Source organism: Limosilactobacillus sp. WILCCON 0051 (genome assembly GCF_039955095.1).
Lineage (GTDB): Bacteria > Bacillota > Bacilli > Lactobacillales > Lactobacillaceae > Limosilactobacillus > Limosilactobacillus allomucosae.
Genome location: NZ_CP154878.1, coordinates 2,013,820 through 2,129,162, shown reverse-complemented (window position 1 = coordinate 2,129,162; position 115,343 = coordinate 2,013,820). Strand labels below are relative to the sequence as shown.

Genomic DNA, 115,343 nt, shown 5'->3' with positions numbered 1-115,343 from the left:
CGCGCTGTCAATGGCCAATGCCGGTCCTAATACCAACGGCAGTCAATTCTTTATTGTCAGTGCTACGCAGGTACCTGGCAATATGATTGGTCAAATGAAGCAGCTGGGCTGGCCAGCCGAAGTCATCGCCAATTACGAAAAGAATGGTGGCACGCCATGGCTTGATGGGCACCACACCGTCTTTGGCCAGGTCGTCAGCGGCATGGACGTGGTTGATGAGATCAGCCGGGTTGCTCGTGATGCTGCTGACAAGCCTAAAGAAGACGTTGTAATGACGACGGTTGAAATCACAGAAGAATAATATGAGTACGATACTGCTGATGGCTTGCTTGAGCTGATCAGCAGTATTTTTTATTGCTGCTGATTGACTTTTAAATGTAAATGTCTAATTAATCAATTAAACGAAAAATTTTTAGTTTTTTTTGAAATTAATTAAAGATTGTGCAAAAGTTTCAAAAAGATTAAAACAGCTTAGGAAAGGCATTTTAATGGGGGATTATAAGGAATTCTTATCAGCTCTATTTGTTTTGACTATATCTAATTATGCAGAGTAAAGTTGGAATCGTAAAAAAGCAACAACGCTTACATCACTTTGTTTATATCGCATGTTGAATTCAATTGGAGGTTTTAATATGCCAGAATTTCGTACTGAAGAAGATACTCTAGGTCCAGTTCAGATCCCTGCTGATGCTTTGTGGGGCCCTCAAACTGAACGGAGCCGTCACAACTTCCCAACTGGCCAATACATGCCAATCGCCATCATTCGTGCACTGCTGAACATTAAAAAGGCAGCTGCCCAAGCTAACATGGAAACCAACGCTATTTCAGAAGAAAAGGGCAGCCTGATCGTTAAAGCCGTTGACGAACTGCTGGCCTTAAGCGATGAGGATCTGCGCAAGGACTTCCCATTGAAGGTCTACCAAACCGGTTCTGGTACGCAGACCAACATGAACACTAATGAAGTCGTTGCTCACAAGGCCATGCAGATCAACCCTGACGTAGAGATTTTGCCTAACGATGACGTCAACAAGGGTCAAAGCTCAAACGACACGTTCCCAACGGCAATGAACGTCGTAGCCTTGGAAGCCTTGGATAAGCTGAAGCCAGCCGTACAGCACCTGATTGACGAACTGAAGATCAAGCAGGACAAGTACTGGGAAACGGTTAAGGTTGGCCGGACCCACCTGCAGGATGCCGTTCCATTGACTTTTGGCCAAGAAGTCTCTGGCTATGTGGCTGCGCTTGAACATGACTTGAAGTACATTGAACAGCTCGAACCAACGCTGGAAGAACTGGCAATTGGTGGTACGGCTGTTGGTACTGGTCTGAACGCCGCTGAAGGCATGCCTGAAAAGATCGCTGAAAAGCTCAGCCAGGCATATGGTCTGAAGCTGACTGCCAAGAGCAACAAGTTCTACGGCCTGTCGCACCATTCTGGTCTTAACGTGGTTCACGGTGCCTTGAAGACGCTGGCAGCTGACATGTTCAAGATTGCCCAAGACATCCGGTTCCTGGCTTCTGGTCCACGGGCTGGCTATGGCGAGCTGCACATTCCTGCCAACGAACCAGGATCTTCAATCATGCCCGGCAAGGTTAACCCAACTCAAGCTGAAGCCGTTACGATGGCTGCTCTGCGGGTCTTTGGCAATGACGTGGTCGTTTCAACTGCCTCTTCACAAGGTAACTTTGAAATGAACGTCTTCAAGCCGGTTATGATCGATGCTTTCTTGGAATCTGCCGACCTGCTGACGGGTACGACGATGGGCTTTGCCGACAAGATGATTCATGGCTTGACGGTTAACGAAAAGCGGATGAAGGAACTGCTGGACAACTCGCTGATGACCGTGACGGCACTTTCTCCACACATCGGCTACCATGACAGTGCCAAGATTGCTCAAGCCGCTGACAAGGCCGGCAGCACGCTGAAGGAAGCCGCTTTGAAGTCTGGCAAGGTTACTGAAGAACAATATGACGAATGGATGGATCCGCTGAAGATGACCAACGCTGATCGTCATGACTACGAAGACTAAATCAAAGGAGCTGCAAAATGGCACAATTTCAAACCACGCCAGTCAGTCAACTGGCAGACAGCTATGATGCGGTAATCGTTGGTTCTGGCGGTACCGGTCTGGCAGCCGCAATTCAAGCTCATGAACTGGGAATGAACGTAGCGGTACTGGAAAAAGAAGAGCAGCTTGGCGGCAATACCAACCGAGCATCTTCCGGGATGAACGCCGCCGAGACCAACGTTCAGCTCAAGCATGGCATTATTGACAACATCAATGACTTCTACCGTGAAACCTACAAAGACGGTGGCAAGCTCAATGATAAGGATATGCTGGGATTCTTCGTCGTTCACTCGCCACTGGCAATCGACTGGCTGGCTGATCATGGCATCAAGCTGGAAGACGTTACGATTACTGGCGGGATGTCTAAAAAGCGGACGCACCGCCCAGCCTCTATGGCGCCAATTGGTGGATTCCTGGTTAAGAGCCTGCTGGATGTGGCGGCTCAAGAAAAGATTCCGGTCTTCAACAAGGTCAAGGTCGAAAAACTGGTCAAAAACGATCAAGGCGCAGTTGCCGGCGTAGTTGCCAATGTTGATGGTCAAACCAAGCAGATCAATGCCAAGGCCGTCTTACTGGCAACTGGTGGCTTTGGTGCCTCCAAGGAATACATCAAGCGCTACCGTCCAGATCTGGCCGACTACAAGACGACCAATCAGCCAGGTGCAACCGGTGATGGCTTGAAGCTGGCTGAAGAGGTTGGCGCCCAACTGACGCAGATGAATTTCGTTCAGGTTCACCCAACCGTTCAACAAGACAATCCACATGTCTACCTGATTGGTGAAGCCGTTCGTGGTGAAGGCGCAATTCTGGTTAACTTCCAAGGCAAGCGTTTCGTCAACGAGCTGAACACGCGCAAGATCGTCTCAGAAACGATTACCGCCTTGCCAGAACACAGTGCCTACCTGATTTTTGACCAAGGCGTGCGTGATCATGCCAAGGCTATCGAGTTCTACGACAAGGTTGGGCTGGTCGTTCATGGCAACACGATTGAGGATCTGGCTAAGAACCTGAAGATGGATCCAGCTGTCTTGAAGAACACGGTTGAAACTTGGAACCAGGCTGTCAAAGCTGGCGACGATAAGGAATTTGGCCGGACGACAGGGATGGATCGCGATCTGTCCAAGCCAGGCTACTTTGCCATTCATATCGCACCTGCCATCCACTACACGATGGGTGGAATTCACATCAATACCAAGACACAGGTACTTGATGGCAATGGCGACGTTATTCCTGGCCTGTATGCAGCAGGTGAGGTTTCTGGCGGCCTGCACGGCAACAACCGGGTCGGTGGCAACTCAATCGCTGAAACGATCATCTTTGGTCGTCAAGCTGGTCAACAAGTAACGGTTTATGCTCGCGAACATTAATTTTCTGCTTTGAGTAGGGTACGCGGGTCTGAATAGATTAATATACGACAGGGTTGGTGGGACGTTACCCTGTCGTATTCTTAGCCATTATTTTGTTGAAATTATCACAAGAAGCGTGTACAATACTAAACTTTGTTGGAAAATTTTGAAAATAGTGCTGCAAGTGCTGTTTCAGTCGAGTAGAGAGGAAAATCAGATATGTCAAAAGTTATGCTGGTTGGCGATGGTGCAGTTGGTTCTGCTTTTGCCAACGATTTACTGCAACACGTTAGTTTAGATGAATTGATCATTGTTGATCGTAAGACGCAAAAAGCGGCTGGCGATGCAATGGATCTGGAAGACCTGGCCATGTTTGATGGGACGACGGTGGTTCGCGCTGGTAAGTATGAAGACGCAGCCGATACCGACGTTGTAGTCATCACAGCGGGGATTCCGCGCAAGCCTGGCGAGAGTCGTTTAGATCTGGTCAACAAAAACGTTGGCATTTTAAAGACGATCATCGATCCAATCGTTAACAGCGGCTTTAAGGGAATCTTTGTCGTTGCTTCCAACCCAGTTGATATTTTGACGACGCTGACGCAGCGGATTTCTGGTTTTCCAAAGAACCGGGTCATTGGTACGGGAACCTCGCTTGATACGGCCAGACTGCGAGTTGCGCTTGCCAAACGCTGTCATGTGCCGGTACGCGAAATCAGCGTTGACGTTTTAGGCGAGCATGGTGATACGTCATTTGCCAACTTTGATGAAGCAACGATTGCCGGCAAGCCCTTAAAAGAGTTTGCGGATGTCAGCGATGAAGAGCTTGAAGAGATGCAGTCTGGGGTCAAGAAAAAAGGTGGCGCGATTATTCGTTCCAAAGGCGCTACCTACTATGGCGTTGCCCGCTGTCTGTCTTTGATCTGTGAGGCCATCATCTTCAATCGTTCAATCGTTTTGCCATTGTCGGCACCTTTGAATGGTCAGTATGGCATCAATGATCTGTACTTAGGGACGCCGGCCTCCGTTAATCGGACTGGAATTCGTTATGTTATTGAAACGCCGCTTTCTGAACGCGAGATAGCGGCAATGCAGCACTCCGCCGCCAAGATGAAAGAAGTTTTGGATGGCGTTGAGCTTTAGATTAGGATTTTGAGACAACCTTTTTTGGAGGAAATATCACAATGGGTTTAGCAAAAGTTAAGTATAAGGGCTTTATTGCCCCATTAATTATCGGGCTGCTGATCTGGTTTACGGCTCCGGTTCGGCCAGCTGGCGTTTCAGTTGCTGCCTGGCATATGATGGCGATCTTTATTGCAACGATTGCTGCCTGCATTACGCAGCCGCTGCCAATTGCTGCAGTAACGCTGATCGGCTTTACTGTCATGGTACTGACCAAGCTGGTACCAATGGACGATGCATTGACGGCCTTCAGCAATTCTTCTTCTTGGCTGATTGCCATGGCCTTTATGTTGGCACGGGGGATCATCAAGACTGGTCTGGGTCACCGGATTGCCCTGTATCTGATCAAGGCCTTTGGTAAAAAGACGCTTGGTCTGGCCTATGCCGTTGGGGGAATCGATCTGATCACGGCGCCAGCTACGCCTTCCAACACGGCCCGTGCCGGGGGGATCGTTTACCCACTGGTTGAATCCCTGGCCAAGACGTTTGGTTCCGAACCAAATGACGATTCACGCAAAAAAATCGGGGCGTTTCTGACGTTCTCTGAATTTAACAGCAACATCATCACCTCGGCTATGTTTATGACGGCCCTGGCACCTAACCTGGTTATCGTTGCCCTGGCTAAGACGATGAAGATTCACATTACCTGGCTGGGCTGGTTTACGGCCAGTGTCGTACCTTGTCTGCTGCTGTTTATCCTGGTGCCATTCGTTATCTACAAGATGTATCCGCCTGAGATCAAAGAAACGCCAAATGCTCGTGAATGGGCTGACAAGAGCCTGCGCGAAATGGGACCAATGAAGGTTTCTGAAAAGATCATGGCTGGCGTCTTCATCTTAACGATCGTTTTGTGGATGATGTCCAACACATTGGGCATTGAAGCTTCATTCGTTGCTTTCTTGGCAATCTCACTGCTGCTGATCTTTGGGGTTTTGACTACTAAGGATCTGCTGAGTGAAACAGGTGCCTGGAACGTTTTGATCTGGCTTTCGATTCTGGTCTTCATGGCAGGCGAGCTTTCTGAAATGGGTCTGATCAAGTGGCTGTCCAAGTCAATTGCCAGCGGTCTGCATGGTATGAACTGGGTTGCAGTTCTGGCAATTCTGATGATCATCTACTTCTACGCTCACTACCTGTTTGCCAGTGCCACGGCGCACGTTACGGCTTTGTACGCTCCGTTTGTCGGAGTTGCCGTTTCGGCGGGGGCACCAGTTATGCTGGCGGCAATGATGCTGGCATTCTGTTCTTCAATCATGGCTTCGACTACTCACTATGCCAACGGTCCCGCTTCCATTTTGGCAAGCTCCGGTTATGTTAAGCAGGGTGAATGGTGGCGCATGAGCTTTGTCTTGGGTCTGCTTTATCTGGTAGTCTTCTTGACGGTAGCACCTCTTTGGATGAAAGTTATCGGCATGTGGTAGACATGCAAAAAAGCGATCCAGTTTGGGTCGCTTTTTTTGCATCGAAAGGAAAGATTATGAAATTTATTACATCAGATCACATACGCCTGGATTATGATGATGAAGGAACTGGCTATCCGGTTATATTGGTCAGTGGATTAGGAATGTGCAAGGAAATCTGGCGGCCAACCAAGGAATTTCTGCTGCAAAGCGGCTATCGGGTAGTTACTTTTGATGCGCGCAATCAAGGAGCCTCTGAACATACCTTTAAGGGTGCGCGCATTTCACGGCATGCAATCGACGTTTATGAATTGCTGAAGAGTCTGTCGATTGAGCATTGTCTGGCAGTGGGACATTCAATGGGGGCTTCGACGATGTTTGGCTATGTTTCGTTATTTGGCCGTGGTCAGTTGGATGGCCTGATTGATATCGATCAAAGTCCTAAGATGATTAATGACGAGACGTGGCATTATGGCTTTAAGGATCTGACCTGGGATGAATTCCCGGCAGCGCTGAAAATGCCGCTTGGCCGCGCTACTGCCGTCAAGATTGACGAGGCTACGGTTGATGCCGTTCGTCAGGCCAATACCCTGCATCCGTATGACCAAAGCGCCAATTTTAATTTTGCGATTGACCATGCCTTCCAAGACTGGCGCGATATCATTGCGTTGATGCCGGTACCGTTTTTGGCGGTTGCTGGTGAAAAGTCGCCATACTTTAATCCCGATTTTCTGCAGGCAATTCAGATCCTAAATGAAAAAGCGCAGACACAGGTCGTTGCCAATGCCGGTCATGCCGTGATGGCAGAACAGCCAGCTGCCTTCAACCAGATTTTAGATCGTTTTGCGATGGGCGTGCAGTCATAAAAAAACGCCGCCTACAGCAGACGACGCATAAAAATCAGTTATTGTCCAATTCCAGCAGGACTCGGTTGGCTACGGCCTCATTGGTAATAATGTCGGTTAAGAGACTGCCGCGTAAGGCTCCCAGCATGGCGCGGGCCTTAAACTTGCTTTTAACGACGCCAATGCGGCAAGGTACCTCTAAAAGCGCGGCTACGGAGGCACCAAATAGTTTGTCGCTCTTTGGCGTCAGAATCTGACCATCAATGCTGTAGGGACGACCGTAAAGCATACCGACGATTTCTTGACGATCAACGTTTTCGAAAATTTCGTTAAGACTTTGATGCCAGACCCGAATGCTGTTGACTGAGTCAATCGTGCCAATACCGGTAAAAAGCATGTCCATCTTACCGCACTGTTCAAAGACGTTAGCCATGGCTGGTTCGTTTTTAAGCTGTTCTCTGACGGTGTCGTTGAGAACATAAAGCGGAGCCGGAATGGTCAGGTAACTGGATCCATACTTGGCGGCGGCGCGCTGAACCAATGGCGTTGCACCGATTGCCGAGCTGTATTTGAGATTGTCGCCCATAAACTGGGTAAAGACCAGGTCATCACGGACGTCGGTTTGGAAACGATTGATGATGTTCATCAGCGTTCCGCCCCAGCTGACGCCAACGATTTCGCTGCCTTTAATATGACGCTGAATCTCCGCCGCGGCAAAGTCGATGATGTTTTCGATATCAGCGTTGGTCGTAGCTGCGTCTTTGATGATCATCGTATTGGTATGCGGAAAGAGCTCCGCAAAACGAGTCTCTAATTCAGTGTTGCGATCGATTGGTGAATTGATGGTGATTCTAACGATGCCAGCCGCGCGTGCCTCATTTAAAGCCTTGGTAATCAGATAACGGCTTAATTGGTATTTTTCCGACAGCTGGGTGATGGTCAGCTGGCCAAGATAATAGTCGCGGGCAATATCGGCCAGCTGTCCTTGCTGTGTGATGTCGTTCATATTAATGTTCCTTCTTTCTAAAGACGATTCTGAATCTCTTTTTTAATAATATCAAACTTTTTTAATTTTGAAAAAATATTATAACTATTTGAAATATTTAAAAAGGGAGAGTAAAATTATTGATGAGAGATTTGAAATAAAATATAGATGAGTTTGAGAATTTGATAACTTGAAGGGATGATTAGATGACTTCAGAAGAAGATGCTATTCTTCGTCTGCATCAAGCCCATACTGGGATGTTGGACATTAAATCTGATTTTGACATTGAGGACCGAGCAGACCTGCAAAAGGCCTATACGCCAGGGGTAGCGGTCTTATCAAGAATGATTGCTAAAAAGCCGGAACTCAAGGACAAGTTTACGGTCAGCGGCAAACTGGTTGCCTTGATTACTGACGGGACTGCCGTACTGGGACTTGGCAACGTCGGCCCGGCTGCCGGCCTGCCGGTTATTGAAGGGAAAGCCTTGCTGTACAAGGATCTGGCCAATATCAACGCCATTCCGCTGGCAGTTGATCAGGTCAGCCCAAAAGAAATCATCAAGACGATCAAAAACATTTCATTATCATTTGCTGGTATTCATCTTGAAGACATTGCCGCGCCACGCTGCTTTGAAATCGAGAATGCCTTGAGCGAAGAACTGGACATTCCAGTCTATCATGACGATCAAGAAGGCAGTGCCATTGTGGTTTTAGCTGGTTTGATCAATGCTGCCAAGGTCGTTGGCAAAAAGCTGACGGATCTGCGCGTCGTAATCAATGGCGTTGGCGCTTCTGGACTGGCAACGGCGCGCCTGCTGTATGCGGCCGGCATCAAGCACTTAACGTTGGTTGACGTTCACGGCGTCATTACCAGTGAGGATTACCGCGCCAATGATTATCAGCGTGTGTTCGCCGCTAAGCTGGGAACGCCGCAAAGTATGGAAAATCAAAATATTCATGATGCCATCAAGGGACAGGATGTTTTTATCGGACTTTCAACCGGTAATGTCATCAATCGTCATGACGTCAAGCAGATGAATGAGCAGCCAATCATCTTTGCTCTGGCAAATCCGCATCAGGAAATCGCACCTGAAAAAGCTAAGGAAGCCGGGGCAGCCGTAATTGCTACTGGATCCAGCCAATACCCTAACCAGGTCAATAACATTCTGGCTTTTCCAGGACTGTTCAAAGGCTTATTGGCCAGCGGCTTGAAAAAAGTTGACATGGATCTGCAAAAAGCGGTTGCTCAAGCACTGGCCAGCGTGGTTACGGAACCGACTGCTGAAAATATCGTGCCCAGCGTCTTTGATGAGCGCGTCGTCCCAACCGTAGCAAAAGCGGTTGTTGATTATGCCAGTCAATCAAAATAAAAAGGAGTCGTCCTATGGAAAATCGCATCGTTGATCTGCATCTGAGTGATCGAGCTACTCGGCAGAAATGGCAGCAGTTTTTGGAATCGTTGGGGATTCACAACTTTTCGGATGCTGAGGTCGACAAGATCGATTTTACTCTGGGACTGCTTGATGAACAAGGCCAGCTGGTTGGTACGGGATCAGCTGCCGGCAATGTCTTGAAATACATTGGCGTCTGCAACAAAGAAGCCGTGCCGGGAGCCAGATTCAATGCTATTGTCAGTGCCTTGACGAATCGACTCTTTCAAGAACATCGCTTTCATTTATTTGTCTTTACCAAGGCCAGATATTCTGCAAGCTTTCAGCACCTCGGCTTTAAGGAACTGGCTCATTCGGATGTCGCCGCCTTTTTGGAAACCGGCGATCCAAACGTTGATGACTATTTAGCCGCTGTTCCGCGCGTAGACGGACAAGCGACTAAAAAAGTAGCTGGCATCGTTATGAATGCCAACCCCTTTACCAATGGTCATCGCTACTTGGTTGAGCAGGCAGCTGAAGAAAACGATCTGGTCTATGTCTTTGTAGTCAATACGGATCTGTCGCTGTTTAGAACCAGTGAACGATTCGAACTGGTAAAAACGGGGACGGCTGATCTAAAAAACGTCATTGTCGTTGATGGTGGCGATTATATGGTCAGTTATGCCACTTTCCCCGCCTACTTTTTGGAGTCAGCCGACCAGACGATTCGCTACCAGACAACCTTAGATGCCCGCGTCTTTCGCGATACGATCGCACCGGCACTCAATATAAAGACGCGTTATGTTGGCAGCGAGCCGTTATCACGGACGACTGGAATCTATAATCAGGTTTTGCAGCAGGAACTGCCGCCTAAAGTTGCGTTAAAGATTATTGATCGCAAGACGGCAACTAATGGAAATTATATTACCGCGACCGAGGTACGCAAATGCATCAAGGATGACAATCTCGATGCCATCGTGGGGCTCGTCCCAGCAACGACGCAGAAGTTCGTTGAAGACCATGTTGCGATACTTCAAGAGCGGATCAAGGAAGGAATGAACATCAATGGAAATTAAGGAAACCGCAGTAGCTGGTACCTTGGAATCATCTGATATTCAAATCATGCTGTCCAAGGGTACGGATGGCATTGCAATTGATTTGGAATCAGACGTTGCCAAGCAGTTTGGCACCCAGATCAAGAAGGTCATCACTGAAACGCTGACGGCAATGGGAATTCAAAACGCTAAGGTTAAGGCCGTTGACAAGGGCGCCTTGGATTGTGTAATCAAGGCCCGCACGATTGCCGCTGCGCAACGTGCTGCCAAGACGACTGATGAACCTGCATGGGAGGTATTGTAAGCATGGCTGAAATTAAAGAACGCTTGCGTCGGACGATGATGTTCGTACCCGGCAACAACCCAGCAATGGTTAAGGATGCTGGTATCTATGGTGCCGACTCCATCATGTTCGACTTGGAAGATGCCGTTTCAATGGCTGAAAAAGATGCTGCTCGTGACCTGGTTTACGAAGCTTTACAAACGCAGGACTATGGCGACGCGGAACTGGTTGTCCGGGTCAATGGTCAAGACACGCCATACTATGCTAATGACGTTCGGGCCATGGTTAAGGCTGGGATCGACGTTGTCCGGCTGCCAAAAGCTGAAGATGCCGAAATGGTCAAGAAGCTGGATGCCGACATCACGGCTGCCGAAAAAGAATTTGGCCGTGAAGAAGGCTCAACGATGCTGATGGCTGCCATTGAAAGCGCCAAGGGGGTTATCAATGCCTACCAAATCGCGTCTGCATCTGATCGGATGATGGGGATTGCGCTGTCTGCCGAAGACTACACGACTGACATGAAGACGCACCGCTACCCAGATGGTGCCGAACTTGAATTTGCCCGCAACATGGTTCTGCATGCTGCTCGTGCGGCTGGTGTAGCTGCCTTTGACACGGTCTTCACCAACATGAACGACACGGAAGGCTTCTACCGCGAAACTGAATACATTCACCAGCTTGGCTTTGACGGCAAGTCACTGGTCAACCCACGTCAAATTCCAATGGTTAACAAGGTTTACGAACCAACCAAGAAGGAAATCGAAAACGCCAAGAACGTTGAAAATGCCATCAAGGAAGCCAAGCTCAAGGGTTCTGGCGTTATTTCCATGAACGGTCAAATGGTCGACCGTCCAGTTGTGCTGCGTGCTGAACGGGTTATGCGCCTGGCAAAGGCATCCAACCTGATTGACGAGGAGGGAAACTACATTGAAAAATAATGTAAATCGCGAACTGCCAGAAGATCTGATGAAGCAGCTCGACTACAAGCCATTTGAAACTACCGAAATCGGCCATCCCGAGGTTCAACGGGTTGCGCCTAAGGTTACTGTAACGACTGGTGACGACAAGGTTGTTGAATCACTGGAAGATGTTGTTAAAAAGACCGTTAAAGACGGCATGACGATTTCTTTCCACCACCACTTCCGTAACGGTGACTTTGTCTTCAATCAAGTAATGGACATTATCTTGAAGCTGGGAATCAAGGACCTGACCCTGGCACCATCCTCGCTGACTGGTGTCATGAACGACAAGGTGATTGAAGCCATCAAGGCAGGTACGATTACCAACATTACCAGTTCAGGAATGCGTGGTTCTTTGGGCGACTTTGTATCTCATGGCGGCTTAAAGAACCCAGTTATCTTCCGTTCACACGGTAACCGGGCGCGTTCAATCGAAAACGGCAACATCAAGATCGACGTTGCTTTCCTGGGGGTACCAAACTCAGATGCGCTGGGTAACGCTAATGGTATGAATGGGGATGCCGTCTTCGGATCATTGGGCTATGCTCTGATGGATGCTCAATACGCTGACAAGGTCGTCTTGCTGACTGACAACATTGTCGACTACCCTAACACGCCAGCTTCAATCAAGCAGACACAGGTTGACTACGTTGTTAAGGTTGATAAGGTGGGTGACCCTGACAAGATCGGTTCTGGTGCTACTCGTTTCACTAAGGACCCTAAGGAATTGAAGATTGCCTCAATGGTAAACGACGTTATCGTCAACTCACCATACTTCAAGGATGGCTTCTCCTTCCAAACTGGTTCTGGTGGTGCAGCCCTGGCCGTTACGCGGTTCCTGCGTCAATCCATGATCGATGCCGGCATCACGGCTTCATTTGCTCTGGGTGGGATTACCTCGCCAACGGTTAAGCTGCTTGAAGAAGGCCTGGTCAAGAAGGTCATGGACGTTCAAGACTTTGACAAGGGCGCGGCTGCTTCCATGAAGAACAACCAAAACCAACAAGAAATCGATGCTTCTTGGTATGCTGATCCTGACAACAAGGGGGCCATGGTTGACCAGCTTGATGTTGCTATTTTATCGGCTCTGGAAATCGACACCAACTTCAACGTTAACGTTATGACGGGCTCTGATGGCGTGATTCGTGGGGCGATTGGTGGTCACCAAGATGCCGCTACCTCTAAGCTGACGATTATCTCGGCTCCATTGGTTCGTGGTCGGATTGCTACGGTTGTTCCAGATGTAACGACGGTAGTTACGCCAGGCGAATCCGTTGACGTACTGGTTACTGAATACGGGATTGCCATCAACCCTCGTCGCAAGGACCTGCAAGATGCCTTGAGCAATGTTCCTGGTCTGCCGGTCTACGATATTCATGATCTGCAAAAGCTGGCTGAATCCAAGGTTGGCAAGCCAGAACCACTGCAGTTTACTGATCGGACGGTGGCACTGGTTGAATACCGTGATGGAACGATTATTGACACGATCAAGCAGGTTAAGGACTAATTAGTCTAAACTGATTAAAATTTTAAAAACCGCGGCTGGCATTTAAAATCAGTCGCGGTTTTTTACCAAAATTGAGGATATGATTTATGGAACAGACAAGCGCTAAGCTGGTTAATGATGCGATTCGAGCAATGATTTATGAAGTCTCCGTCAACCCCAAGCCTGGATTGGTGGATCCGGTGTCTTCTGGACCGCACCCTGATATGGATGTATTCTTATTTATTGACAGCGCCCTTAGTTTGCATCATTATTTTGAACAAAGCGTTGATTTGGGAATGAATTTTACAGCAACCGATCTGACGCTTATGTTTAAAAAACTGCGAACTTTTGGGATTGAAGCCGAAAAGACGATGTTTAAGGCAACCAATGGCGTTAATACGCATAAAGGCGCGGTTTTTTCGCTCGGTGTCCTGACGTGTGCTGAAGCTTACCGCATCAAGCATCCCCAGTTGGATCTGACCACGATCGTTAAACGGATGCTCAAAGGATTGACAGCCAGTGATTACGATATTGAAAAGCTGCATGCCAAGCCCATTGAGCAGCTGACGGCCGGTGAAAAAGAATTTCTGCGCTATGGCATCAAAGGCATTCGTGGTGAGGCTGAGGCTGGCTATCCAACTGTTATGCAGATTGGCGTGCCAGCACTGAAAAAAAGCCGGGGAACGACGATGCAGCGCTTGTTGGATACGTTTATGCATATCGTCGCGCAGACTGAAGACACCAATCTGATCAAGCGGGCTGGCCGCCATGACGTTGTTAAAGAGGCTCATCAACAGGCAAAAAGATATTTAGAGCTGGGCGGCACGCAGACGCAGGCCGGCCGCGACTATCTGGCACGGCTCAATCAAGAATATCTGCTCAACAACTATAGTCTGGGCGGTTCGGCCGATCTGCTGATATTAACGATTTTTATTGGTCTGCGTCAAGGAATCTTACGGCCAGAAGCCATGCAATCTGAAGGGATGATTTGATGAATACGCGGGATCTGCAGTATTTTCAAGCATTGGTCAAGTATAAAAACTACACGCGCGTCGCCAAGGAATTCGGCGTCTCGCAGCCAACCGTTACTCAGGCGATCAAACGATTGGAAAAAGAATTTGATGCCCAATTAGTCTATACAGATCGTGCTCACCGACAAAACATGATCACGCGCAGCGGTCAGCTCTTGGCGGCCAGTGCCAAGACCATCAACGAACAGATTTCGCTGGCCCATCATTCGATTGATCTGGTTCAAGAACGGCAGATTCGCTTTGGCCTGCCGCCGATTATCGGCAAGCTTTTGGTAGCCAAGATTGCCAAGAAAGTGCCAGGATCTATCATGCGGCGCGTTCGGATCTGTGAGGCCGGCTCCCAGGAACTGCTGTCCAAGCTGCTTAAAGGCGAAATTGACGTTGCCATGCTGGGATCAGTGGCACCGCTGGATGAAGAAAAGGTCTATGTACAGCTCCTAACCAAACGTCCATACAGCATTATGGTCAGTGCCAAGAGTCCCCTGGCGCAGCGAAAAAAGATCAGTTTTAAGGAACTGGCCAATCAGCATTTCATTACTTATGACAAACAGTACGTTCATGTGGCCGCAATGCGTTCCTACTTTGCCTATGCGCATATCAAGCCAACCGTAGCCGTCTATAAGGTACCTGATATTTCATGGGTTAAGGAATTGGTCAGAGAAAACGTTGGGATTGCCTTAATGGTCCGGGATGCCGCTAAAAACGAGACAGGCATCGTACCATTGGAGATTGACGATCCACTGCCAGAATGGTTCTATATCTCACTGGCAATTCGCAATGGCTACGTCCTTAGTGATGAAGAGCAGCACTTCGTAAAACTGTTGGGCCAAGTAGCTAAAGAAGACGAATAGTAAAGCTGAATGAGGCTTGGTATCTGAAATCGGATACTGGGCCTTTTTGCATGACTTGTGATCATTAAAATAATTTTTTCGTCCAGGTAGCCTTGATCGTTTTATAATGATAAGAAGTTTGACAATTTTTGATATCCCGATTAAGGAGCGATTTAAACAATGAGAAAACTGCCGATCGAACAAGGTCAGCCCAAAAGCGATAATGAAGATCTCAGCAACTATCGTCATCATATGGCAATTCACTGGCATGACTTCTACAGCAGCGACAATGTAACCCCTGCAAAAAAAGCCAATCTGGTTGAGCGCTCGACGATTGTTGGGCGTATTGGCATAATGATGCTGGCTTGTGGAACGGGAGCCTGGCGAGTACGCGACTCGATGAACGTGGTCTCCCAAAAGCTCAATATGACCTGTTCGGCTGACATTGGTCTGGTTTCAATCGAATATACCTGTATGGACGCCAATAACAGCTATACCCAGGCGTTATCGCTGCCTAATACTGGAGTCAATACGACTAAGCTGAATGCGCTGGAAAGCTTTGTCAAGGAGTTTGACCAACGGGGCGATCACTGGACCGTTGGCGAGATTCACAAACGCTTGGACGTTATACACCGGATGAAAGGCAACTATTCGCCGCTGCAGGTTGGTCTGGCAGCGGCTTTAGCCTGCAGTGCCTTTGTATTTTTACTGGGCGGCGGACCAATTGAAATGATCTGTTCCTTTTTTGGGGCTGGCATTGGCAATTTCGTCCGGCGCAAGATGATTGACCGTAAGCTGACGCTGTTTGCCTGTCTTGCGACTTCGGTAGCCGTGGCCTGTGTTATCTATGTGATGGCCCTAAAGCTTTTAAACATGGGAATTTCGCTTAATCCGCGCCATGAAGCCGGCTATATTGGGGCTATGCTGTTTGTGATTCCTGGTTTTCCATTCATTACCAGCGGCCTGGATCTTTCTAAGCTTGACATGCGTTCTGGTTTGGAAAGACTAGCCTATGCCGTGATGATCATTATCGTAGCTACCTTAGTTGGTTGGCTGGTTGCCATGCTGGTTCATCTCAAGCCGGAAAACTTTGAACCCTTGGCACTTTCGCCACTGATGCTCTTTTTACTGCGGCTGCCAGCCAGTTTTTGCGGGGTCTTCGGCTTTTCGATCATGTTCAATTCCACGCCTAAAATGGCGGCCACAGCAGGTGCAATCGGGGCAATTGCCAATACGCTGCGGCTTGAACTGGTTGACTATAACGTAATGCCAGCAGGGGCGGCCGCGTTCTTAGGAGCGTTGACGGCGGGAATCCTGGCCTCGTTCGTTCGTGATCGGCTTGGCTATCCGCGAATCTCTTTAACGGTACCGGCAATCGTGATCATGGTGCCTGGACTTTACCTTTATCGGGCTATGTATAATATGGGGCTCACGTCGATCAGCGTTGGTGCCTTATGGATTACCAAAGCGCTTTTGATCATCGTTTTCTTGCCGCTGGGGCTGATTGCGGCACGGATTTTGGGTGATCCTAAGTGGCGTCATACTAGTTAGTAATACCAAAGATTTCTGTTATTATAATTGATAACCGAAATCTTTTTATTTATGAAGGTGAAAGCATGATTATTGAGTATCCGCCATCGCTGCTGCAGCAGGCTGAGGATTCATTAAAAGGTCATCATTTAACCGGTTTTGTAGCTGGGCAGGGTCCTAAACATCCTAAGATTATGCTGATTGGCGAAGCGCCGGGGAGAGAGGAAGCCAAAACCGGTATACCGTTCGTTGGTGCCTCTGGTAAAGAGCTGATGAAGCTGATCGAAGAATATCTTCACATGACCAGAGAAGACGTTTATATTACCAGCGTAGTCAGAAGACGGCCTTATTCAATCAAAAAAGTTAAGGATAAGAAAACCGGTGCAATCATTGAAAAAACGCCCAATCGAACCCCGACCAAGGCTGAAGTCTATGCCTATGCGCGTCTGTTTGACTGGGAGCTGGACCAGGTGAGACCAAAGATTTTAATGCCGCTGGGAAATACCAGCCTGCAGCGCTTATTAGGACCAAATGCGAAAATTGGCAGTCTGCATGGTCAGATCCTGCATTGCCTGATTCAAAGAGCGGCCAGTGATCATCAAGGCTATGTCATGAGCAGCCGGAGCTATACGGTGATTCCAATGTATCATCCAGCAGCTTTTTTGTACGCACGCAAGCTGGAGCCGATCGTTCGTCATGATTGGGAAACGGTTGCCCAAAAGCTAAATCAATTGGAAAACGACAAAATTTAAAGAAATCAAATAAAAGTTAGCGGCTGATTCGTGATAGGATTAAAGGCAAAGACAATAAGAAAGTGAATTTCAGTCTATGGATAGAAAAAATTTTGATCATCATATTTTAGCCGCGATGGCCGATAATCTGGGCAACAGTCTGCGCGAAATGGCACGTTGCGGACATTCGCGATCTAAAAGGGCTACCTTAACCGAGATGAGTATTCAGCTGTCGGGATTCAAGCAGACTTTAGCTGATCCTCAAAAACGGCAGGAGTTGGTTGAAAGCTGCCGGCAAGCCAATCGAGAGCCTTTAAAGATGCCAGCCAACGTTCAGTTCAGCGTACCCGTGAAACTGGTGACAACGCCTTATCCATTGATTTGGCTCAATCAGAATGCTCAAGCACGCAATCTGATCGTTTATCTTGCTGGGGGCGCGTTTATTCAGCGGCCGTTAAAGGGACACTGGCAGTTTTTGAACCGATTGGCAAAAGCAGCTGATGCCGAAATCGTGGTCCCGGATTATCCTTTGGCACCCGATCATGACTTTAAGGATGCCTATCAAGAGCTGCTTGATCTTTATAAATGGCTGTATGATCAGCGACCAGTCAGCAGCATTATCTTAATGAGCGACTCATCAGGAGCAGGGCTGGCGACTGGTTTTTGTGAAAATCTGGCACAGCAGGGATTGCCGCAACCGGGTCGTCTGGTGCTGATTTCACCATGGCTGGATCTGCAGCTGGGAAACCCATTGATCAAAAAATACGCAGCCAAGGATCGCCTGCTTGATCAAGAAGGATTGCGGGCGTTAGGAAAGCTGTGGGCTGGGCAGACCGATCCCCGCGATGCTCGTCTCAGCCCTCTGAATGGCCCTGTGGATCAGCTGCGCAACGTTACGATCTATATCGGCACGCATGAGATCATGTATCCCGACGCCATTCACTTTACACGGCGGTTAAAGGCAGCTGGCGTCAACACCAATACCGTGATTGGGCGTGGGATGTTTCATTCCTATCCATTGTATCCAATTCCAGAATCAGAGCACGTGATTATGGAATTGGCTCGTGTTTTTGATCAACAATAGAATTATTTGGACTATCATAACTATGAGGTGATAAAAATGACAAAGACGGCAGCAGTAGTTTTTGCAGATGGCTGTGAAGAAATTGAAGGCTTAACGGTAGTCGACGTTTTGCGCCGCATGGGGGTAAAATGCGATATCGTAGGCGTCTTAGGATCGGAAATTCATGGAGCTCATCAGATCGATTTTAAGGCTGACAAGCTAATCAGTGATCAGCTGCTGGATTATGATATTGTGGTCTTTCCTGGCGGGTATGGCAATGCGCAGACCTTACGCGATAATGACCAGTTGATGGCAATCATGCAGAAGCGTCAGTCGCTTGGTAAATGGTGTGCGGCAATGTGTGCAGCGCCGATTGCACTGGCACGCTATGGATTGCTGGATGGTCATGACTATACCTGCTATCCAGGAATTGAAAAAGAAACGCGGCAGCTGGCGCCAAACGGTCATTTTAAAGAAGATGTTACGGTTACCGATCAAGCAGGGCACCTGGTTACCAGTCGTGGTCCGGCAACGGCATGGGCCTATGCATTTGCAATTGCTGAGGCACTGGGACTTGATACCAAGACAATTAAGCAGGATACGCTGTACGACTATCTTAAAGAAAACATCTAAAAAAAGATCCGGAGATTGATTCTCCGGATCTTTTTTGCTTGCTTACCAGCCCATTTCAGCAGCCTTTGCCGGCAGAGTAAGCTTACCAGCTGCCAGCTCGCTAAAGGCTTGATCAATCATGGCAAAGGCCTGATCAAGCTGGGCCTCGGTAATTACCAAAGGCGGCTGGAAACGTAGAATATTGCCGCGCAGACTGATGATGATCGCACCCAGTTCAAAGATTCGATACATCAATTTAACCGTGGCATTGGTGTCGCCTTGACCAGTTGCCGGATCAATGATATCGATCCCGCCGTCAAGACCATACATCCGTACATCGCCAATGAAGTCGAACTTTTCTTTTTCGGCCTCAAAGAATGCCTTGGCTTTTTGCCCCAGCTTGGCTGAGCGTTCCAACAAATGCTCTTCTTCAAAAACATCCAGCGTTGCGTTGGCAGCCGCCGTCGTAACCGGGTTGCCGGCTGTCGTAAACAGATGCGCTGGCGCACCCAGCGATTCCATGATTTCTTTGCGCCCAACCACGGCACTTAAAGGCAGGCCGGATGCCAGCGACTTGCCGACTGACATCAGATCAGGCTCAATCCCGTCAAAGTTTTGAATCGACCACCATTTGCCGGTGCGGCCCATGCCTTGGTTGATTTCATCAACTGCGAACAAGATGCCATGAGCCTTGGCAAAGTCATAGACCTTCTTCATAAAGGCAGGCGGTGTCTTGCAGATCCCACCGTCGCCTTGAATGGCTTCCATCAAGATAACCGCGGTTTCTTCAGCCGGCAGGTAGGTTTCAAATGGCCGCATGAACTCACGGAAGAAACGGTCAACGAAGTGTTCTTCGCTTTCGTCGGGTTCGCGTTCCCAAGGAGAAGGGAAGGGAACCTTGACAACGCCTGGCAGCAGCGGCGCCATCTTGCGGCTCATGTTCATGCTGATGCTGGAAAGCGACATTGAGCCATAGGTAGATCCATGATAGGCACCGGTAAAGGCCACCAGATACTGACGGCCAGTATAGGCACGCGCAAACTTGATGATGGCATCGTTGGCATCGGAGCCGGACAGTCCCCATGAAACCTCAACCGGACCGCTCATCGGTGCCAGTTTGGCCAGACGCGGCGCCAGGCGGGCTTCTTGAGTATTAGCGAAGTAGGCTGGCGTATACTGGATCAGCTTGGCCGCTTGATCCTGAATGGCCTTGACGACTTTAGGGTGGGCATGACCGGTATTGGTTGAACTGGCACTGGCTAAAAGATCAATATAGTCATTGCCGTCAGCATCGGTGATCACCGCGCCCTTGCCATGATCGATAACGATATCGTAATAGTTGATCCGGCCAGAAGAAGCAAACGCTTTGGCTTCTTCTTCCAGCAGATGCTTGTTGTTACTGTCCGTCATTTGACAGCCGCCCCCTTTTAAAGCTTACAACTAGTCCTTTTTCGTCTTGTTCAAGTAAGAGTGACGCATTCCATAAGTGAAGTAGATTACCAGACCAAGCAGGAACCATACGCCGGCATAGATCTTGGCATCGATGTCAAGTCCCCAGAACACGAACAGAGAAGCCAAGAAGGCCAAGAATGGCATTACAGGGTAGAATGGCATCTTAAAGGCTGGCGTTGGAATGTCCTTGCCTTCACGAGGGCGCAGTGCATAGATCCCTAATGAAACAAACATAAAGGCGATCAGCGTCCCCGCAGAGATCAACTGTGATAAGAATGCAAATGGGAACATGGCACCAATCAGGATGGCAATGATTGCCAAGGTCCAAAGAGCATGGTTGGGACGGTTCTTTTCGTCCAGCGTCCCTAAGAACTTAGGCAGCATGCCATCACGGCCGAATGAGTAGATCAAACGAGAACCAGCCATGGTCATCCCAATCAAAGCAGTGAACATCCCGACAACGGCAACAATCTGAACAACAGATGCAACGACTGGGTGACCAATCGAACGCAGGGCCAGCCCAACTGGTTCAGCTGAGTTAGCGTACTTTTGGTAAGGCAGAACCCCAACCAGAACCAAAGCTACGGCAACGAACAAAACCACGGCAATTGCCAGTGAGCCCAAGATCCCGCGTGGCATCGTCTTGCCTGGGTTGATGGCTTCGGCAGAGTTGGCAGCAATGGAGTCAAATCCGATGTAAGAAAGGAAGATCATCGAAACCCCAGCGTAGATACCTTGCCAGCCACCAAAAGCACCATTGGCAGTCATTCGGTACTTAGGAATAAACGGAACGAAATTACTGTGCTTGACTGCAGTTGCACCAACGACGATGAACAGCAGAATTGCCAGCACTTTCAGCGTAACCAGTACGTTTTCAACACGGGCGGCATCCTTAACCCCTTGAGAAACCAAGATGGCAACCAATGCAATTACGATCAAAGAGATCAGGTCAACGACCCCGCCGCTGGTACCAAAAGCATTGGAAAGAGAAGCTGGCAGCTTGATACCAATGTTGGCAAGCAGTGGCCGCAGGTTGGCAGAAAGACCAGAGCCGACAAAGGCCAAGGCAATAAAGTATTCAGCCAGCAGTGCCCAACCGGCAATCCAGCCGAAGAATTCGCCAAATACAACGGTGATCCATGAATAGGCCGAACCAGCAAATGGCATGGCAGCCGACATTTCAGCATAGGCAAAGGCAACCAGACCAGCAACGACGGCTGCAATCACAAACGAGATGGCAACGGCTGGACCGGTATGCATGGCAGCAACCTCACCAGGTAAAGTAAAGATCGAAGTGGACACAATCGTCCCAACCCCTAAGGCCAAAAAGTCCCGTACGCGTAGTGAGCGAATAAGGTGACTGTCCTTATCTTGGTAGACACTGGGGTCTTCTTTTCGAGTCATAGTTTTCCAAAATCCCATAAATTTTCCTCCTGAACTAAGTGAGACAATCCTAATTCTGCAAAAAGTTCCAATATGATTGCAACGCATCCAGACTTGGCGGGAAAAACCAAGTGATAAATAATTATATTTAAATTAGAATTCTCTAATGTTTTAAATTATAACTATAATTTAAACAGCTTGCAAGAACTTTTTGTGCATTCTAACAATCTGCCCAAAACGTGTAAGCGTAAACTTATCAGGTGTGACGCGCTAAATTAAGTTTAGCAATGTTTGGTTAAAAATTAATTTTTTTAATTCTTATCAAAGAACTGCCGCCAATTACTGATTAAAGATTGGTCAACCAACAAAAAAAGCCGCCTCATCTTAAGAGACGACTCGCTAATTAATGTTTGAGAATATCTTCAATTAATTGCGGTTTCAGCCGCCGACTGTGATCAGGGTTTGAACGCTGATTGACGACACTGACCAGGGCCAGCATCGAACCGACCAGCGAGCTCTTTTTACGGTAGACGGTGTAGCGTGACAGCCAGATATCGGCATATTTTTCCTTATAGTTGCGCAGTCCTTGGAAGCCATAGAGCCGATAGCCATACTCGTAAATAAAGTGCGCGGCCTTTTCTTCGATGAAACTAAACTGTGATTCGCCCACGTTGCTCAATGGGGCCATTCCCAGATCAAAATATTCATAGCCGGCTTTTTGGCCATACAGGAATAGATTGACAAAAATCATATCCATAATGCCTGATGGCGCCAGATCGCGATCGTGACGCATCAAATCGATCGTCAGAATCTGTTTGCCCCCAGTAGGCATCAGCGTTGCAAAGGCCACGATCTGCCGGTCTTGATTTTTAACGATGGCAATTGGGGCCTGCTGCAGGTAATATTCATCAAAAAAACCCAATGAAAAGCCCTTTTCAACCTGCTTACCCAGCCAGCTGTCGGAAACGTGCTTCAGTTCTTTTAACAGATCTTGGTTAAATGGCGGTTCTGCCACATCGAACGTATAGCCTTCACGCTCAAACTTGTGCATCAAGGCGCGCTGTGAACGCTGACGCTTACCGGCAAGCGTGAAGTCAGCCAGTTTAACCAGACCGTCCTCACCGGTTTTAAGAAAGTCAAAGCCAAATTCGTGCAGCAGCATGGTTGTCGACTGTCCCACCTCATAAAATACCAGCTGATAGCCGTAGCGGTCGGCTTCAACGATGAACTGTCTCAGAGCATCGTGCAGCACGCTTTGGTCGCCGACTGGTTCGCCCATAATGATCAGCTTGTCATATTTGCGCCGGTACATGAAGAAGAGCCGGTCTTCTTTTTCGACTTGATAATAGTAGAGATTCTTATCGCGCAAAAAAGCCAGGTGACTGGTCTCGTTGCCGCCAAAGCGCTCAATCAGCTGGCGGCAGCGTTGGGCATCGAATGAATGATAGCCGTTAAATGGATCGTAGCCGCTGGTGAAGTAGCGCAGAATGGCCAGCATGACTAAAATTCCTAAGATCAAGCCAATAAAGCCGGAGAACCAGAGACTTTCACCAGGGAAGAACATGAACTGAGGAATCTTATGATGGTGATAGTAGTTTGGTTCATTTACAATCCCAATAATAATGTAAAGAATAAAAATACCGACAAAGACGATCCCATCGCTAAATGCCTTCCCCAGCGAATAAGCCATTTTTTCTCGATACAGGGCATGCCGCATGGTCAAAACGAGCAGCAGTAGGATCAGCAGATAGATGGTCAGTCCCCAGGTTCCTAGATTCCATAATGTGTTGACCATGCCGATCAGCAGCAGAAGCAAAGACGGCCAGTATGCCTTTTTGAGCTTGGCCTGCACGCCGCGCGCACATGCCAGCATCGCAATGGCAAATAAAACGGTGCTTAATTGATGCAAAAAGAAGAAAGTGAAAGGATAGAAACGCTGCAGAAAGCGGCTGTTTTCAGTCAGATCGGGCAAGGAGGCATCGATCAGCATGAGGATACCGGAAAAGTACATAAAGACCGTAATCAAGACATGCGCGCTTTGATGCCAGATTAAGTTGGGCAGGCCCTTGAAAAAGCGATTGATCTTCTGGCAGAAATGGTATACAAACAATAACGCCCCAAAAGCCAATGGGACCAAATAGTAAAAGACGCGGAAGAAAACCAGCCAGACCAGAGCCGTTGAACGGTCAACTCCGATCATACTTAATTCCATCAGCATGATGATATCGAAAGAGCCAATTGCTCCAGGCAGCATGGAAATAACGCCTAGGAGCTGGGCGACGACATACATCGGCAGGACCAACAGCAGATTGATCTTAACGCCCAACAGCCAACCGATCATCAAGAAAAAGAGTGCCACCAGCAGCCACTCGCCAGTTGAGCTGGCCACGATGAACAACTCAAGCTTGGGTGTTAGATCCTTAAAAAAGCTGGAATTTTTTAGACGCGTGAAAATGAAGACGATGGGGAAATAAAGGCCACCGCCGACCAGCCAGACGATGTAGCGATCGAAATGATGACCGTTTGGCACTAAAAGCAGTACTGCCAGCGCCAGCCAGCAAAGAATCGAAAGCCCGGACAGCAAAAAGATGGCAATTTTTGAGATGGCAAACAGGACCTGTTTTTTACTGGAATGCTTACCATAAAAATAAGCTCTTAAGGTTGCGCCCAATAGTCCGCCAAAACCGGCAACGTTAGTCAGGGTATTGGTGATCCAGCCGCTTCTGATAATATAGTGCTTTGAAAAACGGCCAGACAAAAAATGAGTAATGGCAAAGTCATATCCGAGCATAGGCACGATTGAGATGCAGCCGCCGATCAGCATCATTAAAACGTGAATGGGTGACTGACTGGCAAGGCCAATACCGACACGGTGCCAGTCAACGTCTTTTAAAAAGCTGCCCAGCGCTGTGATTACGAAAATAATCACTGAAGCAATGAACAGCAGCTTCAGCAGTTTGGCATAATGCTGCCACCAATTTTTAATGCGTGTAGCTAGGGATGAGTTCATGTTTCAGAATCCTCACTTTTTATTATGTCAGTCTGACAAACAAAAATGGTCTGCCAGTTTGCAATTCAATATCAATAATAGTAGATTGCATCTGACGTGGCAAAAAATTTTTCAATTTAAAACGGCTTAATTTTGGTCGCTGCTATTGACGCTGAGCAAATCTTTTCGTATACTATCAATTGTTGTGAAATTGGTCCGTTGGTCTAGTTTTGGTTAGGACGCATCCCTGTCACGGATGAGATCACGAGTTCGAGCCTCGTACGGACCGCTATAGTTTTTGAAAGTTGGGATTTCGGTCTCAACTTTTTTTGTATGCTCGTTTGGAGGGAAAAATGGAAAATACTTGGATCTATCGTGGTCAAGAACCGATCAAGATTAAAAAATATCTACAGACTTTAGGCATGGGACATCGGATGTTTAACGATATCAAAAACGGTGCCGGTGAATTTCAGGTTGATCATCGAACGGTGCGACCAACGACTAAGATTTTGCCCAATCAGCCGCTGACGATCAAAGTCGTGCCAGAGTTTCCCAATCCAGACGTTCAGCCAAGTCACGGTGCCCTGGAGATAGTGTTTGAAGATGCCAATTGGCTGGTTGTCAATAAGCCGGCTGGCCTGGCTTCGATTCCAGGACCGACGACTGGTGACGACACGCTGCTTAACCGCGTGACCGGATACTTGATGGATCAGGATTCGCCGGATCAGCGGCCGCATCTGATTACGCGTCTGGATCGCTTTACCAGTGGCCTGCTGCTGGCAGCCAAGCATCAGGTAGCCGTCAGCATGATCAGTCAACAGGTTCAGCAGCATCGAATGGTTAAGGAATACCAAGCGATTGTTGAAGGCGTCTTGAAAAATGGCCATGGCTTGATTGAAGAACCAATCGCGCGCGTAGCAGGACAGGCGCGACGTGAGGTCAGTGCTGATGGTCAGCCTGCCAGAACCGAATACTGGGTTGAAGAGCGCGGTGATGACTGGACATTGGTCAGAGTACGACTGCATACGGGACGGACGCATCAGATTCGGGTACATTTCAGCTACCTTGGTCATCCGCTGCTGGGCGATCATCTGTATGGTGGTCAGACCGCACAGTTTGATCATCAGCTGCTCTGCGCCTCGCATATTGCGTTTGACGATCCATTTACGCTGCAGCACCGTGACTTTACGATTGAATTGCCCGCGACGTTTGCTCAGGCCATGGCTCGATAATTTTATTCATACAGAGCTGGTTAAAAGTTCTATAATAAGGCTAATTAAGTTTTAGGAGGAATTTTTCATGGCTAAAGTTGAAAGTTTCACACTGGATCATACAAAGGTGAAGGCACCATACGTTCGCTTGATTACGGTTGAAGAAGGACCTAAAGGCGACAAGATCAGCAATTACGATCTGCGCTTGGTTCAGCCAAACGAAAATGCCATTCCAACGGCTGGCCTGCACACGATTGAACACCTGCTGGCCGGCTTGCTGCGGGACCGCTTGACGGGCGTGATCGACTGTTCGCCATTTGGTTGCCGGACTGGCTTTCATTTGATTACCTGGGGCGAGCACAGCACGACTGAAGTTGCCAAAGCCTTGAAGTCCTCACTAGAAGAAATTGCCTACCAGACCAAGTGGGAAGACGTCCAGGGAACTACGGAAAAAAGCTGTGGGAACTATCGCGATCACTCACTGTTTTCAGCCAAGGAATGGTGCAAGAAGATTTTGGCACAAGGTATCAGTGACCAGCCGTTTGAGCGCCACATCGTTGATTAGTCGGCAGTTTTGAATACAGAAAAAAACGACACCATTACATCGAATATGATGTGACGCTGTCGTTTTTTTATTGATTAGGCGATGACTTTATTTGGCAGCCATCATTTTTTTGATCATCTGTGCTTGATATTCCTGTTGTGCCTGTTGGGTGAGCTTTTGCAGCTGAGCTTCCGTCAGATCGGGATTTTGCTGCTTGGCTGCCTGAACTTTAGCCGTAACGTAGGCGGCCGCTTGTGTTTTTAACTGAGCCTGAGCTGCGGGGGATTTCAGTGCCTGCGCCTGCTTTTTTAGCGCCTGGGCCTGTTTGACTGAAATCTTAACAAACGTTTTTGGATATCTAAACGTATTGGTCCGCGAAACCAGATTCCCATCCATTTTGGAACCGGCAAACAGTACTTTATAAAAGTCGTTTTTAAAGCGCCAACGAGTCTCTTTGACGGTTAAGGTTGCCTGATCTGAATCAGTCCAAACTAGGCGATTGGTCGTAAATTCATTGGCCTGCGTATGCTGCGGCTTTTTTTGCCGTGGCTTGGTCTGGTAGATGTATACGTTGTCTTTGCCGGAAGTGCCAACTGGCTGGTAGAGCGCCAACTGCATCTGTGAGCTGGTTGAATAGATCTTTTGCGTCTTGGTCGTCGTGACCTGTTTCATTCCCCAATGCTCATGGAAGTTGGCCGTAATCATTAAAGTCGATCCCACAAAGATCAAGCCGAAGATCACTCCCAAAAGCCAACGGGTACGATTATTGGGTGAGAACATAATGGCAGCAAAGAAGGCAATGGCGCCAAGAAACATGATAATGGTAATCATTATGCATTGCCCCCTTTCTTAGCATTGGAGTCGTACTTGGCGTGAATCTTGTTGCCATTTCCCAGTCGTGAAGTTGCCAAAAGACCGATTACGGCAAAAGCAATCGCAATCCAAAAGGCGGCATGATAGCCGTTGAGCGTAGCATCGATCATCTGCGACTTGTACTGCAATGGCGAGGCTTTAAGCAGTGAATGCGCCGGTTTCTGCGAATTCGTCACGTTGGTCAAGACTGAGATCAGGATTGCTGAACCCATTGAAGAGGCTACTTGACGAATCGTGTTGTTAACGGCAGTCCCATGTGAGATCATGCTGAATGGCAAAGCGTTCATACCGGAAGTAGTGACTGGCATCATGACCATTGAGATCCCAAACATGCGTACGGCATAAAGGAAAACAACGTCGAGAATTGGCGTTTCGCGGGTCAAGAATGCGAAGGGCAGCGTGCCGATCGTCAAGATAAACATCCCCGTCATTGCCAAGCGACGGGCACCATAGCGGTCGAAAAGATTTCCCGTAACTGGACTCATTACCCCCATCATGATGGCCCCAAACAGCAGCGTTAACCCAGAATGGAAAGCCGACATGCCATGAACGATCTGCAGATAAAGCGGCAGAACCAATTCAACGCCGACCATGGCAATCATTACAACGGAGCTGAGCAGCGTGGCCAGGGCAAATTCCGGCGTTTTGAAGACCTTGAAGTTCAAGAATGGATGATCCAAACGATTCTGGCGCCATATCAAAATGGCAATCAGAATGACGCCGATCAAAATGGTGCCCCAGACGATGGCATCAGTCCAGCCTTTGTCGCCGACTGATGAGAAGCCATACAAGACACTGCCGAAACCAACCGTGGAGATAAGCAGCGAAAGCCAGTCCAAAGTAGGATCGGTAGTTTTGATAACGTTTTGCATCAAGAAAAAGCTGGCAAAAATCACGATAGCAACGATTGGAATGATCATGCCAAAGAGTACCCGCCATGAATAGTTGTCAACCACCCAGCCGGAAAGCGAAGGACCCAGAGCTGGCGCCAACGCGATTACCAGGCCGTTGATTCCCATGGCAGCGCCACGTTTTTCAGGCGGGAAGATCGTCAGCATGATGTTTTGCATCAGCGGCATCGTGATTCCGACCCCAGTTGCCTGAATCAGACGGCCGCATAGCAAAGTACCGAAATTAGGTGCTGCAAAAGCTGTAATGGTGCCCAGCTCAAAGATCGTCATTGCTGAGATATAGAGCCATTTTGAATTGAACTTATTGCTTAGATATGCCGAAACGGGAATCATGATCCCATTAACCATCATAAAACCGGTTGTCAGCCATTGAACGGTTGCGGTACTGATGTCAAAGGCCTTCATTAAGGTTGGAAAAGCCGTGGCCAGAATCGTCTGGTTTAAAACCGTACAAAAGCTCCCGATCAGCATTACCATTACCAACAGATTACGATGGTATGGCTTGCCGTTGATGTCGACTGCGGTATTTGCAGACACGTAAAGCCCTCCTTTGAAGTTACTGATTTTTTAAAAGCGATAATAAATATATGATAATTAAATATCTTTGTCAAATTTCTTGCTAAAGATATTCAGAAATATTATATTGATTAGTGTTTTTAGGTTACAATGTAAAATGGTTATAATTGATAAAAAATAGGAAAGGAATCAGAAAATGAGTCCCATTACGGAAGAGTTTCGCAAGATGTTCGTTCATGAAAAACTGCGCATCAGCATGAGCGAGCTTTCGCAAGCAGCCAACGTTTCGCCAAGTCAGATCAGATATTGGGAGCGCAAGGGATATATTACTTCAGAGCAGGATCAGCAAAACAAAAGTCATAAGTATACGTTGATGACGCTGGTGCAGGTGACCGGTATCAAGTATTTTTTAGATGAGGGCTTTACGCTGCCGGTTGCCGTCAAAAAACAAAAAGAGCATCAAGTAATGGCCAAGTCGTTCAAGCATTTTGTTGGCGATCGGCTGTTGGATTTTGAGAATGATGAAAAGACCGGCGCGACGCTGATCAATCTGGGAAAACTGGATGATGCGCCAGATAAGGAAGTCGTTGCAATCGTTCAAGGATCCGGACACGTTAAATTAACGCTGCGAAACCGTCAATAGGTTGGCAACTGCAGAAGTCGTAAAAAGTGTTAAGCTAGTAATGTACAAATTATTTTTAAAGGGGACGACTTCCATGAGCGAAGATACTTTTGGCTTTAATGAGCTGACCGATGCAGCACAGGACAATGCTTTAGCAACATTTGCCAAGTACTACGTCCGCCAGTACAAGCAGGACAATCTGGAAATTATTGACGCGCTGGCTGGTGACGATGAGGCGGTGGCAATGATCAATCAGATTCTGGAAGAAAACAACTATCTGACCGTTGCCAAACTGGCTGCAATGAGCATTTCGATGGTTAAGTCTTGCTACGTTAAGATCTTAAATGAGCTGTCGGCGCGCTTTGATGCCGATGGTGAACCAGTTAAGACCTGGGCAGAATGGATGCAGTCAGAGCATGCCAAGCTGCCCCAAGAAGATTAAATCAATCATGGCACGGTACTCAGACCGTGCTTTTTATTTTTCCAAAAACGACTTACTACTAATGCCTTCTAGGATGTGTTAGAATAAACTAAGTTTTATTTGAACGGATAAATAATACGAGTTGCTCATTTTCAAATTCAGACGTGACGTCAGCTGCATGACGGCGCTATTTTTACTTGCATTAATTTCTGAATTGCGAAAATTGACGAAATATTAATAACACAAAGGAAAGAAAGGTATTATGCGCAAATTAAAAATCAAAAATAATGAAGTCGCTTTTTATGCGATGGGTGGCTTAGGCGAGATCGGCAAGAACATGTATTGTGTTCAATTCCAAGATGAGATCATCATCATTGATTGTGGGGTCTTGTTCCCAGAAGACGAGCTGCTGGGGGTCGACTATGTTATTCAAAACTACGACTACCTGGTTGAAAACAAAGACAAGATTAAAGGGATCTTTATTACGCACGGTCACGAAGACCACATTGGCGGACTCCCGTTCTTCTTGCAAAAAGTCAATGCACCAATCTATGCCGGTCCGTTTGCCATGTCCTTGATTCGCGGCAAGCTGGAGGAAAAACATCTGTTAAAGAGTGCCGAGCTGCATGAAATCAATGAATTTGATACGGTGCACTTTAAAAAGCTGTGGGTCTCCTTCTTCCGGACAACGCACTCGATTCCGGATACCTTGGGAGTTGCCGTTCATACTCCACAAGGCACGATCGTTCAAACCGGTGACTTTAAGTTTGACTTAACACCGGTTGGTCATCTGCCGGGACCAAACTTCCAACAGATGGCCAAGCTTGGTGAAGAAGGCGTCCTGCTTTTAACCTCTGATTCAACCAATGCGGAACGACCAGAATTTACCAAATCTGAACGCTGGGTTGACATTCATATTCGCCGGATCTTTGAGCGAATTAAGGGGCGCATTATCTTTGCCTCATTTGCCTCCAACGTCTACCGGCTGCGCGAGGCCAGTGATGCTGCCTTGAAGCAGGGCCGCAAGATTGCCGTGTTTGGTCGTAGCATGGAGAATGCAATTACGGCCGGACAAGAGCTGGGCTATCTGCACATTCCAGAAGATGCCCTGATTGATCAAAATGACATCAACAGCTACCCGCCAGAAAAGGTCATGATTATGTGTACCGGTTCGCAGGGTGAGCCAATGGCCGCGCTGAGTCGCATTGCCAATGGTACGCACAGACAGATTGCCATTCAGCCTGGCGATACGGTCGTCTTCTCTTCCAATCCGATTCCAGGCAATACCACCAGCGTCAATGCTCTGATCAATAAGCTGGAAGAAGACGGTGCCGAGGTAATTCATGGCTATGTCAACAATATTCATACATCCGGTCATGGTGGTCAGGTTGATGAAGAACTGATGCTGCGCTTGATGAAGCCAAAGTTCTTTGCACCGGTTCATGGCGAATATCGGATGCAGAAGATTCATACCAAGCTGGCTGAGCTAACCGGCGTACCAATGGATCACAGCTTCGTTTTGGCTAATGGCGATGTTTTGGCCCTGACCAAGGATACCTGCCGCGTTGCCGACCATATCGAAACGGCCAGTGATGTCTATATTGATGGCCGCGATGCCGGTGACACGGTCGGCAACCCAGAGATCCGCGAACGACGGATGCTTTCTGAAGAAGGGGTAGTTACCGCGATTGCCGTCGTTGACTTAAAAGACTACCAGATCGTAGCTGGGCCCGATATCGTTTCGCGAGGATTCGTCTACATGCATGAATCCCAAGAGCTGATCAAGGCTGCTAACCATGAAGTCTTCTGGGCAATTCTGAATACGTTTAAGAACCATCAGCACGTTGATCGGCGGGCAATCAACCGCACCATCGTCAGCCGACTGCAAAAGCTTTTGTTTGAATGGACGGGGCGGCGGCCAGTTATTATTCCGATGGTTACCATTTTGAATGCCGATGAAGAAGGGCAGGGCAGCGATCTGCAGCGTGACGTTCGCCATAACGCACGACGGACCAATTCGCGTCCCAAGCACAAGGCCAAAAATGGATCTGCCAATAACGAAAGCGACAAATCACGGCCACGTCCGCGTCGGCGTAGTCGTCCGGCGGCCAAGAAAAACGCGCAGCCAGTCGCAACTGAAAAATAGCAATTAACCAAAGCTCGTCTAAATGGCGGGCTTTTTTGGTTGTAAATAAATTGACTTTTTTGATTCCAGACTTAATCAATTGTCTGCCCTCTGGTATTATGAAAACTGTAATTATTTTTGTTTTTCATTATTTAAGGAGGCTTTTTGATGTCAGGGAGAGACTATCTTCACATCTGGTATCAAGCCCAGCTGGTCGGCGCTTTGATTTTCCTGATTGCCGTTGCTTGGTGGAACGTCTTGATTATGGGACGCGGGATCCGGTTACTGGTATTCATTTTGGCGCTGGTTGCCTTAGAGGGGCTGATGATCACGATTGTCACGCATGTACCGCGCTGGCTGCAGGTTGTCGACGTGTTTTTACAGACCATGTTGCAGCCGATCATGCTGATCATGCTGTGGGGAACCGTCACCAGAGAGATCATCGTGCGGCTGCATCTGCCGGCACGAGGCGTAATTGCCGTAACGCTGTTATACTACTTAATCATGTTTGCGCCGTTTGCCAGTGAGATTGGCGGTCAATTGGAAAACGTGGTTGCCCGCATTGTCTTTTTGGTTTATCTGTTTATGACAACGGTAATGATGATGCAGTACTTTTTGCCTGATAAGTTTATTCAGCCACAGCTGTTTAAAGAGTTTATTGGGACCGGCTTTTGGGGTGCCCTGGCATTTTTTGTTTCGGTGACGGTTTTGATGCGAGCCTGGCATCTGTCATGGCCAGGGCTGGTACCAACGTTTGGCACTGGCTGGAGCTGGTGGGTAATGAGCGTTCTGCTGGCTGTTTATGTAATTTATGTGGCATTTGATATTTTTCAAACTGGCTGGCTGCAGTTTGATTTTCATGTTCAATGGAACCGACGCTTGGTCTTGACGGCTCTAGAAGCTGGAATTGCTGAAGAGACGCTTTGCCGCTTCGGGATTTTAGGCGCGCTGCTTTATGCCTGCCGTAATCTAACGCAGCGCGTACCAATTGCAGTAGGTCTGAGTGCGCTCTGTTTTGGTCTGCTGCACTTGCCAAATGCTGCCGTGCAGAAATGGGACGTCACGATTCTGCAGGCGATCTTTGCAGTTGGTCTAGGCCTATATCTGGCAGTCGTCTATCTATACACGGGGCAATTATGGCTGACGATGCTGATGCATTTCTTTATCGATGCGGCAATCTTTTGCCTGACGCATCATGAAACGATTGTCGGCAGCACCAGTCTGGCTGATTGGATTGCGCTGACGATTGAGTTTCTCTACTTTGCTGCGGTTACGCTTTGGATGATGTTTGGCAACCGCCGCTTGGTTATGGAACGACATGCCGATCGATTTACCGGCGATCACCAGCATTTCGACTTCTCATTTGACTTTAGAATGTGAAATTTTGGTAAAGGCCCTATATTATCTTGAAAAAAAAGCTTATCATTATAAACAGCGATTTTTGAAAGGATGTTTAACTTAATGATAATTGAATTAATCAAGTCCTTTATCTTTGGGCTTGTAGAAGGGATCACTGAATGGCTGCCAATCAGCAGTACCGGCCATATGATTCTGTTGGACCAGTTCGTTAAATTGGATGTGTCCAAATCGTTTTACAGCATGTTTGAAGTCGTCATCCAATTAGGGGCGATCATGGCCGTCGTTGTAATCTACTGGAAGCGCATCTGGCCGTTCCACCATAGTCAAGCCGTGGGAATCGACGCACCCAAAGGCATCTGGCGCTATGTTGATAAAGACATCATGATCATGTGGCTGAAGATCTTTATCTCGTGTCTGCCGGCTGGGATCATCGGGGTAGCATTCAACGATACTTTCGAACGGCTTTTCTACAATCCAGTCAGTGTCGCAATCGCCTTAATCGTTTTTGGGGTGGCCTTTATTTGGATTGAAACGGCGCACAAGGGTAAAAAAGCCAAGGTTAATTCAATTGCCGAAATTTCATATAACATGGCAGTTATGATCGGCTTCTTTCAGCTGATTGCCGCGGTCTTCCCTGGGACCAGCCGTTCAGGGGCAACGATTGTCGGTGCGCTGCTTTTGGGGGTATCACGAACGGTAGCGGCCGAATATACCTTCTTCTTAGCCATTCCGGTCATGTTTGGGGCAGCATTGTTTAAGCTGCTTAAATTCGGTCTGGCGTTTACCTCAATGGAATTTTGGATCATGATGGTCGGCTTGATTACGGCTTTTGTCTCATCGATTATCGTTATCAAATTCTTGATGCGCTACATCAAGAAGCACGACTTTAAGGTGTTCGGCTGGTACCGGATCGCCCTAGGTCTGCTCGTGCTGCTGTATTTTTTGGTCTTGAAGTAGTCAAAGCAGATGGGAAATCAGACAGTCGCGGATTGAACTTCTCTTTTTCCTAAAATAAAATGGTGCTTACTCAAGTTTTAGCGGCTTGAGCAAGCACCATTATTTGTTTTCGGCAATTTTATAGCTGGCTGATCATCAGGAAAAAACAAAATTTCCCGGGAAATATGCTACATTTCTTCACCCATTTTACGATAGGAATCCATGCCGCCCAGCCAGAGCTCATTTAATGGCACATGGCGTTCTTCGGCAAAGGCGCGCATTAGGGTCATGTGATCCATCAGCTGATATTGTTTGTTAGGATTTTTGGGATCAACGACTTTTAATTGTGCCATCATGCCGCCGTCCTCATGCTCAAGAATGTGGCAGTGATACATAAAGACGCCAGGCACGTCAAACCAGACTTTGAGCAGAACGTGTTCACCAGGATTGATGGCAATCGTATCTTTAAGCCCCAGCTCGTTTGGATTTGGCGCATGCCCATCCCGAGCCACCGTGACAAAGCCGGTTCCGTGCATGTGATATGGATGAATCATGCCAGGTGCGTGATTGGTGTTTTCAATATCCCAAAGCTGAACCTTATGCATTGGCATCTGATAGTCGATGCGATCCATCTTAAACTTCTTGCCGTTCATTGCAACTGCTTCGTCCATTCCATCCAAGGTTACGTAATGAATTGGCATTTCAGGCGAGACAGCCGGATTAGGCGTTTCAAACAAGACTTCGGGCAGCGTAGCGTGATCTGGCTTGAATTCGTGAATCTTAAAGCGCAGCAGCGGCGTATCGTCAGAATAGAGCACGACCTCATCACCAGGGCGATAGCTGCCAAAGTCGACGATGATTTCGGCTCGTTCGGCACATGTCAGCATCAGCTTGGTCATTTTTAACGGTTTAGGGAGCAGTGAAAGGTCGCCGGCAATCTGGGTAAATGACAGATCATCGCTAAAATGCAGCCGCCATTCACGTCGGTTGGCCCCGTTTAAGAAACGCAGCCTTACTTTTTGCGTTGTTACGTCAAAGTAGGGGTTGATCGTCCCGTTGATCATTGGCGTGGGACCTAAAATACCATCTGGATCGTAGTCTTGGCGATAGTCCCATTGGTTGTCCTCGTGAAAACGGCGATCCTGCAGAATAACTGGAATGTCATCGACGCCATAGTTACGCGGCAAGGGCAGCTGAGCTTCGTGCTGATCCTGAACGATGGCGCCACCAGCTAGTCCATGCCAGACTTGTTCGGCAGTAGCTGGACATGGATGAGCGTGCAGCCAGACAAAGGCAGCTGGTTGATGAATCGTAAATTCAACGTCGCGCGTCTGTCCAGGATAGACGGGAGCATGACAGCCGCCATCCTCGATCGGTCCCGGAATTGCCAGACCATGCCAGTGAAAAGTCGTTACTTCGGGCAGGTCATTGATATAGTGAATGTGCACGGTTTGTCCATCCTTAAAGATTACGGTTTTGCCAAGCAGCGGTCCGTTATAGCCCCAGGTTGCGGTCTTTTTACCTGGCAGGAGCTGAACGGCGCCGGTTTGTGCGGTGATCGTATAGTAAACGTCCGTAGCAGTTTCTTGATCGGGTTTTAGAATTTCTGGAATCCGCAGGGGCTGTTCTGGTGCATCTGCCACCTGCAGCGGAATGTATGCACGGTCATGGTAGTCAAAGGCGGCTTCATCATAATAATAGTGTTGAATCGTTTCTTGGTCATTCATGTCAATAACCTCCCTTAAATGAATACGTTTACAAAACTATTATAACGCTAATGATCATTAATTAAACTAAATAGCCGGCAAACATTTTATGATTCATTAAATAATATTTAGGCTTGTCTAAAAAATTGAGTTTACAAAGCCGGTAAATGTAGTAACATAGACATAGATGAGTTAAATGAACATTAGTCAGTACCGGCGAGTGGAGTCGGTTTGCTATCTAAGAGAGGAGTCGTTAGTTTGTTCGACATTAAGCCAAAGAAATTCAAAAAGATTCTCGTCGGCGTTGATGATGCGCCTGACGCTCGGGCTGCCTTTTCCTACGCCGTTGATAAGGCAAAGCGTGATGGGTCTGAGATTGGAATCGTTTCGATCTTGGAGACTAACCGGGTCAACATTTATCAGGCATTGGACAAAGACTACGTTCACAGTACGGAAGATGATTTACGCAAGCGCTTGAACGACTACGTGCAGGCTGCGATTGATTATGGCGTGGATCCTAAAAAAATCACGGCGATTGTTGACCAAGGCGATCGTCCCGCTGAACGAATCTGCAACCATGTAATCCCTGAATTTAAACCAGATCTGCTGATTATTGGCTCAATTGGTAAAAACGGCAATCGCAATACGGTTGGTTCACAGGCTTCATACATGGTTAAGCATTCGGGAACTTCGGTTTTCGTAATTCGTACGGATGAGGTTACTCACTACGAATAGTCAGCTGATCAAAAATATTTTGACAATCCTAAAAAAGGCAAGCCGAATGCTGTTGGCGGCATCGGACTTGCCTTTTAGTTTTAGCTGACAAAATAAAAAACTTGTCGGTTCTCAGTTCTATGTTATAATGATTCTAAACTAGGAGAAGAAAAGAGGACTGGCTTATGAAAAAGAAAATGTCGCTGGCACAAAAGATCAATGTGCTGCGAGCCAGTGTGATGGGGGCCAATGATGGCATCATCTCGGTTGCTGGGATCGTAATTGGGGTGGCGGCTGCGACTAGCAATCCACATGCAATTTTAATTTCAGGACTTTCCGGCAGTCTGGCGGGGACGATTTCAATGTGTATGGGCGAGTATGTTTCCGTCTCTACTGAAAAAGACTCGCAGAAGATGGCATTGATTGAAGAAAAGGAACGATTGTCAGAAGATTATGATCGTGAATTCAACTATGTCAAAAATAAGTTCTTGGCGCAAGATATTGATCCCAAATTAGCTCACCAAGCCACTAAAGAGCTGATGGATGAGGATCCACTGGTTACGACCGTTCAAGAGCGCTATGGCTTCAATCCCAAGGAATTTACCAGTCCTTATGCGGCAGCAGTTGCCTCATTGGTCGCGTTTCCTTTAGGCTCGATTTTACCAATGGTTGCCGTGATGAGCTTTCCGCATGAGATCGCGATTGCCGCTACGATCATTGCCGTTTTGATTGCGTTGATCATTACTGGCTATCTGGCAGCCGTTTTGGGCAAGTCGAACCGGTTGAAGTCAGTGATTCGCAACGTAGCATCCGGTTTTTTGACGATGCTGGTAACGTATTTGATTGGTCAGCTTTTTGCACGTTGAAAGGGGTAAGCGAAAATGGATCAAAACAAAAAGCCCAAGCAGACGATGCAAGAAAAGCTCAATACGCTGCGTGCGGGTGTCTTGGGAGCCAATGACGGAATCTTGACGGTCGTTGGCGTACTGGTTTCAGTAGCAGCGGCAACAACGGATCAATTTACGATTTTTATTGCTGGTCTGTCGGATCTGTTGGCCTGCGCTTTTTCAATGGCATCTGGCGAGTATGCATCAGTCTCTACGCAAAAGGATACGGAAAAATCAGCCGTTGCTCATGAGGAATATCTGCTCAAGCATGACTTTGAAAGCGAGGTTGTCGCAGTTCGCGATCACTACATGGAAAAAGGGGTCAGCGAGGCAACCGCAACGGCAATTGCCAAGGACCTGCTGAATAAAAAGCCGCTGCAGACGGTGGTACGAGTTAAATACGATATTGAGCTGGGACATTATCTCAACCCATGGAATGCAGCCTTCTCATCCCTGGCAGCGGCGGCGGCAGGAGGACTGCTGCCACTTTTGGCAATGGTCTTGGCACCGCTGGCCTGGCGCTGGGAAGCCGTAATTCTGGCAGTCATCCTTACCAGTGCACTGACTGGATATATCAGTTCCAAATTGGGCAATGGCTTGGTTAAGGTAGCAATCGTTCGTAATATTATCGTTGGCATTATTACCGTTATTATTCACTACTGTGTTGGTAAGCTGTTTTAAAATTGTCAATAATGTGCTAATCCGAGATGTCCGTCATTTCGGATTTTTTTGATGTCAGCAAAAAAATCCTCGTCACAAGTTTTTGAAACGAGGATTTGAAGCTATTGAGCGATTTGAACGTTTTTCCTTAATTGAACCATGTCTTCAAATCGATTGGTAAAAATACCGGCAACGTTTTTTTCAAACAGCTGCTGGGCCTCTTGATCGTCATTAACGGTCCAGACGCGCTGTGTAGCGGTGGTTGCCTGGTAATGGTGCGGGTGAATGCCATGCAGGTGTTCTTTTTTCACGAATTCCTGGGCTTTGGGTACGTCATTTTCAGTCAGCCAGTTATAGTCCTGCGTTGCGTCAAGCTGCATGCAGTTTTTTAACGTCTGCAGATTAAATGATGAGTAGATAACCGGATGCAGCAATTGGTGTTGGTTGACCATTGGCATAACGATTTTTTCAATGTCTTGGTAGGCAATGTTGTCGGTCTTGAATTCCAGATTGATCCAGACGTCTTTGTTTTCAAATACGTCCAGCAGCTCATCCAGAGTTGGAATGGATTCGCCATTGCTCAGCTTAAACCGACGCAGCTCAGCCAGCGTGTAGTCAACGATGCGGCCGGTACCGTCTGTCGTGCGGTCAATGGTTTCATCGTGCATGATAACCGGAACGCAATCAGAAGTCAGGTGAACGTCAAATTCAACGCCATCGATCTGGTGGGCAACCACATAGCGAAAACCGGCTAATGAATTCTCCGGAAACTTGGCAGGATAGCCGCGGTGCCCAAAAATCTTGGTTTGGATGGCTTGATTTGATTGAGTATTCATTTTTTTACCTCTTAAAGATTGTCTTTGCTTATTTCTCGAACCGAATTATAGACGCTTAGTATGATAAAGCAATAGCAATTTGGTAAAAATCGTGTAAATTATTGTTCGGACTGCTCAAACTCATCAGTCAAGCGCCATGATGAGCTCATCAGCACAGCTTGTCATGGTCAACCGGTGGATTAAAGAGCTCTTCATCACGTCCACGCTGGCATTCGGCCTGCAAAGTGACGTGTTTGATGTCATATTTGTCGTTTAGGATTTTTTCAACCTGCAGATAGATTTTTTCGACTTCGCTCAGCATCATATCATGGCAGTTGAGGTGTGCTGAAAAGACGATGCGGTGCTCATCAATCGTCCAGGCATGAACATGGTGGACGCCTACGACTCCTGGTACCTGCATCAGATCATGCTTGATGGCTTCGTAGTCCAGATCAGGCGACGACTGCATCAGAATGCTTAAGGTCTGCTTGATGATTGGCAAGGCCTCCTTGGCGATGTAGAGTGCAACCAGGATCGTCAAGGTTGGGTCAAGCCAGGTGATGTTGAAAAACATTAAGATCACGCCGCCAAAAATTACGGCAATTGAAGACAGTGCATCGCTTAAGACGTGCAGATAGGTAGCCTTGACGTTTAGACTGTCATGGCTGCCGCTATGTAAAAGCTGCGCAGAAACCAGGTTGGCAATCAGTCCGATAATCGCTACGATCAGCATGATCCGGCCATTGATGTGTTCGGGATGGCTGAATCGCTTAATGGCTTCAACGATCAGCGCGATTGAAACGACAATCAAAAAGATACTGTTGGCCATTGCCGAAAGAATCTCAGCTCGCCGGTAGCCATAAGTACGTCGGCGATTTTCTGGCCGGCCCGAAATAACTTGGGCAAAGTAGCCTAAAACAATCGAGATCGAGTCCCCTAAGTTGTGAAAGGCATCGGAAAGCAGTGCCAGACTGCCGGATACCAATCCCCCAATAATCTCGACAACGGTAATCAAAACATTAAGCAGCGTCACGATTAAGAAGCGCTGTCTGGAAACGTTGGGCCGTTCCATGAAATCACTCCCCACCTTAAAATAAATAAGCTAAAAATAGATTTAGGTATTCCAAATTACATTTTTATGATATGTTATAATCTGATTAGTTTCAATATGGAAAAATACATGGTTAAAAGCTCGACGACACTTACTGCCGCTGATATTTTAGGAGGAAGTTTTACAAAACATGACCCCAATGAAAGAAGACTATTTAAAGATAATTTTTGAGCTGGGCGGTGGCTATAAAAAGGTTTCTAATAAAGAAATTTCACTGGGATTGGGCATCGCAGCCGGTTCAGTAACAGAAATGATCACCAAGCTGACGGAGGAAGGCTTGGTATCTCATGAACCATATGATGGGATTGCTTTGACGCCAGAGGGAATCAAGCACGCTGCTGAATTGGTCAGAAAGCATCGGCTGTGGGAGACTTTTTTGGTTGATGATCTGCACTACAGCATGACGGATGTTCACCCAGAAGCCGAGATTTTGGAGCATAATACCAGCGATCGTTTGGCGACAGCTCTGGATGCCTTTTTAAATCATCCCAAGTACTGTCCGCATGGTGGCGTTATTCCGGCTGCCAATGGCAAGTTTGACAGTGTCAGTCATCGTCTGCTGGCCGATGCAGAAGATGGTGAAACGGTCGTTATTGAACGCTTCTTAGATAATCATGAGCTGCTGACCTATTTAAATGAGGTTGGTCTTCAGCTGCATGCCAAGGTTAAGGTAATCAAACACGAACCATTTGAAGGACCGATCTTGGTTGAATGTCTGGATAATGATCAGCAGCTCAGCATTTCCTATAAGGCTTCGCATAATATTTTCGTTAATCAGGAGCCTTTGCAGGACTAGACAATTAAATCTTAGGGCTCGGGTTTAATGCATGATGCATTGAACCTTTTGTTGTTTTTAGCTGATGCCTGGATAAATTCACCGATAATAAGGATGGATGATTGAAAGTGGAAAGCAAGGATAAAAAGGATCTTGCCATTACCGCGTGTCTACTAGCGGGGCGCTTGCTGATCGAAAACGGCTCAAATATGGAACGCGTTAATGACACGATGCGACGAATGGCACTGAGCGCGCAGCTGAAAAACTTTGAGGCATTTACGACGATGACAGCGATCGTTGCCAGCGCCGAACACCTGCCAAACGCTCAGGTAATTGATATTCATCAACGAAAATTGAATCTTAACAAGGTTGCAGCCGTCAACAGTCTTTCTCGGCAGTTTGCTGCTCATGAAATCGATGTTGAGACACTGTATGCAAAACTGCAGAAAGTTGACCAGCAGCCGCAGCAGACTTCAGATTTTGTTCAGTGCGTGGCAGCCGGCGTGCTTAGCTGGGCGCTGACGATCGTTTATACTGGCAATGTCCATGATTCATTGTTTGCGGCCGTGATTGCCTTGGTGAGCTACCAGGTCTATCTGACTTTAGGGAAGCATTCTAAAGCGCGTTTTGTTAATGAGTTTTGTGCTTCCTTAGTGATTGCGCTTTTGACCGTGGGATTTGTCAAGCTGCATTGGGCCAACGACGTTAATGACATTATCATTGGCTGCGTGATGCCGCTGGTTCCAGGTGTCCCTTTGACCAATGCGGCTCGTGATCTAATGTCTGGTGATCTGATCAGTGGTACGTCACGCGCGGTTGAAGCCACGCTGACGGCAATTGCCATTGGCTGCGCAATTGTTTTTGTGTTGCGATACGTTTGAGCGAGGTAGAGCATGGAAAACTTTTGGGTTAGATTAATCTTTGAATTTGTGCTGGCTGACCTTTCGACAATTTGTTTTGGAATCCTACTGAACATACCGCGTCGGGCCTATCACTGCGCAGGTGCGATCGGTGGAGCCAGCTGGGCATTTTACTGGGTAGTCTACTATCAGCTGCATCTGGGGCTGGCTTTAAGCAATCTGCTGGCTGCCATTATGATTGGCGTCTTGAGTATGGCGGCCGCCCGCTGGCGAAAAATGCCGATGATCATCTTTAACGTTCCCGCACTGGTGCCGCTGGTTCCTGGTGGACAAGCCTATAAAATGGTGCGCAGCTTTGTCTTGGGAAGCAATGGTGCGGCATTGGTATATCTTTATCAGGTTTTGGTAATTGCTGGTGCGATTACGCTGGGCTTTGGCCTGGGTGATCTGATTAATCGACTGTTATTCTCTGAACACCACTTAAGAAATCGGTAGGGTGTGCTATAATTAAATTTATTGTGGCTGATGCCATGACAAGATCCAACAAAGGAGCAATTTTAACATGCTGATAGGACAAGATCCGAATCGTTGGAAGCGATTCATGGTAAGCTTTGTATTGTTTTTAATCGTCGCTGGTATGGTGATGAGCAACTCAATGATCCTGCAGGTGTTGGATTCGGTTTTCCAGGCGCTGCTGGCACCAAATCCTAATCATACGCCTAACGCAACCTATCATATAATGGTAGTCGTTTCGTTTTTGGGCAGTCCTAGGATGGCCCTTGTCTGGATGCTGATCATTACCTTCTTTCTCTGGGGCTTCAAATATAAGGTGCCGGCACTCTGGGCTTGGCTAACGCTGATTATCGGTGGCCTTTTAGATGAGATCGTCAAGTACCTGGTTAAACGGGATCGGCCTCTGCAGCACCCGACTGGCGACCATGGCTACAGTTTTCCCAGTGGACATGTGATGGGGACGTTTCTAGTGGCCGCAGTGCTGTTTTTGATCGTGGTGCCATTGATTAAAAATGCGGCAGTGCGGGTGGTCTGCCAGCTGCTGCTGATCATGGCCGTTTTCTTGGTAGCTGTTTCGCGCATCTATCTTTATGCTCACTATCCGTTTGATACGGTAGGAGCAATGCTGTTGGCTTATGCCTGGCTGCAGATTTCCGAGACGCTTTACCTGACGTTTGCCAACGATATAAAAAAACGTTGGCGCAAGACTGCTAATTCGAAACTTTGAATCAAAATACCCAGTGTCTCTTTTGAATTTGACACTGGGTATTTTATATTTCCTGGGTAATTTTATTTAAACAGATCATCAACCCACTCACATGCCAGTTCAACCCAGTGGGCGACGTGGGGCTGATCAACGTCATCATGGTGGGCAACCAAGGCATTGGCAATGTCCATTCCATGCGGGCCATGCGCAAAAATATGTAATTCTTGGGGAATCTGATGGGCCAGCAAGGCTTGGCTGTAGCTAAGCGTATTTTGTACCGATACGACCTGATCGGTAAAAGTCGTCCACATAAAGATCGGCGCGTTTAAGTCGTTGACATGTGCCGCGGCATTATAACGAACTGGATCATCGGCCCACTTGGCACGCGTTGTGGCGTCTTTAGGAAAGCCAAGGTTGAGATCGATGACGGGATAGCCTAAGATGACAGCATTGGGGCGGAGCTGATCGCTGGCAATACCGCTGAGCCTGCTGAGCCATTCTTCATGCCAGTAGTCATTGTACAGTGCGGTAACCTGACCGCCAGCTGAAAAGCCCATGATCGTCAGCTGATCGGCTTTTAAATGCCAGACTGCGGCTTGTTTTCTAAGCAGCGCGACGGCTAATGCCAAGTCGATCAGTGGATTGGGATAGACCGGCTGACGTTCGCTGGTGAAGGTATAGCGCAGCACGAAAACTTGAAAGCCGCGAGCTGAAAAGCTGAGCGCGGTCTTTTCAGTTTGTTCGACTGGAATATGCGTCATTGAGCCGCCAGGGACAAAAATCAGCGGACGGAACTGCTGCACCGGCGACTTGGGAACGGGCGTCTGCAGATAGCCAGTCAGCACAGCTTTGGTTTGATAATTGGCGGTACTTAAATTTTTTTGAATGATTTCCATTAAAAAACACTCCTGATAAAAGATCCTGGTAGGTGAAATTATAATGCACAAACAATTGTTTTGGCCAATCAAGACTGCCCATCTCGTAATTAAAATGGGCAGCCAAGACGATCTTCAGGCTGTCTTGAATCTATTAAGCGATGGTGAACTGGTTAGATTAAGCGGACTGCAGCTGCCAGATGATCAAATGATGCGTGGCTGGGCGGTCAATAACTGGCTTAGCCAGCAGCAGATTTTGTTAATCACTGATCCAGCTGGGCAGCTGCTCGGTTTGATCAGCTTATTCCCGATATATGCAAACGATGGAAACTATCAGGCTCACATCATGGAGCTGGGATATTTACTGAGACGCGATCGTTGGGGAAGAGGAATTATGAGTGAGGCGCTCGCCGTTTTTTTGCAAGCGCTGGCAAAAAATAGCGATGTTAAGCGGCTGCAGGCGTATGTGGCCATCGGTAATCTGCGTTCCAGATCTTTATTGAAAAAGTTTAAATTTGATCAGATCGGTAATGAAAACGGTTATTTGAAAATGGTTAAAGCTTTATAATTACATGCATAAACTTGTTTAAATATTTATTTTATTGTATAATCTTTTTCGTTGTCGCAGATAAGCCAATTTGGGCAGATAGTCCAATTGATATGGCTTTTTTGCTGAAATTGCGCTAAAATGTTTAATCATATTAAGTATGCACACCTTATACTTTATCCATGAGAAATGTATAACTGGCGCTCGAAATTGTCATAGAGGAGGAATCCATTTACGATGAGTGGAGAGGCAAAGAATGGTGGTACGGAAGGTCAGACGATAACTGGTAATTCCGGCCATATGAAACGGACGCTGCAGACGCGGCACCTGTCGATGATTGCTTTGGGCGGATCGATCGGTACCGGGATGATGATTGCCAGTGGTTCGGCAATCTCAACGGCTGGGCCTGGTGGGGCTTTGGTCGCCTACAGCATGATGGGAATCATGGTTTACTTTTTGATGACTAGTCTGGGTGAGATGGCAACCTATATTCCATTGACGGGATCGTTTGCTACCTACTGTACTAAGTTTGTTGACCCGGCATTAGGTTTTGCCATGGGCTGGAACTACTGGCTGAACTGGGTGATTACGATTGCCGTTGACGCGGTTACCTCTGGAGTTATCATTCAATTCTGGTGGCCCCAGTTTCCTGAATGGATTTTTAGCGGCTTTGTTTTGCTGGTGATCTTTTTGATCAATTATCTGTCAGTGCGCTCATATGGTGAGACTGAATACTGGCTGTCAATCATTAAAGTCGTAACGATCATTGTCTTCTTGATCGTTGGTTTTATGATCATTTTTGGAATTATGGGTGGTCAAGGACCGATCGGCTTAAAAAACTTCCATTACAAAAAAGCGCCGTTCGTTGGCGGCTTTCCCAGCATTCTGACCGTGTTCTTGGTAGCAGGGATGTCATTTCAGGGTACTGAGCTGGTCGGTATTACGGCTGGTGAATCCGCCACGCCGGAAAAATCCGTTCCGAAGGCCATTCACTCAACCTTCTGGCGGATCTTGCTGTTCTACATTCTTTCAATTTTTGTCATGGCCTGCATTTTGCCATATACCGACAAAAACCTTTTGAGCAGCAACGTTCAAGACGTGGCGATGTCGCCATTTACGATTGTCTTTAAGCGGGCCGGCCTGGCAGCGGCAGCCAGCGTGATGAATGCGGTTATCTTGACGGCCGTGATCTCTTCAGCCAACTCAGGACTTTATGCCTCAACGCGGATGTTGTTCTCGCAAGCACGGGAAGGTTATGCCTGGCGGGGCTTTGGCTATGTTAATAAGCGGGGGATTCCAATCTATGCGCTGCTGGGGACGATGGCCGTCTCGCTGGCGATCTACCTGCTGCATTTTGTCAGTGCCAACGCCTATAACTACCTGATTGATGCATCCGGGCTGTCTGGCTTTATTGCCTGGCTGGGGATTGCAATGGCTCACTACCGGTTCCGGCGGGCCTTTGTTGCACAGGGACATCAGCTGAGCGAGCTGAAGTATCATGCGACCATGTTCCCATTTGGCCCGATTTTTGCTTTTATCTTCTGTATGATTGTGATTGTTGGTCAAAATATTCCAGCATTCATTCACTTAGATTGGGACAACATCTTGATTACCTACATGGCAGTGCCGATCTTCTTGATCCTGTTCTGCTACTACAAGTTCCGCTATAAGACGCACCTGCTTTCGCTGCAGGAAGCCGATTTATCGCGCAGCTCGCGTGGTGAGAAGTATATTACTGCTGATGGCAAGGAAATCAAGTAGAAAATTAAAACTTGCTTAAAATCAAAAGTGAGTTATAATCAAATAATGTGTAAAAGAGAAGAGGTGCGAGTCTCATCAGTAGACCAGGCTGGATGCTTCAGAATCAATGCCTGGCTGAAAGGGATGCTCGCCGAAACGCGTATCGACTGAAGACCTTGCGCGTTGGGCCGTAGTTAAATAAATTACGGACTGTCGCAGAAGTTTCTGCGGGGCGCTTCCATGATTGATTCAACAATTACGAAGTTAAGTTGAGTCGACGAGCAGGGAAGTCCTGGCTTGCCGGCTCTTTTTGTTTGCCTTTCTCGCCAATAAATTTGAGGAGGATTTTTTCATGAGCGAACACAGTCATGAAGGCAGTGAAGGTCATATTCAACGGACATTGAAAACGCGCCACCTGTCAATGATAGCTCTTGGCGGTACGATTGGGACGGGGCTGTTTATTGCCAGTGGTTCGGCAATCTCAACGGCCGGGCCAGGTGGTGCTTTGGCAGCTTATGCTATTATGGGGATCATGGTCTATTTCTTGATGACCAGTCTGGGTGAAATGGCCACCTATATTCCAGTTTCGGGTTCTTTTGCCACCTATTCGACAAAGTTTGTTGATCCGGCACTGGGCTTTGCGATGGGCTGGAATTATTGGTTTAACTGGGCCATTACGATTCCGGTTGACGTAACGACAGCGGGGCTGGTATTCCAATATTGGCTGCCGCATTTTCCAAGTTGGCTGTTCAGTACGTTTGTTTTGCTTGCGATTTTTCTGATCAATTATCTTTCAGTTCGTTCATATGGTGAAACGGAATACTGGCTGTCTTTGATCAAGGTCGTAACGGTTATTATCTTTTTGGTCGTTGGGGTCTGCATCATCTTTGGAATCATGGGTGGTCAAGGACCAGTTGGCTTGAAGAACTTCCATTATAAGGACGCGCCATTCGTTCACGGCTGGTCTGGGATCTTAAGCGTATTCTTAGTTGCTGGATTCTCATTCCAGGGAACTGAGTTGATTGGGATTACGGCTGGTGAGGCAGCAACGCCCGAAAAATCAGTTTCCAAAGCTATTCACTCAACTTTTTGGCGCATCCTGCTGTTCTATATTTTTGCAATCTTTGTCATTGCCTGTATCCTGCCGTACACTAACAAGAATCTGCTGAACTCAGACGTACAGAATATTACGATGAGTCCATTTACGATCGTCTTTAAGCGGGCTGGGATGGCGGCTGCAGCCAGTGTTATGAATGCGGTTATCTTAACGGCCGTGATCTCAGCAGCCAACTCTGGCCTGTATGCCTCGACGCGAATGCTGTTCTCACAAGCGCGGGAAGGCTATGCCTGGAAGATCTTTGGCTATGTCAACAAGCGCGGGATTCCGATCTATGCACTGCTGGGCACTATGGTTGTCTCATGTTTGGCCTACCTGACACAGTTTATTGGTCCTGAAGCATATAATTACCTGATTGGGGCTTCTGGTCTGTGCGGCTTTATTGCCTGGCTAGGAATTGCCGTTTCGCATCTGCGCTTCCGGCGGGCCTTTATTGCGCAAGGACATCAGATCAGCGAATTGAAGTATCATGCCACGCTGTTTCCGTTTGGCCCAATCTTTGCCTTGATCTTGTGTGTCGTCGTAATGTGTGGTCAAAACATTGATGCCTTTATCAAGATGGATTGGTCAAACATTGCTATTACTTATATGGCCGTACCATTGTTCTTGATTTTATTCATCTACTATAAGGTTCGCTACAAGACGCACTTGATTCCACTCAAGGACGTTGATCTGTCACGGAGCAACAACAGTGAGTCATTCGTTCCTGAATCGGAAAAAGAAGCTGAATAATCATTAAATCCTCGCCGGTTTTGGCGGGGATTTTATTGTGAGTGCCGTTGATGATGTTGATGAAGGTGCAGGCTGTAAAAATGCGATCAGCCAAAAGCTGTTTAGTGCTGAACAGCAAAATATTTTATAAAAAGGACGGCTCGTTGATTGGTTGAGACTTTATAGTGTTGACTGATAAATGAAAAACATTTTACTCACGGTGACGGATCAAAGATGATACAATATAGCTCGTGTCTTTTTAGAAAATGGAAAAAAGAGGGAAAAGCAATGATTGTACTAGCAGGAACTATTGGTGCGGGAAAAACCAGTTTAACGCGGATGCTGGCTGATCATTTGGGCAGTCAGGCTTTCTATGAATCAGTTGATGACAATGAAATCCTGCCGCTGTTTTATCAAGATCCTAAGAAATACGGCTTTTTGCTGCAGATCTACTTTTTAAATAAGCGCTTGGCCGAGATCAAGAACTCGTTTAATAATGATTTGAACGTTTTAGACCGCTCAATTTTTGAAGATGCCCTGCTTTTTCGGCTGAATGCCGATCTGGGGCGGGCTACACAGACTGAAGCCGACATCTATTCCTCGCTTTTGGGCAATATGATGGAAGAATTGCCTCAGCAGGCACATACTAAAGCACCAAGTCTTTTGATCAGTATTCAGGTCTCATTTGAAACGATGCTGAAGCGAATCAAGAAACGCGGCCGTTCGTTTGAACAGATTGAAAATGACCCGAGCCTTTATGAATACTATCGCGAATTGAATCAGCGCTATGTTGACTGGTATGCCAGCTATGATGAAAGTCCTAAAATGTTGATTGATGGAGACAAATATGATTTTGTCGAAGATCCCCATGCAGCTGATCAGGTTTTGCGGCTGGTTGATGATAAGCTGACAGAACTGAACCTAAAGTAGTTGGGTTCTTGACAGAATTTATTCAGATATGTATAATTAAATTATTGATTTTCATATCTGATACGGAGGATTAGCTCAGTTGGGAGAGCATCTGCCTTACAAGCAGAGGGTCACAGGTTCGAGCCCTGTATCCTCCATTTTTTATGCTTTACTTGCGGATGTGGCGGAATTGGCAGACGCGCAAGATTTAGGTTCTTGTATCTTATGATGTAAGGGTTCGAGTCCCTTCATCCGCATTATTATCAAACGGCTGTCCTGAAACGAGGTACAGTCGTTTTTTGATTTATTTTGCGTTTGATCGCTGATATAGTTGTTCTTAGAAGTTTTATCGGGAAAGGAAGCTATAAGAATGATCACGTTTGGTCGTTATCGCCTTTCATTCTCAAAAGCCTTGACGTTTGGGTTCTTGATCGTGATTGCAATCGGTACGCTGCTTTTAATGCTGCCGATTGCAACCAAGCCTGGCGAGGACCCATCATTTATGACGGCATTTTTTACCGCAACCAGTGCAACCTGCGTAACTGGACTGACGTTGGTTGATACGGCGACTCATTGGTCTTTGTTTGGTCAGCTGGTAATTACGGCTTTGATTGAGATTGGCGGACTGGGTTTTATGACGTTTGCAATCATGATGTTTTTGTTTGCACGTCAAAAGATCAGGCTTTCAGCACGTCTGTTAGCCCAAGAATCACTGAACCTGCAGTCGCCAGCACAGATTACTATTGTAAATCTAATCGTTGGTCTGTCACTGATCATTCAAGCTTTAGGCGCTTTACTGCTATGGCCTGATTTTGGCCGCCGGTTTGGTTTGATCAAGGGGTTATGGTACAGTATCTTTCACTCGATCTCTGCTTTTTGCAATGCCGGTTTTGATCTGTTTGGCAACAGTCTGGCGTCATTTGCTGATGATACCTATGTCTTGTTTATTATGGCGGTTTTGATTATTGCTGGCTCATTTGGTTTTTTGGTTTGGCGTGATCTATTGCTTTATCGAAAAAAGCATCGGTTGTCGCTGCATACCTCACTGGCACTGTCGACTGGCGCAATTATCCTGCTGTTATCGCTGATGAGCTATCTTTTGACTGAAAATAACCTAGCTGCTCAGTTTCCGCATATGTCAGTCGAGCATCGTTTCATCAATACCGTTTTTATGGCAATTACGCCTCGGACAGCCGGTCTGACGACTTTTTCCTATCAAAATCTTTCACCGGCCGGCATCGCGGTAACGGTAATCTTGATGTTTATTGGTGGGACACCAGGTTCAACGGCTGGGGGAATCAAAACGACTACGGTTGGGCTATTGACGCTGCAGAGTATTGCCACTTTAAAAGGTCAGCGCGATACGGTTTTTGGCAGGCGCCGCTTTAAAGAAGAAAATATTTTTCGGGCGCTGACGCTGGTTTTTGTTGCCTTTGCAATTCTTGCCGCGGCAATCCTGCTGTTGTGTCTGACGCAGCATTTGCCAGCCAATTTTACTTTGGAAGATATTATTTTTGAAGTCATGGCTGCTTTTGGGACAACGGGCATCAGCATGGGGGTTACGCCGCATTTGAATTTATTTGGCAAACTGATCATAATGGCGTTGATGTTTATCGGTCGGGTTGGCATCTATACTGTAATGTTTACTGTTTTAAATGCTCATCCAAAGCAAAAGAACTATCGTTATCCGGAAGAAGGGGTTTTGATTGGCTAATAAAAACAACTATGCAGTAATTGGCATCGGTCAGTTTGGCAGCTCGGTCTGTGAAACTTTGGCCGAGGCGCATCAAGATATTTTGGCCATTGATAAGAATGAAGATGTCGTTAATGAATATGCCAATATGGTAACGCGAGCAGTCATTGCCGATGCTCAAGATGAAGAAGCGATGCGCGAGCTGGATCTGGGGAGCTTTGACAATGTCTATATTTCAGTGGGCAATATTCAGGCCAGTATCATGGCAACCCTAATCGTTAAAGAGTTGGGTGCTAAAAACATTATCTGTAAGGCGGAAAACGAAAATCATGCCCGGGTGCTGGAAAAAATCGGGGCTGACTATGTCGTACGCCCGGAACGTGATATGGCCAGACGAATGGTGTTTCATCAGCTGCATTTAAATATTGCCAACTATTTGATCTTGAATCATGAGCTGACGCTGGCCGAAATTGAGGTTAAGAGTCCAGATTTCTGTGAGCATACGCTAAAAGAGCTCAATCTGCGCGATACGTATCAAGTCAATGTAATTGCCATTGTCAGCGGAGAGCAGGTCAACAAGCTGCCACAAGCCGACGACACGCTTCATTATGGTGATCATATCTCAGTCGTTGGGGATGTCGGATCAATTCAAAAGCTCAGTTCGGTGATTGCTGATGAATGAATAATCTAGTCATAAAAACAGCGCTGTGCAGGCTTTAGAGTCCAGCACAACGCTGTTTTAAGGTGGGTTAGTCGTCAATATCAGACGTCCCGTGACGAGCTCTTAATGCCCAAAGAATTGAAACGGTATCGATTACTTCCTGCAGCATTGCCCCGATAAAAGCAGGGATGATGCCAAATGCGGCAATCAGCATCAAGACCGTACAGATGCCGATACCGATCAAGACGGCCTGTTGAGCAATGCGCATGGTTTCTTGTGAGATCGTAACGGCAATGGCAACCCGGTGCAGGTCATCTTTAACGATTACCAGATCGGCGGACTCGCTGGCTGCCGTTGACCCATGAGCACCCATGGCTATCCCGACATCGGCAGTTGCCAGTGCGGGCGCATCATTGACGCCATCACCGACCATTACGACCGGACGACGATCTTCCGGAACGTTTTTTAAGGCCGCAATCTTTTGTTCGGGCAATAGGTCAGCTCTTACCTCATGGATGCCGACCAGTTTAGCAACGTGCTGTGCAATGGCTTTTTGATCGCCAGTCAGCATAACTAGGTGCTCAACACCCAGTTGACGCAGCTGCTCCATAGTACGTGGCGCTTCAGGACGAATCTGATCTTGAAAAATCACGCAGCCCCAATACTGATCATCCACGCTAACGTAGATTGCAGTCTGAGACAGCGGCTTTTGGGTCGTATCCGGATCAGCAAAGATCAGCTTGCCGACCTTGACTTGCCGGCCGTCAACGATTGCTGAGATCCCATTGCCGACGACCTCTTTTAATTCACTGGCAGAACTAAGCGGAATCTGGTGCGCTTGAGCATAGGCGACGGTTGAGCGGGCAAGGATATGTGGCGACTGTTCCTCGGCACTGGCAGCAAAGTGCAGCAGTTCCTTAATGTCGATTCCCTTGGCCGGTTCGAGATGGTCAACGGTCAGCTGGCCACTGGTAATCGTACCGGTTTTGTCAAAGGCCATGGTTTTTGGATGCGCCATTTTTTCCAGGACGCTGCCAGTCTTGACGATGATCCCGCTGCGTGAGGCCCGACTCATCCCCGAAACGATGGCAACCGGCGCCGCTAAAATCAGGGGACATGGTGAGGCGACAACCATTACTTGAGCGAAACGACTGGGATCTTTGCTGACGATCCAAGCAATGCCGCCAATTACAAGGGCCGCCGCAGTAAAGGGAACGGCATAGCGGTCTGCTAAACGGACAAAGTGAGCCGGGGTGTTCTCCGCCTCTTTAACCAGGGCCACCAGTTTTTGATACTGACTGTCACGCGCTAATTTGACTGCTTTAATGACGATTGCCTGATCGCCGTTTAGCGAGCCTGACATTACCTGATCGCCAACCTGCTTATCGATTGGCTTTGATTCACCGGTCAGTGATGATTCGTTGACTTGCGTATTGCCTTTAATGATCTCGCCATCAATTGGTACCAGTTCGCCAGGTTTAACGACAATCGTATCGCCAATCTTAACCTGGTCGACATGAACGTCTTCAATCTGATCGTTCATCAGCCGGTGTGCAGACTGCGGCGAGTTGTCAAGCAGTGCCTTAAGCTCAGAGTTGGCCTTGCGCGAGGCATAGTCTTCCAAAGCGTCGCCGCCGACCAGCATTACTAAAATCACCATAGCGGCCCAATACTCACCGACGCTTAGAGTAGAGACAACGGCAATGATTGCCAACAGATCAACGCCATAGCGACCGCTTTTAAGAGTGTGGATCATCTCAATCAGCATCGAAAGCGCGATACCGGCTCCCACGATGGTTACCAGAATCTGGGCAGCCAGTGCCTGCTTAAAAGCGTATTGCAGGAGCACGGCTACTAAGGCGACAGCTAAAATCATGAACAATTTTTGCCGATGCGAAAATTTTTTCATAATTTTCAGCTCCTTTCCCCAAATTTTGTCTTAATTATAACGCTATTCAGCAACCGCTTCCAGATGCCAGCTTGAGGCAATCTGCCAAGTTGGTTTCATTCAGGTCAAAATTAATAAATATCGGAATAATTGACGAAAATATAAAATTAGTATTGACATTAAATGCTTTTATCGGTAATATATATAACTGTTGATACGTTATCAACGAACTTAAATAAACATTTGCGGAAGTAGTTCAGTGGTAGAACATCACCTTGCCATGGTGGGGGTCGCGGGTTCGAATCCCGTCTTCCGCTTGATTCCATTATTTCATGCACCCATAGCGCAATTGGATAGAGTGTCTGACTACGAATCAGAAGGTTGAAGGTTCGACTCCTTCTGGGTGCATTAATCGGGAATTAGCTCAGCTTGGTAGAGCGCTTCGTTCGGGACGAAGAGGTCGCAAGTTCAAATCTTGTATTCCCGATTTATAAATAAACATTATGCGGAAGTAGTTCAGTGGTAGAACATCACCTTGCCATGGTGGGGGTCGCGGGTTCGAATCCCGTCTTCCGCTTGAATTGAATATTTATTATGCACCCATAGCGCAATTGGATAGAGTGTCTGACTACGAATCAGAAGGTTGAAGGTTCGACTCCTTCTGGGTGCATTTCTTGCGGAAGTAGTTCAGTGGTAGAACATCACCTTGCCATGGTGGGGGTCGCGGGTTCGAATCCCGTCTTCCGCTTTTTGTATGCCGATGATTTTTCATCGGTTTTTTTATTAAAAAGATCCTGTCAGCACCAATTTGGCAATGACAGGATCTGATCGTTACTAGGCCTAGATCAGCCGATATTCTTTTAAAAGTTCTTCGATATAGGTTCCCTTGACTTTTTTGAGTCCCTCTTTAACTAATAGTTTCTGGGACAATGGCAGGTCCAGTTCAGTTAATTTCTTTTGATCATTAAGATAGTACATGGCATTCATCATCAAACGAACGTCAAAGGCTGAGGCAAAGACTTCGGGAACGCCCCGGTCAATGTCAAGCAGAGTATAAACGGCTTCCATGGCGGTACGAACGGAGTATTCAGTTGTAAAGACCGTATCACGTGGCGTTTCAGCAAAATTGCCGATAAAGGCTAGATTCTTGGAATGCTTTGGTACGACTAATGGGCGGTCACCCAAGGATCGCGGCATGAAGTAGGATGTGATATACGGCATGTGAGCAGGAATCGTTGTTGCTGCTTTTGCCATGGCCGGAATATCATTTTCTGGTACGCCCATATGATATAGCCACTCCTCACATAGTTCGATACCGGTACATTCGGGCATCGTTTTTTTAACGTAGTTGCCGCCTTTGTCAGAGAAGAGGCCGTACAGCCAGACGATCAGTTCATTAGGCTTCTGCTGGTGAAAATGAGGCTGCCGACTGATCGAATAGCCTAAGAGCCAGTTGGAGTCTTTGATTGTTGTAGGGCCGCTGGTTACGATTGAGCCACTGTGCGGATCTTTTTTATTTACTTTTTCAATAAATGGTACGATATCATTGTTTTTAAAAGTAATCGTAGCCGACATAGTCCAGTTTGCATTTGGAATCTGCTCGCAGAACTTTTCTGGATGACCAAAATCACTGTCTTGGGCTGCCAGGTTCTTCCATAGCTGCCAGCTAGCGCCAAGCGGATGATCAATTGGTGCAGGGTGATCATTGTCGCCGTACGTGGTGCTTTCGGTGATCGAACCATTTGTTACAAAGACCAGATCATTTGGTGTCAGTTCGATGTTTTGCGGCTCACCAGCAACTTTCATCTCGATCTTGGTGGCAAGCTTGTCGTCACCGGAGCGGTTAACGATGATGTTGTCGACGGTGGTTTCTTGATGGAATTGAACCTCATGATCCTTTAAGAATTTAACCATTGGGAGAATCAATGACTCATATTGGTTGAATTTGGTAAAACGCAGTGATGAAAGATTTTTGAGCGTACCAACGTGTTGGATGAACCGCATCAGATAACGACGCATTTCCATGGCGCTGGCCCATGGCTCAAAGGCAAACATCGTACACCAGTAGAGCCAGAAATTGGATTGGAAGAACTCCTTGTCAAAGACTTCATTGATTTTGACGTCCTGGAGTTTTTCTTCTGGCGTTAAAACCAGGTCAACGATCTCTTTGACCGCTTTTGGCGTCAGCAGCAGCTGTCCATCGGTTGGCAAAGCTTCACCGCGATTCTGAATGACACGAGTTTTAGCATAGCAGGGGTCTTTACGGTTTAGACGATAGAACTCATCCAATACTGAAGCGCCGGGGACTTCCAGTGACGGAATCGAACGAAACAGATCCCAGAGCGTCTCAAAATGCGGTTCCATTTCACGGCCGCCACGAATAATATAGGAATTGCGCTGAACGCTGTAAATTCCATCCATGCTGCCGCCTGGAACTGACAATTCTTCAAGAATATGGATTTTTTTACCTGGCATCTGTCCGTCACGAATCAAAAAGACGGCTGTGGCTAATCCAGCTAGACCTGCTCCAATGATATATGCCGATTTTTTTTCGATATCGGCTGGCTTGTCAGCATTAACGAACGCCTCGTAGTTTCCATTTGTGTAATGCATCATGCTCGCTCCTTTCAATACCAAAAATCGTTACACTTGTAACTATGCCTTTATAATATTGTTGACGCTTTCATTTGTCAATCGTTTTTAGGAAAGCGAGGAATTAGCATTAATGAATAAAAAGAGTCAAAAAACACAACTGAAAATTGAGCAAGCAATGTTTGAACTGCTTAAGGAAAAGCCTTACGCTGAACTGACAGTGGCTGAGATCGCACAACGAGCAAAGGTGTCGCGAATGGCTTTTTACCGTAATTTCAGTGGCAAGGATGCAATTTTGACGCATTTTTTGCAACAGGAATTTGCTGATTTCATTCAAGATATCAAAGAACATGACCTGAATTCATTGGAACAGCAGCTTACGGCCTACCTCAGCCACTTCAAGAATCATCCAGATTTAATGCGTGTTTTGTTGAAAGCTGGTTTTGAAGGTGAACTGCTCAATCAGCAGACGGCCTACCTGCATCGTTTGCTGATTGAGTATCATCCAGAACTTGATCTTTCAGACTATGCAATCAGCTACCAGTCTGGCGGAATCTACATGCTGCTGATTTGGTGGGTTAATGATGATTTTACTGCGCCGGTTGAGCTGCTGGTCGATTATGCGCGACGCCATATCATGCTGAATAAATAAAAACTGACCGTCATCGATCAAATGGATTGGTGACGGTCAGACTGATTATAATCAATTTGAATGCTTATTTTGATGACTTTTGATAGACGCACTGGCCTTTAAACCAGGTTTCATTTGCATTTACGGTTGCCAGTTCATCTTTTGAGACGTTGAAGATATCTTTGTTTAAAATTACAAAGTCAGCTGATTTGCCAACCTCCAGCGTTCCGTTATGTGTAAAGCCGCCAATTTCTGCTGCCCATTTGGTATAGCCTAAGATGGCCTGCGGAACGGTAATGGCCTCTTCAATGTTTACAACGTCATTATTGGCAGCCTGGCGCGTTACGGCTGCATAGATACTGTAGAAAGGACTGTCAGGCTCAGCCCAGGGAGTACATGGCGCATCAGAGCTTAAAGTCGTCAGTGCCTTTGATTTAAGCATTGATTTAACGCGGTAGGCCAATTTGAACTGTTCCGGTGTCAAATAGCTGCGATAGGATTCATCTTCTGCAAAGAAAAAGATTGGCTGGGTGGAGAGACCATACCACATTTTGGCGTGATTAATCTGATCAAGCATCTGGTCGCTAAGCAGCGAAGCGTGTTCGATGCGGATTGAAGGCATATCATCCAGCCAAGGATCTAAATCACAGGTCGTATCCAAAACCAGCTGAATTGCCGCATCACCCATCGCATGAACGGCGGCCTGCAGCTGATGCTTTTGGGCAAATTTGATGGCCGTCTTCAGCTTGGTCTGGTCAGTAAGCAAAACGCCACGCTTGCCAGAAGGATAAGGCAATGAGTTGTCAGCAGTCTCGCCAGAAATACTGCCGTCCATGAAAATCTTGATGCCGGCTACCCGCAGCTGATCATCGCCCACTGGATCAAGGTCTTGACCAGGCTTCAGCTCATCATAGACATAATAGATAGAGGCTCGTGGCTTAAAGCCCTGCTTGACGGCATCCTGGTAAAGGCGCAGCGTAGGGTAGGGATTGAGCCGACCCATCATTTCGCCAATTGCAACGATGCCGTTTTCGAGGTAATGATCAGAGCTGTTAACCATGTTTTGCACGTCGTTTTCGTAGCTTTGCGCTGATTTGGCTCGAATCAGCAGCTGACTGGCGGCTACCTCACGCATAAAACCAGTGGGACGGCCATCTGGGAAACGTTCGATATGGCCGCCTTTGGGATCTGGGGTGTTTTGATCGATACCAGCCAGTGCCAAGGCTTTTGAGTTGCCAACCGATGAATGACAGTCAGAACGATAGATAAAGATCGGCTGCTCGGTAGTAACCTGGTCCAGATCGTCAACGGTTGGCGCGCGATGTTCAGCCAGCTTGGTTTCGTCAAAGCCCCAGCCCTCGATCCAGACATCCGGACCTTGACCATATTGTGGGGAAGCTTTTAGAGCGGCGATCATTTCTTGAATGCTGTTGACGTTAGGGGGCGTACAGGCCGTCCCGTGAAGAGCATCTGCGATATATTTGGGATGGGTATGACAATCGATCAGTCCAGGCAAAACCGTTTGCTGATGCAGATCAATCGCTTGGGGATCGTCAACCTGTTCAGTCTGCCCAATCCAGCTGATGCGGCCATCTTTAACTTTAAAGGCAGAGACAAAATCAGTTTCGCTGGTACCGACAAATACCTTGCCGTTGACAAAAGTTTGTTCCATAGTTAATTCCTCCGTGATATTTTGGTAGCGGTAACATTATGATAATCCGCCAGCCGTATCGAGACAACCTTGGAAAAATAAAACTGAACATTATATTCATTATTATCTAAAAAATCAAAATTAGCATTGTAATCAAGTTTGGGCTATTCAGATGATGAAAGCCTTTACTTATTTTTGATAAGTTTAAATCTGCACAAGCGAAAAATAATTTTGAAAGTGCTTTAGATGGCTGTGAAGCCTTTTGCATCGGTAGGGAAACGGTTTTTAAATCCAGTGGTCTAGGTTAAATGTGCAAACGTTCACTTTCCAAATCGATATGAATCTGCTAAGATAGGGGCTGTAAAGGAAATCTAATGATTGCAAAGGAGATTTTGCTCTATGAAAGCTGCTGTTATTCGTGAAAATTGTGATGGCTTCGTTGACGTTAAGGACGTTACGCTGCGTGATCTGAAGCCAGGTGAAGCACTGGTCGACATGGAATACTGTGGTCTTTGCCACACCGACCTGCACGTTGCTGCCGGCGATTTTGGCAAGAAGCCTGGTACGATCATTGGTCACGAAGGTGTTGGCCGCGTATCTAAGGTTGCTCCTGGCGTTACCAGCTTGAAAGTTGGCGATCGCGTATCAATTGCTTGGTTTTTTAAGGGCTGTGGCCACTGTGAGTACTGTCTGACGGGTCGTGAAACGCTTTGCCGCAACGTTTTGAACGCCGGCTACACTGCTGATGGTGCTATGGCTCAACAATGCATCGTTCCTGCTGATTATGCAGTTAAGGTACCAGAAGGCCTGGACCCAGTTGAGGCAACTTCTCTGACCTGTGCCGGCGTTACGATGTACAAGGCACTGAAGGTTTCCGGCATCAAGCCAGGTCAATGGGTATCAATCGTTGGTGCTGGTGGTCTGGGTAACCTGGGGATTCAATTTGCTCACAACGTATTTGGTGCTCACGTTGTTGCCGTTGATGGTAACCCTGACAAACTGGAAGCTGCCAAGAAGGAAGGCGCTGAACTTCTGATCAACCGTCATGATGGCAATGTTGACGAACAGATCCAAGAAAAGGTTGGTGGCGTTCACGCAGCTGTTGTTACGGCCGTTACGCCAGCTGCCTTTGACCAAGCTGTTGGTTCCCTGCGTCCAGATGGCAAGTTGGTTGCCGTTGCTCTGCCAAAGGGTGACATGCAATTGAATATTGCCAAGACGGTTCTGGATGGGATCGTTGTTGCTGGTTCACTGGTTGGTACGCGTCAAGACCTGGCTGAATGCTTCCAATTTGGTGCTGAAGGCAAGGTTCACCCAATCGTTAAGACCCGCAAGCTGGAAGAAATCAACGACATGATTCAAGAACTTAAGGACAACAAAGTAGTTGGCCGGAACGTCGTTGACTTTGTACACAACAAATAATTGAATAACGGCTAAGGCAAGCTGATCTTAGCAATCTAAAATTTAAGGCTCATCGTTGTTTTGCAGCGATGAGTTTTTTTATTTAAAATCGGAATTTTATGGATATATATGATAAAATTAAGGTCAACATTAGTCAGATAAAGAAAGAGGGGGCGAAATTTTGGAAGACCGCAGTATTTCAGATATTATTGAAGCTTATCTTAAAGAAATTCTTGGCAACTCAGAGCAGATTGAGATACGTCGTTCAGAAGTGGCCAACCATTTCGATGTGGTACCATCACAGATCAATTATGTAATTAAAACTCGCTTCACCCTGCAAAATGGCTACCTGGTTCAAAGCAAACGTGGCGGTGGCGGCTATATTCGCATTGAACGCATCAATCTATTGGATGATGTCGATGTCTTGGATATGCTGATCAATGCAATTGGCGACTCAATCAGTGAACGGGATGCCTTCGACGTGATTCGAACTTTATATGAAGAAAAAGTCATCACGCGACGAGAAGGTGATTTAATGATGGTAATGGTCGCTAAACAAACCTTGAAACTGGATAGTCGGGTTAAAGAAAATCAGCTGCGGGCCCGGGTTTTGACTTCACTGTTGAACCGGCTGCGTTTTGAAAGCTAAAAGAGAAAGAGACGGTGATTTAATGGACAATAATTCATACACCCGAAGCGCGCAAAACGTTTTGCAGATTGCCCAGGAACAGGCACACTACTTTAAGCATCAGGCCGTGGGAACCGAGCATCTGCTGCTGGCGTTGAGCATGGTTTCCAATAGTATTGCGGGCCGTGTTTTGAATCAGTTTAACGTCACCAGCGATGATATTCGTGAAGAAATCGAAAGTCTAACCGGCTATGGCACGATGCAGGAAGTTGATCGCGATACCTATCTGCCTGATTCGCCCAAGCTGCGCAGTATTTTATTGCTGGCTAAGCAGATGGCCCAGCGTCTACAGGCTCCTCAAATTGGCACCGAGCATCTGCTGTTAGCCCTGCTGAGTGATGATGCAATCCTATCATCACGAATCTTAAGCAATCTGGACGTTAATCCCAAACAGGCACGTCGGATTTTGCTGCGGCGCTTAGGAATCGCAGAAAATCAACAGCGGCGGGCACCACGGCGACGTCCTGGCGAAAATGACGGCAGCGACGGCGAGGTTCAGGGAACACCGACGCTGGACAAGCTGGCCCGTGATTTAACACAGATCGCGCGCAGTGATGGCATGGATCCCGTAGTTGGCCGCGATCGTGAAATCAAGCGGGTAATTCAGATCCTCAGTCGTCGGACTAAAAACAATCCGGTGCTGATTGGTGAGCCAGGGGTCGGCAAAACCGCGATTGCAGAAGGCTTGGCCGAACGCATCGTAGCTGGTCGGGTGCCTGAAGAACTGGCTGATAAGCGATTGATGATGCTGGATATGGGTTCGCTGGTTGCGGGCACCAAGTATCGCGGTGAGTTTGAGGACCGTTTGAAAAAAATCATCAATGAAATCTATCATGATGGCCATGTAATTCTTTTTATCGATGAACTGCATACTCTGGTTGGAGCTGGTGGTGCAGAAGGGGCGATTGATGCCTCAAATATCTTAAAGCCAGCGCTGGCCCGTGGTGAGCTGCAGACGATTGGCGCAACGACGCTGGATGAGTATCAAAAATACATTGAATCAGACGCAGCTTTGGAACGGCGCTTTGCAACGGTTCAAGTTGAAGAGCCGACCGCTGAGGATGCGCTGGCGATTCTAAAAGGTTTGCGGCCTAAATATGAAGAGCATCATCACGTCAAAATCGATGATGAAGCCTTGGAAGCTGCCGTTAAGCTGTCAACGCGCTATTTGACGAGCCGTTTTCTGCCAGATAAGGCTATTGATTTGATGGATGAGGCAGCGGCCATGGTACGCATCGAAGCTGAAGAACAGTCCTCACCACTGGCAAACGAACAGGCTCAGCTGCGCAAACTAGGCGAGGAAAAAGAACAGGCCATTGAGCAGCAGGACTTTGATCGCGCGGCCCAGCTCAGGCAGGCTGAACTGACCATCAAGGCGCGACTGGCACAAGAAGAGGAACAGCGACAAAAGCAGGCTGATCAATATCAGCTGCACGTTACCGGTGAAGACATTGCTAAAGTGGTGGCAGAATGGACGGGTGTACCGCTGACTCAGCTGCAGAAGACGGAAAGCGACCGGCTGATCAATCTGGAACGAGTCCTGCATCAACGCGTGATTGGTCAGGATGAGGCAGTTTCGGCAATTGCCCGTTCAATTCGTCGAGCGCGCAGTGGTCTTAAGGATCCTAATCGGCCAATTGGCTCATTTATGTTTCTGGGGCCAACCGGTGTCGGGAAGACGGAATTAGCTAAGGCGCTGGCTGAAGCAATGTTTGGTTCGGAAAGCAATATGATTCGTGTCGATATGTCTGAGTATATGGAAAAGTACAGCGTCAGTCGCTTGATTGGGGCGGCTCCTGGCTATGTTGGTTATGATGAGGGTGGTCAGCTGACGGAAAAGGTTCGTCAGCATCCATATAGCGTCGTGCTGCTTGATGAAGCCGAAAAAGCGCACCCCGACGTATTTAACCTATTGCTGCAGGTACTGGATGATGGCTATCTGACGGATTCAAAAGGACGGCGCGTTGACTTCCGCAATACGATTTTGATTATGACTTCTAATCTTGGAGCCACTCAGCTGCAGGATGAAAAAACAGTTGGCTTTGGGGCTGCCGACATGACGACGGATTATCAGGCCATGTCAGCCGCCATCAAGCAGCAGCTGAAACTGCACTTCCGGCCAGAATTTCTCAATCGTATTGATGAAACGATCATCTTCCACTCCTTGAATCCAAAAGAGCTGCATCAGATCGTTAAGCTCCTGGCCAACAAAGTCAAACAGCGGATGGCTGAGCGTGATATCAAGGTACGCTTTACGCCAGGCGCGATCGATGTGATTGCCAAAGCCGGCTATGATCCTGAATATGGCGCGCGGCCGTTGCGACGCTCACTGCAGAATCTGGTTGAGGATCCATTGAGCGAGGCATTGCTGGCCGGGGCAGTCCAAACTGGTGATGAAGTCGTGATTGGTTCGCATCAGGGCAAGATTACGCTAAAGGACAAACGCGGGGATGCCAAGCCTGAATTGATTGCCCTGCCTTAAAATTCTGCTGGTTTCGATAAATAACCTGATAGATAAATTTTATTAGTCATTGAATCATCATTTAATGAAATGAGATTTAATGACTTTTATTTTTGGCGAATTAGTAACCCAAGCTTGCAAGAACTGGGTTTTCGTGTGAGAATTATTTTTGACTAATATGGGAAACCGATAAGGGAGAATCGATAGAGCATGAAACGAGCAGAACAATTGGCAAAAACTCGCCAAGCAATTTTAAAAACCGCTACTACACTGTTTTTGCAAAAAGGCTTTTCTGGTGCCTCGACCAGAGATATCGCCAAGCAGATCGGCATTACTCAGCCAGCTTTGTACCACCACTTTAATGATAAGGAAGTTTTGTACCTGGCTGTTTTAACCAATCTATGCAGTAAGGTTCGCCAGGATATCAACAAGGTTATGCGCAAACAGCAGATTGATCCAGAAGAACGACTGTATGGAATTACTGAAGTATTGAGAAAGCATCATCCGCTCAACGTCTACGATCAGTATCAAGAAGCCAAAAGAGAGCTTTCCGAAAGTGCTCAGCGCAAACTGGACATGCTGTTTACGATGGATTACCTTGAACCGATTGCTGATTTCTTTAAACTTCCTGAAGTGCGTCTGCGGCCGGATTTGTTGCCTAAAGAAGCGGCGGAATTGTTTATTGCTGATCTGTCGCCGATCTTTAAATCATTTCAGCCAATTGGCGGCCATGCCATCTCTGAAGAGCAGCGTACCAAGCTGATTTTGAGCTGCATTTTACGCGGTTTGACGGTTTCGGCAACGACCAGTGAAAAATAAAATATTGACAATGAATTAGCAAACGCGTATGATAATCGGTGTATGTAATTGCGAGTTCATTTGAGTTCCGTGATCTCTTGTCCATGGGATTCTTTATAAAAACCAAAGACAGCACCCAGCTGTTTTTGGATTTTTTTTGCCCAAAAGCAGGAATTTTGATGATTTGTAATCAAAATGTAATATTACAAATTTAAATGAGCTTGCCCAACAAATTTGAGAGGTGAATAGTTTGGCCGGACATTTAGTAAAATACGGTAAGCACCGTACGCGTCGCAGTTACTCCCGTATCAAGGAAGTACTGGACCTGCCTAACTTGATTGAAATCCAGACCGATTCCTATAACTGGTTTATGGAAAAAGGTCTGCGGGAAATGTTTAACGACATCATGCCAATCGATGACTTCCAAGGCAAACTGTCGCTGGAATTCGTCGACTACCAACTGCTTGAACCTAAGTATACGGTTGATGAAGCCCGGGAACACGATGCAAACTACTCTGCACCGCTGCACGTTACCCTGCGCTTGACGAACCACGAAACTGGCGAAATCAAGTCCCAAGACGTGTTCTTCGGCGACTTCCCACTGATGACGGACCAAGGTACCTTTATTATCAATGGTGCGGAACGAGTAATCGTTTCTCAACTGGTTCGTTCTCCTGGCGTTTACTACAATGAAGAAGATGACAAAAACGGCCGGCCAAGCTATGGTGCCACTTTTATTCCAAACCGTGGTGCCTGGCTGGAATACGAAACCGATGCAAAGGGAATCTCCTACGTACGGGTTGACCGGACACGGAAACTGCCTTTGACTGAAATGGTGCGCGCGCTGGGCTTTGGCTCTGACGATGAGATCATCGACATGCTGGGCGGCAACAGTGAAGGCCTGTCTGCTACGATTGATAAAGACGTGCACAAGAACCCTGAAGACTCACGAGTTGAAGAAGCCTTAAAGGACATCTACGAACGCTTGCGTCCAGGTGAGCCTAAGACGGCTGACTCAGCACGGAATCTGCTGACGGCTCGCTTCTTTGATCCAAAGCGCTACGACATGGCACCGGTTGGCCGTTACAAGACCAACAAGAAACTGATGATGAAGTACCGGCTGCTGGGTCAAACGCTGGCTGAAACGCTGGCAGATCCGGAAACTGGTGAAATCCTGGCCAACAAGGGCGATGTAGTTACCAAAGAAGTATTGAAGAATTTGGAACCAGCCCTGGACAACGATGACTTCAAGATGGTTACCTACACGCCATCTGATGAAGCTGTTGTTACGGCACCGGTTAAGCTGCAAAAGATCCTGGTTTACTCCAAGAATGATCCTGACCGTGTTGTGCCAATCGTTGCCAACGGTCACATTCCTTTGGAGCTTAAGCACATTCAGCCAGCTGACATCATCGCGTCCATCAACTACTTCTTCAACCTGCAAGAAGGCATTGGCACGACTGATGACATCGACCACTTGGGTAACCGGCGAATTCGTTCCGTAGGTGAACTGCTGCAGAACCAATTCCGGATCGGCTTGGCTCGGATGGAACGTGTGGTTCGTGAACGGATGTCGATTCAAGACATTAACACGGTTACGCCACAGCAGCTGATCAACATTCGGCCAGTGGTTGCCTCAATTAAGGAATTCTTTGGTTCTTCACAGCTTTCTCAATTCATGGACCAAACCAACCCACTGGGCGAACTTTCGCACAAGCGGCGTCTGTCTGCCCTGGGTCCTGGTGGTTTGACTCGTGACCGGGCCGGCTATGAAGTTCGTGACGTTCACTATACTCACTACGGCCGGATGTGCCCAATTGAAACGCCTGAAGGTCCTAACATCGGTCTGATCAACTCACTGTCATCCTATGCTCGGATCAATGAATATGGCTTTATCGAAACGCCATACCACCGTGTTTCATGGGATACGCACAAGGTTACCGACAAAATCGACTACCTGACTGCTGATGAAGAAGATAATTACATCATTGCTCAGGCCAACACCAAGCTTAACGATGACGGCTCATTTGCTGATGAAGAAATCATGTGCCGTCATAAGGATGACTATGTTGAAACGACTCCTGAAAACGTCGACTACATGGATATCTCGCCTAAGCAGGTTGTTTCCGTTGCCTCAGCATGTATTCCTTTCCTGGAAAACGATGACTCCAACCGTGCCTTGATGGGTGCCAACATGCAGCGTCAAGCGGTTCCTTTGATCAACCCTCATGCACCGCTGATTGGTACTGGGATTGAATACAAAGCCGCTCATGACTCTGGGGTTGCCTTGGTTGCCAAGAAGGCTGGTACGGTTGAATACGTCGATGCTCGTGAAATTCGCGTTCGTGAAGAAGATGGCACGCTTGACACCTACAAGCTGATGAAATTCCGTCGTTCCAACGGTGGTAAGAACTACAACCAGCGTCCAATCGTCAAGGTCGGTGAACATATCGATGCTGATGACGTTTTGGCTGATGGTCCATCAATGGAACAAGGTGAACTGGCGCTGGGGCAAAACCCATTGATCGCCTTTATGACTTGGCAAGGCTACAACTTTGAAGATGCCATTGCCATCAATGAACGCTTGATCAAAGAAGACGTCTACACTTCAATTCACATTGAATCATATGAATCTGAAGCTCGTGAAACCAAGCTTGGACCTGAAGAAATGACCAGCGAGATCCCTAACGTTGGTGCCGATGCCTTGAAGAATCTGGACGAAACCGGTGTTATTCGTGTTGGTGCTGAAGTTAACGATGGTGACATTCTGGTTGGTAAGGTTACGCCAAAGGGAATGACTGAGCTGTCAGCTGAAGAACGGCTGCTGCACGCCATCTTTGGTGAAAAGTCGCGTGAGGTTCGTGATACGTCGCTGCGGGTACCACACGGCGGTGGCGGTATCGTTCAAGACGTTAAGGTATTTACGCGTGAAAACGGTGATGAGCTGGCTCCTGGTGTCAACAAGATGGTTCGGGTCTACATTGCTCAAAAGCGTAAGATCCAAGTCGGTGACAAGATGGCCGGCCGACACGGTAACAAGGGTACGGTTTCAATCGTGGTACCAGAAGAAGACATGCCATATATGCCAGATGGTACGCCAATCGATATCATGCTGAGTCCAATGGGTGTGCCTTCCCGTATGAACATTGGTCAAGTTATCGAACTGCACCTGGGGATGGCTGCTCGCAAGCTGGGTATCCACATTGCTACGCCAGTCTTTGATGGGGCAACCGATGAAGACGTTTGGGAAGCAGTTAAGGAAGCCGGACTGCCATCTGATGGTAAGACGATTCTTTACGATGGCCGCACGGGTGAACCATTTGAACAACGAGTTTCCGTTGGTGTCATGCACTATCTGAAGCTGGCACACATGGTTGACGACAAGATTCACGCTCGTTCAATTGGACCTTACTCACTGGTTACGCAACAGCCATTGGGTGGTAAGGCACAATTTGGTGGTCAGCGTTTCGGTGAAATGGAAGTCTGGGCCCTCGAAGCCTATGGTGCTGCCTACACGCTGCAAGAAATCTTGACTTACAAGTCCGATGACGTTGTTGGTCGTGTCAACACCTACGAAGCCATCATCAATGGTGACCCAATTCCAAAGCCAGGTGTTCCTGAATCCTTCCGCGTGCTGGTTAAGGAACTGCAATCCCTTGGTCTGGATATGAAGGTGCTTGACAGTCAAAACGAAGAAGTTCAACTTAAGAACATGGATGAAGGCGTGGCCGACATCCGCAAGCTGGCTCGCGATGGCAGCGACAAGCACGAAGAAGTCAAAGACGAAGCAAAACAAGACTAGTTTGCCTGAATTGAAATAAGGAGGATCATCCTTTGATTGACGTCAATAAATTTGAAAGCATGCAGATCGGTCTGGCCTCACCACAAAAGATCCGCAGCTGGTCGTACGGGGAAGTTAAAAAGCCGGAAACGATCAACTACCGGACGCTGAAGCCGGAAAAAGACGGTCTGTTTGACGAACGAATCTTTGGTCCAACCAAGGATTACGAATGTGCTTGTGGCAAGTACAAGCGGATTCGTTTCAAGGGCCGCGTTTGTGACCGCTGTGGAGTTGAGGTTACCAGCTCCAAGGTACGTCGCGAACGGATGGGGCACATTGAGCTGGCCGCCCCTGTTTCTCACATTTGGTACTTCAAGGGTATTCCTAGTCGAATGGGCTTGGTCTTGGACATGAGCCCACGTGCCCTGGAAGAAGTTATCTATTTTGCTTCTTACGTTGTTTTGGATGCCGGTGACACGCCACTGGAAAAGAAACAATTGCTCTCTGAAGCGGAATACCGTGAAAAGAAGGAAGAATACGGTGACCGCTTTACTGCTGAAATGGGTGCTGAAGCCATTCAAAAACTGTTGGCTGACGTTGACCTGGAAAAGGAAGCTACCGAATTAAAAGCCGTCTTGAAAGAAGCCACTGGCCAAAAGCGGACGCGCGCCGTTCGTCGTCTGGACATTTTGGAAGCCTTCTTAAAGTCTGGCAACAAGCCAGAATGGATGGTTATGGATGTTATTCCAGTTATGCCGCCTGATTTACGGCCAATGGTACAACTGGAAGGTGGCCGGTTCGCAACTTCAGATTTGAACGATCTGTACCGGCGGGTTATCAACCGTAATAATCGTCTGAAGCGGCTGTTGGAATTGAACGCGCCTGGCATCATCGTTCAAAACGAAAAGCGGATGCTGCAGGAAGCCGTCGATGCCCTGATTGATAACGGTCGTCGTGGTCGTCCAGTTGCTGGTCCTGGTAACCGTCCATTGAAGTCGCTCTCTCACCTGCTGAAAGGTAAGCAAGGGCGTTTCCGTCAAAACCTGCTGGGTAAGCGTGTTGACTACTCTGGTCGTTCGGTTATTGATGTTGGTCCTAACCTGAAGATGAACCAGATGGGGCTGCCAGTACCAATGGCAATGGAACTGTTCAAGCCGTTTATCATGCATGAATTGACCAAGCGGGGCCTGGCTACCAACGTTAAGGCTGCCAAGCGCTTGATCGATAAGCGTGACAACAAGGTCTTCGATGTCTTGGAAGACGTTATCAGTGAACACCCAGTTCTGCTTAACCGGGCACCTACTCTGCACCGTTTGGGTATTCAAGCCTTTGAACCGGTATTGGTATCTGGTAAGGCAATGCGTCTGCACCCATTGGTTTGTGCTGCCTACAACGCCGACTTTGACGGTGACCAAATGGCTATTCACGTTCCACTGTCTGATGAGGCACAAGCTGAAGCCCGTCTGCTGATGCTGGCTGCTCACCATATCCTGTCGCCTCGTGACGGTGAACCAATCGTGGCACCTTCTCAAGATATGGTTATCGGTAACTACTACATGACGACCGAAGACAAGGCTCGTGAAGGCGAAGGCATGATCTTCAAGGATGCAAATGAAGCATACATGGCTTACAAGGATGGCTTTGTTGCCCTGCAGACGCGAGTTGGGGTTCAGGTCTCTTCAATGCCAAAGAAGCCATTTACTGATGAACAGCGCAGTCAGATCATGGTTACCAGTGTTGGTAAGCTGATCTTCAACGGCATCATGCCAGAAGACTACTACTACATCAATGAACCAACCAATGACAATCTGTTGAATGGTGTTCCTGAAAAGTACTTCCTGGACAAGGGTGAAGATATTCACGCCTACTTGGAAAATGCACCATTGGTTCCACCATTTAAGAAGGGCTTCTTGTCTGACATCATTGCCGAAGTCTACAAGAAGTACAAGGTTACCAAGACTTCGCAATTCCTTGACCGCATCAAGGATCTGGGTTACTACGAATCCACGATTTCTGGTGTTACCGTGGGGATTGCCGATATTACTGACTTGAAAGAAAAGCCGGCAATCATCGAAAATGCTCACAAGCAGGTTGCTTTGGTTACCAAGCAGTTCCGTCGTGGTCTGATTACTGATGATGAACGTTATGAACGAGTTATTGGCATTTGGAATGATGCTAAAGATGAAGTTCAAAACAAGCTGATTGAACATATGGACATCCACAACCCAATCAACATGATGTCTGACTCGGGTGCTCGTGGTAACATCTCCAACTTTACTCAGCTGGCCGGGATGCGTGGTCTGATGGCCGCTCCTAACGGTAAGATCATGGAACTGCCAGTCCTTTCAAACTTCCGTGAAGGTCTTTCAGTTCTGGAAATGTTCTTGTCATCTCACGGTGCTCGTAAAGGTATGACTGATACGGCCCTTAAGACTGCCAACTCAGGTTACTTGACTCGTCGTCTGGTCGATGTTGCCCAAGACGTGGTCGTTCGTGAAAAAGACTGTGGTACTGATCGCGGTCTGGATGTTGCCGCAATTACTGAAGGCAATGAAATGATCGAGCCGCTTTATGATCGGATTCTGGGTCGTTATACGATGAAGTCCGTCTTTGATCCAGAAACTGGCGAGAAGATCTGTGACAAGAACGTCTTGGTTGACGAAGAGATGGCTCAAAAGATCGTTGATGCTGGAGTTAAGAAGGTAACGATCCGCTCAGCCTTCACTTGCAACACTGAACACGGTGTCTGCGAACGCTGCTACGGTCGTAACGCTGCTACTGGCGACAAGGTTGAGGCCGGTGAAGCCGTTGGTACGGTTGCTGCTCAATCAATCGGTGAACCAGGTACTCAATTGACGCTGCGGAACTTCCACACTGGTGGGGTTGCTGGCAACGACGATATCACGCAAGGTCTTCCTCGTGTGCAAGAAATCGTAGAAGCACGGAATCCTAAAGGTAAGGCAACGATTTCTGAAGTTACCGGTGAAGTTCAATCAATCGAAGAAAACCCAGCTGAACGGACCAAAGACGTTACGATTGCTGGTGAAAACGACACACGGACTTACACGCTGCCAATCACGGCTCGTCTTAAGGTTGAAGAAGGCGACTACATTCACCGTGGGATGCAATTGAATGAAGGTTCGATTGATCCTAAGGAACTGATTCGCGTTCGCGACGTTCTGTCTACGGAAACCTACCTGTTGGCTGAAGTTCAAAAGGTTTACCGGATGCAGGGTATTGATCTGCTCGACAAGCACGTTGAAATCATGATTCGTCAAATGATGCGCAAGGTTCGCGTCATGGATCCTGGCGATACTGATCTGTTGCCGGGTGAATTGATGGATATCAGTCAATTCCGCGATGCCAACCGTGACACGCTGGTTGCTGGTAACATTCCGGCAACGTCACGTCCGGTTATCTTGGGAATTACCAAGGCTGCCTTGGAGACCAACAGTTTTCTGTCTGCTGCCTCCTTCCAAGAAACGACTCGTGTCTTGACGGATGCTGCTATTCGTGGCAAGAACGATCCATTGGTTGGTTTGAAGGAAAACGTTATTATCGGGAAGCTGATTCCTGCCGGTACTGGTATGAGCAACTACCGCAACATCAAGCCAAAAGAAGTTGCTGTAGCTGCCGACGCACCAATGAAATCAACCAGCGATATCGAAGCCGAAATGAAAAAACAAAAGTAGGCTAAAGCTTTTGTGATTAAATAGTGCTATTCGTGGGGCCTAGTATTTGGTTTGATTCCAAATGCTGGGCCCCATTGTTATTTTTGGGAATTTGCTATGAAAAAATATCGAATTGATTTACCAGCCAAAGCAGTAGAAAATCTAGAGCTGGAGAAAAATACCTCTTTAGTATTGATGGTTGACAATAAGACATTGACGATTCGGCCGAGTCGCACTGTTGAAATGCTGCCCCAGATTATGATGCGTTGGTATCTGATTCCCGCAGTGCTGGCAGCAGTTATCTTTTTCTGCCTTAGCTGGGCCAATCATCATTGGGTTATTTCATTAACCGGTAACTGGTCAATTGGCTTTGCGGCACTTTATCTTGGAACGTTTAGCGGCGTCGTGGCTTTTGCGACCGCGTTCATCAGACAAAAAAGACATCGCAGCGGGCCGGCGATGGAGCTGCATTGGCGTAATCTGCCGACGCTGCTGGTTGCTTTTGGAACGATTTTGGCGATTTCGATCATGATTGTTTTTTGGCTCGCGGAGAAAATGTTTGCTGGTGCCAGTTTTGACATCTACACCTCAACTTTATTCGTCTTTTTATTTGTTGCAGCAATCACCTATGGAATGCTTAATCTGGCGATGACGATTTCTGAAGCGGTTATTACTAATTCAATGATGATTATGATTATTGGTGGAATGCTGTTTTCAATGCTGACCAATTCAAATCGTGACTGGTGGCACTATAATTTTAGCTATTTGGGGACGCAGCAGAATGCTACCTATTGGCGATTTAACATTACTTTGATTTTTTCAGCTCTCTTGATGGCGACCTTAGTTGATTACCTGTTCTTTAATCTGCAGAAAAAATATCCTGATCGAGGTGTTAGAGTCCTGCGAATTCTTCTGTATGCTGAGGCAGCTTGTTTGGGTGGGATCGGCTGTTTTCCAAATGATCCGCAATATCACGTCTTACATGATCGGATTTCAATGTGGCTGGTTTATATTATGATTTTGATCATCGGCCTGTTAAGATGGCTGATGCCAGGACTGTCTAGACAGTTTTTAAAGATTTCCTATATTATTGGCGGCATAATGGCACTTGACTGGCTGGTATTTAAAGTTACCAACTATCTTTCTTTAACTGCCTTTGAACTGTTGGAATTCGGCTTATCATTTTCGTGGCTGCTTTTACTTTTTCAAAACCTGGAGTATCTTGCTCGGATTGGTGATCAGATTTTTCCGATTCGAATCGAAAAAAATGATGATCATCAATAGCTGTAATGATTAAATCCAAAGTTGACTAGCTCGGTGTTAATATCAGAGTAATAACGATACCAAGACTTAAGTAGGGAACAAAAGGCAAAGCCTGATATCGAGATCGAAGACTTAATACTCCCAGACCAGCCGCAATTAAAACGGTAGTGGCAACAAATTTTATTGAAGTGCAGAGCTGCAGGATAAAGATCAACTCAATATCGCCAATACCGATGCCATTACTGGTCAAAAAACTTATAATCAATAAACCGCCTAAGATGGCAATGGCTGCCGACAAACGCAGCCATTGCCATTTTTGATTTAAAAGCCAAAACAGGCTAAACAGACCAATTAGCCAGATTGGCCAGATCCACTGGGCAAAATAATCGGTTGCCGAGCAGACCAGCAGGCTGGTTGACAGTACCAATAATGCCGTTATGATTTTAGGATCAAGGATAAACAGTTCATACCAAAGCCAGCCATTTATGAGCTCACTGAACGTTGAGTAAGAGTCGACGGATGCATGACAAAAATAACACCGACCTTTTTGAATCAGCCAGCCGATAACCGGAATCAGCTGCCACCAGATTAGCTGCTGGTGGCAATTATCACAATAGGATCTTTGGGGATCAAACAGTGAGATCTGATTAAGCAGACGCCAGATAACCGTATTGATGAAAGAAGCCAGACAAGCGCCCCAAACAGCAGCCAATAATTTTAAGACAATCATTTTAAGTTTCCCCTTTCTAATATTGCTATATGCAAAAAAGTTAAATTTAGCACTAAAAGAAAAATCTACTGTCCGTTGACATTTTAGGGGATGCATGATAGGGTATTTAAGGTGCTTTTTTTAGCAACGGATTGTGTCTGTCGTTGGGGCAGATGACATGCGTCGGCGAAGGCACATAAAAGAATAGCATTCGGGAATTTTTTTATACTTAAAAAAGAATCACCTGGATGTGTGGACTTAAAAACAAGAAAGGGGTATAACTACATGCCAACCATTAACCAATTGGTACGTAAGGGCCGTAAGAGCCACAAGGGCAAGTCAAAGTCACCTGCTCTGGGTTACGTTTACAACAGTTTCAAGAAGGAAGAAATCGCTGCACCATCTCCACAAAAGCGTGGGGTTGCAACTCGTGTCGGCACGATGACGCCTAAGAAGCCTAACTCTGCTTTGCGGAAGTACGCTCGTGTTCGTCTGTCCAACCTGATCGAAGTTACTGCCTACATTCCAGGTGTTGGTCACAACCTTCAAGAACACTCAGTTGTTTTGATCCGTGGTGGTCGTGTAAAGGACCTTCCTGGGGTTCGTTACCACATCATCCGTGGTACTCTTGATACTGCCGGTGTGGAAGGCCGTATGCAAGGTCGTTCCAAGTACGGTGCCAAGAAGCCTAAGAAATAATTAAAGGAGGGGTAAATCAATGCCACGTAAAGGACATGTTGTAAAGCCAGAAGTATTGCCAGATCCAATTTACAACTCAAAGCTGGTTACTAGTCTGATCAACCACCTGATGATCGACGGTAAGCGGGGTACTGCTACTAAGATTCTGTACGCTGCTTTTGACCGCATCAAGGAACAAACTGGCAACGATCCAGTAGAAGTTTTCCAACAAGCTATGGACAACGTTGAACCAGTTCTGGAAGTTAAGGCACGCCGTATCGGTGGTTCCAACTACCAAGTTCCAATCGAAGTTCGTCCAGAACGTCGAGTAACGCTGGGCCTGCGTTGGATTGTTCAATACGCTCGTCTTCGTGGTGAACACACCATGGTTGAACGTCTGGCAGGCGAAATCATTGATGCATCCAACAACACTGGTGCTTCAATTAAGAAGAAGGAAGATACTCACCGCATGGCCGAAGCCAACCGTGCTTTTGCTCACTACCGGTGGTAAGCTTCATCAATTGTTGATAGCTGCTTAGCTGTCGACTATGATGTGAGGGGTGACGCAGATATTTAATCGAACGTCACCCCTTTTTCTAAAACTAATTTAAATTGATTTTTTTAACTGGAAGGAGAAAACTTTTAAGATGGCTAACAAACGTGAATACCCTCTTGAAAAGACCCGTAACATTGGGATCATGGCCCACATCGATGCTGGTAAGACCACGGCCACTGAACGGATTCTTTACTACACTGGTAAGATTCACAAGATTGGTGAAACCCATGATGGTGCTTCCCAAATGGACTGGATGGATGAAGAAAAGGAACGTGGTATCACGATCACGTCCGCTGCCACTACGGCCGTTTGGAAAGACTACCGTATCAACATCATCGACACCCCAGGTCACGTTGACTTCACTGTCGAAGTTGAACGTTCGCTGCGTGTTCTTGATGGTGCCGTAACGGTTTTGGACGCTCAAGCCGGTGTTGAACCACAAACCGAAACTGTTTGGCGTCAAGCTGACGACTTCGATGTTCCTCGAATCGTCTTTGCCAACAAGATGGACAAGATGGGTGCCGATTTTGACTACTCTGTTCAAACGATCAAGGACCGTCTGAACGTTACGCCACTGCCAATCCAAATGCCAATTGGTGCTGAAGATGACTTCATCGGTGTTATCGACCTGGTTAAGATGGTTGCCTACGTTTACGATGAAGATGCTGAAGGTAAGAACTGGGATACCGTTGAAATCCCTGCTGACCTGAAGGATGAAGCTGAATCTCGTCACGATGCACTGCTGGAAACGCTGGCTGACGTTGATGACAACATCATGGAAAAGTACCTTGGCGGTGAAGAACTTTCTGTTGAAGAAATCAAAGCTGCTATCCGTAAGGCTACTCTGTCTGAAGAGCTGTTCCCAGTTCTGGCAGGTTCAGCCTACAAGGATAAGGGTATCCAAATGATGCTGGACGCCGTTATCGACTACCTGCCATCTCCACTGGATGTTAAGCCATTCGAAGCAACTGATGAAAATGGTGAAAAGGTTGAACTGACTGCCGGTGACGACAAGCCATTTGCCGCTTTGGCATTTAAGATCGCTACTGACCCATTCGTTGGTCGTCTGACGTTCCTGCGTGTCTACACTGGTTCTCTGCAATCAGGTTCCTACGTTCTGAACGCAACCAAGGGCAAGCGTGAACGTGTTGGTCGTCTGCTGCAAATGCACTCCAACCAACAACACGAAATTCCAGAAGTGTTCTCTGGGGACATTGCTGCTGCTATCGGTCTGAAGAACACCACTACTGGTGACTCCCTGACTGATCCAGATCATCCACTGCAACTGGAATCAATGGACTTCCCAGAACCAGTTATCCAAGTTTCTGTTGAACCTAAGTCTAAGGCTGACCAAGACAAGATGGACAAGGGTCTGCAAAAGCTGGCTGAAGAAGATCCTACCTTCAAGGCTGAAACTAACCCTGAAACTGGTGAAACCTTGATCGCCGGGATGGGTGAGCTGCACCTGGATATCATCGTTGAACGTCTGCGTCGTGAATTCCATGCCGAAGTTACTGTTGGTAAGCCACAAGTTTCCTACCGTGAAGCATTTACGACGGCTGCCTCTGCACAAGGTAAGTTCGTTCGTCAATCCGGTGGTAAGGGTCAATACGGTGACGTTTGGATCGAATTTACGCCGCTTGAAGAAGGTGCCGGCTTCGAATTCGAAGATGCCATTGTCGGTGGTGTCGTTCCTCGTGAATACATTCCAGCCGTTGAACAAGGTCTGAAGGAAGCTATGCAAAATGGTGTTCTGGCCGGTTACCCACTGGTTGACTTGAAGGCTAAGCTTTACGATGGTAGCTACCACGAAGTCGACTCTTCTGAAGCCGCATTTAAGGTTGCTGCTTCTCTGGCACTGAAGAACGCTGCTAAGAAGGCTAACCCAGTTATTCTTGAACCAATCATGAAGGTTGACATTGTTGTTCCTCAAGACAACATGGGTGACGTTATGGGTCAAGTAACTGCTCGTCGTGGTACGATCGATGGTATGGAAGAACGTGGCAATGCTCAAGAAATCCACTCCTTCGTTCCACTGTCTGAAATGTTTGGTTACGCAACGGCTCTGCGTTCTGCTACGCAAGGTCGTGGTACCTTCACGATGACGTTCGACCACTACTCTGCTGTTCCAAAGAGCGTGCAAGAAGATATCATCAAGAAAAACGGCAAGGAATAGTTAATCTCGTTCTTTGCTTCAAAGCTCGTCTGCTGCTATGCAGGCGAGTTTTTTTTATTTTCTACTATATAAAATAAAAAGAAATTTTGGATCGTGTCAGGTTTGCATCAATAAAATTGAGAATTGATTTCTAAAAAATATTTGTCTTTTTTTGAGAAAAGACTCGACAAGCTTAAAAAGACGTGGGATAATACTCGGCAGACTGTTGCCATTCAGTCATTCACTGACTGCCGTTAATTTAAAAACATTTCGACTGATTTTTTTGCGCCGCATCTGCGTCAAAAAATTTTCAGGAATGTTACAAATTGAATCATCAAGAATTAATTCAAAAAAAACCTTGATACGACGGCAATTCTTTAGTATTATGGATAAGTGCTTGAGCTTAGAAACGGGGATTTTAAAGGCCCCGGGGTTCAGCCAATCAGTGAAAGCTGTGATGTGGAAGGTTGCGACACACCCGGCCGCTTTGCCATAGGGCGTGGCGGTAATTTCCACGGAGCTAGTCAAATTTTAAATCTGACGAAGGAGGGAATAAAATGGCAAAACAAAAGATTCGCATTCGTTTAAAGGCTTACGAACACCGCGTACTTGACGAATCTGCAGACAAGATCGTTAACACCGCTAAGCGGACCGGTGCTCAAGTTTCAGGCCCAATTCCGTTGCCAACTGAACGGACTCTGTACACGGTGATTCGTTCACCACACAAGTTCAAGAAGTCTCGGGAACAATTTGAAATGCGTACCCACAAGCGCTTGATCGACATTATCGACCCAACCCCTAAGACGGTTGACTCCTTGATGAAGCTTGATCTGCCAAGTGGCGTTGACATTGAAATTAAACTGTAATTAAAAAACTAATAACAAATAAATTGGAGGTGTACTCATGACCAAAGGAATCTTAGGCAAGAAGGTCGGGATGACGCAAGTTTTCGCTGACAACGGTGAATTGGTTCCAGTTACGGTAATCGACGTAACGCCAAACGTTGTTATGCAAGTTAAGACGGTTGAAAACGACGGCTACAGTGCTGTTCAACTTGGTTTTGACGACAAGCGCGAAATCTTAAGCAACAAGCCCGAACAAGGTCATGCAGCAAAAGCAAACACGACCCCTAAGCGCTTCATCGGTGAAATCCGCGACGCTGAACTGGGGGACGACATTAAAGTCGGTGACGAAGTTAAGGCAGACATTTTCGCGGAAGGCGAAACTGTTGATGTAACGGGTATCACTAAGGGTCATGGTTACCAAGGTAACATCCACAAGGACGGCCAACGTCGTGGTCCTATGGCTCACGGTTCTCGTTACCACCGTCGTCCAGGTTCGTTGGGTGCCATCATCAACCACGTATTCAAGGGTAAGGCATTGCCAGGTCGCATGGGTGGCAACACTGTTACCATGCAACACTTGAAGGTTGTAAAGGTTGATCTGGAAAACAACGTACTGTTGATCAAGGGTAACGTTCCAGGCGCTAACAAGTCCTACGTTACGATTAAGAACTCTGTGAAGGCCAACACTAAGAAGAGCCTGAGCAAGCAACACAACTAATCAGAAGGGAGGAAGAAAGTAAATGACAAGCGTTGCATTATTTAAGCAAGACGGTAGCCAAAACGGCACCATCGAATTGAACGCAGACATCTTTGGTATTGAACCAAACGAAAACGCTGAATACGAAGCCATCCTGCGTCAACGCGCATCCATGCGTCAAGGTACGCACGCCGTTAAGAACCGCTCCGCAGTTCGCGGTGGTGGTAAGAAGCCATGGCGTCAAAAGGGTACGGGTCGTGCTCGTCAAGGCTCTATCCGTGCACCACAATTCCGTGGTGGTGGTATCGTCTTCGGACCTACTCCACGTTCATACAACTTCAACCTGCCACGTAAGGTTCGTCAACTGGCTATCAAGTCAGCTCTGTCCCAAAAGGTTGCTGATGAAAAGTTTGTTGTAGTTGAATCCATCAACTTCGACGCACCAAAGACGAAGGAATTTGCCGGCGTTATGAACAACCTGAAGGTTTCTGAAAAGGTCCTGGTCGTTGTTTCTGACGAAGACAAGAACGCTGCTCTGTCTGGTCGCAACCTGGTTAACACCACGGTCGTAACTCCAGCTGGCGTTAACATTCTGAACGTCGTTGACAGTCAAAAGATTGTCATCACGAAGTCAGCCCTTTCTCAAGTAGAGGAGGTGCTCGCATAATGGAAGCACGCGATATCATTTTGCGCCCAGTTATCACTGAAGCATCAACTGCAGTGATGGACGAAAAGCGCTACACGTTTGACGTTGACTTGCGCGCTACTAAGACGCAAGTTAAGAACGCCGTAGAAGAAATCTTTGACGTTAAGGTCGTTAAGGTTAACATCATGAACCTGAAGGGCAAGAAGAAGCGTCAAGGCCGTTACGTTGGCTACACTAAGCGCCGTCGCAAGGCCATCGTTACTCTGTCAGCTGATTCTAAAGAAATCAAGCTGTTCGGTGACGACAACGAATAAATTCTAGATAGGAGGAAAACACAGTGGGAATTCGCAAATACAAGGGTACCACTAATGGTCGCCGTAATATGACCGGATTCGACTTCGCTGAAATCACGAAGACGACCCCGGAAAAGTCTTTGCTGGCACCATTAAAGCACACCGCTGGTCGTAACAACTACGGTCATATGACTGTTCGTCACCGTGGTGGCGGTACGAAGCGTCAATACCGGATCATCGACTTCAAGCGGATCAAGGACAACGTTCCTGCAACCGTTAAGGCTATCGAATACGATCCAAACCGTACTGCTAACATCGCTCTGCTGGTTTACGCAGATGGTGTTAAGTCATACATCCTGGCTCCTAAGGGTCTGAAGGTTGGTATGCAAGTTCAATCCGGTCCAGATGCCGACATCAAGGTTGGTAACGCACTGCCATTGAAGAACATTCCAGTTGGTACTGTTATTCACAACATCGAACTGAAGCCAGGTAAGGGTGGTCAAATCGCTCGTTCTGCCGGTGCTTCTGCACAACTGCTTGGTAAGGAAAGTGACAAGTACGTTCTGGTTCGTCTGGCTTCTGGTGAAGTTCGGATGATTCTGGCTGCTTGCCGTGCTACGATCGGTGTTGTCGGCAACGACGAACATGCCCTGATCATCAAAGGTAAGGCTGGTCGTACTCGTTACGCAGGTCAACGTCCACACGTTCGTGGTTCTGTAATGAACCCTAACGATCACCCACATGGTGGTGGTGAAGGTAAGGCTCCAGTTGGTTTGCCATCTCCTCTGTCTCCATGGGGTAAGAAGACTGTTGGTAAGAAGACTCGCTCACACAAGGCACGTTCGAACAAGTTCATCGTTCGTGGTCGCAAGCGTGGTCCACACACTCGTTAATGAGTAACAAATAGCTAATTACCCGAGAGGAGGTACAACAATGGGTCGTAGTTTAAAGAAGGGACCTTTCGCCGACGCTTCTCTGTTGAAGAAGGTTGACGCACAAAAGGATAACGAAAAGAAGACGGTTATTAAGACCTGGTCACGCCGTTCCACGATTTACCCAAGCTTCATTGGTTACACTTTCGCCGTTTACGATGGTCGCAAGCACGTGCCAGTTTACGTACAAGAAGACATGGTAGGCCACAAGCTGGGTGAATTCGTACCAACGCGGACTTTCCGTGGTCACGCCGGTGATGACAAGAAGACGGGCAAGAAGTAAGGAGGAAATTTGATCAATGGCTGAAAACATTACGTCAGCTAAGGCAACGGCCAAGATGGTCCGGGTTTCCGCTCGTAAGGTTCGTCTGGTTCTTGACACCATTCGCAACAAGAGCGTTGCCGAAGCATTTGCTATTCTGAAGTTCACTCCCAATGGTGCTGCTTCAGACGTCGAAAAAGTATTAAAATCTGCAGTTGCTAACGCCGAAAACAACTTTGACTTGGATCGGGCTTCATTGGTAGTTAGCGAAGCCTTTGCCAACGAAGGACCAACCCTGAAGCGGTTCCGTCCACGTGCCAAAGGTTCAGCTTCTCCAATCAACAAGCGGACCAGCCACATTACGGTTGTTGTAACTGAAAAGTAGGAGGGATAATAGTGGGTCAAAAGATTAATCCTAATGGTTTCCGTGTTGGGGTCATTCGCGACTGGACTGCTAAGTGGTACGCCGAAAAAGACTACGCTGCTTACTTGAGCGAAGACCTTCGGATCCGTAAGTACATTGAAAAGCGACTTGCTGACGCCTCTGTTTCAACTATCGAAATTGAACGGGCTGCTAACCGCGTAAACGTTTCAATTCACACTGCCAAGCCAGGTATGGTTATCGGTAAGGGTGGTTCCGAAGTTGAAGCACTCCGCAAGGAACTTAACGCTTTGACTGGCAAGCGCGTCCACATTAACGTGGTTGAAATTAAGAAGCCAGACTTGGACGCACACCTGGTAGGTGTAAGCGTTGCTGAACAACTTGAAGCACGTGTTGCTTTCCGTCGTGCTATGCGTGGTGCTATCCAACGTGCTATGCGTGCCGGTGCTAAGGGTATCAAGATTCAAGTTGCTGGTCGTCTGAACGGTGCCGACATGTCTCGGATTGAATCATACTCCGAAGGCACTGTTCCACTGCACACTCTGCGTGCCGACATCGACTACTCATGGGATGAAGCACGGACTACGTACGGTGCACTGGGTATCAAGACCTGGATCTACCGTGGCGAAGTTTTGCCAGAGAAGCAAGCAAACAAAAACACTAAGTAAGGAGGGGAAATAAAACATGCTAGTACCTAAGCGAGTAAAGCACCGCAAGGTTCAACGTGGCCACATGCGTGGTGAAGCCAAAGGTGGCAAGAACGTAACGTTTGGTGAATTTGGTCTGAAGGCTCTGGATTCCCACTGGATCTCCAACCGTCAAATCGAAGCCGGTCGTATTGCTATTACGCGTCACATGAAGCGTGGTGGTAAGGTCTGGATCAAGATTTTCCCTCACCTTTCCTACACTAGCAAGGGTGTTGGTGTCCGGATGGGTAATGGTAAGGGTGCTCCTGAAGGCTGGGTAGCCCCAGTTAAGCGCGGCAAGATTCTGTACGAAGTTGCCGGCGTGCCTGAAGACGTTGCCCGCGAAGCCCTGCGCTTGGCCGGCAGCAAGATGCCAGTTCGCACTAAGATCGTAAAGCGTGAGGAAGGTGGACAATCTAATGAAGACTAAAGATTATGTTCAAGAACTGAATGGATTAACCACTGAGCAATTGCTTGACCGTGAAAAGGAATTGAAGGAACAATTGTTTAACTTACGTTTCCAATTAGCAACCGGCCAGTTGGAAAACACTGCAAGCCTTAAGAGCGTTCGCAAGAACATTGCACGGGTTAAGACAGTTCTTCGTCAACAAGAATTAAACAAATAAGAATACGAAAAGGAGGATTAGCGCATGAGTGATGAACGTAATGCACGTAAGGTCTACCAAGGCCGCGTTGTTTCCGACAAGATGGACAAGACCATCACTGTCGTAATCGACACTTACAAGAGTGCCCCAGTTTACGGCAAGCGTGTACGGTACTCAAAGAAGTACTACGCTCACGATGAAAACAACGAAGCAAAGTCCGGCGATACGGTTGAAATCATGGAAACTCGGCCTCTGTCTGCTAAGAAGCGTTTCCGTCTGGTTAAGATCGTTAAGAAAGCTGATTAATCCCGCTTTGTGATGATTTCGTATTCTTAATTATTCTTACTTACTGATGGAAGGAGGACACTAACAGTGATTCAACAGGAAAGTCGGTTGAAGGTCGCTGACAACTCAGGTGCCCGCGAAATCTTGGTAATCAAGATCTTGGGTGGTTCCCGTGTTAAGACCGGTAATATTGGTGACATTATTGTCGCTACTGTAAAACAAGCAACACCAGGTGGCGTTGTCAAAAAGGGTGACGTTGTAAAGGCCGTCGTTGTACGGACGAAGCATGGTCTGCACCGTAAGGACGGTTCATACATCAAGTTTGACGAAAACGCTGCTGTCCTGATCAACAACGACAAGAGCCCTAAGGGTACCCGTATTTTTGGCCCAATCGCTCGTGAGCTGCGTGATGATGACTTTATGAAGATCATCTCCCTGGCTCCAGAAGTTCTGTAAGATTAACCGAAAATAAGGAGGTGCACACCACATGTTTTTAAAGACAGGTGACAAGGTTCGCGTCATCGCCGGTAAGGACAAGGGCAAGGAAGGTACCATCAAGAAGGTCCTGGTCAAGGAAAACCGCGTGATCGTTGAAGGCGTTAACCAAATCAAGAAACATCAAAAGCCAAACAACGCTAACCCAAACGGTGGGATTATTGATGCAGAAGCACCAATCCAAGCATCTAACGTTATGCTGATTGACCCATCTACCAACGAACCTACTCGTGTTGGTTTCAAGGTCGTTGACGGTAAAAAAGTTCGTGTTGCCAAGAAGTCTGGCAAGACGATCGACTAAAAAATAGGGGAAGGAGGAATTATTGCTCATGGAAAACCGTTTAAAAGCAAAGTACGAAAGTGAAGTACGTCCAGCTTTGACTGACAAGTTCAACTACACTTCTGTAATGGCTGTTCCTAAGATCGACAAGATCGTTTTGAACATGGGTGTCGGTGACGCTACTCAAAACTCCAAGCTGTTGGATGAAGCTGTTGAAGAACTGGGTCTGATTGCTGGTCAAAAGCCACTGATCACTAAGGCTAAGAAGTCCATCGCCGGCTTCCGTCTGCGTGAAGGTATGTCCATCGGTGCCAAGGTTACGCTGCGCGGTACTCGTATGTACGACTTCCTGGACAAGCTGATCAACGTTTCACTGCCACGTGTTCGTGACTTCCATGGTGTATCAAACAAGTCATTTGATGGTCACGGTAACTACACGTTGGGTGTTCGCGAACAACTGATCTTCCCAGAAATCGACTACGACAAGGTTAACCACGTTCGCGGTCTGGACATTGTTATCGTTACGACTGCCAACTCTGATGAAGAAGGTCATGAATTGCTTGCTCAAATGGGCATGCCATTCGCTAAGTAATTAAGGAGGTCCACAAATTGGCTAAAAAATCAATGATCGCTAAGTGCAACCGCCCAGCCAAGTACTCCACGCGTGCCTACACGCGTTGTGTTCGTTGTGGCCGTCCGCACTCCGTTTACCGTAAGTTCCACCTATGCCGGATTTGCTTGCGTCAACTTGCCCATGAAGGACAAATTCCTGGTATGAAGAAGGCTAGCTGGTAAACAAATCACCGACAAAGGAGGAAAATATCGATGTCTATGAGTGATCCAATTGCAGATTTTCTGACTCGGATTCGCAATGCCAACATGGCACACCACGATTCTGTAGAAGTACCTGCATCAAAGATGAAGAAGGACATCGCTGAAATCTTGAAGCAAGAAGGTTTCATTCGCGATGTTGAATACGTTGAAGACAACAAGCAAGGCATCATCCGCGTATTCCTGAAGTACGGCAAGGATGGCGAACGTGTCATTTCTGGTCTGAAGCGGATTTCAAAGCCTGGTCTGCGTTCTTACGTTAAGGCTGACGCTGTGCCAAAGGTTCTCAATGGTTTGGGTATTGCCATCATCTCAACTTCTGAAGGGGTTGTGACTGACAAGGTTGCCCGTGCTAAGAAAATCGGTGGCGAAGTTATCGCCTACATTTGGTAATTAATTAAATAAGATCGGAGGTGTACACATGAGTCGTATTGGTTACAAGGCAATCGAACTGCCACAAGGCGTAGAGGTTTCTCAATCAGGCAACGTCGTAACTGTTAAGGGGCCTAAGGGTACTCTGAGTCGCGAAATCTCCCCATTGATCAAGATGAACGTTACTGACAGCGAAGTAACGTTTGAACGGGAAAATGACGACAAGAAGGCTAAGATGGTCCACGGTACTACGCGTGCCAATGTTAACAACATGATCGAAGGTGTTGTCAACGGGTTTAAGAAGACTCTGAAGCTGGTCGGTGTTGGTTACCGTGCTCAAGCCAAGGGTAGCAAGCTGATCCTGACTGTTGGTTACTCCAACCCAGTTGAAATGGAAAAGCCAGAAGATCTGGAAGTTAACGTTCCAGACAACACGACGATTGAAATCAGCGGTATCAACAAAGAACACGTTGGCCAATTTGCTGCCGAAGTTCGTGCCGTTCGTTCACCAGAACCTTACAAGGGTAAGGGTATTCGTTACGAAGATGAATACATCCTGCGTAAGGAAGGTAAGACTGGTAAGTAATCGTCTAGCAGCTTAGCTGCATAAATAATTTAAAACCAAAATTAAAAGAATCAAGAGGTGACAGTTGTGATTTCTAAACCAGATAAGAACAAGATCCGTCAACGCCGTCACATGCGCGTTCGCGGTAAGATCTCTGGTACTGCAGAGCGCCCACGTTTAAGTGTTTACCGTTCTAACAAAAACATTTACGCTCAATTGATTGATGACGTAAAGGGTGTGACGCTCGCAAGTGCCTCAACTCTCGACAGTGAAGTCAGTGGCAACACTAAGACGGAACAAGCTGCCGGTGTTGGTGCTCTGATCGCTAAGCGCGGTGTAGAAAAGAACATCAGCAGCGTTGTTTTTGACCGTGGTGGCTACCTGTACCATGGTCGTGTACAAGCCCTGGCTGAAGCAGCTCGTGAAAACGGTCTGCAATTCTAAGGAAAAGGAGGAATAACCTGTATGGCATCACAATCTTACATTGACCCATCCAAGCTGGATCTGGAAGATCAAGTCGTTTCGATCAACCGGGTTACCAAGGTTGTTAAGGGTGGTCGTCGTCTGCGCTTTGCCGCTTTGGTAATTGTCGGCGACAAGAAGGGTCACGTTGGTTTTGGTACTGGTAAGGCTCAAGAAGTTCCAGAAGCTATCCGCAAGGCTTCTGCAGCTGCTCAAAAGAACCTGATTGAAGTTCCAATCGTTGGTACGACCATTCCTCACGAAGTTATTGGTACTTTCGGCGGTGGCAAGATCATGCTCAAGCCAGCCGTTGAAGGTTCTGGGGTTGCTGCCGGTGGTGCGGTTCGTAACGTTATGGAACTGGCCGGCGTTGCTGACGTTACTTCCAAGCGTTTGGGCTCCAACACGCCAATCAACGTTGTTCGTGCAACGTTTGAAGGTCTGAAGGCTCTGAAGAGTGCCGAAGAAGTTTCTCAACTTCGTGGCGTCTCCGTTGATCACCTGGCAGAATAAGGAGGACATAGATCATGGCTAAAGTTAAAGTTACTTTGATCCACAGTGTTGCCCACCGTAAGCCAACTCAACGTCGTACGGTTAAGGCATTGGGTCTGGGCAAGATCGGCAGCTCCAATGTCCTGCCAGACAACGCGGCAACGCGTGGTGCAATCTTTAAGGTTGCTCACTTGGTTTCCATTGAAGAAGTCAAGTAATTAAAAATCTACAATAAGGAGGTGCCTACCTAATGAAATTAAACGAATTGAAGCCAGCTGCTGGTTCCCGTTTCAAGCGTCTGCGTAAGGGTCGTGGTCTGTCATCTGGTCACGGTTTCACTTCTGGTCGTGGTACTAAGGGTCAAAAGGCTCATGGTAAGACTCGTCTGGGCTTTGAAGGGGGCCAAATGCCTCTGTACCGTCAAATGCCAAAGCGTGGTTTCAGCAACATCAACCGTAAGGAATACGCTATTGTAAACCTGACGACGCTGAACCGTTTTGATGATGGTGCCGAAGTTACGCCAGCTGTTCTGCTGGAAAACGGCGTGATCAAGAACGTTAAAAGCGGTGTTAAGATTCTGGGCAATGGTAAGTTGACCAAGAAGCTGACCGTTAAAGCCAACAAGTTTTCTGCTTCAGCTATTAAGGCAATTGAAGCTGCTGGTGGTAAAACTGAGGTGATGTAATTGTTCACAACCGTCAAAAATGCATTCAAGGTTAAGGATATTCGTAAGAAGATTCTGTTCACCTTGTTTGTACTGATTGTTTACCGGTTAGGTGCCTCTATTACGGTACCCGGTGTAAATGCTGCTGCCTTAGAGCAGATCTCTAGTACCGGCTTGGCATCAATCTTGAACACTTTCAGTGGTGGCGGTTTGGATAACTACTCATTATTTGCGATGGGGGTTTCCCCGTACATCACGGCTCAAATCGTAGTTCAACTTCTTCAAATGGATATCGTTCCTAAGTTTGTCGAATGGAGCAAACAAGGGGAAGTTGGTCGACGGAAGCTTAATCAGGCTACGCGATGGTTAACGATCGTCCTTGGTTTTATCCAATCGATTGGAATCACCGCGGGCTTTAACGCATTAAGCACGATTAAACTGGTTAACAATCCGGGGGTGGAAACCTATATCACGATTGGTCTGATTTTAACTGCCGGAACCATGTTTGCTACTTGGTTAGGGGACATGATTACCGAGCGCGGTCTCGGTAATGGTGTTTCAATGCTGATCTTTGCTGGGATCATCGCTGAAATGCCAAATGGGATCAAGCAGTTATGGAATGATCAGATCACTGGTGAATCTGGCGCAAACCTCTGGATGGGAATTGGCTTTATTGCCCTGGTTGTAGTTGCGATATTGGCAATCGTGACGTTCGTTACCTGGTTTCAACAGGCCGAACGGCGTTTGCCGATTCAATACACGCGGCGGACAACTACTTCGCCGTCAAACAGTTATCTTCCATTAAAGATCAACGTTTCTGGGGTGATTCCAGTGATCTTTGCTGGCTCGTTTATCTCGACGCCGCAAACGATCTTAATGGCCTTTCAGCAAAATCATAGTCAAGATACCTGGTATCAGGTTATGACAACGATTTTTAATATGCAGTCTGGTCCAGGCATTGCGCTGTATGTATTTTTGATTGTTGTATTTACCTTTTTCTACGCCTTTGTTCAAGTTAATCCAGAAAAACTCGCGGAAAACTTGCAAAAGCAAGGCAGCTACATCTCTGGCGTTTGGCCAGGCAAAGGCACGCAGGACTTTGTTTCAGGACTGTTGATGCGTTTGTCTACGGTTGGATCGTTATTCTTGGGATTGATTTCATTGATTCCGCTGCTGGCCAGCAACATCTGGAACCTTAGCCAATCAATTGGTTTAGGTGGTACCAGTTTGTTGATTGTCGTTCAAATTGCCTTGGACGTTGTCCGGCAGATGCGTAGTTTAACGATGAAACGTGAGTATATTGGATTTATCCGCGAATAAAATAGGAGGAATTGGCAAATGAGTACGATGAACCTCGTTTTGATGGGTCTGCCTGGTGCCGGTAAAGGTACGCAAGCCCAAGAAATCGTCAAGGACTTTGATATCCCACATATCTCAACTGGTGATATCTTCCGGGCAGCAATCAAGAACGAAACGCCAATGGGTCTGGAAGCCAAGAAATATATCGATAAAGGCGAATTGGTCCCTGACGAAGTTACGAATGGCATTGTGAAGGAACGTTTGGCTCAAGATGACACCAAACAAGGTTTCATGTTGGATGGCTTCCCTCGCAACTTGGCGCAAGCCGAAGCCCTCAACAAGATGTTGGCTGATGATGGCCGTAAGTTGGATGCAGTAATCGACATTGATGTTAACCCTGACGTGTTGGTTAAGCGTCTGAGCAGCCGAATCATTTGCCGGAAGTGTGGTACGACCTACAACACGCTTTCCAACCCACCAAAGGTTGAAGGCACTTGTGATGTCTGTGGTTCCCACGACTTCTACCAACGTGATGATGATAAGCCCGCAACCGTTAAGAACCGGTTAGACGTCAACATTAAACTGAACACGCCACTGATCGACTTTTACAAGCAAATGGGGATTCTCCATGAGATCGATGGTGAACAAGACATCGATAAGGTTTATCAAGCCGTTAAGGAAGTTCTGACTAGCCTTTAAGACTCATTGTTAGTTGAATCCTTGCGTAATTGTGTACTCTATGGTATACTACGCAAGGTTTATCTAGCTTGCAGTGGAAGGCGCATGCCGCTTTCCACCGTTTTTACGTAATTTTACCGGCAAGGAGGAACCGTTCAGTGGCAAAGGCCGATGTTATCGAAGTCGAAGGTAAGGTTACCGAAACCCTGCCTAACGCAATGTTTAAAGTTGAATTGGAAAATGGGGTTGAAATCCTGGCACATGTCTCAGGCAAGATCCGGATGCACTACATCAAGATTCTGCCTGGTGATCGTGTAAAGGTTGAAATGTCCCCATATGATCTGACCAAAGGCCGGATTACTTTCCGCTTCAAATAAGTCTTTAGTCTAAAATCATTTTTAGGAGGATTATTTACAATGAAAGTACGACCATCAGTAAAACGGATGTGCGAAAAGTGCAAGATCGTCAAGCGCAATGGTCGGGTAATGGTAATTTGCCCTAACCCAAAGCACAAGCAACGTCAAGGCAAGTAATTATATTTTAGAATTGGAGGTGTAACTCAATGGCTCGTATCGCAGGTGTCGACTTACCTCGTGACAAGCGAATCGTAATCGGCTTAACTTACATTTATGGTATTGGTAACACGACTGCTAAGAAGGTTCTGGCTGCTGCTGGTGTTTCTGAAGACATTCGTGTCAAGGACCTGACGCCAGAACAAGAAGAAAAGATCCGTGGTCAAGTAGACCAACTCAAGGTTGAAGGTGACCTTCGTCGTGAAGTTTCCTTGAACATCAAGCGTCTGCAAGAAATCGGCTCTTACCGTGGCATGCGTCACCGTCGTGGTCTGCCAGTTCGTGGTCAACACACTAAGAACAACGCACGGACTCGCAAGGGCAAGGCTGTCGCTATCGCCAACAAGAAGAAGTAATCAATACTATAAAGGAGGTTAGTTAGTTTTATGGCAACCAAAAAAGGTTCACGCAAGCGTCGTGCAAAAAAGAATGTTGAAACTGGTGTTGCACACATTCACTCAACTTTCAACAACACGTTGATCATGATCACTGATGTGCAAGGCAATGCCGTTGCTTGGTCCTCAGCCGGTGTGCTGGGCTTCAAGGGCTCTCGTAAGTCTACTCCATTTGCTGCTCAAATGGCTTCTGAAGCTGCTGCCAAGCAAGCAATGGAACACGGTATGAAGACGGTTGAAGTTGAAGTTAAGGGCCCTGGTTCGGGTCGTGAATCAGCTATCCGTGCTCTGCAAGCAACTGGTCTTGAAGTTACTGCCATCCGGGACGTAACTCCAGTGCCACACAATGGTTCTCGTCCTCCAAAGCGTCGTCGTGTCTAATCGCATCAACGGCGAAATTATCATTGGCCAGGTGCTTTTAAACAATCTACGGACCACGTTTTGAAAGGGGAAACAGAGTAGAATGATCGAATTTGAAAAACCAAACATTCACAAAGTCGAAGAAACTGACAACTACGGTAAGTTTGTTGTCGAACCACTGGAGCGTGGCTACGGGACCACTCTGGGGAATTCTCTTCGTCGTGTAATGATGGCTTCTCTGCCAGGTGCCGCAATTACCAGTATCCAAATCGACGGTGTGCTTCATGAGTTCAGTACCGTTCAAGGCGTTACGGAAGACGTTACGCAGATCATCTTGAATCTTAAGAAGGTTTCTTTGAAGATTGAATCAGAAGATGCCAAGGATTTGGAATTGGATGTCAAGGGTCCTGCAGAAGTAACTGCCGGTGACATCCAAGGCGATGGCGACGTTACGATCTTGAACCCTGACTTGCATATTGCAACGGTCGCTGATGGGGCTGAACTGCACATCATGATGACGGCTGATAAGGGTCGTGGCTATGTACCAGCCGATCAAAACAAGCTGCGTTTGAGCGGTCTTGAAATTGGAACTTTGCCAATTGACTCCATCTACACCCCTATCGAACGGGTCAACTACACCGTAGAAAACACGCGGGTCGGCCAAAGCAACGACTTTGACAAGTTGACGTTGGATGTCTGGACGGATGGTTCATTGACTCCAACGGCTGCTATTAGTCTTGCTGCCAAGATCTTGACTGAACACTTGGAGATGTTTGTCAACCTGACTGAAGAAGCAAAAGATGCCAAAGTGATGGTTGAACGCGAAGAAACTCACCAAGAAAAGGTACTCGACAAGACGATTGAAGAACTGGATCTGTCGGTTCGTTCTTACAACTGCTTGAAGCGTGCTGATATTCAAACTGTTAAGGACCTGACTGAACGGACTGAAGCTGATATGATGAAGGTCCGCAACTTGGGTCAAAAGTCCTTAGAAGAAATCAAGCTGAAGCTGGCCGACTTGGGCGTAGGCTTCCGCCAAGAAGACTAATTAAAACAATTAAAAGGAGGGAACCACTTCATGAGTTACCGTAAATTAGGACGTACTAGTTCACAACGTAAGGCTTTATTACGTGATTTGACCACTGACCTGATCGTCAACGGCAGCATCAAGACTACCGAAGCTCGCGCTAAGGAAGTTCGCAAGACTGCTGACAAGATGATTACGCTGGCAAAGCGTGGCGACTTGGCTTCTCGTCGTCAAGCAGCTGCTTTCCTGCGCAATGTCGTTGCTGACGTTAAGGAAGATGGCGACAACGTTCGCGTACAATCAGCTCTGCAATACCTGTTTGAAGAGCTGGCACCAAAGTTTGCCGACCGTAAAGGTGGTTACACGCGGATTCTGAAGACCATGCCTCGCCGTGGTGACGGTGCACAAATGGTTGTTCTGGAATTTGTCGACTAATTATTTTCGTCAATTCAATACGTAATAAAGAATCACTACAGCTGGTGGTATAGAGCGCTACGATGGTGGAATCGCAATTCCTAGTCTAGCTCGAATGCGGGACGTTTATGTCTTCGTGCACCCCAGTTGTAAGTGATTTTTTTGTATATTTTTAAATCCGCTGCTTCACTGTTAAAATAAGATAATGAGTTTAAAAAGAAATGGGTGACATGATTGATTGATATTCAACACCTTTCGTTTAAATATCCAGATCGCACGCAGGCAGCGCTATCTGATGTAACCTTGCAGCTGCCCATGAAAAAATGGACAGCAGTGATCGGACATAACGGCAGCGGCAAAAGCACTCTGGCACGACTGATTGATGGGCTTTTAATACCAAGCAGCGGTACGATTAAAATTGATGAGCTGTTGGTAGATGAAAAAAATCTTCAGCAGCTGCGGCAGCAAATCGGTTTGGTGTTTCAAAATCCTGACAATCAGTTTGTTGGGACTACAGTTGCCGATGATGTTGCATTTGGTCTTGAGAACCATCAGATACCACATGATCAGATGCAGGCTCGCATTGATGAATCCCTAAAAGCCGTTGGAATGCAAGAATTTGCTGACAGTGAGCCTGCCATGCTTTCTGGTGGGCAAAAGCAGCGGGTTGCCTTGGCTGGGATTTTGGCAATCGGTCCACGAGTCATCATTTTGGATGAAGCTACCAGCATGTTGGATCCAAAAGGGCGGCATGACTTGTTGAACCTGTTAAAAAAATTGATTGCTGAACGTGATATGACTGTAATTTCAATTACGCATGACCCAGTGGAGCTTTCTCTTAGCGATTACACAGTGGTCTTGAATCATGGCAAGGTTGCAATGCAGGGCAAAACAACGACTTTACTGCAAGATCCGGCTAGACTGGCTGATCTGCATCTGGCATTGCCGTTTGATCAACAACTGCAGCTGCTGTTGAAAAAACGAGGGATTAATTTGCCAGCACAATATTTAGATTCAGAACGGATGGTGGAGTGGCTATGTCAGCAATTGAATTCTTAAACGTTGATTATATCTACCAAGCCGATACGCCAATGGCTGCCTGGGCAATCAAGGATTTTTCCTTAAAGCTTGAAACTGGCAGTTTTACGGCAATTGTCGGGCATACTGGTAGCGGCAAGTCAACGCTGATGGCCATGCTGGATGGATTAATGGTGCCAACGCATGGTCAGCTGCGCGTAGGCGAGGTCATAATTGACAATCGGGCTGACAAGAAGGCGTTGGCAAGACTGCGGCAAGGGGTCGGCTATGTGTTTCAGTTTCCCGAAAGCCAACTGTTTGCTGAAACGGTTTTAAAAGACGTCATGTTTGGTCCGCTGAATCTGGGTGTTTCACCCACTCAAGCTAAAGAACAGGCACTGGCGGCTTTAGAAGCTTTAAAACTGCCTAGTGACATCAATGAACGATCACCGTTTGAACTTTCGGGCGGGCAAATGCGGCGAGTGGCGATTGCTGGTGTTTTGGCCATGCATCCAAGCGTCTTGATCTTGGATGAGCCAACTGCAGGGTTAGACCCTCAAGCCAGCACCGACTTACTGGATCTGGTTGATCAGCTTCATCAAAAAGGCACGACTATTTTGATGATTACACACCAGATGGAACAGGCAGCTCGTTTTGCCGATCATGTTTTGGTAATGAACCATGGGCAAAAAGCTGCTTTTATGACGCCGCATGAGCTGTTCAGCAATGCAGTTCTGCTTAATGAAGCTGGCATCATGCCACCAGCCAGCGTTGCGTTTGCTCAACAGCTGCAAAGTCATGGTCTGCGCTTAACGGATGGTGTACCGCTGACGATTGAACAACTGGCGGATCAATTAGCAATTAGACTTAAGCAAGGGGGACGAGCAAATGGGTAATGCCAAGGTAATTCTGGGCGCATACGTACCTGGGAGCTCGTGGCTGCATCATCTTGATCCGCGCGTTAAGCTGTTCAGCTGTTTTTGGTACGTGGTGATCGTCTTTTTGGCAAGCAACTGGCTGGGATATCTGTGGCTGTTTATCGTGCTGGGGACCTTGATTGCATTGAGCAGACTGCCGTTGAAGCTTTATTGGCGCGGAATTAAGCCGTTATTTTGGATCATTTTGTTTACAGTGGCGATTCAACTGCTGTTCAGCAGCGGTGGACACGTTTATTGGCAGTGGGGCTGGTTGGCGATTACCAGTGGCGGTTTTTATCAGTCGGCAATTATTTTAGCACGGTTTATTCTGATTATTACCATCTCAACCGTTTTGACCGCCACTACGCCGACACTTCAATTAGCAGCTGCTATGGAGGCATTTATGAAGCCATTGCGTTATCTGCGCGTGCCAGTTAACCAGATTGCCGTCATGCTGATGATCGTTTTGCGCTTTATCCCAACCATCATGGATGAAACAACCAAAGTGATGAATGCCCAGAAATCAAGAGGCGTCAACTTTGACGAGGGCAGTTTGATTGAGCGTGCCAGACGACTGGAGCCGCTTTTGATTCCATTGTTTGTCGGCTCATTTAAACGAGCTGAGGAGCTGGCAACTGCAATGGAGGCTCGGGGCTATGATCCAGATGCGCCACGGACTAAATATCGGGTACTGCATTGGCATCAAAATGACACGCTGGCGATGATCGGCCTGACATTAGCAACCATTATTCTCCTGGCAACGCGGCTGATGCCAACAGGAATGCTATTTTAATTTGAAAGGAATTATCAAGTGTATCGCTACAAAATAACTTTTGCTTACGATGGAACCAATTTTTCCGGTTTTCAGATTCAGCCTAATAAACGAACGGTTGAGCAGACCTTGAAAAATGCCGTCAATAAGATTGCCAAGAATCCAGAACCGCCATTGTCCGTAATTGGTTCAGGCCGCACGGATGCTGGGGTACATGCGCTCAATCAAGTGGCGCATTTCGACTGCCCATACAAGCTGTCTAATGATTCAATGCGCAAAGCCTTAAACAGTCTTTTGCCGCTGGATATCATTGTAAAAAAAGCCGAATTGGTCAGCCCTGACTTTCACGCTCGCTTTAATGCTCATTCCAAGCATTATCGCTATCGGGTTGATCAAAGTGATTTCGTTAATCCGTTTAAACGCAACTATACGGCTCATTTCAAATATCCAGTCGACGTGGCTAAAATGCAAAAAGCTGCTCAAGATCTGGTTGGCGAGCATGATTTTACCAGCTTCGTGGCATCGGGCAGTCAGGCTTTAAGCAATGTCAGAACGATCTATCAGGCAGATGTGCATCGTGATGAGGCCAATAATGAGATTGTCTTTGACTTTGTCGGGAATGGCTTCTTATATAATCAGGTTCGCATTATGGTGGCCTTTTTATTAGAGATCGGCAGCAATCAGCGACCGGTCAATGACGTTATCAGGGTTTTGGCTGCCAAAGATCGCAATCAGGCTCGCATGACAGCGCCAGCCAGCGGTCTTTATCTGGTCAGCGTTGATTATGGTGATCAGAATAACAAAACCATTGACGAATCGGAATCTATCAAGTAAAATAACGAATGGTATTTCTTTTCCATCTAATTACTCGGTACACAATTATTTGTAAAAGAAAGACAAAAATTGGAGGACTTAATCGTGAGAACGACATACATGGCAAAACCTGGTGAAGTTGACCGCAAATGGTACATTGTCGACGCCAAGGGTATCTCCCTGGGTCGTCTGGCATCCGTTGTTGCTTCCGTTCTGAAGGGCAAGAACAAGCCAACCTACACCCCACACGTTGACACTGGTGACAATGTCATCGTTATCAACGCTGCCGAAGTTAAGTTGACTGGTAAGAAGGCTGCTGACAAGATCTACTACCGTCACTCTGACTACCCTGGTGGTCTGAAGCAAAAGACGGCGGGCGAACGTCGCGCCAACGAACCAGAAAAGCTGGTGGAAGATTCCATCAAGGGCATGTTGCCACACACCCCTCTTGGTCGCAAGATGGGCATGAAGCTGCATGTTTATGCTGGTGAAGATCACAAGCACGCTGCTCAACAACCAGAAGTGCTTGACATCACGAACTTAATCTAAGGAGGGAACGGAATTGGCTCAACAAGTTCAATACAGTGGTACTGGTCGCCGCAAGGATGCTACCGCACGGGTTCGTCTGGTACCAGGTTCTGGTAACATTACGATGAACGGTAAGGCAATCGAAGAATACATTCCGTTTGCCAACCTGCGTGCTATCGTCAACCAACCATTTGCTGCAACGAAGACGGAAGGTCAATACGACGTTCTGGTCAACGTTCGCGGTGGTGGCTTCTCTGGTCAAGCCGGCGCAGTTCGTCACGGGATTGCTCGTGCCCTACTGAGCGTCGACCCAGATTTCCGGGATGCTCTGAAGAAGGCCGGTCTGTTGACTCGTGACCCTCGGATGAAGGAACGGAAGAAGCCAGGTCTGAAGAAGGCTCGTAAGGCTTCACAATTCTCCAAGCGTTAATATTTTTGCTGGAAACAGCGTTATATCAACACTTCAGAGATTTGGAATGGTCACATATGGTTTACTAATCATTTGCGATCAAAAAAATCAAGCATCAGCATCCAGCTGGTGCTTTTTTTATATTTTTGCAAATTTGGCGTTTCACAGTTTTTTAAATGATTTTAGTCTGGTAAAATGCAAAATAGAACTTTAAATTACGTTAAACAAACAGGGGGAATTATTTGTGGCAAAGAAACGCCGCTCAAAAACGCGGCACTCAAAAAAGCTGTTTCAACATCGCTGGCTGATTGGTATTTTAACGGTCATCGTGCTCTTTTTGGGTGCCTACGTTGGTCATCATTTCTACCAACGCTACCAACAGCAGCAGATTATCGAACGTCAACAAAATGCCAAGCGTCTGTTTATCAAGCAGGTTGCTCCTGAAGCTCAGGCAATGCAGAAAAAATACAACGTTCCAGCTTCAATTACCATTGCCCAGGCAATCTTGGAATCCGACTGGGGCAGCAGCAAGTTGGCGGCTAAATACCACAACCTGTTTGGTATCAAGGGAACTGGCGAAAACTCCCAAGTCCTGACGACCAAAGAATACGTAAATGGCAAATGGATCACGACTAAGGGCCGTTTTAAGGTTTATTCCAGCTGGAGCGAGTCAATCAAGGATCACACCAAGCTGATGATTAATGGGACGGACTACAACAGCCAAAACTATCAAGCCGTTACCCAAGCTTCCGACTACAAAGAGGCTGCTAAGGCACTGCAAGAAGCCCATTATGCAACCGATCCGGATTACGCCCAAAAATTAATTTCAGTAATTCAGACCTATAAGTTGTACAATTATGATAAATAAGCCGTTAAGGAGGACTCCATGAAAGAACTGCAGGAAAAAATTAAAGAGTATGGTACGGTTTTGCCTGGCAATGTTTTAAAAGTTGATGCCTTTTTGAATCATCAGGTTGATCCAGTCCTAATGAAACACATGGGTGAAGAATTTGCCAAGCTTTATAAGGACGCGGGCGTTACCAAGATTTGGACGGTTGAGTCTTCTGGAATTGCACCGGCCGTAATGACTGGGCTGGCAATGAATGTTCCGGTAATTTTTGCCCGTAAGCATAAAAGTCTGACTTTAAAAGATGATCTGTATACGGCCAGCGTTTATTCCTACACCAAGGAAACGACCAATCAGATCTCAATCTCCAAAAAATATGTCAGCCCAACGGATAAGGTTTTGCTGATTGACGACTTTTTGGCAAATGGTCAGGCACTGGAAGGAATGCTCCAGATTGCTCAAGCAGCAGGCGTTGAAGTTGCTGGTGCTGGCATCGTGATTGAAAAGACGTTCCAAAAAGGCGGTCAGGAACTGCGGAAACAGGGACTGCGTATTGAATCATTGGCTAAGGTCAGCTCATTAGCCAATGGCAAAGCTGAATTTGAAGACTAACTGCTAATGGGGGTGGGCTAATGAGCAGTACAAATGCATTATATCCAGGAGCAACGCTGGGCATTATCGGCTTGGACCGCAACGGCAGCACCCTGATTACTGCTGCTAAGCGGGCTGGTTTTAACGTTGGCGTCTATGTTGATCACGCACAGCCTAGTTTAACCAAACAGGCTGATTTTACGATCAGTGGGGCTTACAATAACCAAGAAAAACTGACGATGTTTGCCCAGACGTGTGATGCTATTATCTATGCCAACGACCTGATCGACTCCAGCGTCTTGCGCTATCTAAGCCGGGATGCCTATCTGCCGCAAGGAGTCAACGCGTTGGAAATCGTCCAGGATCGTTTGATGGAGCGGGCATTTTTGGACCAGATCAACGTCAATGTGGCACCGTACGTTACGGTAATCAGCTTGGATGACGTCTACCAGTCCATCGACTCAATCGGCTATCCAGCAATCTTAAAGCCGATTCAAAGAGGGATTGGCGAACAGTCGATGAGGATCGTCAAACAGTCTGATATTACCCGCGCCGCTGATTTTATCAATGCGGGAACCTATCTTTTAGAATCCTGGATTGATCACACTGCTGAATATACGATGCTGGCAGCTACCGATGGCGAAAACGTTCAGGTATTTCCTGCGATTGAACTGATGCTGAATGCCGATGAGAAGCTGCTGGGAGTCAAGACACCAGCCAATCTGAGCGCTGATATTTCCCAGGAAATGGAGCGGATCGTAACCAGTGTAGCTGAAAACCTGCAGTATCGCGGCGTTTTTCGTGTCGACTTCTACGTAACGGCAACTGGTAATCTGTATGTCCACGGAATTGAACCGGGGCTGTCAACTTATGGCAGTGTTTTTGACTATGCCACTAATGTTTCGCAAACTGAGCAGCTTTTGCGGGCAATTGCCGGAATGCCGCTTTTTGAGGTCCAGACGCTGCAGCCGACCGTGATGATGCTGGCGCGGGTGGCACAACGCGCAGCCCTGCAGCGGCAATGGCTGTTAAAAGACAACTGGCACTACCGCTTCTTTACCGAAGTACGGGAGGATCCGCAAGCAGTGGCGGGATTCGTCTGGGCAGTCGGTAAGTCCAGTCTGGAAGAACTACAGCATCAAATCGAGGATACCGAGGTTTGGAATGAAAAAACATCAACCGATTCAACCCCGGCTTCTGATCAGCAATAACTTTTATGCGAGCAGCGCCGAGCAATCGTTGCTCGTTTTTTAATTAGCCACAGGAATTTGCTATAATGAAGTCTACGATAATTTTAAGAGAGGATGGAAATACGGCGTGACAAGTCAATTACTGCAAGGAATGAATGATAAGCAGGCAGAAGCCGTTTTAACTACGGAAGGGCCGCTTTTGGTCATGGCCGGAGCCGGTTCAGGTAAAACCCGGGTTCTGACGCATCGAGTAGCCTACTTAATTGAAGAGCAGGGGGTCAACCCTTGGAATATCCTGGCGATTACCTTTACCAACAAGGCCGCCCGTGAAATGCAGGAGCGGGTGGGCAAGCTTTTAGGCGAAAGCGCTCGTGATATCTGGGTTTCGACTTTTCACGCGCTGTGTGTGCGGATCCTGCGGCGCGACATTGACAAACTGGGCTATAACCGCGCCTTTACGATTGCCGATACCAGTGAGCAGCGAACCTTGATGAAGCGAATCTGTGGCGAGCTGAACGTTGATACTAAAAAATATGATCCACGGGCAATCCTGAGTGCGATCTCCAATGCCAAAAATGCAATGCAGACTGCAACGGACTATGCAGCGCTCAACAGTCATGCCAATAATCCACTCAATCAGATCGTGGCCAAGGCTTACGTGCTTTACCAAAAGGAACTGGAAAACAGTCAGGCGCTGGATTTTGACGATCTGATCATGAAAACCATTGAGCTGTTTGAAAAGGATCCAGAAACTCTGGAATATTATCAAAACAAGTTCCACTATATTCACGTTGACGAATATCAAGACACCAATGACGCGCAGTATCAATTGGTTACTCTGCTGGCCGCTAAATACAAGAATCTGTGCGTAGTCGGGGATGCCGATCAGTCAATCTACGGCTGGCGGGGTGCCAACATGAACAACATTCTGAATTTTGAGCGCGATTATCCAGAAGCACACACAGTCATGCTGGAGCAAAACTACCGCTCAACCCAGACGATTCTAAAAGCAGCCAATGAAGTAATTGCCAATAACCTGGTTCGTAAGGAAAAGAATCTGTGGACGGAAAACGGTACTGGCGACAAGATTTCTTATTACCGGGCCCAAAATGAACATGATGAGTCCCAGTTTGTCGTCAGCAAAATTCAAGCTGAAATTAAAGAGCATGGCTACCATTATAATGATTTTGCCGTTTTGTACCGGACCAACGCCCAGTCACGGATGATCGAAGAAACGTTTATGAAGTCAACCGTGCCATATACCATGGTTGGCGGTCACAAATTCTATGATCGTAAAGAAATTCGTGATATTCTGGCTTATCTGACCTTGATTGTCAACCCTCGCGATGCCATGAGCTTTGAGCGGGTCGTCAATACGCCTAAACGTGGGATTGGCCCAGGCAGTGTCGACAAATTGCGGCAGTTTGCCAATGAGAATGGCTGGTCGCTATTAGAAGCCGCCCAAAACGTCACGCTGGCCAATGCGATCAGCGCACGGATTCGAGCAAAAATAGAAGACTTTGGCCGTTTGATGGCTGATCTGACCAAAGAGGCCGATTATCTGACCATCACGGAACTGACCGATGAGATTTTGACCAAGAGCGGCTATCTGCAGATGCTGAAAGCCGAAAATGATCTGCAGGCGCAAACTCGGCAGGAAAACCTGGAAGAATTCAAGTCGGTAACTCAAGAATATGATCAAAAGCATGTCGAAGATGAAGGCGACAATCGGCAAAAGCTTATGAACTTCCTGTCTGATCTGGCACTGGTTTCCGATCAGGATGACGTTGATGAAGAAGCGCCTAAGGTAACCTTGATGACCTTGCATGCTGCTAAGGGTCTGGAATTTCCGGTGATCTTTTTAGTCGGGATGGAAGAAGGCATTTTCCCACTTTATCGTTCCTTGAGCAATGAAAAGGAATTGGAAGAAGAACGTCGTCTGGCATACGTCGGCATTACGCGGGCCAAGCGCAAGCTGTATCTGACCAATGCCTACTCACGGATGCTTTATGGTCGTGTGCAGCGTAATCAGCCTTCGCAGTTCGTCGAAGAAATCAATGATGATCTGATCAAATTTGAAAACGCGGACGGCTCGGGCAAGGCCAAGAGCATGAATACGCCGTTTGCCAAGGCAGCTGCTCAGGCAACGACCTTTACGGCTCAGCGGCGTGCACATGGTCTGAAGCACTCCGCTAAGCAGGAAAGTACGGGAACCGGGGCTGATAAGAAGGCCTGGAAAGTCGGCGACAAGGTTCAGCATAAGAAATGGGGACAAGGCATGGTCGTTTCCGTCAATGGCTCAGGCAACGACATGGAATTGGATATTGCCTTTCCAAATGAGGGCGTTAAACGCTTGCTGGCTCAGTTTGCGCCAATTACCAAGGTTAATTAAAAGCGAGGCTTGCAATGACAGAACAAAAATCAGTCAATGACTTAACGCTCAAGGAAGCCACGGCAGAAATCGGTCCGTTGAAAGCCCAGCTGCTGCAATGGGGCAAGGAATACTATGAACAGGATGCGCCGACCGTTGAGGACTATGTTTATGACCGTAATTATCAGCGGCTGGTTGACATTGAGAATCGTTTCCCCGAACTGATCACACCTGATTCACCAACGCAAAAAGTCGGGGGTGCGGCTGAAACCGTCTTAACAAAAGTCGAACATGCCATTCCAATGCTTTCGATGGGGGATGTCTTTTCGGTCGCCGAATTAATGGACTTTAATGCTCGCCAGCAGGATAACCCCAATTTTACCGGGACGACAGAATATAATCTGGAACTAAAGATTGACGGCCTTTCCTTATCGCTGGTTTATGAAAATGGTCGTCTCGTGCAGGGTTCAACACGGGGTAACGGGATGATCGGCGAGGACGTCACTGAAAACGTCAAAACCATCAAATCGATTCCGCAAAAGCTTGCTGAGCCTTTGTCACTGGAATTTCGCGGTGAGTGCTTCATGCCAAAAGCCGCATTTGCCAAATTAAACGAGGAACGCGAAGCCAATGGACTGCCAACGTTTGCCAACCCAAGAAACGCAGCGGCTGGCAGTCTGCGGCAGCTGGATGCCAAAGTTACCGCCAAACGAGAATTGGATACTTTCATGTACTACATTCCCGAATATGAAAAACTGGGCGTCAAGACTCAGGCCCAGGCTTTAGATAAGATGCGGCAATTAGGATTTCACGTCAATGAATTCAATCGCGTCGTGCATAATGAAGCGGAAATCAAGGCCTATATCGATGAATACACGGCCAAGCGCGATGATCTGCCATATGGAATTGACGGTATCGTCGAAAAGGTGAATGATCTGGCTGTTGAAGAGGCACTGGGCGCGACGGTTAAAGTACCGCGCTGGGAGATTGCCTATAAGTTCCCACCTGAAGAGCAGGCTACCGTAGTCAGAGATATTGAATGGACGGTTGGTCGAACTGGCAACGTCACGCCGACTGCAGTGATGGATCCGGTTCAGCTGGCTGGGACGACGGTTAGCCGGGCTTCTCTGCATAATCCCGACTATCTAAAAGACAAGGACATTCGCCTGGGTGATACGGTTCTATTGCATAAGGCCGGTGATATCATCCCTGAGATCTCACGCGTTATCTTAAATAAACGTCCGGTTGACAGTCAGCCATATGAGATTCCAACGCTTTGTCCGGTCTGTCAGTCCAAGCTGGTTCACCTGGATGATGAGGTAGCGCTGCGCTGCATCAATCCAATGTGTCCGGCACAGGTAAAAGAAGGTCTGGTTCATTTCGCTTCACGCAATGCCATGAACATCGACCATCTGGGACCAAGAGTAATTGAGCAGCTCTGGGATCGTCATTTGGTTCATGATGTTGCCGATCTGTATCGCTTAACCTATGACCAATTATTAACATTAGATAAATTTGGGCCCAAATCGGCTAACAACCTATTGACATCGATTGCCAATAGTCGCAATAATTCTGTTGAGCGTCTATTGTTTGGCTTGGGCATTCGTCATGTCGGTGCCAAGGCGGCTCGCATCTTAGCTCAGCATTTTGGCTCTCTGGCGGCAATAATAGCAGCTGATGAGGAATCGATTGCCGAGATCAACACGATTGGGCCAACGATTGCCGATAGTCTGAAAAACTATTTTGCCAACGAGCAGGTGCAGGAATTGATTCAAGAGCTGCAGGCGGCCGGCGTCAATCTGGAATACCGTGGACCAGCACCGATCGCTCAAGACAGTGCGGCCGCTAAAGAATGGCAAGGCAAGCGCGTGGTCTTGACGGGTAAGCTCAATGAAATGACGCGCGATCAAGCCAAGCAATGGTTGGAAGAACGCGGTGCCAGCGTAACCGGCAGCGTGTCGAAAAAAACAGATTTGGTCATCGCTGGAGAAAAGGCTGGCTCCAAGCTTACCAAGGCCCAGGATCTGGGAGTCGAGGTCTGGAATGAAAGCCGGTTTGCTCAAGCGATGAAGGAGGATTAACGTGAAACTACAGAAGCTAAAAAAGCTGACGCTGACGGTAGTCGTGTTGATGAGCACGGTACTTTTGGCCTCATGCAGCATTGGAAAGAAAACCTCTTCGTCATCCAGCAAGCTTACGACGACGGGGACTGCCAGTGGTCAGTATCAAGGCGTCATTCAAAATGGCCATTACAAGGTCAGCAAGGCGCGTGGTGTCAATATCAACCAAAATGACAACAGCTATAATCTAAAGAGTTTTGAAACCGGCTTGACGGAAGTTTCCAAAAAGGTCTTTTCGACTAAGAGCTATATTTTCCAAGAAGGTCAGTATCTGAGCACGGATACGATTGAAAACTGGCTGGGACGCAAAACCAAGAGCAATCCAACCGGTTTAAACGCCGCCCAGGGTAAAAAGAGCGATCCGAACCCAGAATACGTTCAGCAGATTGAAGAACAAGACTTCATGCAGCAAAATGGCAATTCGCTGACCTTAAAGGGGATTACCATTGGGATTGGGATCAACTCGGTCTACTACTACCAAAAGACAACGGACGGTCCTACCTACCAAAAGAAGCTTTCGGATGCTGAAATTCAAAAGCAGGGTAAGATTGCCGCCCAAAAGATCTTAACGCGGCTGCGCAAAAAGTCCGCGCTTAAAAACGTGCCGATCGTTATTGCACTTTACAAGCAGGCGCCAAACGACAGCCTGGTAGGGGGTAGCTTCTTTGCCTATAGCAAGAACAACGGCAATACCATCAAGAGCTGGAAGAAATTGAACTACTCAACCAAGGTGCTGCCAAAAGCCAGTGACGCTACTTCAACCAATAGCGACAATGAGACTGACAACACGAGCTTTTCCAACTTCAAGAGTCAGATTCAAAGCTTCTTCCCGAACCTCAGCGGCGTGACGGCTCAGGCTCAATACCAAAATGGCACGCTTTCGGGGATGCACATTACGGTTACGACGCAGTTCTACAGCCAGTCTGAAGTGCAGAGCTTTACGCAATATATTGCACGCGCGGCCAAGAAGTATCTGCCAAACGGAATTCCAATCGATATCAAGATTCAATCGTCTTCAGAAATGCAGGCAGTTGTCTATCGTGATTCTGGCTCGGATACTTTCCGGACCCATGTCTTCAGCTCATATTAATAAAATTTAAACGTCATCGCGCTTGCGGTGGCGTTTTTGCTAAAAACAGCAGGCTTTGTGTGATAAAATAGATGAACGTATGTAATACCTAACTTAAGGAAAAGAGGAGAAAGAATGGCTAGTCAGATCGATCAGCAGCAGGTTAAGCACGTTGCCGAATTGGCCAAACTAGAATTCAATGATGCCGAGCTTGCTAAGTTCACCCCACAACTGGGCAGCATCATCGATATGTTTGAAGAACTGCAGGCGCAGAATACTGATGGCGTGGAACCAATGTATTCGCCAACGGATCGCGTCAACGTTATGCGTGAAGACGTTGCAGTCAAGAGCAACGAGCGAGAAGCCCTGCTTAAAAATGCTCCCGACACGGAAGGCGGCTTGATTAAGGTGCCAGCAATCATGGATGATGAAAGTGAGGACGGCGAATAATGAAGTTCAATGAAACCGACTTGACTCAGCTTCATGAAGACCTGCAGACCAAAAAAATCAGCGCCAAGGAACTGACCAAGGCAGCCTTTGATCGGATCAAGGAAACTGATGATGACGTCAAGGCCTTTATCACGCTGAATGAAGATGAAGCTTTAAAGCGTGCCGAAGCAATCGACAATGAAGGAATCGCGGCGGACAAGCTGCTGGCTGGGGTGCCACTGGCAGTTAAGGACAACATCGTAACCAAGGGCTTAAAGACGACGGCGGCCTCCAAGATGCTGGAAAACTTTACGCCAATCTATGATGCCACGGTAATTGAAAAGCTGAATGCCCAAGACTTCATCAATGTTGGTAAGACCAACCTGGATGAGTTTGCCATGGGTGGCTCAACGGAAAACTCGGCCTTCTTTACGACCCACAACCCTTGGGATCTGACGCGGGTTCCTGGTGGTTCTTCAGGTGGTTCGGCGGCTGCCGTTGCGGCGGGTGACGTCATTGGTGCTTTGGGAACCGATACGGGTGGCTCAATTCGAATGCCATCATCATACAACAACGTGGTCGGCTTGAAGCCAACTTATGGTCGGGTCTCACGCTGGGGGGCAATTGCGTTTGGCTCCAGCTTTGACCAGATTGGCTGGATCACCAACAGCGTTAAGAACAACGCGCTGCTGACGGAAATCATCAGTGGGCAAGACGATCACGATATGACTTCTTCAGATCGTCAAGTACCAAACTGGGCTGCCAGCCTGAACGAAAACACGAATGTCAAGGGGCTTAGAATTGCCGTGCCAAAAGAATATCTGGACGAAGGAATTCAGCCAGGCGTGCGGGCGGTAATCAACAATGCCTTAAAGCACTTTGAAGAACTGGGTGCTATCATTGATACGGATGTTTCGATGCCGCATACCAAATACGGCGTGCCAGCCTACTACATCCTGGCCTCATCAGAAGCTTCATCCAACCTGCAGCGTTATGACGGAATTCGCTATGGTTTCCGAGCACCAGATGCCAAAACGCTGGAAGAAGTCTACGTCAAGTCACGGACGCAGGGCTTTGGTGATGAAGTCAAGCGCCGAATCATGCTGGGGACGTTCTCGCTTTCCGCTGGTTTCTATGATGCCTACTTCAACAAGGCTGCCAAGATTCGGACGCTGATTGCGCAAGACTTTGCCAATGTTTTGAAGGACCATGATCTGATCATGGGACCAACTGGCGCTAACCCAGCCTTTGAGATTGGTTCTGAGATTGCTGATCCAAAGACGATGTACATGAACGATATCCTGACCGTTCCCGTCAACATGGCTGGGCTGCCGGCAATGTCTCTGCCAGCCGGTTTTGACAATGGTCTGCCAGTTGGTCTGCACATCATCGGCAAGGCCTTTGATGAACAAACGATCTACAATGCCGGTTATGTCTTTGAACAGACGACCGACTTCCACAAACAAACGCCAAAGTTAGGGGGTCAAGACTAAGATGAACTTTGAAACGACCATTGGGCTTGAAGTCCACGTGGAATTGAAGACCCACTCTAAAATCTACAGTCCAACGCCAGTAGAATTTGGTGACGAGCCCAACGCCAACACCAACGTTATCGACTGGGCCTACCCAGGTACGCTGCCAACGCTGAACAAAGGCGTCGTGCGGGATGGGATCATGGCTGGTCTGGCACTGCACGCCCAAATCTCAAAGCACATGCACTTTGACCGGAAGAACTACTTCTATCCTGACAACCCTAAGGCCTACCAGGTAACCCAATCCGAAACGCCAATCGCACATGATGGCTGGATTGAAATTGAGGTTAATGGCAAGAAGAAAAAAATCGGGATCAAGGAAATGCACATCGAAGAAGATGCCGGCAAGAACACCCACACGAGCAACTACTCTTACGTGGACTTGAACCGGCAAGGCACGCCTTTGATCGAAATCGTCTCCAAGCCAGATATCGCCTCGCCAGAAGAAGCGGTGGCCTACCTGGAAGCTTTACGGCAGCGGATTCAGTTTACTGGAATCTCTGACGTTAAGATGGAAGAAGGTTCGATGCGGGTCGACACCAACATCTCGATTCGTCCAATCGGTTCTGATAAGTATGGTACCAAGACGGAAATGAAGAACATCAACAGTTTCAATTTCGTCAAGAAGGCGCTGAACTTTGAACAGCAGCGGCATGAAAAGGTCATCATGGCTGGTGGCACGATTGCCCAGGAAACGCGGCGCTTTGATGAGGCAACCGGCGAAACGATCTCAATGCGGACCAAGGAAGGAAGCGACGACTATCGTTACTTCCCAGAACCTGATATTCCGCCGCTGGAAGTCAGCGATGAATGGATCCAAGAAATTCAAGATGCCATGCCAGAAATGCCTGGTGAACGGCGCGCTCGCTATACCAAAGATCTGGGCTTGAGCGAATACGACGCCATGGTATTGACGCAGACCAAGGAAATGTCTGACTTCTTTGAGGCTACGATTGCCTTAGGAGCTGATCCAAAGAAAGCTGCCAACTATCTGATGAACGACGTCAACAGCTACTTAAACGACAAGCAGGTTGATCTGCAGGATACCAAGCTGACGCCGGCCAACCTGGCAGGGATGATCAAGCTGATCGATGATGGCACGATTTCTTCTAAGATGGCTAAGAAAGTCTTTAAAGGAATTCTGGATGGTCAAGAACCAGCTGCCTACGCGGAAAAGAATGGTCTGGTACAGCTTTCCGACCCAGCCAAGCTGCAGCCAATCGTTGATGAAGTCTTGGCCAACAACCAACAGTCGATTGAAGACTACAAGAATGGTAAGGATCGGGCTGTCGGCTTCTTAGTTGGTCAGATTATGAAACAGACGCGCGGCAAGGCTAACCCAGGCGTGGTCAACAAGCTTTTGATGAAGGCCTTGAACGAAAAGTAAACTGATTTGATGGCGGAGGAAACTATGCGAAAACGAGCACGGATTATCTATAACCCGACGTCGGGGCGTGAAGCCATGCGCAACGACCTGGTTGACATCTTAGCGGTCTATGAACAGGCGGGCTATGAAACCAGTGCGTTTGCCACGACGCCGGCGCCTAATTCGGCTAAGAACGAAGCAACGCGCGCGGCTAAGGAAGGCTTTGACCTGATCGTAGCTGCAGGCGGCGATGGGACGTTAAGCGAGGTCGTCAACGGGATTGCCGGACTTGAGCATCGTCCTGCCCTGGCGATTATTCCGGCGGGGACGACCAACGACTATGCGCGTGCCCTGCGGATTCCGCGTGATGATCCGATCGCTGCGGCCAAGCTGATCTTGCGCAAAAACAAAAAGTTCAAGATCGATATTGGTCAGGCTGGCGACAACTACTTTATGAACATCGCGGCTGGGGGGACCTTGACGGAACTGACCTATGAGGTGCCTTCGCAGATGAAGTCGCTGTTTGGCTATTTGGCATATCTGGCTAAAGGAGCCGAACTGCTGCCAAGAATCAAGCCGGTTGAAATGGACATCAAGTACGATGGTCATGAATACCGTGGTCAGGCCTCCACGATTCTGATTGCACTGACCAATTCCGTCGGCGGCTTTGAACAGATCGTACCGGACGCTGCGCTTGATGATGGCAAGTTCACGATGATCATTGTCAAGGAAAGCAATCTGATCGGCATGATGCGCTTGATGGCCAAGGCACTGCAAGGCAAGCATATTGGCGATCCTGGCATTATTTACGCCAAGGCCAGCGAGATCGACGTAACGCCCGTCAATTCAGAAGATCGCGTGATGATCAATTTGGATGGCGAGTATGGTGGCGACGCGCCGATGCATTTCCGCAACCTCAAGCAGCACTTGGAAGTAGTTGCCAACCTTGATGAGATTCCGGATGATGCAATTACCATGTCACCGGATATGAAGCGCGTGGAAGATGACTTTGTGCGTGAAGTCGACAATATTCACGATGATGAAGCGTCTCAAAAATAATTGAAACCAAACAGGGGCTGCGGGCAATCTTGTCAGCAGTCCCTGTGTTTGCTAAAGGAGAAAAACATGGCAAAAATCACTGTACCGGTTCATAAAGGCGAGGTCTTGACGGCAACGGTAGCTGATCTGACCTATGAAGGCAATGGCGTCGTCAAGGTTGATAATTATCCGGTTTTCGTGCCGTACGTCTTGCCCGGCGAACAGGCCGAAATCAAGATTACCAAAGTGACGGCTAAATTTGCCTGGGGAGAGCTGCAGCAGCTGTTGACCAAAAGTCCGGACCGCGTTGAGATCAATGATGCCCGTTATTTGAAAACCGGCATCGCCCCCTTGGGAATTCTCAGCTATCCGGCGCAGCTGAAATTTAAGCAGCATCAGATTGAAGAACTGCTCAAAAAGGCTCACTTGGATGAATTGAAGGTCGCGCCAACAATGGGGATGGACCAGCCATATCACTACCGCAACAAGGCGCAGGTACCGGTCAAATATATGCGGGGCCAGCTGCAGACCGGTTTTTATAAGCGGGGCAGTCATGATCTGGTACCGATTGAGGATTTCTATATTCAAGATCCTAAAATCGATCAGGCAATTCTGGTCGTCCGTGATCTGCTGCGGAAATACAACATTCGTGCCTATGATGAAAGAACTGGCCGCGGCTGCATTCGAACGGTCATGGTCCGGCGCGGCTACTACAGTCATGAGATCATGGTGGTGCTGGTTACCAATACCAAACAGCTGCCGCATGCCGAAGAAATTGCAGCTGGGATCGTCAACGGGGTGCCCGAGGTTAAGAGCATCGTGCAAAACGTCAACACTAAGCGGACAAACAAGCTTTTAGGGCTGGAAAATCATACGCTCTGGGGCAGCGATACGATTCATGATCAGCTCCTGGGCATTGACTTTACGATTTCGCCGCTGTCGTTTTACCAGGTTAATCCGCAACAGACCGAAAAGCTTTATCAAACGGCAATTGAAGCCGCGGGACTGGATGGCACGCAGACCGTGATTGATGCCTATTGTGGTATTGGCACGATTTCTTTGGCGGTGGCCAAGCATGCCAAAAAGGTCTACGGGGTTGAGATCGTGCCAGCCGCGATTGAAGATGCCAAGCAAAATGCCAAGGTCAACCAGATCGAGAATGCCGAATTTGTGGTGGGCAAGGCCGAAGAACAGATGGCGAAATGGCAAAAAGAAGGCTTGAAGCCCGATGTCTTGATCGTTGACCCGCCACGTAAAGGTCTTGATGAATCCTTGATCGATGCTGCCGGCAAGATGGCGCCAGCTAAGATTATCTATGTCAGCTGTAATCCTGCCACTTTGGTCCGCGATCTGCAGCGCTTTGCCTCTGTCGGCTACCGTGTCGTCAAGCCAATCCAGCCGGTTGATCAGTTCCCTCAGACCCCGCACGTTGAGTCAGTCGTTGTAATGGAACGAGCATAGCGAAGTTCAATTACTTACGAATGACTCATGCGATAGTTGTCCGCGACTGGCGAGTGCATGGCACGAAGACAGAGCGGAAACAACGAACCGCAGAGAGCGAAATACTTTGTTTGAACGCGATTAACAAGAGCGTGAAAGCTTAGAAACGCTCCATGTGATATAGCCAAGCCGTTTAGCTTTAGCTATTACGGATTGGCTACGCAAGGATACTCCAAGAGAGCAAATGAAATGCAGCTCGATTGGAAAGTATCTACTGCGCTTCGAAGAGCAAGGAGCTTTGCGACGAAGCGATTCGTAAATGCGAACCGCAGAGAGCGTTACTGTCCTGGAACGTACAAGTAAATAGGCCATAAACGCTGGTGTGACGGTATTTACGAATGATTGAAAGTGTACTAATTCTGATTTTTACAATTGGAACTAGTACACTTTTTCTATTTGAAGCTGGCGGGTCGAGTATTCAATGTCCTATTTCGATAGTCGAGTATACGAAGGTCCAGTTTGGCAGGTCGGGTTGATTAGGATAGTGAAAGTGCGTGCAAAAGCTGATATGAAGGCATATACAGCTGATACGAAAATAGACTGATTTGGGGCTCAGAGTTGAGTAGACAAATGTATAGCAATAAATTATTGATTTATCTTGTTAAAACAATTTTTAATTAAAAAATCACCAACCGATCCTAATAATTAGTTGGTGATTGTAAATATAGATTTATTTTCTCCTATTCATTATCTGTTGATTGATTTGGTTAATATGTTGTTTCTCAACCAGACCAATAATGAGCCAAATTATGATATAGACGATCACAAAGATTAGAATGGTCCGCCAATCAAATAGCCAATGATTGATCAACATCATTCCAGTATATAGGATACAGGTCCCAATTAGGTGAATAACAAGTGCAACTGAATATGATAGTTCCATTTGGAATAAGAAACTTAATTCCCCGATTAATCCACTAAAAATAAAAACAGTGATGACACTAGTTTTAGAGACAATCATATTTGATGTGAAAAATGTGATAATTACAAGGTAGGTAATAGATCCATATCCCATTCCACGGATAAAGTAATGGATGCTTTTTCTAAAATTTTTCATTTTATAATCCCAATCTTCTTTCTATTTCCGGTAGATATTTTCGCGAAACATCTGCACGTTGTTTGAAATTTAATTTAGCAACCATATTACCAGTAAAACCAGCTTCTAAGGAAACTAAGTGATTTAAATTGATAATGCCGTGTTTTGATACTTGAACAAAATTTTCATTAAGTCGTTCTAGTACCTGATACAATCGGCCATTTGCTTGGATTTCATCACTTTTGGTATAAAAAGTTAGAGTGTTTTTAGTTACTTCAACTTTAATTAGCTCTGCTTGCTTAATAGTTAAAATTCGGTCTTCTGTTTTTATGGGAATGAACACGCTACTTTTCTGATTATACTTGTCCAAATAATTAAGAAGATTGACGACCCTATTGTTTTTGGTGACTGCGCTCACAGTAATATTAAGATCGTCAGGGCCTAATGATGGGTCTGACTGAAAATGAATTTGCACAATTAATTCTTCCTCTGATATAGATTTGTCAAAACCGCTGCGAGTCCTAGTAATATCAGTGACATTCCCAAAATCATTAATGCATTATTATAATTACCTAATTGGTAACCATGAATTTTGAAATGGATGCCAAGATATTCAATCATTTGTTGGCGACTGTCTGCAGGTAAAGTTTTTTTACTTAATTTATTTAGGAGAAAACTTCGTAGACTAGCGGCTTCATAACTGCTAGGAAATAATTTTACTATAGATTGCGCTGACTTGGATAGAGTCCCGTATGGCATATAAGTAGCAATCATAAATCCGGCAGCTGCTCCAACTATTGCTGAAAGTCGGCTAAAAGTTGTGGAAGAATGTATTAGGTCAATAATGATTAAATTGATAGTGCTAGCTCCAAAGGAACCTAAAACGATAAAAACTAATCCTGGTAGTATAGCAGAGTCTGATATTGTAATATCGTCAACTGAAATAAAGTAAATTGCCATAATGAAAAACGTAATAATTTGCATGAATGTACTGATAAAAATTGAGAACACTAAATAGCTCAAATTAATTTTGAATGGAGTTAAATCTGTTAGGTTTAAATCGTCCCACGTCCTACTTTCACGATCTTTCACTAATTGACCAAGTGCTTGGAATGAGGTAGTAATACCTGCAATGGCGACAATTCCACTGATCATCCATAAATCTAACATTTCCTTTGCATGGGGTAGTGATTGATAAGAGGATGTCAGATTTTCCTGCAAAAAACCAATATAAATAAAGAATGAAATTAAAGCACCAAGGCAAGACATTAATACGCCGATTTTATTTGCAAAGTAGATTTTTAAATTTCTTCTGATTAGTGCAAACATTTTATTGAAGCTCCTTTCCGGTAATTTTGACAAAAGCATCGTTGATGGAACCAGGACTATATGAAAAATTAGTGATATAGTCTTGGTTATGATGTAATAGTTCAATCACTTCTGAAGATGTCAGATTATCAAAAGACAACTTCTGAGCTGTTAATTGTTCACTAGGGTAGTCAGTTCGGAGTCGATTGCCATTTGTTGTAACTACTAATTTAGTGGGTGCATAACGTTTCTTAATCTCCGTTGCTGAGCCAGAAGCTAAGATTTTACCGTTTTCTAAAATGTACATCTGATCCGCATTTTCAGCTTCTTCTAAGTAATGAGTGGTTAGGAAAATTGTTAAGCCATGTTCACTTTGCATTTTTTGGAGAAGTTTCCAAATGACTAATCTGGTTTGCAAATCTAATCCTGTTGTTGGCTCATCAAGAAAGAGAATGTCCGGTTTTGTAATCAAAGCTCGGGCAATATCAACTCTTCGCCTTTGACCACCAGATAATGTTCCATAGCGCTGGTTTAAGAAATTAGTGAGTCCCATTAGATCAATTAATTTCTGGAGCCATTCAGAATGATCTTCATGATAAAGATTTGACCTGTAATAAAGATTATCTTTCACCGACAGTTCTTTATCTAAAATGCTGTTTTGAAAGACAATACCAATCTTCATACCTTGATTACGGGAAATAATTCCTGAAGTTGGTTTCAATAATCCGGCAAGCATATTGATAGTGGTTGATTTCCCAGCTCCATTGGTTCCAAGGTATGCGATTAATTGCCCACGTTTAATTTGAATACTTACGTTATTCAGTGCTAATTTCGATCCATATTTTTTAGTAAGATTCGTTGCTTCGATTAACATAATAAGTTGTCCTCCTTATGAATTTAATATTGTGAATATATCAGGAGGATGAATGTTTGTGATGACTGGATAGATAAGTGGCAATTATGACGATATGAAATGCAGCTATGTTTGAATAAAAAACAGCACCCAGCCAAAGTAGCTGAGTGCTGTATTACCAGATTATTTTCACATATTAATTCTAATAACTTCACCATCTTTGAACGTGAACTCCATGTAGCGTTGGAAGATGTCAAGGGCAATTAAAAATTGTACAGAAATGGCAATTTGAAAATGTACAATTATGACAGTTTAAGACAACAAATAGACAAATTGAAAGATAAAGAATGAGTAATGTTAGATGCCATTGATGGTGAATTGCTAACACAAGAATATACTGACGATTACATGGATGAATATAGTATAGGAAAAATTCTGACCCCCTACTTAGTTGCCCATAGTAACAATGGATGTATTATTAACTCTTGTCCATATGGGAAAGGATGTATTGATGTACAAGGTAATTACAATAAAAAATTATGAATTTACAAGAGACATCATTGTTGAAAGTCAAAACTCTAAACAGCAATATACGGCTTTTGATGATTCGGATTTAATTGGAAATGATCAATTCTCTTTTGTAAAGGAACAAGAAGTCTGTGATTGTAAGTTAGGTATATTGGGCGAAGTAAATCCATCAGGGGAAACATTTGATGTTCTATCGAAGGAGAAAATTGGTAAGATGAACCTGTTAAAGGTGTCAAATTCGGATGGTGATAACTTCTATTTACCAGCTACCGCAGATATAAAGATTGGTAGTCAGATTAAGTTAAATGTTAAAAGATATGATTTACTATCGGTTAATAACATCATAAATGATAGGACGTTATGATTTGCCACTCATGGCAGATAAAGATAATGAACAAACATTGGAGGAATTATTGTGTAGAGCCCGTGACCACTTATCGATTGAAGAATTTTTACTTCGAGAAGGACTAAGTTTGATTTTAGATTGGGGAAAATTATGGAGTTCGTTCAGTATAATCTATCTGGAAAAATCGTTGAGCAATATGCATGTATCTTTGATCAGTTAAAGGCTAATCCGATTGGCGAAAAAGTTAGAGCAACAATGGACGACGGTAAAATAAGCGTTGGATTTTGGGATACTTTTCTGGGACAAGGTAAAAATCAAACTGCTGAAATTAGTCGGTATGATTTGGATGAAAAAACTTCTAAATTAAGAAGCTTCAATAGCATAGTAACTTTTGTCCCGACAAATAGAATCGCTAAACTCGAAGCAATTTTATACAGTAATCCACGATGGGGTACGGGGCCGACTAACAAGTTTGAGTTTTCTAAACCAGTAAAAATAGATCCTGAACTAGATCCGTTTAAAAACTGGCCTATTAAAATAACACCTAGCCAAAATAGCTGAGTGCCGCCAATTCTAAATGTCACATATTTACTTTAATTACTTCCCCATCTTTGAACGTGAACTCCATGTAGCGTTGGAAGATGGGGAAGCACACCTTAACAACACGTATTCCAATCGTCGCACGGACTTTCTATACTTGAGGAAACTCATATAGGAGGTCTTTTTGATGGCTCAAAATGAAATCGTTGAAGTCAGCGCCACTTCAAACGACAGTAAGACTAACCGGTGCGTGCTGGTAGCCTCACTGTCGATTCAGAAGGTGCGGCTCAACATCTATCAAGACGCGGATCCCACAATGATCGAAAACCTGATGATGCGAACCTATTGTTTCAACTCGTTAACAATAGGTATGAGCAGCACTCAACGATCATTACAACTAACGTACCACTATCTGGATGGGGGGAAATTCTACATAATCCGGCCGTAGCGGAAACCATTTTGGATCGCCTGGTCTATAAGTCACATATCATCAAAATTGCAGGCAAGTCATATAGATTAAAATCAGCGACTAATCATAAAGTGCCATCTTAAACTGCCATAATTGTACATTTTCAAATTGCCCTTGACATTGCCTACTAATACAATAGTCGCCAAATATAGAATGTGGCATAACTACTCCATTGTCCCCATTGTTGGTGAAGTTTTCGCATCTGCTGTTTTGAAGGTTTTTCATCCAATTGTTGAATAAGTTTAATGCCATTTAATAGTCCGGCATCCGTTTGCGGAAATGCATCACCATAGCGAAGACAACGCATTGCAACATAATTTGCGGTCCATGGGCCAATTCCGCGAAGCTTACAGAGCATTTTTTCTGTCTTGGTGGCAGTTTGTTGTCTCAAATACTGACTTTTTTTAATTGCACCAGTTACTAGCAATTTGCTGATGTTTAGCATGTATTCTGCTTTGTGTTGAGTCATGCCGAGCTGTCGTAGTTTCTCCGGATCTTGAACGGCAACCTCTGCTGGTTGTGGATAGAGCCAAAATGTATGTTTATGGAAGACTATTTTTGTACCGAAATTTTCTACGAAGCGTTTCTTGAGAGTATACGCGTATGACAGATTGATTTGCTGACCTAAAATACACCAAGTTAAAGCCTCATAAAAATCGGGCTCACCCACTAATCGTAATCCGTCAAATCGGTCGATCAGAGGAGCTAATAATTCATCTTTCTTGGCCATTTCATAAAATGGTGCTAAGTCTGTTTTCAAGTCAAACCAATCGCAAACGTAATCAATAATCTCGTGGGTGACTGAGGCAGAGGAGTGGTTGATCACTTGGAGGCATAGCTGCCGTTTATTTCTAAGAAAGCTGATATCCACTATTAGTATCTGGTGATTGTCTTGGAAGGCCTTTCTGATAGTTTGCTGTGCAGTAATTTGATAGGTTATTTCATCCTCATTGCGCTGTAAGTAATCAATGATCTTAGACCAACTAAAAATAGGCGGTACCGAAATCGTAGTTGCATTAATCATGATTGCCCTCCTTTTGATAGGGGTACCGGCTTTAAAGATTTAGTCCGGCGATATTGCAAAGGGGTTTTGCCAAATCTCTTTTTAAAACAATCAATAAAATATGCGGTGTTCGACATGCCTACCTCCTGTCCGACTTGTGATACCGAGCTTTG

The 115,343-nt window shown here is 46.9% G+C and carries 116 protein-coding genes, 9 tRNA genes, 1 pseudogene and 1 riboswitch (2 of these 127 only partly in view); of the genes and pseudogenes, 106 read left to right on the top strand and 20 right to left on the bottom strand.

Going from position 1 to position 115,343, the window contains the following annotated elements; all coding sequences use genetic code 11:
• The 6 genes from ABC765_RS09990 to ABC765_RS09965 form a co-directional block, all read left to right on the top strand.
• Positions 1-301, top strand: partial view of a peptidylprolyl isomerase gene (locus ABC765_RS09990; RefSeq protein WP_034540716.1) — the 3' portion only. Its footprint begins 290 nt before the window's first position; only the last 301 of its 591 coding nucleotides appear in the window; the start codon falls outside the window, past its left edge; it ends in the stop codon at positions 299-301.
• 331 nt (positions 302-632) lie between these two features.
• Positions 633-2,030 carry a class II fumarate hydratase gene (locus ABC765_RS09985; protein WP_056967594.1) on the top strand — a complete coding sequence of 466 codons (1,398 nt, stop codon included), beginning with the start codon at positions 633-635 and terminating at the stop codon, positions 2,028-2,030.
• A 17-nt stretch (positions 2,031-2,047) separates the two neighbouring features.
• Complete coding sequence (locus ABC765_RS09980) at positions 2,048-3,436, top strand: flavocytochrome c (protein WP_347964049.1); 1,389 nt, start codon at positions 2,048-2,050, stop codon at positions 3,434-3,436.
• 198 nt (positions 3,437-3,634) lie between these two features.
• Positions 3,635-4,555 carry an L-lactate dehydrogenase gene (locus ABC765_RS09975; RefSeq protein ID WP_347964048.1) on the top strand — a complete coding sequence of 307 codons (921 nt, stop codon included), beginning with the start codon at positions 3,635-3,637 and terminating at the stop codon, positions 4,553-4,555.
• Positions 4,556-4,596: 41 nt separating this feature from the next.
• On the top strand, positions 4,597-6,015 hold the full coding sequence (locus ABC765_RS09970) for a DASS family sodium-coupled anion symporter (RefSeq protein ID WP_006500685.1): 1,419 nt from the start codon (positions 4,597-4,599) through the stop codon (positions 6,013-6,015).
• Positions 6,016-6,071: 56 nt separating this feature from the next.
• Positions 6,072-6,860 carry an alpha/beta hydrolase gene (locus ABC765_RS09965; RefSeq protein WP_347980358.1) on the top strand — a complete coding sequence of 263 codons (789 nt, stop codon included), beginning with the start codon at positions 6,072-6,074 and terminating at the stop codon, positions 6,858-6,860.
• A gap of 34 nt (positions 6,861-6,894) precedes the next feature.
• Here ABC765_RS09965 and ABC765_RS09960 read toward each other — a convergent pair whose 3' ends face one another.
• Entirely contained in the window at positions 6,895-7,845 is a 951-nt protein-coding gene (locus ABC765_RS09960) for a sugar-binding domain-containing protein (RefSeq protein ID WP_347980357.1), read from the bottom strand.
• A gap of 185 nt (positions 7,846-8,030) precedes the next feature.
• Here ABC765_RS09960 and ABC765_RS09955 point away from each other — a divergent pair, with 185 nt between their 5' ends.
• The 11 genes from ABC765_RS09955 to ABC765_RS09905 all read left to right on the top strand — a co-directional run bounded on the left by ABC765_RS09955 (position 8,031) and on the right by ABC765_RS09905 (position 18,795).
• Positions 8,031-9,194 carry an NADP-dependent malic enzyme gene (locus ABC765_RS09955; RefSeq protein ID WP_347980356.1) on the top strand — a complete coding sequence of 388 codons (1,164 nt, stop codon included), beginning with the start codon at positions 8,031-8,033 and terminating at the stop codon, positions 9,192-9,194.
• Between the two features lie 14 nt (positions 9,195-9,208).
• Entirely contained in the window at positions 9,209-10,270 is a 1,062-nt protein-coding gene (citC, locus tag ABC765_RS09950) for a [citrate (pro-3S)-lyase] ligase (protein WP_347980355.1), read from the top strand.
• Entirely contained in the window at positions 10,260-10,553 is a 294-nt protein-coding gene (citD, locus tag ABC765_RS09945) for a citrate lyase acyl carrier protein (protein WP_006500680.1), read from the top strand. Before citC ends, citD begins: the two co-directional genes overlap by 11 nt.
• Positions 10,554-10,555: 2 nt before the next feature.
• A complete protein-coding gene (gene citE, locus ABC765_RS09940; RefSeq protein ID WP_006500679.1) occupies positions 10,556-11,470 on the top strand; it encodes a citrate (pro-3S)-lyase subunit beta in 915 nt (304 codons plus the stop codon).
• Entirely contained in the window at positions 11,460-12,998 is a 1,539-nt protein-coding gene (citF, locus tag ABC765_RS09935; RefSeq protein ID WP_006500678.1) for a citrate lyase subunit alpha, read from the top strand. The genes citE and citF overlap by 11 nt, the downstream gene beginning before the upstream one ends.
• Before the next feature lie 86 nt (positions 12,999-13,084).
• Positions 13,085-13,969, top strand: a complete 885-nt coding sequence (locus ABC765_RS09930; protein WP_347953784.1) for a triphosphoribosyl-dephospho-CoA synthase — start codon at positions 13,085-13,087, stop codon at positions 13,967-13,969.
• Entirely contained in the window at positions 13,969-14,859 is an 891-nt protein-coding gene (locus ABC765_RS09925; RefSeq protein ID WP_347964043.1) for a LysR family transcriptional regulator, read from the top strand. Before ABC765_RS09930 ends, ABC765_RS09925 begins: the two co-directional genes overlap by 1 nt.
• Positions 14,860-15,018: 159 nt before the next feature.
• Entirely contained in the window at positions 15,019-16,389 is a 1,371-nt protein-coding gene (locus ABC765_RS09920; RefSeq protein WP_347964042.1) for a threonine/serine exporter family protein, read from the top strand.
• A 65-nt stretch (positions 16,390-16,454) separates the two neighbouring features.
• Positions 16,455-17,120, top strand: a complete 666-nt coding sequence (locus tag ABC765_RS09915; RefSeq protein ID WP_347980354.1) for a uracil-DNA glycosylase — start codon at positions 16,455-16,457, stop codon at positions 17,118-17,120.
• A gap of 76 nt (positions 17,121-17,196) precedes the next feature.
• Entirely contained in the window at positions 17,197-18,183 is a 987-nt protein-coding gene (locus tag ABC765_RS09910; protein ID WP_347980353.1) for an alpha/beta hydrolase, read from the top strand.
• A 36-nt stretch (positions 18,184-18,219) separates the two neighbouring features.
• Positions 18,220-18,795 carry a DJ-1 family glyoxalase III gene (locus ABC765_RS09905; RefSeq protein ID WP_347964039.1) on the top strand — a complete coding sequence of 192 codons (576 nt, stop codon included), beginning with the start codon at positions 18,220-18,222 and terminating at the stop codon, positions 18,793-18,795.
• Between the two features lie 42 nt (positions 18,796-18,837).
• Here ABC765_RS09905 and ABC765_RS09900 read toward each other — a convergent pair whose 3' ends face one another.
• The 3 genes from ABC765_RS09900 to mprF all read right to left on the bottom strand — a co-directional run bounded on the left by ABC765_RS09900 (position 18,838) and on the right by mprF (position 24,619).
• The gene (locus tag ABC765_RS09900) at positions 18,838-20,184 is read right to left on the bottom strand and encodes an aspartate aminotransferase family protein (protein WP_347953778.1); all 1,347 of its coding nucleotides are present in this window, start codon (positions 20,182-20,184) and stop codon (positions 18,838-18,840) included.
• Positions 20,185-20,214: 30 nt separating this feature from the next.
• Positions 20,215-21,648 carry an amino acid permease gene (locus tag ABC765_RS09895; RefSeq protein ID WP_347953777.1) on the bottom strand — a complete coding sequence of 478 codons (1,434 nt, stop codon included), beginning with the start codon at positions 21,646-21,648 and terminating at the stop codon, positions 20,215-20,217.
• 364 nt (positions 21,649-22,012) lie between these two features.
• Positions 22,013-24,619, bottom strand: a complete 2,607-nt coding sequence (gene mprF / locus ABC765_RS09890) for a bifunctional lysylphosphatidylglycerol flippase/synthetase MprF (RefSeq protein WP_347980352.1) — start codon at positions 24,617-24,619, stop codon at positions 22,013-22,015.
• 192 nt (positions 24,620-24,811) lie between these two features.
• Here mprF and ABC765_RS09885 point away from each other — a divergent pair.
• The 3 genes from ABC765_RS09885 (at position 24,812) to ABC765_RS09875 (ending at position 26,374) form a co-directional block, all read left to right on the top strand.
• Positions 24,812-24,887, top strand: a tRNA-Asp gene (locus ABC765_RS09885).
• Positions 24,888-24,951: 64 nt separating this feature from the next.
• Positions 24,952-25,830, top strand: coding sequence for an RluA family pseudouridine synthase (locus tag ABC765_RS09880; RefSeq protein ID WP_347980351.1), 879 nt, complete (start codon positions 24,952-24,954; stop codon positions 25,828-25,830).
• Between the two features lie 67 nt (positions 25,831-25,897).
• Positions 25,898-26,374, top strand: coding sequence for an S-ribosylhomocysteine lyase (locus tag ABC765_RS09875; protein WP_048345780.1), 477 nt, complete (start codon positions 25,898-25,900; stop codon positions 26,372-26,374).
• A gap of 87 nt (positions 26,375-26,461) precedes the next feature.
• Here the strand turns inward: ABC765_RS09875 and ABC765_RS09870 are convergent, their stop codons facing one another.
• Together ABC765_RS09870 and ABC765_RS09865 are read right to left on the bottom strand one after the other, a co-directional pair.
• Positions 26,462-27,184 carry a DUF4811 domain-containing protein gene (locus tag ABC765_RS09870; RefSeq protein WP_347980350.1) on the bottom strand — a complete coding sequence of 241 codons (723 nt, stop codon included), beginning with the start codon at positions 27,182-27,184 and terminating at the stop codon, positions 26,462-26,464.
• Positions 27,184-28,614 carry an MDR family MFS transporter gene (locus ABC765_RS09865; RefSeq protein ID WP_347980948.1) on the bottom strand — a complete coding sequence of 477 codons (1,431 nt, stop codon included), beginning with the start codon at positions 28,612-28,614 and terminating at the stop codon, positions 27,184-27,186. Before ABC765_RS09865 ends, ABC765_RS09870 begins: the two co-directional genes overlap by 1 nt.
• A gap of 235 nt (positions 28,615-28,849) precedes the next feature.
• Here ABC765_RS09865 and ABC765_RS09860 point away from each other — a divergent pair, with 235 nt between their 5' ends.
• From ABC765_RS09860 to ABC765_RS09840, 5 genes are all read left to right on the top strand, one after another.
• Entirely contained in the window at positions 28,850-29,296 is a 447-nt protein-coding gene (locus tag ABC765_RS09860) for a MerR family transcriptional regulator (protein WP_347980349.1), read from the top strand.
• Between the two features lie 73 nt (positions 29,297-29,369).
• Complete coding sequence (locus ABC765_RS09855) at positions 29,370-29,717, top strand: hypothetical protein (RefSeq protein WP_347953772.1); 348 nt, start codon at positions 29,370-29,372, stop codon at positions 29,715-29,717.
• Between the two features lie 241 nt (positions 29,718-29,958).
• A complete protein-coding gene (gene rnjA, locus ABC765_RS09850) occupies positions 29,959-31,842 on the top strand; it encodes a ribonuclease J1 (RefSeq protein ID WP_347964036.1) in 1,884 nt (627 codons plus the stop codon).
• Positions 31,843-31,989: 147 nt separating this feature from the next.
• On the top strand, positions 31,990-33,201 hold the full coding sequence (locus tag ABC765_RS09845; RefSeq protein ID WP_347964035.1) for a CPBP family intramembrane glutamic endopeptidase: 1,212 nt from the start codon (positions 31,990-31,992) through the stop codon (positions 33,199-33,201).
• 81 nt (positions 33,202-33,282) lie between these two features.
• Positions 33,283-34,137, top strand: a complete 855-nt coding sequence (locus ABC765_RS09840; RefSeq protein ID WP_034540740.1) for an undecaprenyl-diphosphate phosphatase — start codon at positions 33,283-33,285, stop codon at positions 34,135-34,137.
• A 167-nt stretch (positions 34,138-34,304) separates the two neighbouring features.
• Here ABC765_RS09840 and ABC765_RS09835 read toward each other — a convergent pair whose 3' ends face one another.
• Entirely contained in the window at positions 34,305-35,843 is a 1,539-nt protein-coding gene (locus ABC765_RS09835) for a multicopper oxidase domain-containing protein (protein ID WP_347980348.1), read from the bottom strand.
• A gap of 237 nt (positions 35,844-36,080) precedes the next feature.
• On the opposite strand from ABC765_RS09835, the gene ABC765_RS09830 reads away from it, so the two are divergent.
• The 3 genes from ABC765_RS09830 to ABC765_RS09820 all read left to right on the top strand — a co-directional run bounded on the left by ABC765_RS09830 (position 36,081) and on the right by ABC765_RS09820 (position 38,104).
• Positions 36,081-36,557, top strand: a complete 477-nt coding sequence (locus ABC765_RS09830) for a universal stress protein (protein ID WP_006500657.1) — start codon at positions 36,081-36,083, stop codon at positions 36,555-36,557.
• Between the two features lie 164 nt (positions 36,558-36,721).
• The gene (locus ABC765_RS09825; RefSeq protein WP_347980347.1) at positions 36,722-37,402 is read left to right on the top strand and encodes a VIT family protein; all 681 of its coding nucleotides are present in this window, start codon (positions 36,722-36,724) and stop codon (positions 37,400-37,402) included.
• Positions 37,403-37,417: 15 nt separating this feature from the next.
• The gene (locus tag ABC765_RS09820; RefSeq protein WP_347953766.1) at positions 37,418-38,104 is read left to right on the top strand and encodes a VIT family protein; all 687 of its coding nucleotides are present in this window, start codon (positions 37,418-37,420) and stop codon (positions 38,102-38,104) included.
• Positions 38,105-38,205: 101 nt separating this feature from the next.
• Here ABC765_RS09820 and ABC765_RS09815 read toward each other — a convergent pair whose 3' ends face one another.
• Together ABC765_RS09815 and ABC765_RS09810 are read right to left on the bottom strand one after the other, a co-directional pair.
• Complete coding sequence (locus ABC765_RS09815; protein WP_347953765.1) at positions 38,206-38,919, bottom strand: glycerophosphodiester phosphodiesterase family protein; 714 nt, start codon at positions 38,917-38,919, stop codon at positions 38,206-38,208.
• 148 nt (positions 38,920-39,067) lie between these two features.
• Entirely contained in the window at positions 39,068-39,970 is a 903-nt protein-coding gene (locus tag ABC765_RS09810) for a cation diffusion facilitator family transporter (RefSeq protein ID WP_347953764.1), read from the bottom strand.
• A gap of 169 nt (positions 39,971-40,139) precedes the next feature.
• Between ABC765_RS09810 and ABC765_RS09805 the strand changes: the two genes are divergently transcribed.
• The 4 genes from ABC765_RS09805 to ABC765_RS09790 all read left to right on the top strand — a co-directional run bounded on the left by ABC765_RS09805 (position 40,140) and on the right by ABC765_RS09790 (position 42,884).
• The gene (locus ABC765_RS09805) at positions 40,140-40,805 is read left to right on the top strand and encodes a metal-dependent transcriptional regulator (RefSeq protein ID WP_033934673.1); all 666 of its coding nucleotides are present in this window, start codon (positions 40,140-40,142) and stop codon (positions 40,803-40,805) included.
• A gap of 107 nt (positions 40,806-40,912) precedes the next feature.
• The gene (locus tag ABC765_RS09800; protein ID WP_347980346.1) at positions 40,913-41,665 is read left to right on the top strand and encodes a threonine/serine exporter family protein; all 753 of its coding nucleotides are present in this window, start codon (positions 40,913-40,915) and stop codon (positions 41,663-41,665) included.
• Positions 41,666-41,677: 12 nt separating this feature from the next.
• Positions 41,678-42,139, top strand: a complete 462-nt coding sequence (locus tag ABC765_RS09795) for a threonine/serine exporter family protein (RefSeq protein ID WP_347953762.1) — start codon at positions 41,678-41,680, stop codon at positions 42,137-42,139.
• 67 nt (positions 42,140-42,206) lie between these two features.
• Positions 42,207-42,884, top strand: coding sequence for a phosphatase PAP2 family protein (locus ABC765_RS09790; protein ID WP_347980345.1), 678 nt, complete (start codon positions 42,207-42,209; stop codon positions 42,882-42,884).
• Between the two features lie 62 nt (positions 42,885-42,946).
• Here the strand turns inward: ABC765_RS09790 and ABC765_RS09785 are convergent, their stop codons facing one another.
• The gene (locus ABC765_RS09785) at positions 42,947-43,759 is read right to left on the bottom strand and encodes an alpha/beta hydrolase (RefSeq protein WP_347980344.1); all 813 of its coding nucleotides are present in this window, start codon (positions 43,757-43,759) and stop codon (positions 42,947-42,949) included.
• A 43-nt stretch (positions 43,760-43,802) separates the two neighbouring features.
• Between ABC765_RS09785 and ABC765_RS09780 the strand changes: the two genes are divergently transcribed.
• The 8 genes from ABC765_RS09780 to ABC765_RS09745 all read left to right on the top strand — a co-directional run bounded on the left by ABC765_RS09780 (position 43,803) and on the right by ABC765_RS09745 (position 51,137).
• Entirely contained in the window at positions 43,803-44,306 is a 504-nt protein-coding gene (locus tag ABC765_RS09780) for a GNAT family N-acetyltransferase (protein ID WP_347964029.1), read from the top strand.
• A gap of 216 nt (positions 44,307-44,522) precedes the next feature.
• Positions 44,523-46,046, top strand: a complete 1,524-nt coding sequence (locus tag ABC765_RS09775; RefSeq protein ID WP_376752307.1) for an amino acid permease — start codon at positions 44,523-44,525, stop codon at positions 46,044-46,046.
• A gap of 50 nt (positions 46,047-46,096) precedes the next feature.
• Positions 46,097-46,271, top strand: a riboswitch (Lysine riboswitch).
• 106 nt (positions 46,272-46,377) lie between these two features.
• Entirely contained in the window at positions 46,378-47,874 is a 1,497-nt protein-coding gene (locus ABC765_RS09770; RefSeq protein ID WP_347953758.1) for an amino acid permease, read from the top strand.
• Between the two features lie 267 nt (positions 47,875-48,141).
• Positions 48,142-48,783: a deoxynucleoside kinase gene (locus ABC765_RS09765; RefSeq protein WP_347953757.1), complete on the top strand. Its 642-nt coding sequence runs from the start codon at positions 48,142-48,144 to the stop codon at positions 48,781-48,783.
• Positions 48,784-48,847: 64 nt separating this feature from the next.
• Positions 48,848-48,920, top strand: a tRNA-Val gene (locus ABC765_RS09760).
• A 17-nt stretch (positions 48,921-48,937) separates the two neighbouring features.
• Positions 48,938-49,019: transfer RNA gene (locus ABC765_RS09755), tRNA-Leu, on the top strand.
• Positions 49,020-49,132: 113 nt separating this feature from the next.
• Positions 49,133-50,476, top strand: coding sequence for a TrkH family potassium uptake protein (locus tag ABC765_RS09750; RefSeq protein WP_347953756.1), 1,344 nt, complete (start codon positions 49,133-49,135; stop codon positions 50,474-50,476).
• Complete coding sequence (locus ABC765_RS09745; protein WP_347980343.1) at positions 50,469-51,137, top strand: TrkA family potassium uptake protein; 669 nt, start codon at positions 50,469-50,471, stop codon at positions 51,135-51,137. Before ABC765_RS09750 ends, ABC765_RS09745 begins: the two co-directional genes overlap by 8 nt.
• A 67-nt stretch (positions 51,138-51,204) precedes the next feature.
• Here the strand turns inward: ABC765_RS09745 and ABC765_RS09740 are convergent, their stop codons facing one another.
• On the bottom strand, positions 51,205-53,025 hold the full coding sequence (locus ABC765_RS09740; protein ID WP_347980342.1) for a heavy metal translocating P-type ATPase: 1,821 nt from the start codon (positions 53,023-53,025) through the stop codon (positions 51,205-51,207).
• 224 nt (positions 53,026-53,249) lie between these two features.
• Between ABC765_RS09740 and ABC765_RS09735 the strand changes: the two genes are divergently transcribed.
• The 6 genes from ABC765_RS09735 to ABC765_RS09710 all read left to right on the top strand — a co-directional run bounded on the left by ABC765_RS09735 (position 53,250) and on the right by ABC765_RS09710 (position 53,752).
• Positions 53,250-53,321, top strand: a tRNA-Gly gene (locus ABC765_RS09735).
• A 17-nt stretch (positions 53,322-53,338) separates the two neighbouring features.
• Positions 53,339-53,412 (top strand) — tRNA-Arg (locus ABC765_RS09730).
• Between the two features lie 5 nt (positions 53,413-53,417).
• A tRNA-Pro gene (locus ABC765_RS09725) sits at positions 53,418-53,491 on the top strand.
• Positions 53,492-53,509: 18 nt separating this feature from the next.
• A tRNA-Gly gene (locus tag ABC765_RS09720) sits at positions 53,510-53,581 on the top strand.
• Positions 53,582-53,600: 19 nt separating this feature from the next.
• Positions 53,601-53,674: transfer RNA gene (locus ABC765_RS09715), tRNA-Arg, on the top strand.
• Positions 53,675-53,680: 6 nt separating this feature from the next.
• Positions 53,681-53,752, top strand: a tRNA-Gly gene (locus tag ABC765_RS09710).
• A 92-nt stretch (positions 53,753-53,844) separates the two neighbouring features.
• Here ABC765_RS09710 and ABC765_RS09705 read toward each other — a convergent pair.
• The gene (locus ABC765_RS09705; RefSeq protein WP_347980341.1) at positions 53,845-55,617 is read right to left on the bottom strand and encodes an oleate hydratase; all 1,773 of its coding nucleotides are present in this window, start codon (positions 55,615-55,617) and stop codon (positions 53,845-53,847) included.
• A gap of 112 nt (positions 55,618-55,729) precedes the next feature.
• Between ABC765_RS09705 and ABC765_RS09700 the strand changes: the two genes are divergently transcribed.
• On the top strand, positions 55,730-56,248 hold the full coding sequence (locus ABC765_RS09700; RefSeq protein WP_347980340.1) for a TetR/AcrR family transcriptional regulator: 519 nt from the start codon (positions 55,730-55,732) through the stop codon (positions 56,246-56,248).
• A 64-nt stretch (positions 56,249-56,312) separates the two neighbouring features.
• Here ABC765_RS09700 and ABC765_RS09695 read toward each other — a convergent pair whose 3' ends face one another.
• The gene (locus ABC765_RS09695) at positions 56,313-57,899 is read right to left on the bottom strand and encodes an amidohydrolase (RefSeq protein ID WP_347953753.1); all 1,587 of its coding nucleotides are present in this window, start codon (positions 57,897-57,899) and stop codon (positions 56,313-56,315) included.
• Positions 57,900-58,277: 378 nt separating this feature from the next.
• On the opposite strand from ABC765_RS09695, the gene adhP reads away from it, so the two are divergent.
• The 7 genes from adhP (at position 58,278) to ABC765_RS09660 (ending at position 71,962) form a co-directional block, all read left to right on the top strand.
• Positions 58,278-59,300 (top strand): alcohol dehydrogenase AdhP, encoded by a 1,023-nt coding sequence (adhP, locus tag ABC765_RS09690; protein WP_347953752.1) that lies wholly within the window; start codon positions 58,278-58,280, stop codon positions 59,298-59,300.
• 160 nt (positions 59,301-59,460) lie between these two features.
• Positions 59,461-59,928, top strand: a complete 468-nt coding sequence (locus tag ABC765_RS09685; RefSeq protein ID WP_006500635.1) for a CtsR family transcriptional regulator — start codon at positions 59,461-59,463, stop codon at positions 59,926-59,928.
• 22 nt (positions 59,929-59,950) lie between these two features.
• A complete protein-coding gene (locus ABC765_RS09680; protein WP_347980339.1) occupies positions 59,951-62,449 on the top strand; it encodes an ATP-dependent Clp protease ATP-binding subunit in 2,499 nt (832 codons plus the stop codon).
• A 189-nt stretch (positions 62,450-62,638) separates the two neighbouring features.
• Entirely contained in the window at positions 62,639-63,247 is a 609-nt protein-coding gene (locus ABC765_RS09675; protein WP_347980338.1) for a TetR/AcrR family transcriptional regulator, read from the top strand.
• Between the two features lie 220 nt (positions 63,248-63,467).
• Positions 63,468-67,028: a DNA-directed RNA polymerase subunit beta gene (locus ABC765_RS09670; protein ID WP_347953749.1), complete on the top strand. Its 3,561-nt coding sequence runs from the start codon at positions 63,468-63,470 to the stop codon at positions 67,026-67,028.
• Between the two features lie 32 nt (positions 67,029-67,060).
• Entirely contained in the window at positions 67,061-70,699 is a 3,639-nt protein-coding gene (gene rpoC / locus ABC765_RS09665; protein ID WP_347980337.1) for a DNA-directed RNA polymerase subunit beta', read from the top strand.
• 96 nt (positions 70,700-70,795) lie between these two features.
• Complete coding sequence (locus ABC765_RS09660) at positions 70,796-71,962, top strand: ABC transporter permease (protein WP_347980336.1); 1,167 nt, start codon at positions 70,796-70,798, stop codon at positions 71,960-71,962.
• A 25-nt stretch (positions 71,963-71,987) separates the two neighbouring features.
• Here the strand turns inward: ABC765_RS09660 and ABC765_RS09655 are convergent, their stop codons facing one another.
• A complete protein-coding gene (locus tag ABC765_RS09655) occupies positions 71,988-72,671 on the bottom strand; it encodes a prepilin peptidase (protein ID WP_347980335.1) in 684 nt (227 codons plus the stop codon).
• A 264-nt stretch (positions 72,672-72,935) separates the two neighbouring features.
• Here ABC765_RS09655 and rpsL point away from each other — a divergent pair, with 264 nt between their 5' ends.
• From rpsL to rlmD, 49 genes are all read left to right on the top strand, one after another.
• The gene (gene rpsL / locus ABC765_RS09650; RefSeq protein WP_006500627.1) at positions 72,936-73,349 is read left to right on the top strand and encodes a 30S ribosomal protein S12; all 414 of its coding nucleotides are present in this window, start codon (positions 72,936-72,938) and stop codon (positions 73,347-73,349) included.
• Between the two features lie 19 nt (positions 73,350-73,368).
• Positions 73,369-73,839 carry a 30S ribosomal protein S7 gene (gene rpsG, locus ABC765_RS09645; RefSeq protein ID WP_006500626.1) on the top strand — a complete coding sequence of 157 codons (471 nt, stop codon included), beginning with the start codon at positions 73,369-73,371 and terminating at the stop codon, positions 73,837-73,839.
• A 136-nt stretch (positions 73,840-73,975) separates the two neighbouring features.
• A complete protein-coding gene (gene fusA, locus ABC765_RS09640; RefSeq protein WP_033934656.1) occupies positions 73,976-76,060 on the top strand; it encodes an elongation factor G in 2,085 nt (694 codons plus the stop codon).
• A 536-nt stretch (positions 76,061-76,596) separates the two neighbouring features.
• Positions 76,597-76,905, top strand: coding sequence for a 30S ribosomal protein S10 (gene rpsJ, locus ABC765_RS09635; RefSeq protein WP_033934655.1), 309 nt, complete (start codon positions 76,597-76,599; stop codon positions 76,903-76,905).
• A 37-nt stretch (positions 76,906-76,942) separates the two neighbouring features.
• Entirely contained in the window at positions 76,943-77,602 is a 660-nt protein-coding gene (gene rplC, locus ABC765_RS09630) for a 50S ribosomal protein L3 (RefSeq protein ID WP_006500623.1), read from the top strand.
• A 22-nt stretch (positions 77,603-77,624) separates the two neighbouring features.
• Positions 77,625-78,248: a 50S ribosomal protein L4 gene (gene rplD, locus ABC765_RS09625; protein WP_033934653.1), complete on the top strand. Its 624-nt coding sequence runs from the start codon at positions 77,625-77,627 to the stop codon at positions 78,246-78,248.
• Complete coding sequence (rplW, locus tag ABC765_RS09620; RefSeq protein ID WP_006500620.1) at positions 78,248-78,541, top strand: 50S ribosomal protein L23; 294 nt, start codon at positions 78,248-78,250, stop codon at positions 78,539-78,541. Before rplD ends, rplW begins: the two co-directional genes overlap by 1 nt.
• 23 nt (positions 78,542-78,564) lie before the next feature.
• Positions 78,565-79,413, top strand: coding sequence for a 50S ribosomal protein L2 (gene rplB, locus ABC765_RS09615; RefSeq protein ID WP_033934652.1), 849 nt, complete (start codon positions 78,565-78,567; stop codon positions 79,411-79,413).
• Positions 79,414-79,453: 40 nt separating this feature from the next.
• Entirely contained in the window at positions 79,454-79,735 is a 282-nt protein-coding gene (rpsS, locus tag ABC765_RS09610; RefSeq protein ID WP_033934651.1) for a 30S ribosomal protein S19, read from the top strand.
• Positions 79,736-79,751: 16 nt separating this feature from the next.
• Positions 79,752-80,099, top strand: coding sequence for a 50S ribosomal protein L22 (rplV, locus tag ABC765_RS09605; protein WP_006500617.1), 348 nt, complete (start codon positions 79,752-79,754; stop codon positions 80,097-80,099).
• A gap of 11 nt (positions 80,100-80,110) precedes the next feature.
• Positions 80,111-80,764 (top strand): 30S ribosomal protein S3, encoded by a 654-nt coding sequence (gene rpsC, locus ABC765_RS09600; protein ID WP_006500616.1) that lies wholly within the window; start codon positions 80,111-80,113, stop codon positions 80,762-80,764.
• A gap of 16 nt (positions 80,765-80,780) precedes the next feature.
• Positions 80,781-81,212, top strand: a complete 432-nt coding sequence (rplP, locus tag ABC765_RS09595) for a 50S ribosomal protein L16 (RefSeq protein WP_033934650.1) — start codon at positions 80,781-80,783, stop codon at positions 81,210-81,212.
• Positions 81,202-81,408: a 50S ribosomal protein L29 gene (gene rpmC, locus ABC765_RS09590; protein ID WP_006500614.1), complete on the top strand. Its 207-nt coding sequence runs from the start codon at positions 81,202-81,204 to the stop codon at positions 81,406-81,408. The genes rplP and rpmC overlap by 11 nt, the downstream gene beginning before the upstream one ends.
• Positions 81,409-81,432: 24 nt before the next feature.
• Positions 81,433-81,693 (top strand): 30S ribosomal protein S17, encoded by a 261-nt coding sequence (rpsQ, locus tag ABC765_RS09585; protein ID WP_006500613.1) that lies wholly within the window; start codon positions 81,433-81,435, stop codon positions 81,691-81,693.
• A gap of 66 nt (positions 81,694-81,759) precedes the next feature.
• Positions 81,760-82,128 (top strand): 50S ribosomal protein L14, encoded by a 369-nt coding sequence (rplN, locus tag ABC765_RS09580; protein WP_006500612.1) that lies wholly within the window; start codon positions 81,760-81,762, stop codon positions 82,126-82,128.
• A 31-nt stretch (positions 82,129-82,159) separates the two neighbouring features.
• Positions 82,160-82,468: a 50S ribosomal protein L24 gene (gene rplX, locus ABC765_RS09575; RefSeq protein WP_006500611.1), complete on the top strand. Its 309-nt coding sequence runs from the start codon at positions 82,160-82,162 to the stop codon at positions 82,466-82,468.
• Between the two features lie 28 nt (positions 82,469-82,496).
• Entirely contained in the window at positions 82,497-83,039 is a 543-nt protein-coding gene (gene rplE, locus ABC765_RS09570; protein WP_006500610.1) for a 50S ribosomal protein L5, read from the top strand.
• A 17-nt stretch (positions 83,040-83,056) separates the two neighbouring features.
• Positions 83,057-83,242 (top strand): type Z 30S ribosomal protein S14, encoded by a 186-nt coding sequence (locus tag ABC765_RS09565; RefSeq protein WP_074504970.1) that lies wholly within the window; start codon positions 83,057-83,059, stop codon positions 83,240-83,242.
• A gap of 30 nt (positions 83,243-83,272) precedes the next feature.
• Complete coding sequence (rpsH, locus tag ABC765_RS09560; protein WP_033934649.1) at positions 83,273-83,671, top strand: 30S ribosomal protein S8; 399 nt, start codon at positions 83,273-83,275, stop codon at positions 83,669-83,671.
• A gap of 28 nt (positions 83,672-83,699) precedes the next feature.
• Positions 83,700-84,236: a 50S ribosomal protein L6 gene (rplF, locus tag ABC765_RS09555; RefSeq protein ID WP_034539406.1), complete on the top strand. Its 537-nt coding sequence runs from the start codon at positions 83,700-83,702 to the stop codon at positions 84,234-84,236.
• A 57-nt stretch (positions 84,237-84,293) separates the two neighbouring features.
• Complete coding sequence (gene rplR / locus ABC765_RS09550) at positions 84,294-84,659, top strand: 50S ribosomal protein L18 (protein WP_033934647.1); 366 nt, start codon at positions 84,294-84,296, stop codon at positions 84,657-84,659.
• Between the two features lie 21 nt (positions 84,660-84,680).
• A complete protein-coding gene (gene rpsE / locus ABC765_RS09545; protein WP_033934646.1) occupies positions 84,681-85,190 on the top strand; it encodes a 30S ribosomal protein S5 in 510 nt (169 codons plus the stop codon).
• A 14-nt stretch (positions 85,191-85,204) separates the two neighbouring features.
• Complete coding sequence (gene rpmD / locus ABC765_RS09540) at positions 85,205-85,387, top strand: 50S ribosomal protein L30 (RefSeq protein WP_006500605.1); 183 nt, start codon at positions 85,205-85,207, stop codon at positions 85,385-85,387.
• Positions 85,388-85,419: 32 nt separating this feature from the next.
• A complete protein-coding gene (gene rplO / locus ABC765_RS09535) occupies positions 85,420-85,854 on the top strand; it encodes a 50S ribosomal protein L15 (protein WP_347953745.1) in 435 nt (144 codons plus the stop codon).
• Positions 85,855-87,153, top strand: coding sequence for a preprotein translocase subunit SecY (gene secY / locus ABC765_RS09530; RefSeq protein ID WP_317315572.1), 1,299 nt, complete (start codon positions 85,855-85,857; stop codon positions 87,151-87,153). It begins immediately after the preceding gene.
• Between the two features lie 27 nt (positions 87,154-87,180).
• Entirely contained in the window at positions 87,181-87,831 is a 651-nt protein-coding gene (locus ABC765_RS09525) for an adenylate kinase (protein ID WP_347954019.1), read from the top strand.
• Positions 87,832-87,968: 137 nt separating this feature from the next.
• Positions 87,969-88,187, top strand: coding sequence for a translation initiation factor IF-1 (infA, locus tag ABC765_RS09520; protein WP_006500601.1), 219 nt, complete (start codon positions 87,969-87,971; stop codon positions 88,185-88,187).
• 39 nt (positions 88,188-88,226) lie between these two features.
• Entirely contained in the window at positions 88,227-88,343 is a 117-nt protein-coding gene (gene rpmJ / locus ABC765_RS09515; RefSeq protein ID WP_006500600.1) for a 50S ribosomal protein L36, read from the top strand.
• 29 nt (positions 88,344-88,372) lie between these two features.
• The gene (rpsM, locus tag ABC765_RS09510) at positions 88,373-88,738 is read left to right on the top strand and encodes a 30S ribosomal protein S13 (RefSeq protein WP_006500599.1); all 366 of its coding nucleotides are present in this window, start codon (positions 88,373-88,375) and stop codon (positions 88,736-88,738) included.
• A gap of 30 nt (positions 88,739-88,768) precedes the next feature.
• Positions 88,769-89,158: a 30S ribosomal protein S11 gene (rpsK, locus tag ABC765_RS09505; protein WP_006500598.1), complete on the top strand. Its 390-nt coding sequence runs from the start codon at positions 88,769-88,771 to the stop codon at positions 89,156-89,158.
• A gap of 82 nt (positions 89,159-89,240) precedes the next feature.
• A complete protein-coding gene (locus tag ABC765_RS09500; RefSeq protein ID WP_006500597.1) occupies positions 89,241-90,185 on the top strand; it encodes a DNA-directed RNA polymerase subunit alpha in 945 nt (314 codons plus the stop codon).
• Between the two features lie 30 nt (positions 90,186-90,215).
• Positions 90,216-90,599: a 50S ribosomal protein L17 gene (rplQ, locus tag ABC765_RS09495; RefSeq protein WP_033934643.1), complete on the top strand. Its 384-nt coding sequence runs from the start codon at positions 90,216-90,218 to the stop codon at positions 90,597-90,599.
• Positions 90,600-90,821: 222 nt separating this feature from the next.
• On the top strand, positions 90,822-91,637 hold the full coding sequence (locus ABC765_RS09490) for an energy-coupling factor transporter ATPase (RefSeq protein ID WP_376752323.1): 816 nt from the start codon (positions 90,822-90,824) through the stop codon (positions 91,635-91,637).
• Positions 91,616-92,491, top strand: a complete 876-nt coding sequence (locus ABC765_RS09485; protein WP_347964020.1) for an energy-coupling factor transporter ATPase — start codon at positions 91,616-91,618, stop codon at positions 92,489-92,491. Before ABC765_RS09490 ends, ABC765_RS09485 begins: the two co-directional genes overlap by 22 nt.
• Entirely contained in the window at positions 92,484-93,305 is an 822-nt protein-coding gene (locus ABC765_RS09480) for an energy-coupling factor transporter transmembrane component T (protein WP_347953742.1), read from the top strand. The genes ABC765_RS09485 and ABC765_RS09480 overlap by 8 nt, the downstream gene beginning before the upstream one ends.
• Positions 93,306-93,323: 18 nt before the next feature.
• Entirely contained in the window at positions 93,324-94,118 is a 795-nt protein-coding gene (truA, locus tag ABC765_RS09475) for a tRNA pseudouridine(38-40) synthase TruA (RefSeq protein WP_347964019.1), read from the top strand.
• 84 nt (positions 94,119-94,202) lie between these two features.
• Positions 94,203-94,646 (top strand): 50S ribosomal protein L13, encoded by a 444-nt coding sequence (gene rplM / locus ABC765_RS09470; protein ID WP_033934638.1) that lies wholly within the window; start codon positions 94,203-94,205, stop codon positions 94,644-94,646.
• 13 nt (positions 94,647-94,659) lie between these two features.
• Positions 94,660-95,055 carry a 30S ribosomal protein S9 gene (rpsI, locus tag ABC765_RS09465; RefSeq protein ID WP_006500590.1) on the top strand — a complete coding sequence of 132 codons (396 nt, stop codon included), beginning with the start codon at positions 94,660-94,662 and terminating at the stop codon, positions 95,053-95,055.
• 223 nt (positions 95,056-95,278) lie between these two features.
• A complete protein-coding gene (locus ABC765_RS09460) occupies positions 95,279-95,902 on the top strand; it encodes a glycoside hydrolase family 73 protein (RefSeq protein ID WP_006500589.1) in 624 nt (207 codons plus the stop codon).
• 18 nt (positions 95,903-95,920) lie between these two features.
• Positions 95,921-96,493 carry a xanthine phosphoribosyltransferase gene (locus ABC765_RS09455; RefSeq protein ID WP_033934636.1) on the top strand — a complete coding sequence of 191 codons (573 nt, stop codon included), beginning with the start codon at positions 95,921-95,923 and terminating at the stop codon, positions 96,491-96,493.
• Positions 96,494-96,513: 20 nt separating this feature from the next.
• Positions 96,514-97,683: an ATP-grasp domain-containing protein gene (locus tag ABC765_RS09450; protein ID WP_347980333.1), complete on the top strand. Its 1,170-nt coding sequence runs from the start codon at positions 96,514-96,516 to the stop codon at positions 97,681-97,683.
• 130 nt (positions 97,684-97,813) lie between these two features.
• The gene (pcrA, locus tag ABC765_RS09445) at positions 97,814-100,054 is read left to right on the top strand and encodes a DNA helicase PcrA (protein ID WP_347964189.1); all 2,241 of its coding nucleotides are present in this window, start codon (positions 97,814-97,816) and stop codon (positions 100,052-100,054) included.
• A gap of 14 nt (positions 100,055-100,068) precedes the next feature.
• Positions 100,069-102,114 carry an NAD-dependent DNA ligase LigA gene (ligA, locus tag ABC765_RS09440; protein ID WP_347964017.1) on the top strand — a complete coding sequence of 682 codons (2,046 nt, stop codon included), beginning with the start codon at positions 100,069-100,071 and terminating at the stop codon, positions 102,112-102,114.
• 49 nt (positions 102,115-102,163) lie between these two features.
• Positions 102,164-103,243, top strand: a complete 1,080-nt coding sequence (locus ABC765_RS09435; protein ID WP_347954017.1) for a CamS family sex pheromone protein — start codon at positions 102,164-102,166, stop codon at positions 103,241-103,243.
• A 114-nt stretch (positions 103,244-103,357) separates the two neighbouring features.
• Positions 103,358-103,672, top strand: a complete 315-nt coding sequence (gene gatC, locus ABC765_RS09430) for an Asp-tRNA(Asn)/Glu-tRNA(Gln) amidotransferase subunit GatC (protein WP_006500583.1) — start codon at positions 103,358-103,360, stop codon at positions 103,670-103,672.
• Positions 103,672-105,144 (top strand): Asp-tRNA(Asn)/Glu-tRNA(Gln) amidotransferase subunit GatA, encoded by a 1,473-nt coding sequence (gene gatA / locus ABC765_RS09425; RefSeq protein ID WP_347980332.1) that lies wholly within the window; start codon positions 103,672-103,674, stop codon positions 105,142-105,144. The genes gatC and gatA overlap by 1 nt, the downstream gene beginning before the upstream one ends.
• A 1-nt stretch (position 105,145) precedes the next feature.
• Entirely contained in the window at positions 105,146-106,570 is a 1,425-nt protein-coding gene (gene gatB / locus ABC765_RS09420) for an Asp-tRNA(Asn)/Glu-tRNA(Gln) amidotransferase subunit GatB (RefSeq protein WP_347953738.1), read from the top strand.
• Between the two features lie 24 nt (positions 106,571-106,594).
• A complete protein-coding gene (locus tag ABC765_RS09415; protein WP_347953737.1) occupies positions 106,595-107,608 on the top strand; it encodes a diacylglycerol kinase in 1,014 nt (337 codons plus the stop codon).
• Positions 107,609-107,674: 66 nt separating this feature from the next.
• Positions 107,675-109,048 carry a 23S rRNA (uracil(1939)-C(5))-methyltransferase RlmD gene (gene rlmD, locus ABC765_RS09410; protein WP_347964015.1) on the top strand — a complete coding sequence of 458 codons (1,374 nt, stop codon included), beginning with the start codon at positions 107,675-107,677 and terminating at the stop codon, positions 109,046-109,048.
• 709 nt (positions 109,049-109,757) lie between these two features.
• Here rlmD and ABC765_RS09405 read toward each other — a convergent pair.
• The 4 genes from ABC765_RS09405 to ABC765_RS09390 are packed head-to-tail and all read right to left on the bottom strand — an operon-like array spanning position 109,758 to position 112,305.
• Positions 109,758-110,144: a DUF3021 domain-containing protein gene (locus ABC765_RS09405; protein WP_347964014.1), complete on the bottom strand. Its 387-nt coding sequence runs from the start codon at positions 110,142-110,144 to the stop codon at positions 109,758-109,760.
• Between the two features lies 1 nt (position 110,145).
• Positions 110,146-110,598 carry a LytTR family DNA-binding domain-containing protein gene (locus ABC765_RS09400; protein WP_347964013.1) on the bottom strand — a complete coding sequence of 151 codons (453 nt, stop codon included), beginning with the start codon at positions 110,596-110,598 and terminating at the stop codon, positions 110,146-110,148.
• 2 nt (positions 110,599-110,600) lie between these two features.
• On the bottom strand, positions 110,601-111,452 hold the full coding sequence (locus tag ABC765_RS09395) for an ABC transporter permease (protein ID WP_347964012.1): 852 nt from the start codon (positions 111,450-111,452) through the stop codon (positions 110,601-110,603).
• A gap of 1 nt (position 111,453) precedes the next feature.
• On the bottom strand, positions 111,454-112,305 hold the full coding sequence (locus ABC765_RS09390) for an ABC transporter ATP-binding protein (RefSeq protein WP_347964011.1): 852 nt from the start codon (positions 112,303-112,305) through the stop codon (positions 111,454-111,456).
• Positions 112,306-112,795: 490 nt separating this feature from the next.
• Here ABC765_RS09390 and ABC765_RS09385 point away from each other — a divergent pair, with 490 nt between their 5' ends.
• The 3 genes and pseudogenes from ABC765_RS09385 to ABC765_RS09375 all read left to right on the top strand — a co-directional run.
• Positions 112,796-113,176, top strand: a complete 381-nt coding sequence (locus ABC765_RS09385) for a hypothetical protein (RefSeq protein WP_347964010.1) — start codon at positions 112,796-112,798, stop codon at positions 113,174-113,176.
• A gap of 132 nt (positions 113,177-113,308) precedes the next feature.
• Complete coding sequence (locus tag ABC765_RS09380; protein WP_347964009.1) at positions 113,309-113,719, top strand: hypothetical protein; 411 nt, start codon at positions 113,309-113,311, stop codon at positions 113,717-113,719.
• A gap of 309 nt (positions 113,720-114,028) precedes the next feature.
• A pseudogene (locus ABC765_RS09375) lies at positions 114,029-114,250 on the top strand (ATP-binding protein); the annotation flags it as partial.
• 44 nt (positions 114,251-114,294) lie between these two features.
• Here the strand turns inward: ABC765_RS09375 and ABC765_RS09370 are convergent.
• Both ABC765_RS09370 and ABC765_RS09365 read right to left on the bottom strand, forming a co-directional pair.
• Positions 114,295-115,191: a DNA-3-methyladenine glycosylase 2 gene (locus ABC765_RS09370; RefSeq protein ID WP_347964008.1), complete on the bottom strand. Its 897-nt coding sequence runs from the start codon at positions 115,189-115,191 to the stop codon at positions 114,295-114,297.
• A protein-coding gene (locus tag ABC765_RS09365) for an Ada metal-binding domain-containing protein (RefSeq protein ID WP_347964007.1) crosses the window boundary here: on the bottom strand, positions 115,188-115,343 show its 3' end. The gene runs 447 nt beyond the window's last position; the window shows 156 of its 603 coding nt (coding positions 448-603); its start codon lies beyond the right edge, outside the window — the gene reads right to left on this strand; its stop codon occupies positions 115,188-115,190. Before ABC765_RS09365 ends, ABC765_RS09370 begins: the two co-directional genes overlap by 4 nt.

What these genes read in the sequence shown, in the direction of transcription:
- ABC765_RS09895 (WP_347953777.1), bottom strand. Translation starts at nt 21,648, where the DNA reads ATGGGATTTTGGAAAACTATGACTCGAAAAGAAGACCCCAGTGTCTAC.
- rpmJ (WP_006500600.1), top strand. Translation starts at nt 88,227, where the DNA reads ATGAAAGTACGACCATCAGTAAAACGGATGTGCGAAAAGTGCAAGATC.
- ABC765_RS09960 (WP_347980357.1), bottom strand. Translation starts at nt 7,845, where the DNA reads ATGAACGACATCACACAGCAAGGACAGCTGGCCGATATTGCCCGCGAC.
- ABC765_RS09915 (WP_347980354.1), top strand. Translation starts at nt 16,455, where the DNA reads ATGATTATTGAGTATCCGCCATCGCTGCTGCAGCAGGCTGAGGATTCA.
- gatC (WP_006500583.1), top strand. Translation starts at nt 103,358, where the DNA reads ATGGCTAGTCAGATCGATCAGCAGCAGGTTAAGCACGTTGCCGAATTG.
- ABC765_RS09455 (WP_033934636.1), top strand. Translation starts at nt 95,921, where the DNA reads ATGAAAGAACTGCAGGAAAAAATTAAAGAGTATGGTACGGTTTTGCCT.
- rpmC (WP_006500614.1), top strand. Translation starts at nt 81,202, where the DNA reads ATGAAGACTAAAGATTATGTTCAAGAACTGAATGGATTAACCACTGAG.
- ABC765_RS09875 (WP_048345780.1), top strand. Translation starts at nt 25,898, where the DNA reads ATGGCTAAAGTTGAAAGTTTCACACTGGATCATACAAAGGTGAAGGCA.
- rplX (WP_006500611.1), top strand. Translation starts at nt 82,160, where the DNA reads ATGTTTTTAAAGACAGGTGACAAGGTTCGCGTCATCGCCGGTAAGGAC.
- rplD (WP_033934653.1), top strand. Translation starts at nt 77,625, where the DNA reads ATGACAAGCGTTGCATTATTTAAGCAAGACGGTAGCCAAAACGGCACC.
- ABC765_RS09865 (WP_347980948.1), bottom strand. Translation starts at nt 28,614, where the DNA reads ATGGTAATGCTGATCGGGAGCTTTTGTACGGTTTTAAACCAGACGATT.
- pcrA (WP_347964189.1), top strand. Translation starts at nt 97,814, where the DNA reads ATGAATGATAAGCAGGCAGAAGCCGTTTTAACTACGGAAGGGCCGCTT.
- ABC765_RS09855 (WP_347953772.1), top strand. Translation starts at nt 29,370, where the DNA reads ATGAGCGAAGATACTTTTGGCTTTAATGAGCTGACCGATGCAGCACAG.
- ABC765_RS09395 (WP_347964012.1), bottom strand. Translation starts at nt 111,452, where the DNA reads ATGTTTGCACTAATCAGAAGAAATTTAAAAATCTACTTTGCAAATAAA.
- rnjA (WP_347964036.1), top strand. Translation starts at nt 29,959, where the DNA reads ATGCGCAAATTAAAAATCAAAAATAATGAAGTCGCTTTTTATGCGATG.
- ABC765_RS09380 (WP_347964009.1), top strand. Translation starts at nt 113,309, where the DNA reads ATGGAGTTCGTTCAGTATAATCTATCTGGAAAAATCGTTGAGCAATAT.
- ABC765_RS09780 (WP_347964029.1), top strand. Translation starts at nt 43,803, where the DNA reads ATGCACAAACAATTGTTTTGGCCAATCAAGACTGCCCATCTCGTAATT.
- ABC765_RS09385 (WP_347964010.1), top strand. Translation starts at nt 112,796, where the DNA reads ATGTACAAGGTAATTACAATAAAAAATTATGAATTTACAAGAGACATC.
- ABC765_RS09480 (WP_347953742.1), top strand. Translation starts at nt 92,484, where the DNA reads ATGGGTAATGCCAAGGTAATTCTGGGCGCATACGTACCTGGGAGCTCG.
- ABC765_RS09660 (WP_347980336.1), top strand. Translation starts at nt 70,796, where the DNA reads ATGAAAAAATATCGAATTGATTTACCAGCCAAAGCAGTAGAAAATCTA.
- ABC765_RS09680 (WP_347980339.1), top strand. Translation starts at nt 59,951, where the DNA reads ATGGACAATAATTCATACACCCGAAGCGCGCAAAACGTTTTGCAGATT.
- ABC765_RS09870 (WP_347980350.1), bottom strand. Translation starts at nt 27,184, where the DNA reads ATGATTACCATTATCATGTTTCTTGGCGCCATTGCCTTCTTTGCTGCC.
- rplO (WP_347953745.1), top strand. Translation starts at nt 85,420, where the DNA reads ATGAAATTAAACGAATTGAAGCCAGCTGCTGGTTCCCGTTTCAAGCGT.
- rplV (WP_006500617.1), top strand. Translation starts at nt 79,752, where the DNA reads ATGGCTGAAAACATTACGTCAGCTAAGGCAACGGCCAAGATGGTCCGG.
- ABC765_RS09655 (WP_347980335.1), bottom strand. Translation starts at nt 72,671, where the DNA reads ATGATTGTCTTAAAATTATTGGCTGCTGTTTGGGGCGCTTGTCTGGCT.
- citE (WP_006500679.1), top strand. Translation starts at nt 10,556, where the DNA reads ATGGCTGAAATTAAAGAACGCTTGCGTCGGACGATGATGTTCGTACCC.
- ABC765_RS09930 (WP_347953784.1), top strand. Translation starts at nt 13,085, where the DNA reads ATGGAACAGACAAGCGCTAAGCTGGTTAATGATGCGATTCGAGCAATG.
- ABC765_RS09965 (WP_347980358.1), top strand. Translation starts at nt 6,072, where the DNA reads ATGAAATTTATTACATCAGATCACATACGCCTGGATTATGATGATGAA.
- ABC765_RS09485 (WP_347964020.1), top strand. Translation starts at nt 91,616, where the DNA reads ATGTCAGCAATTGAATTCTTAAACGTTGATTATATCTACCAAGCCGAT.
- ABC765_RS09980 (WP_347964049.1), top strand. Translation starts at nt 2,048, where the DNA reads ATGGCACAATTTCAAACCACGCCAGTCAGTCAACTGGCAGACAGCTAT.
- adhP (WP_347953752.1), top strand. Translation starts at nt 58,278, where the DNA reads ATGAAAGCTGCTGTTATTCGTGAAAATTGTGATGGCTTCGTTGACGTT.
- ABC765_RS09815 (WP_347953765.1), bottom strand. Translation starts at nt 38,919, where the DNA reads ATGAATACTCAATCAAATCAAGCCATCCAAACCAAGATTTTTGGGCAC.
- ABC765_RS09790 (WP_347980345.1), top strand. Translation starts at nt 42,207, where the DNA reads ATGCTGATAGGACAAGATCCGAATCGTTGGAAGCGATTCATGGTAAGC.
- ABC765_RS09975 (WP_347964048.1), top strand. Translation starts at nt 3,635, where the DNA reads ATGTCAAAAGTTATGCTGGTTGGCGATGGTGCAGTTGGTTCTGCTTTT.
- rplQ (WP_033934643.1), top strand. Translation starts at nt 90,216, where the DNA reads ATGAGTTACCGTAAATTAGGACGTACTAGTTCACAACGTAAGGCTTTA.
- ABC765_RS09435 (WP_347954017.1), top strand. Translation starts at nt 102,164, where the DNA reads ATGAGCACGGTACTTTTGGCCTCATGCAGCATTGGAAAGAAAACCTCT.
- ABC765_RS09740 (WP_347980342.1), bottom strand. Translation starts at nt 53,025, where the DNA reads ATGAAAAAATTTTCGCATCGGCAAAAATTGTTCATGATTTTAGCTGTC.
- ABC765_RS09795 (WP_347953762.1), top strand. Translation starts at nt 41,678, where the DNA reads ATGGAAAACTTTTGGGTTAGATTAATCTTTGAATTTGTGCTGGCTGAC.
- ABC765_RS09880 (WP_347980351.1), top strand. Translation starts at nt 24,952, where the DNA reads ATGGAAAATACTTGGATCTATCGTGGTCAAGAACCGATCAAGATTAAA.
- ABC765_RS09405 (WP_347964014.1), bottom strand. Translation starts at nt 110,144, where the DNA reads ATGAAAAATTTTAGAAAAAGCATCCATTACTTTATCCGTGGAATGGGA.
- ABC765_RS09805 (WP_033934673.1), top strand. Translation starts at nt 40,140, where the DNA reads ATGACCCCAATGAAAGAAGACTATTTAAAGATAATTTTTGAGCTGGGC.
- ABC765_RS09770 (WP_347953758.1), top strand. Translation starts at nt 46,378, where the DNA reads ATGAGCGAACACAGTCATGAAGGCAGTGAAGGTCATATTCAACGGACA.
- rpsM (WP_006500599.1), top strand. Translation starts at nt 88,373, where the DNA reads ATGGCTCGTATCGCAGGTGTCGACTTACCTCGTGACAAGCGAATCGTA.
- ABC765_RS09825 (WP_347980347.1), top strand. Translation starts at nt 36,722, where the DNA reads ATGAAAAAGAAAATGTCGCTGGCACAAAAGATCAATGTGCTGCGAGCC.
- rpsL (WP_006500627.1), top strand. Translation starts at nt 72,936, where the DNA reads ATGCCAACCATTAACCAATTGGTACGTAAGGGCCGTAAGAGCCACAAG.
- citC (WP_347980355.1), top strand. Translation starts at nt 9,209, where the DNA reads ATGGAAAATCGCATCGTTGATCTGCATCTGAGTGATCGAGCTACTCGG.
- rpsQ (WP_006500613.1), top strand. Translation starts at nt 81,433, where the DNA reads ATGAGTGATGAACGTAATGCACGTAAGGTCTACCAAGGCCGCGTTGTT.
- ABC765_RS09860 (WP_347980349.1), top strand. Translation starts at nt 28,850, where the DNA reads ATGAGTCCCATTACGGAAGAGTTTCGCAAGATGTTCGTTCATGAAAAA.
- rplC (WP_006500623.1), top strand. Translation starts at nt 76,943, where the DNA reads ATGACCAAAGGAATCTTAGGCAAGAAGGTCGGGATGACGCAAGTTTTC.
- ABC765_RS09370 (WP_347964008.1), bottom strand. Translation starts at nt 115,191, where the DNA reads ATGATTAATGCAACTACGATTTCGGTACCGCCTATTTTTAGTTGGTCT.
- rpmD (WP_006500605.1), top strand. Translation starts at nt 85,205, where the DNA reads ATGGCTAAAGTTAAAGTTACTTTGATCCACAGTGTTGCCCACCGTAAG.
- ABC765_RS09775 (WP_376752307.1), top strand. Translation starts at nt 44,523, where the DNA reads ATGAGTGGAGAGGCAAAGAATGGTGGTACGGAAGGTCAGACGATAACT.
- rpsK (WP_006500598.1), top strand. Translation starts at nt 88,769, where the DNA reads ATGGCAACCAAAAAAGGTTCACGCAAGCGTCGTGCAAAAAAGAATGTT.
- gatA (WP_347980332.1), top strand. Translation starts at nt 103,672, where the DNA reads ATGAAGTTCAATGAAACCGACTTGACTCAGCTTCATGAAGACCTGCAG.
- ABC765_RS09910 (WP_347980353.1), top strand. Translation starts at nt 17,197, where the DNA reads ATGGATAGAAAAAATTTTGATCATCATATTTTAGCCGCGATGGCCGAT.
- ABC765_RS09845 (WP_347964035.1), top strand. Translation starts at nt 31,990, where the DNA reads ATGTCAGGGAGAGACTATCTTCACATCTGGTATCAAGCCCAGCTGGTC.
- rlmD (WP_347964015.1), top strand. Translation starts at nt 107,675, where the DNA reads ATGGCAAAAATCACTGTACCGGTTCATAAAGGCGAGGTCTTGACGGCA.
- rplF (WP_034539406.1), top strand. Translation starts at nt 83,700, where the DNA reads ATGAGTCGTATTGGTTACAAGGCAATCGAACTGCCACAAGGCGTAGAG.
- ABC765_RS09925 (WP_347964043.1), top strand. Translation starts at nt 13,969, where the DNA reads ATGAATACGCGGGATCTGCAGTATTTTCAAGCATTGGTCAAGTATAAA.
- ABC765_RS09820 (WP_347953766.1), top strand. Translation starts at nt 37,418, where the DNA reads ATGGATCAAAACAAAAAGCCCAAGCAGACGATGCAAGAAAAGCTCAAT.
- ABC765_RS09905 (WP_347964039.1), top strand. Translation starts at nt 18,220, where the DNA reads ATGACAAAGACGGCAGCAGTAGTTTTTGCAGATGGCTGTGAAGAAATT.
- ABC765_RS09765 (WP_347953757.1), top strand. Translation starts at nt 48,142, where the DNA reads ATGATTGTACTAGCAGGAACTATTGGTGCGGGAAAAACCAGTTTAACG.
- gatB (WP_347953738.1), top strand. Translation starts at nt 105,146, where the DNA reads ATGAACTTTGAAACGACCATTGGGCTTGAAGTCCACGTGGAATTGAAG.
- ABC765_RS09835 (WP_347980348.1), bottom strand. Translation starts at nt 35,843, where the DNA reads ATGAATGACCAAGAAACGATTCAACACTATTATTATGATGAAGCCGCC.
- rplP (WP_033934650.1), top strand. Translation starts at nt 80,781, where the DNA reads ATGCTAGTACCTAAGCGAGTAAAGCACCGCAAGGTTCAACGTGGCCAC.
- ABC765_RS09900 (WP_347953778.1), bottom strand. Translation starts at nt 20,184, where the DNA reads ATGACGGACAGTAACAACAAGCATCTGCTGGAAGAAGAAGCCAAAGCG.
- ABC765_RS09920 (WP_347964042.1), top strand. Translation starts at nt 15,019, where the DNA reads ATGAGAAAACTGCCGATCGAACAAGGTCAGCCCAAAAGCGATAATGAA.
- ABC765_RS09750 (WP_347953756.1), top strand. Translation starts at nt 49,133, where the DNA reads ATGATCACGTTTGGTCGTTATCGCCTTTCATTCTCAAAAGCCTTGACG.
- ligA (WP_347964017.1), top strand. Translation starts at nt 100,069, where the DNA reads ATGACAGAACAAAAATCAGTCAATGACTTAACGCTCAAGGAAGCCACG.
- ABC765_RS09840 (WP_034540740.1), top strand. Translation starts at nt 33,283, where the DNA reads ATGATAATTGAATTAATCAAGTCCTTTATCTTTGGGCTTGTAGAAGGG.
- rpsS (WP_033934651.1), top strand. Translation starts at nt 79,454, where the DNA reads ATGGGTCGTAGTTTAAAGAAGGGACCTTTCGCCGACGCTTCTCTGTTG.
- mprF (WP_347980352.1), bottom strand. Translation starts at nt 24,619, where the DNA reads ATGAACTCATCCCTAGCTACACGCATTAAAAATTGGTGGCAGCATTAT.
- ABC765_RS09695 (WP_347953753.1), bottom strand. Translation starts at nt 57,899, where the DNA reads ATGGAACAAACTTTTGTCAACGGCAAGGTATTTGTCGGTACCAGCGAA.
- ABC765_RS09525 (WP_347954019.1), top strand. Translation starts at nt 87,181, where the DNA reads ATGAACCTCGTTTTGATGGGTCTGCCTGGTGCCGGTAAAGGTACGCAA.
- ABC765_RS09500 (WP_006500597.1), top strand. Translation starts at nt 89,241, where the DNA reads ATGATCGAATTTGAAAAACCAAACATTCACAAAGTCGAAGAAACTGAC.
- ABC765_RS09415 (WP_347953737.1), top strand. Translation starts at nt 106,595, where the DNA reads ATGCGAAAACGAGCACGGATTATCTATAACCCGACGTCGGGGCGTGAA.
- ABC765_RS09970 (WP_006500685.1), top strand. Translation starts at nt 4,597, where the DNA reads ATGGGTTTAGCAAAAGTTAAGTATAAGGGCTTTATTGCCCCATTAATT.
- citD (WP_006500680.1), top strand. Translation starts at nt 10,260, where the DNA reads ATGGAAATTAAGGAAACCGCAGTAGCTGGTACCTTGGAATCATCTGAT.
- ABC765_RS09700 (WP_347980340.1), top strand. Translation starts at nt 55,730, where the DNA reads ATGAATAAAAAGAGTCAAAAAACACAACTGAAAATTGAGCAAGCAATG.
- ABC765_RS09705 (WP_347980341.1), bottom strand. Translation starts at nt 55,617, where the DNA reads ATGCATTACACAAATGGAAACTACGAGGCGTTCGTTAATGCTGACAAG.
- rpsH (WP_033934649.1), top strand. Translation starts at nt 83,273, where the DNA reads ATGTCTATGAGTGATCCAATTGCAGATTTTCTGACTCGGATTCGCAAT.
- fusA (WP_033934656.1), top strand. Translation starts at nt 73,976, where the DNA reads ATGGCTAACAAACGTGAATACCCTCTTGAAAAGACCCGTAACATTGGG.
- ABC765_RS09955 (WP_347980356.1), top strand. Translation starts at nt 8,031, where the DNA reads ATGACTTCAGAAGAAGATGCTATTCTTCGTCTGCATCAAGCCCATACT.
- ABC765_RS09390 (WP_347964011.1), bottom strand. Translation starts at nt 112,305, where the DNA reads ATGTTAATCGAAGCAACGAATCTTACTAAAAAATATGGATCGAAATTA.
- rpsE (WP_033934646.1), top strand. Translation starts at nt 84,681, where the DNA reads ATGGCATCACAATCTTACATTGACCCATCCAAGCTGGATCTGGAAGAT.
- ABC765_RS09985 (WP_056967594.1), top strand. Translation starts at nt 633, where the DNA reads ATGCCAGAATTTCGTACTGAAGAAGATACTCTAGGTCCAGTTCAGATC.
- ABC765_RS09810 (WP_347953764.1), bottom strand. Translation starts at nt 39,970, where the DNA reads ATGGAACGGCCCAACGTTTCCAGACAGCGCTTCTTAATCGTGACGCTG.
- ABC765_RS09675 (WP_347980338.1), top strand. Translation starts at nt 62,639, where the DNA reads ATGAAACGAGCAGAACAATTGGCAAAAACTCGCCAAGCAATTTTAAAA.
- rpsJ (WP_033934655.1), top strand. Translation starts at nt 76,597, where the DNA reads ATGGCAAAACAAAAGATTCGCATTCGTTTAAAGGCTTACGAACACCGC.
- ABC765_RS09785 (WP_347980344.1), bottom strand. Translation starts at nt 43,759, where the DNA reads ATGGAAATCATTCAAAAAAATTTAAGTACCGCCAATTATCAAACCAAA.
- ABC765_RS09450 (WP_347980333.1), top strand. Translation starts at nt 96,514, where the DNA reads ATGAGCAGTACAAATGCATTATATCCAGGAGCAACGCTGGGCATTATC.
- rplE (WP_006500610.1), top strand. Translation starts at nt 82,497, where the DNA reads ATGGAAAACCGTTTAAAAGCAAAGTACGAAAGTGAAGTACGTCCAGCT.
- rpsG (WP_006500626.1), top strand. Translation starts at nt 73,369, where the DNA reads ATGCCACGTAAAGGACATGTTGTAAAGCCAGAAGTATTGCCAGATCCA.
- rplW (WP_006500620.1), top strand. Translation starts at nt 78,248, where the DNA reads ATGGAAGCACGCGATATCATTTTGCGCCCAGTTATCACTGAAGCATCA.